100 protein-coding genes, 3 tRNA genes, 1 other RNA gene and 1 pseudogene (1 of these 105 running past the window's edge) are annotated in these 115,343 nt (G+C 57.5%); 55 read left to right on the forward strand and 50 right to left on the reverse strand.

Annotation, left to right across the window (positions count from 1 at the left end):
- Positions 1-47 precede the first annotated feature (47 nt).
- From MKR05_RS00005 to MKR05_RS00030, 6 genes are all read left to right on the forward strand, one after another.
- On the forward strand, positions 48-3,959 hold the full coding sequence (locus tag MKR05_RS00005; RefSeq protein ID WP_409254997.1) for a beta strand repeat-containing protein: 3,912 nt from the start codon (positions 48-50) through the stop codon (positions 3,957-3,959).
- Positions 3,960-4,125: 166 nt separating this feature from the next.
- Complete coding sequence (locus MKR05_RS00010) at positions 4,126-5,562, forward strand: TolC family outer membrane protein (protein WP_238875023.1); 1,437 nt, start codon at positions 4,126-4,128, stop codon at positions 5,560-5,562.
- Entirely contained in the window at positions 5,559-7,706 is a 2,148-nt protein-coding gene (locus tag MKR05_RS00015) for a type I secretion system permease/ATPase (protein ID WP_112201717.1), read from the forward strand. Before MKR05_RS00010 ends, MKR05_RS00015 begins: the two co-directional genes overlap by 4 nt.
- Complete coding sequence (locus MKR05_RS00020; protein ID WP_064154780.1) at positions 7,703-8,923, forward strand: HlyD family type I secretion periplasmic adaptor subunit; 1,221 nt, start codon at positions 7,703-7,705, stop codon at positions 8,921-8,923. Before MKR05_RS00015 ends, MKR05_RS00020 begins: the two co-directional genes overlap by 4 nt.
- A 54-nt stretch (positions 8,924-8,977) precedes the next feature.
- Positions 8,978-12,112: a glycosyltransferase gene (locus MKR05_RS00025; RefSeq protein WP_284118007.1), complete on the forward strand. Its 3,135-nt coding sequence runs from the start codon at positions 8,978-8,980 to the stop codon at positions 12,110-12,112.
- Between the two features lie 146 nt (positions 12,113-12,258).
- Complete coding sequence (locus tag MKR05_RS00030) at positions 12,259-13,134, forward strand: peptidase (RefSeq protein WP_105491106.1); 876 nt, start codon at positions 12,259-12,261, stop codon at positions 13,132-13,134.
- Between the two features lie 41 nt (positions 13,135-13,175).
- Here the strand turns inward: MKR05_RS00030 and hspQ are convergent, their stop codons facing one another.
- On the reverse strand, positions 13,176-13,493 hold the full coding sequence (hspQ, locus tag MKR05_RS00035; RefSeq protein ID WP_023289058.1) for a heat shock protein HspQ: 318 nt from the start codon (positions 13,491-13,493) through the stop codon (positions 13,176-13,178).
- A gap of 59 nt (positions 13,494-13,552) precedes the next feature.
- Positions 13,553-14,755: a 23S rRNA (cytosine(1962)-C(5))-methyltransferase RlmI gene (gene rlmI, locus MKR05_RS00040; protein WP_023289059.1), complete on the reverse strand. Its 1,203-nt coding sequence runs from the start codon at positions 14,753-14,755 to the stop codon at positions 13,553-13,555.
- A 190-nt stretch (positions 14,756-14,945) separates the two neighbouring features.
- Between rlmI and MKR05_RS00045 the strand changes: the two genes are divergently transcribed.
- Genes MKR05_RS00045 through yccX form a run of 3 tightly spaced genes read left to right on the forward strand, consistent with a single transcriptional unit; the run spans position 14,946 to position 16,636 of the window.
- On the forward strand, positions 14,946-15,500 hold the full coding sequence (locus MKR05_RS00045; protein ID WP_023289060.1) for a YbhB/YbcL family Raf kinase inhibitor-like protein: 555 nt from the start codon (positions 14,946-14,948) through the stop codon (positions 15,498-15,500).
- Positions 15,501-15,517: 17 nt separating this feature from the next.
- Entirely contained in the window at positions 15,518-16,306 is a 789-nt protein-coding gene (locus MKR05_RS00050; RefSeq protein ID WP_023289061.1) for an AraC family transcriptional regulator, read from the forward strand.
- 48 nt (positions 16,307-16,354) lie between these two features.
- Positions 16,355-16,636 (forward strand): acylphosphatase, encoded by a 282-nt coding sequence (gene yccX, locus MKR05_RS00055; RefSeq protein WP_004201446.1) that lies wholly within the window; start codon positions 16,355-16,357, stop codon positions 16,634-16,636.
- Here the strand turns inward: yccX and tusE are convergent.
- Both tusE and yccA read right to left on the reverse strand, forming a co-directional pair.
- Complete coding sequence (tusE, locus tag MKR05_RS00060) at positions 16,633-16,962, reverse strand: sulfurtransferase TusE (RefSeq protein WP_004201447.1); 330 nt, start codon at positions 16,960-16,962, stop codon at positions 16,633-16,635. The genes yccX and tusE overlap by 4 nt on opposite strands.
- 87 nt (positions 16,963-17,049) lie before the next feature.
- On the reverse strand, positions 17,050-17,709 hold the full coding sequence (gene yccA, locus MKR05_RS00065; protein WP_002898458.1) for an FtsH protease modulator YccA: 660 nt from the start codon (positions 17,707-17,709) through the stop codon (positions 17,050-17,052).
- 268 nt (positions 17,710-17,977) lie between these two features.
- Here yccA and MKR05_RS00070 point away from each other — a divergent pair, with 268 nt between their 5' ends.
- The 4 genes from MKR05_RS00070 to MKR05_RS00085 all read left to right on the forward strand — a co-directional run bounded on the left by MKR05_RS00070 (position 17,978) and on the right by MKR05_RS00085 (position 22,990).
- Positions 17,978-19,630, forward strand: a complete 1,653-nt coding sequence (locus MKR05_RS00070; protein WP_238875019.1) for an ABC transporter substrate-binding protein — start codon at positions 17,978-17,980, stop codon at positions 19,628-19,630.
- Between the two features lie 119 nt (positions 19,631-19,749).
- Positions 19,750-19,837 (forward strand) — tRNA-Ser (locus MKR05_RS00075).
- A gap of 321 nt (positions 19,838-20,158) precedes the next feature.
- Positions 20,159-22,585: a glycogen/starch/alpha-glucan phosphorylase gene (locus MKR05_RS00080; RefSeq protein ID WP_238875017.1), complete on the forward strand. Its 2,427-nt coding sequence runs from the start codon at positions 20,159-20,161 to the stop codon at positions 22,583-22,585.
- A gap of 63 nt (positions 22,586-22,648) precedes the next feature.
- Positions 22,649-22,990, forward strand: a complete 342-nt coding sequence (locus tag MKR05_RS00085; protein ID WP_023289065.1) for an STAS domain-containing protein — start codon at positions 22,649-22,651, stop codon at positions 22,988-22,990.
- Positions 22,991-23,034: 44 nt separating this feature from the next.
- Here the strand turns inward: MKR05_RS00085 and MKR05_RS00090 are convergent, their stop codons facing one another.
- Together MKR05_RS00090 and MKR05_RS00095 are read right to left on the reverse strand one after the other, a co-directional pair.
- Positions 23,035-23,844 carry an EAL domain-containing protein gene (locus MKR05_RS00090; protein WP_238875061.1) on the reverse strand — a complete coding sequence of 270 codons (810 nt, stop codon included), beginning with the start codon at positions 23,842-23,844 and terminating at the stop codon, positions 23,035-23,037.
- Positions 23,845-23,955: 111 nt separating this feature from the next.
- A pseudogene (locus tag MKR05_RS00095) lies at positions 23,956-24,570 on the reverse strand (CSS-motif domain-containing protein); the annotation flags it as partial.
- 402 nt (positions 24,571-24,972) lie between these two features.
- Here MKR05_RS00095 and MKR05_RS00100 point away from each other — a divergent pair.
- From MKR05_RS00100 to MKR05_RS00115, 4 genes are all read left to right on the forward strand, one after another.
- Positions 24,973-25,989 (forward strand): iron ABC transporter substrate-binding protein, encoded by a 1,017-nt coding sequence (locus MKR05_RS00100; protein WP_238875015.1) that lies wholly within the window; start codon positions 24,973-24,975, stop codon positions 25,987-25,989.
- Positions 25,990-26,010: 21 nt separating this feature from the next.
- Complete coding sequence (locus MKR05_RS00105) at positions 26,011-27,585, forward strand: iron ABC transporter permease (RefSeq protein ID WP_172969401.1); 1,575 nt, start codon at positions 26,011-26,013, stop codon at positions 27,583-27,585.
- Between the two features lies 1 nt (position 27,586).
- Complete coding sequence (locus MKR05_RS00110; RefSeq protein ID WP_023289069.1) at positions 27,587-28,615, forward strand: ABC transporter ATP-binding protein; 1,029 nt, start codon at positions 27,587-27,589, stop codon at positions 28,613-28,615.
- Positions 28,616-28,859: 244 nt separating this feature from the next.
- Positions 28,860-29,759, forward strand: coding sequence for a GGDEF domain-containing protein (locus tag MKR05_RS00115; RefSeq protein WP_080819875.1), 900 nt, complete (start codon positions 28,860-28,862; stop codon positions 29,757-29,759).
- A 17-nt stretch (positions 29,760-29,776) separates the two neighbouring features.
- Here the strand turns inward: MKR05_RS00115 and MKR05_RS00120 are convergent, their stop codons facing one another.
- On the reverse strand, positions 29,777-30,610 hold the full coding sequence (locus MKR05_RS00120) for a helix-turn-helix transcriptional regulator (RefSeq protein ID WP_023289071.1): 834 nt from the start codon (positions 30,608-30,610) through the stop codon (positions 29,777-29,779).
- Between the two features lie 261 nt (positions 30,611-30,871).
- Between MKR05_RS00120 and MKR05_RS00125 the strand changes: the two genes are divergently transcribed.
- Positions 30,872-31,639: a phytanoyl-CoA dioxygenase family protein gene (locus tag MKR05_RS00125; protein ID WP_238875013.1), complete on the forward strand. Its 768-nt coding sequence runs from the start codon at positions 30,872-30,874 to the stop codon at positions 31,637-31,639.
- 13 nt (positions 31,640-31,652) lie between these two features.
- Here the strand turns inward: MKR05_RS00125 and MKR05_RS00130 are convergent, their stop codons facing one another.
- The 5 genes from MKR05_RS00130 to MKR05_RS00150 are packed head-to-tail and all read right to left on the reverse strand — an operon-like array spanning position 31,653 to position 36,616.
- Complete coding sequence (locus tag MKR05_RS00130) at positions 31,653-31,994, reverse strand: PTS fructose-like transporter subunit IIB (protein WP_023289073.1); 342 nt, start codon at positions 31,992-31,994, stop codon at positions 31,653-31,655.
- 15 nt (positions 31,995-32,009) lie between these two features.
- A complete protein-coding gene (locus tag MKR05_RS00135; protein WP_102005963.1) occupies positions 32,010-32,885 on the reverse strand; it encodes a [formate-C-acetyltransferase]-activating enzyme in 876 nt (291 codons plus the stop codon).
- Complete coding sequence (locus tag MKR05_RS00140) at positions 32,851-35,148, reverse strand: formate C-acetyltransferase (protein ID WP_044521987.1); 2,298 nt, start codon at positions 35,146-35,148, stop codon at positions 32,851-32,853. Before MKR05_RS00140 ends, MKR05_RS00135 begins: the two co-directional genes overlap by 35 nt.
- A gap of 50 nt (positions 35,149-35,198) precedes the next feature.
- A complete protein-coding gene (locus tag MKR05_RS00145; RefSeq protein ID WP_023289076.1) occupies positions 35,199-35,519 on the reverse strand; it encodes a PTS fructose-like transporter subunit IIB in 321 nt (106 codons plus the stop codon).
- A 20-nt stretch (positions 35,520-35,539) separates the two neighbouring features.
- Positions 35,540-36,616: a PTS fructose transporter subunit EIIC gene (locus tag MKR05_RS00150; protein ID WP_023289077.1), complete on the reverse strand. Its 1,077-nt coding sequence runs from the start codon at positions 36,614-36,616 to the stop codon at positions 35,540-35,542.
- Between the two features lie 309 nt (positions 36,617-36,925).
- Between MKR05_RS00150 and ptsP the strand changes: the two genes are divergently transcribed.
- The 5 genes from ptsP (at position 36,926) to MKR05_RS00175 (ending at position 43,982) form a co-directional block, all read left to right on the forward strand.
- Positions 36,926-39,427, forward strand: a complete 2,502-nt coding sequence (ptsP, locus tag MKR05_RS00155) for a phosphoenolpyruvate--protein phosphotransferase (RefSeq protein ID WP_238875011.1) — start codon at positions 36,926-36,928, stop codon at positions 39,425-39,427.
- A gap of 275 nt (positions 39,428-39,702) precedes the next feature.
- Positions 39,703-41,439, forward strand: a complete 1,737-nt coding sequence (locus MKR05_RS00160; RefSeq protein WP_135719041.1) for an FAD-dependent oxidoreductase — start codon at positions 39,703-39,705, stop codon at positions 41,437-41,439.
- An 85-nt stretch (positions 41,440-41,524) separates the two neighbouring features.
- On the forward strand, positions 41,525-42,280 hold the full coding sequence (locus MKR05_RS00165) for an SDR family NAD(P)-dependent oxidoreductase (RefSeq protein ID WP_023289080.1): 756 nt from the start codon (positions 41,525-41,527) through the stop codon (positions 42,278-42,280).
- Between the two features lie 24 nt (positions 42,281-42,304).
- Complete coding sequence (locus MKR05_RS00170) at positions 42,305-43,168, forward strand: IclR family transcriptional regulator (RefSeq protein WP_124070407.1); 864 nt, start codon at positions 42,305-42,307, stop codon at positions 43,166-43,168.
- Entirely contained in the window at positions 43,155-43,982 is an 828-nt protein-coding gene (locus tag MKR05_RS00175) for an IclR family transcriptional regulator (protein ID WP_023289082.1), read from the forward strand. Before MKR05_RS00170 ends, MKR05_RS00175 begins: the two co-directional genes overlap by 14 nt.
- A 21-nt stretch (positions 43,983-44,003) precedes the next feature.
- Here MKR05_RS00175 and MKR05_RS00180 read toward each other — a convergent pair whose 3' ends face one another.
- Positions 44,004-45,137: a tartrate dehydrogenase gene (locus MKR05_RS00180; protein ID WP_087824722.1), complete on the reverse strand. Its 1,134-nt coding sequence runs from the start codon at positions 45,135-45,137 to the stop codon at positions 44,004-44,006.
- A gap of 82 nt (positions 45,138-45,219) precedes the next feature.
- Between MKR05_RS00180 and MKR05_RS00185 the strand changes: the two genes are divergently transcribed.
- Positions 45,220-46,182, forward strand: a complete 963-nt coding sequence (locus tag MKR05_RS00185; RefSeq protein ID WP_238875009.1) for a LysR substrate-binding domain-containing protein — start codon at positions 45,220-45,222, stop codon at positions 46,180-46,182.
- Here the strand turns inward: MKR05_RS00185 and MKR05_RS00190 are convergent.
- The 4 genes from MKR05_RS00190 to puuD all read right to left on the reverse strand — a co-directional run bounded on the left by MKR05_RS00190 (position 46,179) and on the right by puuD (position 50,605).
- Positions 46,179-47,459: an FAD-binding oxidoreductase gene (locus MKR05_RS00190; RefSeq protein ID WP_023289085.1), complete on the reverse strand. Its 1,281-nt coding sequence runs from the start codon at positions 47,457-47,459 to the stop codon at positions 46,179-46,181. The two genes, MKR05_RS00185 and MKR05_RS00190, sit on opposite strands and share 4 nt — an antisense overlap.
- Positions 47,460-47,461: 2 nt before the next feature.
- Positions 47,462-48,949 (reverse strand): aldehyde dehydrogenase PuuC, encoded by a 1,488-nt coding sequence (puuC, locus tag MKR05_RS00195; RefSeq protein ID WP_032455303.1) that lies wholly within the window; start codon positions 48,947-48,949, stop codon positions 47,462-47,464.
- 320 nt (positions 48,950-49,269) lie between these two features.
- Positions 49,270-49,827 carry an HTH-type transcriptional regulator PuuR gene (gene puuR, locus MKR05_RS00200; protein WP_002898590.1) on the reverse strand — a complete coding sequence of 186 codons (558 nt, stop codon included), beginning with the start codon at positions 49,825-49,827 and terminating at the stop codon, positions 49,270-49,272.
- A gap of 25 nt (positions 49,828-49,852) precedes the next feature.
- Positions 49,853-50,605, reverse strand: a complete 753-nt coding sequence (gene puuD, locus MKR05_RS00205; RefSeq protein ID WP_072199196.1) for a gamma-glutamyl-gamma-aminobutyrate hydrolase — start codon at positions 50,603-50,605, stop codon at positions 49,853-49,855.
- A 225-nt stretch (positions 50,606-50,830) separates the two neighbouring features.
- Here puuD and MKR05_RS00210 point away from each other — a divergent pair, with 225 nt between their 5' ends.
- Together MKR05_RS00210 and MKR05_RS00215 are read left to right on the forward strand one after the other, a co-directional pair.
- Complete coding sequence (locus MKR05_RS00210) at positions 50,831-52,252, forward strand: glutamine synthetase family protein (RefSeq protein WP_002898595.1); 1,422 nt, start codon at positions 50,831-50,833, stop codon at positions 52,250-52,252.
- Positions 52,253-52,605: 353 nt separating this feature from the next.
- Complete coding sequence (locus tag MKR05_RS00215; RefSeq protein WP_044522001.1) at positions 52,606-53,997, forward strand: APC family permease; 1,392 nt, start codon at positions 52,606-52,608, stop codon at positions 53,995-53,997.
- Between the two features lie 118 nt (positions 53,998-54,115).
- On the opposite strand, the gene MKR05_RS00220 is transcribed toward MKR05_RS00215, so the two are convergent.
- Positions 54,116-54,238: a small membrane protein gene (locus MKR05_RS00220; protein WP_002898600.1), complete on the reverse strand. Its 123-nt coding sequence runs from the start codon at positions 54,236-54,238 to the stop codon at positions 54,116-54,118.
- Positions 54,239-54,493: 255 nt separating this feature from the next.
- Between MKR05_RS00220 and MKR05_RS00225 the strand changes: the two genes are divergently transcribed.
- A complete protein-coding gene (locus tag MKR05_RS00225; protein ID WP_072413610.1) occupies positions 54,494-54,715 on the forward strand; it encodes a hypothetical protein in 222 nt (73 codons plus the stop codon).
- A 1-nt stretch (position 54,716) separates the two neighbouring features.
- On the opposite strand, the gene MKR05_RS00230 is transcribed toward MKR05_RS00225, so the two are convergent.
- Both MKR05_RS00230 and MKR05_RS00235 read right to left on the reverse strand, forming a co-directional pair.
- On the reverse strand, positions 54,717-55,505 hold the full coding sequence (locus MKR05_RS00230; RefSeq protein ID WP_072413609.1) for an SDR family oxidoreductase: 789 nt from the start codon (positions 55,503-55,505) through the stop codon (positions 54,717-54,719).
- A gap of 115 nt (positions 55,506-55,620) precedes the next feature.
- Complete coding sequence (locus MKR05_RS00235) at positions 55,621-56,070, reverse strand: helix-turn-helix domain-containing protein (protein WP_050532884.1); 450 nt, start codon at positions 56,068-56,070, stop codon at positions 55,621-55,623.
- Positions 56,071-56,222: 152 nt separating this feature from the next.
- Here MKR05_RS00235 and agp point away from each other — a divergent pair, with 152 nt between their 5' ends.
- Positions 56,223-57,470: a bifunctional glucose-1-phosphatase/inositol phosphatase gene (gene agp / locus MKR05_RS00240; RefSeq protein ID WP_077271457.1), complete on the forward strand. Its 1,248-nt coding sequence runs from the start codon at positions 56,223-56,225 to the stop codon at positions 57,468-57,470.
- A 66-nt stretch (positions 57,471-57,536) separates the two neighbouring features.
- On the opposite strand, the gene MKR05_RS00245 is transcribed toward agp, so the two are convergent.
- Positions 57,537-57,764 carry a YccJ family protein gene (locus tag MKR05_RS00245; protein WP_008805934.1) on the reverse strand — a complete coding sequence of 76 codons (228 nt, stop codon included), beginning with the start codon at positions 57,762-57,764 and terminating at the stop codon, positions 57,537-57,539.
- 20 nt (positions 57,765-57,784) lie between these two features.
- On the reverse strand, positions 57,785-58,381 hold the full coding sequence (gene wrbA, locus MKR05_RS00250; RefSeq protein WP_002898704.1) for an NAD(P)H:quinone oxidoreductase: 597 nt from the start codon (positions 58,379-58,381) through the stop codon (positions 57,785-57,787).
- 435 nt (positions 58,382-58,816) lie between these two features.
- On the opposite strand from wrbA, the gene MKR05_RS00255 reads away from it, so the two are divergent.
- Together MKR05_RS00255 and MKR05_RS00260 are read left to right on the forward strand one after the other, a co-directional pair.
- Positions 58,817-58,990, forward strand: a complete 174-nt coding sequence (locus MKR05_RS00255) for a general stress protein (RefSeq protein WP_002898708.1) — start codon at positions 58,817-58,819, stop codon at positions 58,988-58,990.
- A gap of 163 nt (positions 58,991-59,153) precedes the next feature.
- On the forward strand, positions 59,154-60,092 hold the full coding sequence (locus tag MKR05_RS00260) for a DMT family transporter (RefSeq protein ID WP_044522006.1): 939 nt from the start codon (positions 59,154-59,156) through the stop codon (positions 60,090-60,092).
- A 680-nt stretch (positions 60,093-60,772) separates the two neighbouring features.
- Here the strand turns inward: MKR05_RS00260 and rutG are convergent.
- The 7 genes from rutG to rutA are packed head-to-tail and all read right to left on the reverse strand — an operon-like array spanning position 60,773 to position 66,195.
- Positions 60,773-62,095: a pyrimidine utilization transport protein G gene (gene rutG / locus MKR05_RS00265; RefSeq protein ID WP_008805937.1), complete on the reverse strand. Its 1,323-nt coding sequence runs from the start codon at positions 62,093-62,095 to the stop codon at positions 60,773-60,775.
- Positions 62,096-62,116: 21 nt separating this feature from the next.
- Complete coding sequence (gene rutF / locus MKR05_RS00270) at positions 62,117-62,611, reverse strand: NADH-dependent FMN reductase RutF (protein ID WP_248569300.1); 495 nt, start codon at positions 62,609-62,611, stop codon at positions 62,117-62,119.
- 10 nt (positions 62,612-62,621) lie between these two features.
- On the reverse strand, positions 62,622-63,212 hold the full coding sequence (locus tag MKR05_RS00275; RefSeq protein ID WP_248569301.1) for a malonic semialdehyde reductase: 591 nt from the start codon (positions 63,210-63,212) through the stop codon (positions 62,622-62,624).
- A complete protein-coding gene (rutD, locus tag MKR05_RS00280) occupies positions 63,209-64,012 on the reverse strand; it encodes a pyrimidine utilization protein D (protein ID WP_044522016.1) in 804 nt (267 codons plus the stop codon). The genes MKR05_RS00275 and rutD overlap by 4 nt, the downstream gene beginning before the upstream one ends.
- Positions 64,009-64,401 (reverse strand): pyrimidine utilization protein C, encoded by a 393-nt coding sequence (gene rutC / locus MKR05_RS00285; RefSeq protein WP_023289099.1) that lies wholly within the window; start codon positions 64,399-64,401, stop codon positions 64,009-64,011. Before rutC ends, rutD begins: the two co-directional genes overlap by 4 nt.
- On the reverse strand, positions 64,394-65,104 hold the full coding sequence (rutB, locus tag MKR05_RS00290; protein ID WP_044522018.1) for a pyrimidine utilization protein B: 711 nt from the start codon (positions 65,102-65,104) through the stop codon (positions 64,394-64,396). The genes rutC and rutB overlap by 8 nt, the downstream gene beginning before the upstream one ends.
- Positions 65,104-66,195 carry a pyrimidine utilization protein A gene (rutA, locus tag MKR05_RS00295; RefSeq protein WP_248569303.1) on the reverse strand — a complete coding sequence of 364 codons (1,092 nt, stop codon included), beginning with the start codon at positions 66,193-66,195 and terminating at the stop codon, positions 65,104-65,106. Before rutA ends, rutB begins: the two co-directional genes overlap by 1 nt.
- 284 nt (positions 66,196-66,479) lie before the next feature.
- On the opposite strand from rutA, the gene rutR reads away from it, so the two are divergent.
- Positions 66,480-67,118, forward strand: a complete 639-nt coding sequence (gene rutR, locus MKR05_RS00300; protein ID WP_004204508.1) for an HTH-type transcriptional regulator RutR — start codon at positions 66,480-66,482, stop codon at positions 67,116-67,118.
- Here rutR and MKR05_RS00305 read toward each other — a convergent pair.
- Positions 67,115-67,510 carry a lysozyme inhibitor LprI family protein gene (locus MKR05_RS00305; protein ID WP_023289101.1) on the reverse strand — a complete coding sequence of 132 codons (396 nt, stop codon included), beginning with the start codon at positions 67,508-67,510 and terminating at the stop codon, positions 67,115-67,117. The genes rutR and MKR05_RS00305 overlap by 4 nt on opposite strands.
- A gap of 129 nt (positions 67,511-67,639) precedes the next feature.
- Positions 67,640-71,602: a trifunctional transcriptional regulator/proline dehydrogenase/L-glutamate gamma-semialdehyde dehydrogenase gene (gene putA / locus MKR05_RS00310; RefSeq protein ID WP_284118010.1), complete on the reverse strand. Its 3,963-nt coding sequence runs from the start codon at positions 71,600-71,602 to the stop codon at positions 67,640-67,642.
- A gap of 421 nt (positions 71,603-72,023) precedes the next feature.
- Here putA and putP point away from each other — a divergent pair, with 421 nt between their 5' ends.
- Positions 72,024-73,532 (forward strand): sodium/proline symporter PutP, encoded by a 1,509-nt coding sequence (putP, locus tag MKR05_RS00315; protein ID WP_023289103.1) that lies wholly within the window; start codon positions 72,024-72,026, stop codon positions 73,530-73,532.
- 134 nt (positions 73,533-73,666) lie between these two features.
- Entirely contained in the window at positions 73,667-74,101 is a 435-nt protein-coding gene (locus MKR05_RS00320) for a DUF3574 domain-containing protein (protein ID WP_064158260.1), read from the forward strand.
- Between the two features lie 31 nt (positions 74,102-74,132).
- Here the strand turns inward: MKR05_RS00320 and MKR05_RS00325 are convergent, their stop codons facing one another.
- Positions 74,133-75,317 carry a NupC/NupG family nucleoside CNT transporter gene (locus tag MKR05_RS00325; RefSeq protein WP_032429119.1) on the reverse strand — a complete coding sequence of 395 codons (1,185 nt, stop codon included), beginning with the start codon at positions 75,315-75,317 and terminating at the stop codon, positions 74,133-74,135.
- A gap of 270 nt (positions 75,318-75,587) precedes the next feature.
- Here MKR05_RS00325 and efeU point away from each other — a divergent pair, with 270 nt between their 5' ends.
- The 5 genes from efeU to MKR05_RS00350 all read left to right on the forward strand — a co-directional run bounded on the left by efeU (position 75,588) and on the right by MKR05_RS00350 (position 81,060).
- A complete protein-coding gene (gene efeU / locus MKR05_RS00330) occupies positions 75,588-76,418 on the forward strand; it encodes an iron uptake transporter permease EfeU (RefSeq protein WP_101867033.1) in 831 nt (276 codons plus the stop codon).
- Between the two features lie 51 nt (positions 76,419-76,469).
- Positions 76,470-77,597, forward strand: coding sequence for an iron uptake system protein EfeO (efeO, locus tag MKR05_RS00335; RefSeq protein ID WP_023289107.1), 1,128 nt, complete (start codon positions 76,470-76,472; stop codon positions 77,595-77,597).
- Between the two features lie 4 nt (positions 77,598-77,601).
- On the forward strand, positions 77,602-78,885 hold the full coding sequence (gene efeB, locus MKR05_RS00340; protein ID WP_248569305.1) for an iron uptake transporter deferrochelatase/peroxidase subunit: 1,284 nt from the start codon (positions 77,602-77,604) through the stop codon (positions 78,883-78,885).
- Between the two features lie 504 nt (positions 78,886-79,389).
- A complete protein-coding gene (gene phoH / locus MKR05_RS00345) occupies positions 79,390-80,178 on the forward strand; it encodes a phosphate starvation-inducible protein PhoH (protein ID WP_002898923.1) in 789 nt (262 codons plus the stop codon).
- A gap of 237 nt (positions 80,179-80,415) precedes the next feature.
- Entirely contained in the window at positions 80,416-81,060 is a 645-nt protein-coding gene (locus tag MKR05_RS00350) for a DsbA family protein (RefSeq protein ID WP_049013714.1), read from the forward strand.
- Positions 81,061-81,213: 153 nt separating this feature from the next.
- Here MKR05_RS00350 and MKR05_RS00355 read toward each other — a convergent pair.
- The 4 genes from MKR05_RS00355 to MKR05_RS00370 all read right to left on the reverse strand — a co-directional run bounded on the left by MKR05_RS00355 (position 81,214) and on the right by MKR05_RS00370 (position 83,183).
- A non-coding RNA gene (locus MKR05_RS00355) (RtT sRNA) lies at positions 81,214-81,351 on the reverse strand.
- Between the two features lie 42 nt (positions 81,352-81,393).
- A tRNA-Ser gene (locus MKR05_RS00360) sits at positions 81,394-81,481 on the reverse strand.
- A gap of 145 nt (positions 81,482-81,626) precedes the next feature.
- Complete coding sequence (locus MKR05_RS00365; RefSeq protein ID WP_002898927.1) at positions 81,627-82,304, reverse strand: isochorismatase family protein; 678 nt, start codon at positions 82,302-82,304, stop codon at positions 81,627-81,629.
- Between the two features lie 18 nt (positions 82,305-82,322).
- The gene (locus tag MKR05_RS00370; protein WP_023289110.1) at positions 82,323-83,183 is read right to left on the reverse strand and encodes a pirin family protein; all 861 of its coding nucleotides are present in this window, start codon (positions 83,181-83,183) and stop codon (positions 82,323-82,325) included.
- Between the two features lie 114 nt (positions 83,184-83,297).
- On the opposite strand from MKR05_RS00370, the gene MKR05_RS00375 reads away from it, so the two are divergent.
- A complete protein-coding gene (locus MKR05_RS00375) occupies positions 83,298-84,203 on the forward strand; it encodes a LysR family transcriptional regulator (RefSeq protein ID WP_023289111.1) in 906 nt (301 codons plus the stop codon).
- Positions 84,204-84,841: 638 nt separating this feature from the next.
- On the opposite strand, the gene MKR05_RS00380 is transcribed toward MKR05_RS00375, so the two are convergent.
- Positions 84,842-84,929, reverse strand: a tRNA-Ser gene (locus MKR05_RS00380).
- Positions 84,930-85,197: 268 nt separating this feature from the next.
- Between MKR05_RS00380 and ghrA the strand changes: the two genes are divergently transcribed.
- The 6 genes from ghrA (at position 85,198) to MKR05_RS00410 (ending at position 89,463) form a co-directional block, all read left to right on the forward strand.
- Entirely contained in the window at positions 85,198-86,136 is a 939-nt protein-coding gene (gene ghrA, locus MKR05_RS00385; protein WP_032452421.1) for a glyoxylate/hydroxypyruvate reductase GhrA, read from the forward strand.
- 88 nt (positions 86,137-86,224) lie between these two features.
- Complete coding sequence (locus MKR05_RS00390; protein ID WP_004204525.1) at positions 86,225-86,962, forward strand: phosphatase; 738 nt, start codon at positions 86,225-86,227, stop codon at positions 86,960-86,962.
- A gap of 22 nt (positions 86,963-86,984) precedes the next feature.
- The gene (locus MKR05_RS00395; RefSeq protein WP_023289113.1) at positions 86,985-87,539 is read left to right on the forward strand and encodes a molecular chaperone; all 555 of its coding nucleotides are present in this window, start codon (positions 86,985-86,987) and stop codon (positions 87,537-87,539) included.
- A gap of 103 nt (positions 87,540-87,642) precedes the next feature.
- Positions 87,643-88,125, forward strand: a complete 483-nt coding sequence (locus MKR05_RS00400; protein ID WP_044522057.1) for a DUF1097 domain-containing protein — start codon at positions 87,643-87,645, stop codon at positions 88,123-88,125.
- Positions 88,126-88,276: 151 nt separating this feature from the next.
- A complete protein-coding gene (gene ymdB / locus MKR05_RS00405) occupies positions 88,277-88,804 on the forward strand; it encodes an O-acetyl-ADP-ribose deacetylase (protein ID WP_048297225.1) in 528 nt (175 codons plus the stop codon).
- Between the two features lie 65 nt (positions 88,805-88,869).
- Positions 88,870-89,463, forward strand: a complete 594-nt coding sequence (locus tag MKR05_RS00410) for a TetR/AcrR family transcriptional regulator (protein ID WP_044522059.1) — start codon at positions 88,870-88,872, stop codon at positions 89,461-89,463.
- Between the two features lie 34 nt (positions 89,464-89,497).
- Here MKR05_RS00410 and mdoC read toward each other — a convergent pair whose 3' ends face one another.
- The gene (mdoC, locus tag MKR05_RS00415) at positions 89,498-90,658 is read right to left on the reverse strand and encodes a glucans biosynthesis protein MdoC (protein ID WP_023289117.1); all 1,161 of its coding nucleotides are present in this window, start codon (positions 90,656-90,658) and stop codon (positions 89,498-89,500) included.
- 251 nt (positions 90,659-90,909) lie between these two features.
- Between mdoC and mdoG the strand changes: the two genes are divergently transcribed.
- The 3 genes from mdoG (at position 90,910) to MKR05_RS00430 (ending at position 95,278) form a co-directional block, all read left to right on the forward strand.
- Positions 90,910-92,463, forward strand: a complete 1,554-nt coding sequence (mdoG, locus tag MKR05_RS00420) for a glucans biosynthesis protein MdoG (RefSeq protein WP_004140751.1) — start codon at positions 90,910-90,912, stop codon at positions 92,461-92,463.
- Complete coding sequence (mdoH, locus tag MKR05_RS00425; RefSeq protein ID WP_032452426.1) at positions 92,456-94,984, forward strand: glucans biosynthesis glucosyltransferase MdoH; 2,529 nt, start codon at positions 92,456-92,458, stop codon at positions 94,982-94,984. Before mdoG ends, mdoH begins: the two co-directional genes overlap by 8 nt.
- A 66-nt stretch (positions 94,985-95,050) precedes the next feature.
- Positions 95,051-95,278 (forward strand): YceK/YidQ family lipoprotein, encoded by a 228-nt coding sequence (locus MKR05_RS00430; protein ID WP_004204534.1) that lies wholly within the window; start codon positions 95,051-95,053, stop codon positions 95,276-95,278.
- Here the strand turns inward: MKR05_RS00430 and MKR05_RS00435 are convergent, their stop codons facing one another.
- The 3 genes from MKR05_RS00435 to MKR05_RS00445 all read right to left on the reverse strand — a co-directional run bounded on the left by MKR05_RS00435 (position 95,279) and on the right by MKR05_RS00445 (position 98,087).
- A complete protein-coding gene (locus MKR05_RS00435; protein WP_002898981.1) occupies positions 95,279-95,665 on the reverse strand; it encodes a MysB family protein in 387 nt (128 codons plus the stop codon).
- A gap of 91 nt (positions 95,666-95,756) precedes the next feature.
- On the reverse strand, positions 95,757-96,995 hold the full coding sequence (mdtG, locus tag MKR05_RS00440; protein WP_032452427.1) for a multidrug efflux MFS transporter MdtG: 1,239 nt from the start codon (positions 96,993-96,995) through the stop codon (positions 95,757-95,759).
- Positions 96,996-97,166: 171 nt separating this feature from the next.
- Entirely contained in the window at positions 97,167-98,087 is a 921-nt protein-coding gene (locus tag MKR05_RS00445) for a Kdo(2)-lipid IV(A) acyltransferase (protein WP_048297227.1), read from the reverse strand.
- Between the two features lie 204 nt (positions 98,088-98,291).
- On the opposite strand from MKR05_RS00445, the gene MKR05_RS00450 reads away from it, so the two are divergent.
- Positions 98,292-99,356, forward strand: a complete 1,065-nt coding sequence (locus MKR05_RS00450) for a rhodanese-related sulfurtransferase (RefSeq protein ID WP_048297228.1) — start codon at positions 98,292-98,294, stop codon at positions 99,354-99,356.
- Here the strand turns inward: MKR05_RS00450 and MKR05_RS00455 are convergent.
- From MKR05_RS00455 to mdtH, 7 genes are all read right to left on the reverse strand, one after another.
- The gene (locus MKR05_RS00455; protein ID WP_004204539.1) at positions 99,342-99,455 is read right to left on the reverse strand and encodes a DUF2770 family protein; all 114 of its coding nucleotides are present in this window, start codon (positions 99,453-99,455) and stop codon (positions 99,342-99,344) included. The two genes, MKR05_RS00450 and MKR05_RS00455, sit on opposite strands and share 15 nt — an antisense overlap.
- 71 nt (positions 99,456-99,526) lie before the next feature.
- The gene (gene solA, locus MKR05_RS00460; RefSeq protein ID WP_048297229.1) at positions 99,527-100,645 is read right to left on the reverse strand and encodes an N-methyl-L-tryptophan oxidase; all 1,119 of its coding nucleotides are present in this window, start codon (positions 100,643-100,645) and stop codon (positions 99,527-99,529) included.
- Positions 100,646-100,771: 126 nt separating this feature from the next.
- Entirely contained in the window at positions 100,772-101,026 is a 255-nt protein-coding gene (gene bssS / locus MKR05_RS00465; RefSeq protein ID WP_023289124.1) for a biofilm formation regulator BssS, read from the reverse strand.
- Between the two features lie 303 nt (positions 101,027-101,329).
- On the reverse strand, positions 101,330-101,581 hold the full coding sequence (dinI, locus tag MKR05_RS00470) for a DNA damage-inducible protein I (RefSeq protein ID WP_023289125.1): 252 nt from the start codon (positions 101,579-101,581) through the stop codon (positions 101,330-101,332).
- A gap of 73 nt (positions 101,582-101,654) precedes the next feature.
- Entirely contained in the window at positions 101,655-102,701 is a 1,047-nt protein-coding gene (pyrC, locus tag MKR05_RS00475; protein ID WP_023289126.1) for a dihydroorotase, read from the reverse strand.
- Positions 102,702-102,826: 125 nt separating this feature from the next.
- Complete coding sequence (locus MKR05_RS00480) at positions 102,827-103,387, reverse strand: lipoprotein (RefSeq protein ID WP_048297230.1); 561 nt, start codon at positions 103,385-103,387, stop codon at positions 102,827-102,829.
- Between the two features lie 113 nt (positions 103,388-103,500).
- Entirely contained in the window at positions 103,501-104,709 is a 1,209-nt protein-coding gene (gene mdtH / locus MKR05_RS00485; protein ID WP_284118012.1) for a multidrug efflux MFS transporter MdtH, read from the reverse strand.
- 228 nt (positions 104,710-104,937) lie between these two features.
- Here mdtH and rimJ point away from each other — a divergent pair, with 228 nt between their 5' ends.
- From rimJ to murJ, 4 genes are all read left to right on the forward strand, one after another.
- Positions 104,938-105,522 (forward strand): ribosomal protein S5-alanine N-acetyltransferase, encoded by a 585-nt coding sequence (gene rimJ, locus MKR05_RS00490; RefSeq protein WP_017900738.1) that lies wholly within the window; start codon positions 104,938-104,940, stop codon positions 105,520-105,522.
- A gap of 9 nt (positions 105,523-105,531) precedes the next feature.
- Positions 105,532-106,185 (forward strand): YceH family protein, encoded by a 654-nt coding sequence (locus MKR05_RS00495; protein WP_023289129.1) that lies wholly within the window; start codon positions 105,532-105,534, stop codon positions 106,183-106,185.
- Positions 106,186-106,200: 15 nt separating this feature from the next.
- Positions 106,201-107,112: a Gfo/Idh/MocA family protein gene (locus tag MKR05_RS00500; RefSeq protein ID WP_167879014.1), complete on the forward strand. Its 912-nt coding sequence runs from the start codon at positions 106,201-106,203 to the stop codon at positions 107,110-107,112.
- A gap of 111 nt (positions 107,113-107,223) precedes the next feature.
- Positions 107,224-108,759: a murein biosynthesis integral membrane protein MurJ gene (murJ, locus tag MKR05_RS00505; protein ID WP_023289131.1), complete on the forward strand. Its 1,536-nt coding sequence runs from the start codon at positions 107,224-107,226 to the stop codon at positions 108,757-108,759.
- A gap of 54 nt (positions 108,760-108,813) precedes the next feature.
- Here the strand turns inward: murJ and MKR05_RS00510 are convergent, their stop codons facing one another.
- The gene (locus MKR05_RS00510; RefSeq protein WP_023289132.1) at positions 108,814-110,028 is read right to left on the reverse strand and encodes an MFS transporter; all 1,215 of its coding nucleotides are present in this window, start codon (positions 110,026-110,028) and stop codon (positions 108,814-108,816) included.
- 16 nt (positions 110,029-110,044) lie between these two features.
- Between MKR05_RS00510 and MKR05_RS00515 the strand changes: the two genes are divergently transcribed.
- On the forward strand, positions 110,045-111,073 hold the full coding sequence (locus tag MKR05_RS00515) for a LysR family transcriptional regulator (protein WP_167879015.1): 1,029 nt from the start codon (positions 110,045-110,047) through the stop codon (positions 111,071-111,073).
- Positions 111,074-111,113: 40 nt separating this feature from the next.
- On the opposite strand, the gene rne is transcribed toward MKR05_RS00515, so the two are convergent.
- Positions 111,114-114,356 (reverse strand): ribonuclease E, encoded by a 3,243-nt coding sequence (gene rne / locus MKR05_RS00520; protein WP_048297233.1) that lies wholly within the window; start codon positions 114,354-114,356, stop codon positions 111,114-111,116.
- A gap of 699 nt (positions 114,357-115,055) precedes the next feature.
- Between rne and rluC the strand changes: the two genes are divergently transcribed.
- Positions 115,056-115,343, forward strand: the 5' portion of a protein-coding gene (gene rluC / locus MKR05_RS00525) for a 23S rRNA pseudouridine(955/2504/2580) synthase RluC (protein ID WP_012542245.1). Its footprint extends 666 nt past the window's final position; only the first 288 of its 954 coding nucleotides appear in the window; the start codon lies at positions 115,056-115,058; its stop codon lies beyond the right edge, outside the window.

The raw sequence follows: 115,343 nt of genomic DNA on the forward strand, positions 1-115,343 counted from the left end.
ACTCCGGCAGCGCGACCTTCAGCGACCTGCCGGCAGGGAACTACGCGGTGGTGGTTTCTTCACCACAGGCTTCCGGCGCGCTGGCCGCAGTGGTTGATGAACTGGCTTCAGCCAATCTGCTGTCGGTGGCGCAGGCGACGATCACAGACTCTACGCAGTACACCTCGACGGTAATTGCCGGCAACGTGCTGACTGCAGATGCAGGCGGTGATGTCGCAGACACCGGGGATGGCATTACGGTAAGCAAAATCGCCTCCAGCGTGCAGACCACGCCGCTTGATGTGACGTCTGAAGGCGTTGTGATCAACGGTCTTTACGGCCAGCTGACGATCCATGCGGACGGCAGCTATACCTATAAGGCGACTGGCGATGCGGACGCTGTTGGCCAGGCTGATGTCTTTACCTACACGATAGTGGATGAGAATGGTGATATGGCGACGGCCACGCTGACAATTAATATTGTGGCAGGAAGCGATACCGGTGAGTCAGATGCTGATGCGGACAGTGACTCCGACTCCGACAGTGACTCCGATTCCGACAGCGATTCGGACTCGGACAGTGACTCGGATTCCGACAGCGACTCGGATTCGGACAGCGACTCGGATTCGGACAGCGACTCGGATTCCGACAGTGACTCCGACTCCGACAGCGACTCCGATTCAGACAGCGATTCTGACTCTGACAGCGACTCGGACTCTGACAGCGACTCGGACTCTGACAGCGACTCCGACTCGGACAGCGACTCCGATTCAGACAGTGACTCTGACTCCGACAGCGACTCTGATTCCGACAGTGACTCGGACTCAGACAGCGACTCCGATTCAGACAGCGACTCCGATTCAGACAGCGATGCGGACTCGGACAGTGACTCTGATTCTGACAGCGACTCGGACTCTGACAGCGATTCGGATTCAGACAGTGACTCGGATTCGGATTCGGATTCTGACTCCGACAGTGATTCAGACTCTGACAGTGACTCGGACTCTGACAGTGACTCGGATTCTGACAGCGATTCGGACTCTGACAGCGACTCCGACAGCGACTCGGATTCCGTTGAGGCAATACCTGATACTAATAGTTCTGAGATTATTCAGCAGTACGGCAACCTTAATGGCACTGAAGGCAATCTCTCGCAACTGGTTGGTGTCTCGCTGTTGAGCACGATTAATGTGTCGCTGTTGTCTGGCAGTAGTTTCCGCTTCAACGTGGATAGCAACACAACAGAAGATATGACGGTTGATGTCAGTGGCGTTTCTCTGCTTTCAACAGCAGGACTGTTAACGTCGATAGTCAATCTGCTGGGGGCGGGAAATACGCTGACAGCCGATCTGTCGGTGATTGATATCGCTACGGGACGCGTTGTTGCTATCGACCCGGGGAGCGTGAGTATTAGCGCAACCTTGCTTGGTGGGTTGGTCTATAGCGGCACCGCTTCCTTTGAGAATCTGCCCGCTGGTAACTATGCGCTGGCGATATCCTCACCCAATTCTGATGGGGTGCTGGTGAGCCTGATCAACACGCTGGCAGGGGCAGGCGTTGCCACCTTCGTTGAGGCAATGGTAACAGACTCGCTCGGTTATAGCGGAAGTACCGTTACAGGCAACGTACTGGAGGGATCCGACAACGGCGATATGGCCGATAGCGGTACCGATCTTACGGTAACGTCGGTAACGGCCACCACTGCCGCAGGCGAGACTGTCTCCGTGGATGGCGGCACAATATCGGTAACCGGTGCTTACGGTGTCCTGACTATTAACGCTGACGGCAGCTATAGCTATCAGGCATCAGGTAAGGCGGGGTCAGCAGGTAATGCAGATGTATTTACCTACACCATTACGGATGGTAATGGACTGCAATCCACCACGACCCTGACCATTAATATTGGTCAGGAGATCGAAACCGCCCAGGCCAACCCTGATACGCAGGCTTATTACGTCGGCAATGTCGAGGATAATCTTGATATTCAAGGGGGCAATGTCGTTCAGGTGGCGGGCCTGTCGTTACTGAATACCGTGAATGTCGCGCTTCCGACTAATGGCTTTAAGTTTACCGTGGCAGAAGGAACTGAACAGGATGTGACGTTAGGCGTTTCGGGGTCTACCGCCCTTAGCATTGCGCTTGGCGCTGTCACCCTGGATCTTATTCTGGTCAATACCGATACGAACCAGATTGTCGGGGTCATTAAGGATGGAATTACAGCAACGCCGACTGGTCTCCTTGGATTAAGCCTTGAGTATGCGGGGGGAGGTGAGTTCGAACGAATTGGCGCCGGTAACTATATGGTCGTTATTTCGTCACCCACCACAGGAGGGGTGATCGGCTCGATTCTGAATCTCAATTTGGGCACCAGTATTAGTATGGAGGTGACTGATTCGGCCAAATATGTGACGGGTAATGTTCTGCATACTGATAGCGATGGTGATGTCGGCGATACCGGAAACGGAATTACCGTAAGCAGCGTCCAGTTTGGTTCGCAGATAGAAACCGTCACCCCTGAGGGCGTCACTATAAATGGCTCCTGGGGAACGCTGTTCATCAAGGCGGACGGTAGTTATAGCTATCATGCCAATGGTACAACGGGCGCCGGTCAAAGCGATGTCTTCACCTATACGATAGAAGATGCGTTGGGTCAGACTTCATCGACTACGTTGACGATGAATATTGAATCGACACCGGCGGTGGCGATAGATGATATCGTTTCCCTGTCGGCGCCGACGGCAATGCAAGCGGCCACCTGGACGCAAAGCGTCAGTAATCTTGCGGTGACGAACGCTGCGGTACCGACTGGCGCGACCTCGGCGGTGAAAGTAACAAGCCAGAACTTTACCATCGCGGAAGGCCGGGAGGTGGATGGGGCGTCTATCACTCTCAACCTGAGTGGTAACCGAACCAGTGGCCTTTCACTACTGAATGGCGATCTTTCCGGAACGGTCACGTTAATCCATCATGTGACCGTTGGCGGAGTCACGACAGATGTCACGGTGTGGACGGGGCCTCTGGAGATGGCCCTCAACGGTACCCTCTTGAGCCCGGGGGCGGATTCGGCTACCGCGACGCTAAACCTGGTCAACGGCAGCAACCCGGTACAACTGGCGGCAGGTGATTATACGCTGAGTATTAGTCATACAATGCAGGCTGGCCCGGCGATGACCTACAGCCTGTCAGCGAGCGTGACAGGAACCGAGATCCATACCGATGCGCATCTGACGGTCGCGCAATCCGTGGCAGGCAATATTCTCGACGGTTCCGATGCGAATGGCACACCGGATACGCTTGGTTCGCTGCATAGCGGCTTTACGATAAGTGGCGAAAATAATCTGGGCGTCGTGACCAACTGGACCTTCCATTCGGATGGCACAGTAACTAACGATACGGGGACCAGCGCCTCTAATGGAAATGCGGTGCTGTATGGTGAATATGGGATCCTGACCATTAATGGGGAAGGAGGTTACACCTATCAGTTGAACAATGGTGTCAATACCGACGCCATAACGGCTAAGGAGACGTTTACCTATACCCTTATCAGTAGTGATGGCGGTAGTTCGACGGCGAACCTGACCATCGATCTGCATCCGCAGATCGCCGGCAGCGTCAATGACGATAGCGTTCACAGTACCGCTTACGATGATACCTTCAGCATGGGAGTGGGGGCCGATACGCTGGTTTACAACCTGCTGGCGGATGACGACACAGGAGGCAATGGTAGCGATACCTGGAGCGATTTCTCAGTCGCGCAGGGAGACCATATCGATATTTCGGCGCTGCTGGTCGGCTGGAATGGTTCCAGCGATACGCTGGGTGACTATATTACTCTGAGTTATGTTGGCGGAAATACCGTGGTGTCTATTGATCGCGATGGTAACGGTGGAACCACTCATCAACCTGCGACGTTGATTACGCTACAGGGGGTCCATATCAATTCGCTCGATGAGCTGATTGATACCAACAATTCGAACTAAATATGTCGATGGGAATGGTGGCACAGGGATGTGCTGCCGTTATGGCTTTTGCCAAAAAAGGAGAAAGAAAAAACAAACCCGAGAACGACGGGCTATTGTTAAATAAAAGGAATGATGCGGAAAGAGTATATCCATATTTTCAGTGTGCTTTCTGAAAGGTAATTTTATGCGTCTATTTCAAAAAAAAGGGATGGTCAACGTTTACAGGTGCAGCACTATTTTCCTGTCAATAAGCATGGTATTAGCGGTTGAGGCAGAGGAGCTTTCCTTTCCGCCCACCACTATCAGTACCCAGAGATTAAACGATAGTCAGCAGATTGCCGGATATAACGAAGATCTTATCAATCCTGAAAGTCATCTGGCCGGTCCAGTGGATATTGCCACGGCGGTTAAATCAGCAGTCAACTGGCATCCAGCTATCACTCAACAGGTGAGTAAGCTCCAGGAGCAGGTGCAAAAAGTTGATGTAGCGAAAGCCAAATATTATCCGCAGGTCAATGCGGGTATGAATAATGGTTATAGTAATACCTACTCTGATTCAGGATATTCCCCTTCATTAGTGGTTTCTGTTTCGCAAATGCTGTACGACTTTGGCAAAGTCTCCAGCTCGGTCAGAGCGGCGGATGCCGCTGTTGCCCAACAGCAGGCGATGGTCATGCTTAATATCGATCAAGTGGCTCATGATACCGCGGGTGCAGTGGTACAGATGCAGGGTTATCAAAAGCTGGTGAAAATAGCTCAGGCCCAGGTGGATTCGTTAAAACATATTGGCGATCTTATTCGCCAGCGCAACGACGCCGGCGCAACATCGCTTTCAGATGTGGTGCAGACGGATACCCGCGTAGAGGGCGCGCAGGCAACGCTTATTCAATATCAGGCGGCGCTGGAGCGCTGGAAGGCAACGCTGGCGACTTATCTTGGTCTCGGGAGTATTTCCTCCGTAACCGAAAGCGTACCGCAGGCGATGGATGCTGCCTGTGGCGTAAGTAAAATCGATTACCGAACCGTACCAGCGGTGCTCGCGGCTTTGGCGCAGGCTACGCAGGCGCAAGCGCAGTTAGATAATGCCACCGCGCAAATGTTGCCAACTATCTCGCTGGAACCTCAGGTAACGCATTACCTCAATGATAATTACGCCAACAGCGCGGTTTTAAATAAAACTCAGTATTCGGCATGGGTAAAAGTTGAAATGCCGATCTATCAGGGCGGGGCACTCACCGCTTCCCGCGAAGCGGCGCAGCAAACGTTATCTGCGGCTAATGCCGGGATCAGAAACGCGCAACTCGATGCCAGCCAGAAGTTAAGCGCCTCCCGCGACGAGGCGGTAAATCTGAAACAATCTATCGCCATCCAGCGCCGCCAGCAATTACTTGGCGAACAAACTCGCGCTCTGTATCAGGATCAATATTTACAGCTTGGCACGCGTCCGTTACTCGACCTGCTCAATGTCGATCAGGAAATTTATCAGGCGCAATTCAATCAGGTATTAACTGAAGCGCAACTGCGAAATCTGGAACTGGACTGTCTGTTCAGTACGGGGAAAATGCGCGCCGTTTTTGCTCTGGATAACCAAAGAATTCAGGGTGTGGAGATTCGACCATGAGCGAACAACACCAGCGCAGCGATATTCCCCATTTGCAGGATTGGGCTAACGCTATGGCTTTTGTCGCCAGCCATTATCGGCAAAGTTACTCGCCGGGTACGCTCCATGCCGCGGCGGAGTGGGCGACGCAAAAAACGCTGCCTGATGCGCTTAAACATCTCTGCCGCCATGCCGGATTGCATTGCCAGTTTCTGAATGGCAATGACCGGAAAATGTCGGCCTGGCGTCTGCCGCTTGTGGTACAGCTCAAAGATGGTCAGATTGGCATTATTGAAAGCTTCGATCTGCATAATTCCGTCGGGGTCCGTTTTGTCAAAGAGCTGACTTTACTAAGCCACTGCCCGCTTGACGCCTTATTAGATGAGATTGAATTCACCGTGGCTTTTCGTCCGGCCTCGCCGGAGAAAGATATTAGAACTGAAAGCTATCTCTCTCGCTTTCAGCCAGACTGGCTGCGTAAAATCGTTTTAAAAGATTGGCGTCCCTATATGCATGTCATGCTGGCATCGCTGGCGATTAATATTTTGGCATTAGCCGGCATCCTGTTTTCTATGCAGGTATATGACCGGGTGATCCCTGCTCAATCTTATCCCACTTTATATGTCTTGTTCAGCGGTGTATTAATTGCCGCCCTGTTCAACTTCATGCTGAAAATTACCCGTGGACACGTCACGGATCTGTTAGGCAAACGTGGAGATATCCGTATCTCCGATCGCGTGTTTGGTCACGCATTGCGGCTGAAAAATACGGCGGTTCCACGCTCGACAGGCAGCTTTATTTCCCAAATTCGCGAGCTTGAACAGGTACGGGAAATGATGACCTCGACCATGATGACGGTCATTGCCGATTTGCCTTTTTTCCTGCTTTTCCAGCTTGTGTTATTTATCGTCTCGCCATGGCTGAGCTGGATTGCGCCTGTTGCGACTATTCTGATGCTATTACCGGGATTGGTACTGCAGAAAAAACTGGCCGAGCTGGCGAACAAAAATCAGCATGAAAGCATGCTACGCAACGCCATTTTAGTGGAAAGCATTCAGGGGTTGCCGGATATCAAAATGATGCAGGCAGAAAGCCGTTTCCTGCAGCAATGGAACAGTTATGTGGCAATTACTGCCGAATCGGGAGTGAAAACCCGCAAAGTCACTCATGGCCTGGTGAGCTGGGGCATGTCGATTCAGAACCTGTTGTATGCCACCGTCGTAGCGGTAGGGGCGCCACTGGTTATTAATGGCGACATCACGACTGGCGCCATGGTGGCGGCATCGATGCTGTCCAGCCGAATGGTTGCTCCGATGACGGCCCTCTGCGGCGTACTGGCTCGCTGGCAGCAGGTGAAAGTCGCGAAAGCAAGCCTGGATAATTTAATGGCGCTGCCGGTCGAGGGCGGGCTGGATGAACCGCGGGTCCACCGAGCGGTTCTGCACGGCAATTATGAATTCCGTAACGCCGAGTTTCGTTACGGCAAAGACAATGGTCCCGCACCGCTGCGAATTAAACAACTTTCTATTAAAGCCGGAGAAAAAATAGCCGTTCTTGGGCGCATAGGCGCCGGAAAATCGACGCTATTGCAGGCGATGATGGGCAATGTCGAGCTGGCGTCAGGCGAACTTCGGCTTGACGATCTTTCGCTGCCACAGATCGATCTTGCAGACATTCGCCGTAACGCCACGCTACTGACTCAGGAGGCGCGGCTGTTTCATGGAACATTAAGGGAGAATCTGACGCTGGGGCGGCCAATGGCGAGCGATGATGAACTGGTGAAAGTGCTTGAACTGTGTGGTGCGCTGGAGTTCGTCAACAGACTGCCTATGGGTCTTGAACATGTGGTGATGGAAGGGGGGCTCGGGCTCTCCGGCGGACAGCGGCAGTCCCTGTTGCTGGCGCGCTCGCTCATTCGCGACCCTAATATTATTTTGCTGGATGAACCCACCTCATTTTTTGATGAACGAACAGAAAAAGCGTTCGTCGAGCAACTGGCGCGCTGGGCAGGAGAGCGCACGTTAATCATCGCCACTCATAAAGCAGCAGTGCTCAATATCGTTGATCGTATTCTGGTTATTCAGGATGGTCAGTTAGCGCTGGATAAACCGAAGGCGACCGTATTTGAGCAGGAAAAAGCGCGCGCTCAGGTGGTGAACATATGAATAAACCCAGTACTGCAATTTTCCCGCGAGTACAGGAACCGGATCCGGTTGCCGCGATGGCTGATAACGAGCGTGATGAGGCTGAACTGGTTAATTCGCGACGCCTGATCGCTTTACTGGCACTGCTGTTGGTTGTCACAGGCGTATGGGCGTGGTTCGCGACGCTCGATGAAGTATCCACCGGAACCGGAAAAGTGATCCCCAGCTCGCGCGAGCAGGTGTTGCAAACGCTGGACGGCGGGATCTTAACTGAGTTGCACGTTCGCGAAGGCAGCCGGGTCGCCGCAGGTCAGGTGGTCGCACGATTGGATCCCACCCGCAGTGAATCCAATGTTGGCGAGAGTCAGGCTAAATATCGCGCGTCATTAGCCGCGAGCATTCGCCTGACCGCAGAGGTTAATAACCAACCGCTGATTTTTCCGCCATCGCTGAAGGCCTGGCCGGGGCTGCTGGCGGAAGAAACTCGCCTCTATCACAGCCGCAGGGAGCAATTAACGAAGTCTATGCGGCAACTGGAGCAGTCGTTGTCTCTGGTAAATAGCGAGCTGGCGATAAATGAAAAGCTGGCTAAGACCGGTGCGGCCAGTAACGTCGAAGTACTCCGTTTGCGTCAGCAGGCCGCCGATATTGAATTAAAGAAAATTGACCTTAACACTCGCTACTATGTTGATGCCCGCGAGCAGTTGTCGAAAGCTAACGCGGATGTCGCCAGCCTTGCCGAAGTGATTAAAGGCCGGGCAGATTCAGTGGCTCGGCTGACCGTGCGCTCGCCGGTGCAGGGGATCGTCAAAAATATCAAAGTGAATACCATCGGCGGCGTTATCGCGCCAAACGGTGAGCTGATGGATATTGTACCCATCGATGGTCGGTTATTGATCGAAGCGCGTATTTCGCCGCGGGATATTGCATTTATTCATCCCGATCAGAAGGCACTGGTGAAAATTACCGCCTATGATTATGCCATCTATGGCGCCCTCAATGGTGTTGTCGAAACTATCTCTCCGGACACGATCCAGGATGAGGCAAAACCTGACGTCTACTACTATCGGGTATTTATCCGAACCGATCATAACTATCTGGAAAATAAACGCGGCAAGCGTTTTTTAATTGGCCCGGGAATGATCGCCACGGTTGATATTAAAACCGGTGAAAAGACCGTAATGGATTATCTGGTGAAACCATTTAACAGGGCGAAAGAAGCACTGAGAGAAAGGTAACACCCACTAGCTGGCTGTATGTTTGGTGAAATTTTCAACGTATGGAGATTTGAGATGGCATTAAGCGATTTATTACAACAGGCTTGCTTTCAGTGCAAGCCATTAAAAACGACCGCATTGCCTGCCGATTATCCTGGATGGGTCATCTTTTTTAGCGTCAGTGACGGAAAGCAGCGCGCGCATGTCCAGGTATCGACCGCCGCCAGTTTTGATCAAGCCTGGTTAACCGGCGCCAGAGCGCTGCAGGAGTGGCGTAAAAAGCAGGATAATGAACCGCAATGGTTACGAATTGACATTGTCGATAGCGTAGAAAAACTCACCTGGGAAAATCTGCAAAAGAAACTCAATATCACTAAACGCAATTACTTCCGCTTCGGGATCTCTTTTGATACCCAATTTACGCAAGCGATCCTTGAACAGGAAATTGCGGCGAATGCGTTACTTTATGATGGCGACAATGGCGTAGTGGCGCCAAATGACATCAATCTGGAAAATTATGGTCAACGGCGGTTTAAATGTAGTTTGAACTGGCCGAGCGAGCCTCAGCAGATATTATGGCGTTTTAAAACGCGATCGGTGTTTTGCGATCGTAGCGGTGCCAAACTCATTGAACATAGCGGCCGCAGTTCCGGCTACCGCGTTATCGACGATGAATGGCAAAAAAACTATCTGCCCGAGGTGATTAAAAAGGGGAGCGACTATCTGGCTCGCCAGGTTAAAAAAGATGGGCTCTATTATTACGGTTGGTTTCCCTGCTTTGACCGTCCGGTACGTTCCTATAATGCTCTGCGCCATGCCAGCTCAACCTATTCGTTGATTGAAGGATGGGAAGCCACCAGGCAGCCGCACCTGCGTCAGGCAATCGATCGGGCGATTGGTTACCTGGTCAACAATCTTATTGCCGTTCGTACGCTTGCCGATGGGCGACAGGCCGCGTTTCTTTGCGATGTCGAAAATGAAATTAAGCTTGGCGGGAATGCGGTCAGTATTCTGGCGCTGGTAAAATATACCGAAACGACGGGTGACCGACAATATCTGGACTTGTTGTCGCAACTGGCCACCGGCATTGCCTTTATGCAGGATGCGCAAAGCGGTGAGTTTGTTCATGTTCTTAACAGCAACGATCTCTCATTGAAAGCCAAACATCGCATAATCTATTACGACGGCGAGGCGGCATTTGCCTTAATGCGTTTGTATCGTTTGACGCAGGCGCCGCAGTGGCTGTCCATGGTGGAGAAAGCATTTGAATACTTCATTCGACAAAAACACTGGCAGCATCACGATCACTGGTTGAGCTACTGTGTTAACGAATTGACGCGTTACCGCCCGGAAGAGCGTTATTTCCGTTTCGGGCTGGATAACGTGCGCGATCATCTGGATTTCGTGCTGCAACGCGTAACAACCTATCCGACGTTACTGGAATTAATGATGGCGGCGGCGGAAATGATTGCGCGTCTGGATGCCTCGTCCGAACAGCGCCATTTGCTCGACAACTTTGATAAAGAGAAGTTTTATCAGGCGCTGGAGTCGCGGGCGCGTTACCTGTTGGATGGTTTCTTCTGGCCGGAACTGGCGATGTTTTTTAAAAATCCTGCTCGTATCGTCAACAGCTTCTTCATTCGACACCATAGCTACCGCGTGCGGATTGATGATGTAGAGCACTATCTGTCTGGTTATATTGCTTATCAAAAGTATTATCAGGCTGCCAACACACGTCAGCAATCGCCAATCGCGGCGGCGCCCGCACCTCGGGGAACGACTATTTTTTTGTTAGAGAATCTGCGCGACGTGGGTAATGGTATTGAGGTAGCGGCTTCTCGGCGAGCAAGGCTGTTTGTAGAACATTTACAGACTGTTCCCTGGCTTATTACCGCGATGTGGGATCCCGAACTCAATGAGACGGTAAAAGCATTGAAGGCGCGGGGAGCGCTGCCGGAAGCGGTCCCGGTTTACAATCTGTACCATGCTTTGGTGTCGTGTCTGAAGAGCGGGAAAATCATTCCCCTACCAGCGCTTAAAGGGGAGATCGAACTTCGTCAGGCTGTAGCGCCAAAAGCAGAGGCGACGGTCGGTAAAAATAACTATCAATTACGCCCGCAGGGGCAACTGGTGGAGGATTACGTCGATAGCGCGGGAAACGTTTTGCTGCGTAAATATTTTGACGTGAAGAAAGCGAACCTGCAGATAGCCCGCATGGATCTCGCGCTACCCGGTGGAGAAATAAAATCCTTCAGCCAACAGGAGGCGTTTTTTTCCTGGATGCTGGAAATGATGCTGCCCGCAGCGGGCAGCTGGCATTTTATCGTCGATAAAAACAAAGCCTGGAAAGCATTCGTCTGCTCGCAACCGGCACAGCGGATGAACTGCACGGTTAGCGCAGTCATCCACTCTCATCATCAGTTGCTAAACGGCGGGATAAAAGCTTCATACCGTCATTTACTGGAACAACCGCAACGGGTGGATCGGTTAATCGTACTTACCGACGAACAATGGCAGGATTTACAGCAGGAGGGGATCCCCGGCGATCGCCTGGTGGTCATTCCCAATCATATGGATGACAGCAAAATTCCGGCTGACCCGCAAAAGGAACCCTCGGAAACAGTCATCTATCTGGCGCGTTACTCTGAAGAAAAACAGCATCTGATGCTTTTTAACGCGTTCCGTAACGTAGTGGCGCAATGCCCTGATGCGCGGCTACACACTTATGGCGTCGGTCCGCTTCGCCGTAAACTCAGCGAGCAGGTTAAGGCGTGGGGATTAGAAGAGGTCATAAAAATCAATGGATTTACCTCGGATATTGCTGCTGTCCATCGCCGCGCTTGCTGTACGGTACTCTGCTCAAATCAGGAGGGGCAATCCCTGTCGGCGGTCGAGGCAATGGTCTATGGCACGCCGTTAATTAGCTTTGCTATAAAATATGGGCCGCGCGATATTCTGCAGGATCGTCAGGCCGGGATCCTCGTACCTTACGGCGACGAAGAGGCGCTGGCCGCGGCATTAGTTCAGGTTATCTCCGATAAGGCGTTACAGAAAGAGATGCAGGCCGCCGCCATCCGCAATGCACGCCGTTATTACGCCAGCGCGATAGCCGAACGCTGGGAGAACTGGTTACAGCAAAATGAGCAGCGAATGAAGGGGCAGGAGGAGAAGCCGGTCAACGTGGTTTCACTCAAACAACGTGTCGTGTGAGAACGTTTCCGCCCTGGTAAAATGAATTCGCTGGGGCGGACTACATCCGGAGAGGCGGTACCTTGCGATATAGCAGAACAGGAGCGGCATGCTGCGCCATATATCTTTTTGGGGCCTTTTGTTTGCCTTCCGCAGTGGCTAATGAAATGGTGCAGGAATCTCGCTGCGTCAAAGGTTCGATATTGCTTAAACATCGCCTCGAAAAAGAATATGTTGAAGATGATTTCCATATTTTTTATAGCCTGCAAGGGCGCGACGCGCTCAAATATCAGTACGACAGTTCAGGCAGTGGCGTCCCTGATAGTATTAAAGATATTGCTGTGCAGCTGCAGGCCGCCAAATATCTTTATTCCCATGTGCTTGGCCTTCGCTTTCCGTTACAGCAAAAGATTTATGCTCAGGCCAGACAAATCAATGTCTATGTATTGCAACTGCCGAAGGGGAATGGTCTGGCTTTCGATCGCGTGGCGGCAGAAACCATGAATGACGGCAGGCAGCTGCCTTGCGGTTTAAAGTTTGTATTGAATGCCGCGCTGGAACCGGCGCGTAACATTACCCCTGCTCATGAATTTTTCCATCTTTATCAGTATGGCTATGCCGTCTTTAAACAAACATGGTATCTGGAGGGCATGGCGCGGTGGATGGAGAACAGCTTTAAAGCCCCGGAGAAAAATACCCGGCCGCGCTTTCCGCTTCCTGATTGCGAAAGTAATTTTACACGCGGTTATAACGCCGCGAATTACTGGGCAAGCTTTGCGCAAGCGCACTTTTCTAATATCACTATCCCCGCAGCAGCACAGCGTTTCCGTTACAGCGATGGTTCGCCGGTCTTGATAGCACAGCAAGTGAAAGGGGGGGCGATGCTTACGCCGTTTTTTAATCAGCTGGCGCAGGGGAGCGCGGTACAGTCGCGGCAGTTAAACCTGGCGAATACCCGCTGGTCGGAAGCGCAGCAGCGCAGCCCCGAGTTTAATGAGACGATTTGTCAGACGCTGGCCGCCGTGGTTGGGGCGAAAAAATAGGCTATAAAGCAAAACGCCGCCCTGAGGGCGGCGCGGGTAGGCTAGTTACGCAACCTGGGCGCCTGCAACTGCTGACGAATTGTTTTGGCCAGCTCGTCGAGGGACGGCTGCTCCGGATGTTCGTCGCGGGGTTCGCTGCTCAGCTGCGCTTCTGCCAGATAGGTGTGGATGGGTTGGCCATCATCATCTTCCATCACTACATGGTACCAGGGGGCCGCGCGCAGTTCGTCATTGGCGGCAATTTCATCTTCTTCCGGTTCCGCGAGCGAGTACTCGGGATCGACATCGACGATGACGCCCAGGTAGCCCAAGAGCGTATGACGGACCTGTTGGCCGATACCGAATTTGCTGGCTATCATAGGCACCTCCTGGGAAACATGAATACTCCCTATATGAGGCTCATGTTTCGTTTTTCAAGTTACATGACGCGACAGGCAAACCCCTTCAGATACAGCCCTTCCGGATAGGTTGCGATCACCGGATGGTCGGCAGCCTGACGGAACTGTTCTATAAATTGTACATCACGTCCGGCATCAATTGCGGAATCCGCGATGATTTTCTGAAATAAATCGGTGGTCATCAGGCCGGAGCAGGAGAAGGTCAGCAGCACGCCGCCGGGGTTCAGCAGCTGGATCGCCAGCATATTGATGTCTTTATAGCCACGGCAGGCGCCCATCAACTGGCTTTTATTTTCTACGAATTTCGGCGGATCCATCACGATGACGTCGAATTTCTCCCCTTGATCGCGGTATTTACGCAGCAGTTTGAACACGTCGTCGCGAACAAACTCCGCTTTGGACAGATCCAGTCCGTTGAGCTCCACGTTCTGGCGCGCAACGTCGAGCGCTTCCTGCGAGGTATCCACGCTGGTGACCTGGCGGCAGCCGCCCATCAGCGCCGACACCGCAAAGCCGCCGGTATAAGAGAAGCAGTTCAGCACCCGTTTGTCCGCCACGTAGCGACGGGTCGCCAGGCGACTGTCGCGCTGGTCGAGGTAATAGCCGGTTTTGTGCCCGCCCTGGATATCGACCAACAGCTTCATGCCATGCTCAGCGATCGGCAGCAGCGCTGGCGGCAGTTCGCCCACTACCGGCCCCTGGGCCAGCTCCAGCCCCTCTTTTTTACGCACCGCGACATCGCTGCGATCGTAAATGGCGCAGTCCGGGAACAGGCTCTGCAGGGCGCTGATGATGGCGGCGCGCTGGTATTCGGCGCCTGCGCTGAGGAGCTGCAGTACGAAAAAGTTGCCAAAGCGGTCGATTGTCACGCCCGGCAGCCCATCGGACTCGCCGGCGATCAGACGGTAGCTGTCGAGGCCATCGCGCTCGGCCAGCCAGGCACGCCAGGTTTGCGCCTGCTGCAGGCGGCGTTCAAAGAAGGCGTTATCAATGGCTTCGTTGCGATCGAAGGTCCACACGCGGGCGCGGATCTGCGACGACGGCGAATAAGCGCCGCGGGCCAGCCATTTTCCCTGATGGTCGACGATATCGATGGTTTCACCGCTGCGGGCTTTACCTTCCATGCGGGCGACGCCGCCGGAGAAAATCCACGGATGGCGACGCAGCAGGGATTTCTCGCGTCCTTTGGCTAACACTAAGCGGGGGAATAGGGAATCTGTCATGGAGCTACCTTTAAGCAACGGGAATGTCGGCACCGAAAAATGGCGCGTAGATTAGCACACCTGGCGCATACAAGCATCTTTCCCCCGCCAGGCGCGGTTGAGCGTTTCGGCACAAAATGCAGGCGCTTCAGCACATTCACTTTGCGCGGCGTTTCATACTCTGTCTTCTCACCCCCAGGAGGAGAAGACGATGAAAACAGGTATGCGGATAGTTGTGGCGATGGTTGCGGCAGTGAGCAGTGGCGCGATGGCCGCGCCGTTTAGCGTGAGCAGCAATGATATGCGTGACGGGCAGCCGCTGGCCCAGAAGCACTGGTTTACCGGTTTCGGCTGCACAGGAGGCAATGTCTCTCCACAGCTGACATGGAAAAACGCCCCGGCAGGCACGCGCAGCTTCGCGGTCACCGTCCGGGATCCTGATGCGCCTACCGGCAGCGGCTGGTGGCACTGGACGTTAGTCAATATTGCCAGCAGCGTCTCTTCTCTGCCCGCTGGCGCGGGAGATAAAAACAGCGCTACACTGCCGGGCGGAGCGGTACAGGGCCGCAACGATTTTGGCTATGCCGGCTTCGGCGGCGCCTGCCCGCCGGCGGGAGATAAACCGCATCGCTACCGTTTTACGGTGTGGGCGCTGGATATCCCCACGCTGCCGGTGAATGCCGATGCCAGCGGGGCGCTGGTCGGGTATCTGTTACACAGCCATGCTCTCGCCAGCGCCCAGTTGACGGCGACGGCCGGGCGCTAAAATAAAAGGGTGGTCGGATGGAGAGTATTCATTTTCAGCATAACGCCCTGACCGCCGCGGAGATCACCACCCGACGGCTATGCAGGCTGCATCGGGTGCGTCTGTTCGCCCCGGCGCTCTGTCGGGTAAAGCGCGGCAGCAAGGTGATTGTGCAAGGGGAGAGCCGGGTGCTGGCGACCCCGCAACAGCTGATTGTTTTGCCGGCAGACGTTGAGCTGGAGGTGATTAACCAGCCGGAGAATGGCCTCTTTTGCTCCGATCTGCTGTCGCTGACGCCCGAGCTGTTGACGGCGTTCAAGACCCGCTATGTCAGTGAACCACCGCCCGGGCGTCTGACCTCGCTCTGCGCCCCGGTGACGACTGAGCTGGCGTTTATGTGGCAAAGCGTTCTGCAGGCGGTGCGGGAAGGCTTGTCCCCCTCTCTGCAGCAGCATCAGACCATGGGCCTGCTGCTGGCCTTGCACGAGGCGGGTTATGCCGGCCCGCTGCTCGTCGAGCGGCAGCAGGATCTGTCGGCGCAGGTTCGACAACTGGTCATGCTGTCGCCAGCGCAAGCGTGGAGCGTGTCGCGGGTGGCGAAAATGCTCTTTCTCGGCGAGTCCACGCTGCGCCGTCGGCTGCAGCAGGAATCGCAGAGTTTTCGCCAGATTGTCGAGGAGGTGCGGATGGCCCATGCCCTGGGGCAGCTGCAGACCACTTCGCGGCCCATCGGGGAAATTGCGCAGAACAGCGGATATCAGTCGGGATCGCGCTTTACCGCGCGCTTCCGTCAGCACTATGGTTTACTGCCAAAGCACGTACGCTGAATGAATTTGCTATCCTCAGCGTAAAGGGTGAGCGAAAAGGAGACGATGATGGCCAGTATCTGCACGATGGCATGGGTTTACGGTTCAGTTCAGGGCGTAGGGTTTCGTTATTCGACACAGCGGGAAGCGCTGCAGCTGGGATTGACCGGCTATGCCCGTAATCTGGACGACGGCGGGGTGGAAGTGCTTGCCTGCGGCGAGGCGGAGCAGGTGGAGAAACTCATCGCCTGGCTGAAAGCCGGTGGGCCGCGCAGCGCGCGGGTTGACCGAGTGTTAACTGAACCCCATCAACCCACCCGCAGCTGGGACAAGTTCGCGATCCTCTATTAGATGCACTTCACCGGCTTCGGCAGACCGGCGATTTTGGTCGCTTGTTTGGCGGGGCCTTTCGGAAACAGGCGATAGAGATAGCGGCTGTTGCCTTTCTCTTCGCCAAACTTGTTGGCCATCGCCTTTACCAGCATGCGGATCGCTGGCGAGGTGTTGAATTCAAGGTAAAACTCGCGCACAAAGCGTACCACTTCCCAGTGCTCAACGGCGAGCGTTATCCCTTCCTGCGCGGCGATGACGTCGGCCATCGCCTCGCTCCACTGGGTGGTATCTTTCAGATAGCCTTCGCTATCCGTCTCAATTTCGTTGCCTTCAAAAATAAACATAATTTTTCACATACCGCCTGAAACTGGCCGCAGTGTAGCAAAAAAAAAGGCCCCGCATAAGCGAGGCCTTTGTTAGCAAGGGAACGGTTAGTCCCGGCTGGCGAAGCCCAGGATGCTCAGCAGGCTGACAAAGATGTTGTACAGCGAGACATACAGGCTGACCGTGGCGCGAATGTAGTTGGTTTCACCACCGCGGATGATGTTGCTGGTCTCGAACAGGATGGCGCCCGAAGAGATCAGGATGAACACCGCGCTAATCGCCAGGTGCAGCGCCGGCAGCTGCAGGAACAGGTTAGCGACCATACCAATCAGCACCACTACCACGCCGGCCATCAGCATCCCGCCGAGGAAAGACATATCTTTGCGCGTCGTCAGCACGTAGGCCGAGCAGCAGAAGAAGACCAGCGCCGTACCGCCCAGCGCCAGGCCGATCAAATCGCCCATGCCGGCAGAAAGGTACGCGTTCAGCATCGGTCCAAGGATATAGCCGAGGAACCCGGTGAAGGCGAAGGCGGAAATAATCCCGGTGGGCTTATTCGCCGTTTTATAGGTCAGGAACATCAGACCGTACATCCCCACGAGGGTTAAAATCAGCCCCGGGGAAGGAAGCATCAGCACCGTGCTGGCGGTAGCGGTGATGGCGGAAAACGCCAGCGTCAGGCTGAGCAGGAAGTAGGTGTTACGCAGAACCTTGTGCGTGCTGAGCAGCGAGGAACGGTCACGCGATGATGTAATTATGCGATCCATGAGTCACTCTCTTATGACAGATGTAATTAGGTATAAAGAATAAGAAAAACAAGCGTGAAGCCCTAATGCTTTTACCCATCTTTACTTAGCTTTTGCCGCTTTTGACTAGCATAAAATTCTACATGGATTGGAAAAAGCGATATGTTTTCGCGTTTCGCTTCGGTGAGCCGATCGAAATCTTATAGGTTACTGAAAAATATTGCTTTATTGAAATTCTGCGACTAAGTGTGGAAGGGGGAATAACTCCGTACGTTAAAGGCAAAGGGAAATGACATTACATCAAAACAATCACATCACGCGAACGCTGCTGGCAGTCAGTATGATAGCCATGATCGGCGGGGCGCAGGCGGCGCAGGTGTCGCCGGGCACCCAGCTGGCGGAAAAGCAGGAGCTGGTCAGAAATAACGGCAGTGAGCCAGCCTCGCTCGATCCGCACAAAGTCGAGAGCGACGTTGAAAATAATATTATTAGCGATCTCTTCGAAGGTCTGGTCAGCGTATCGCCTGCGGGGGCGGTCGAGCCCCGGCTGGCGGAACGCTGGGAAAACAAGGACAACCAGCTGTGGACCTTCCATTTACGTCCCGGCCTGACCTGGTCCGACGGCACGGCCATCACGGCGCAGGATATTGTCTGGAGCTGGCAACGGCTGGTCTCGCCGGCCACCGCCTCCCCCTATGCAAGCTACCCCGGCAATATGCAAATCACCAACGCCCGAGAGATTGCCCTGGGGCAAAAGGGCCCCGAGACGCTGGGGGTGAAAGCCCTAAACGACACCACGCTGCAGGTCACCCTGACTCAGCCGAATGCTGCCTTCCTGGCGATGCTGGCGCACCCCGCGCTGGTGCCGATCGACAAAGTGCTGGTGGAGCGTTTTGCCGATAAATGGACCCGGCCAGAGCATATCGTCACCAGCGGGCCCTATAAGCTGACCCAATGGGTGGTGAATGAACGGCTGGTGGCTGAACGTAATGTGAAGTACTGGGACAATGCGCACACGGTTATCAATAAAGTCTCTTACCTGCCAGTCTCTTCCGAGGCCGCCGATGTTAATCGCTACAAAGCGGGGGAGATCGATATTGTTTACACGGTGCCGATCAATCAGTTTGCGCAGTTGCAGAAAACCATGGGCGACCAGCTGGACGTTTCGCCACAGCTGGCGACCTATTACTACGAGTTCAATACCACCCGGCCGCCGTTTAACGACGCGCGCGTGCGTCGGGCGCTGAATATGGCGCTTGATAAAGATATCATTGCCGGAAAAGTTCTCGGCCAGGGCCAGCGCCCGGCCTGGGTGATCAGTCAGCCGGATATTGGCGGCGTGACGCTACACAACCCGGACTATGCCAGCTGGCCGCGCGAGAAGCGGATTGCCGAGGCGAAAAAACTGCTGGCGCAGGCAGGGTACGATGAGCGGCACCCACTGGTCTTTACCCTGCTATATAACACCTACGAGTCACATCAGCGCATCGCCATCGCCGCCAGCTCTATGTGGAAGAAAAACCTCGGCGTCGAGGTGAAGCTGCAGAACCAGGAGTGGAAGACGATGCTGGATACGATGCATACGCATAATTTTGACGCCGTCCGCTACGCGTGGATTGCCGACTACGACGATGCCGCCTCCTTCCTCAATACCTTCCGCACCGGGGATAGCGAGAACACCAGTCAGTACAGCAACCCGGCTTACGATGAGGCGCTGCACAACGCGGCGAAAGCCACCGACGTGGCGACCCGCGGAAAATACTATCAGCAGGCGGAAGATCTGCTGGCGCAGGATGTTCCCGCCATTCCGGTCTATCACTATGTGCGTACCCATTTAGTGAAGCCCTGGGTGGGCGGCTTCACGCCGGACAAGCTGGGGTACTACTACACCAAAGATATGTACATAAAGAAACTGCCGTCCACGAGCGGCGATGGGCGCTGATTTTCTGTGCGAACTGCCTGAAATTCAGACGAATAACACAGATTTGTTTGTTTTTAAGGCAGTTGAACAAAATGGTGCTTTACAGCATCCGCCGAGGTGTTTATAGTGCGCCTCACACCGGAAGTGTGGCCGAGCGGTTGAAGGCACCGGTCTTGAAAACCGGCGACCCGAAAGGGTTCCAGAGTTCGAATCTCTGCGCTTCCGCCATATAAAAGAAGGGGTTACCGAAAGGTAACCCCTTTTTGCTTTTCCCTTTGACCATCCCAACCGCGCTTCATCCTGACCTTCGACTTCGCAAACCCGCCATGCGAAATCTCGTTGACTCTGTCAGCGCCGCAGCGTAATCAGCTGGCAAAAATAAAACCACCAATCCGTTTAAAAGAGGAATGTTAATTGTTCCGAAGCACGATATAAGCGAATTGATGCTCAGGAATAAAAAACTTTCCGCAAAAAAACTTCGTCTATACTTGGAAAAATGATGATTTACCTGCCACGGTTTTACGCAGAAAAGAGACCAGTGAGGTCAGCATGCCTGTCATTAATCCGCAAGATATCAAAGAATTACGGGCGTTGGTTGAAGAGCAATTAAAATACACGCTGTGTGTCAGCTTAAATAAAGCCACGCAAGGCGATATTTTTAACGCGGTGGCGCTGGCCATTCGTCATTTTCAGCAGGACCATTTTCTGTCGAGCCAGGCGCGGCAGCGCGGAGCGCGAAAAAAGCGAGTTTACTACCTGTCGATGGAGTTTTTACTCGGCCAGTCGCTGCGTAATAACCTGGTGAATATGAATTTACTGTCGGAGATGCGCCAGGTGGTCAATGACCTGGGGTTTGATCTTGAACGCCTCCTTGACGAGGAGCCTGACGCCGCGCTGGGTAACGGCGGGTTAGGGCGCTTAGCCGCTTGCTTTATCGACTCGATGGCCACCCTTGACATTGCAGCGTCCGGGCATGGCATCAAATACGAATATGGCCTTTTTCGCCAGTCCTTTCAAAACGATCAGCAGATCGAACATCCTGATGACTGGCACTCCATGCATTCCCCATGGCTGGTGGAGCATCACGCCCAGCACATTCTGATCCCGCTGGGGGGGTATATCGAGCACAGCGAAGATATTGATGGTAATTACAACCCGATGTGGCTCGGCTGGAAAACTATCGTTGGTATTCCCCATGACTATTTTGTTTCCGGCTACCGGGATACGACCACCAACAAGCTGCGTCTCTACAGCGCGGTAGCCTCTGACTCCTTTAATATCCATATTTTTAATCGCGGCGATTATATCAAGGCGGTGAGTGAAAAAATCGCCTCGGAGAATATTTCAAAAATACTCTATCCTTCCGATGAGGTGCTGACCGGAAAAGAGCTGCGGCTGACCCAAGAATATTTTCTGGTGGCCTGTACGCTGCGGGATATATTTCGTGACTACGCTGAGGTTAATGACGACATTACTTTGCTGGCGCAGCATGTGGCTATTCAGCTTAATGACACCCATCCGGCATTGGCGGTGGTGGAGCTGATGCGGATCCTCGTGGACGAATACCGACTGCCCTGGGAGCAGGCGTGGGAGATAACGCAAAATACCTGCGCCTACACCAATCATACGCTGATGCCGGAAGCGCTGGAGACCTGGCCGGTGTCGTTGTTTGAGAAACTTCTGCCGCGTCATTTGCAGATTATATTTGAGATTAACCACCGTTTTCTCGAAGCGGTGGCCCGGCGCTGGCCGGATAAAAATCATCTGTTATCTTCGCTGTCTTTAATTGACGAACATCATGATAAGCAAATCCGCATGGCTAATCTGGCCATTGTCGGTAGCCATCGCGTGAATGGGGTGGCGTGGCTGCACTCAGAATTGGTCAAAAAACAGCTGGTGCCTGATTTCTATTTTATCACCCCGGAGAAATTCATTAATCAGACCAACGGCGTCACACCGCGTCGTTGGGTGCAGCAGGCTAACCCTGGGCTGGCAGAGTTTTTGCACCAACAATTGGGGGAGGGGTGGCCAACCGATTTACCCCAGCTCTCCCGTCTGGAAAACCTGGTGGACGATCCGGCCGTTATTGACAATATCCGGGCCATAAAATTTGCCAACAAAACCGCGCTCAGCCAGCTGGTGGCGCAACGCTACGGCATCCCGCTGGATCCGCTGGCCATGTTTGACTGTCAGGTCAAACGTATTCACGAATACAAACGACAGTTACTCAATATTCTTCACGTGATCGCGCTGTACCTGGAGATCAAAGAGGCAGGGAGAACAATGGCGCCTAAGGTCCATTTGTTTGCGGGTAAAGCGGCGCCGGGCTACCGGATGGCTAAGCTGATTATTCAGTTGATTAATACCGTTGCCCGAAAAATTAACAGTGACCCGCAGGTCGCCGGGCAGCTTAAAGTGGTTTTCCTCGAAGATTATAAAGTCTCGCTGGCGGAAAAAATTATTCCCGCCACGGATCTCTCTGAGCAAATTTCCACCGCCGGAACCGAGGCGTCCGGCACCAGCAATATGAAGTTTGCCATGAACGGCGCGTTAACTATCGGCACCTATGATGGGGCGAATATCGAAATCCGCGAGGCAGTGGGGATCGATAATTTTTATCTGTTTGGCGCGGTGGCGGAAGAGATTGAAGAGAGCCGACGCCTCGGGCATCACCATGCGTTCTATCATCAGAATCCTGCTATCGCGCGAGTGGTCGATAGCCTGGTGTCCGGGCAGTTTACCGCCGATCGCGAACGGTTTGCGCCGCTGCATCAGATGCTGACGGGGGCCGATCATTACTGCCATCTGCTGGATTTCGACAGTTATTGTCAGGTGCAACAGCAGGCGATGGCTGATTTTGAACAACCGGATCGCTGGCACCGCCGGGCCTTGCTCAACATTTGCCGGATGGGGGAGTTTTCCAGCGACAGAACTATTCGCGGCTACGCCAGGGATATCTGGGGCATCACCCGCTAAAAAAGTACACGCCAAACAGAACTGAGTCGCGTTGACAGGTGTCAGCCAACATTGAGGATAAAGATGAACGTTGAATTACATACTGAGCAGGGCGTCAAAATTATCGTGCCCCTGGTGCGTCGACTGGATGCTTCCGTTGTCTCGGCGTTTAAGCAGCAGGTCCTTGAGGCCATCGACGGGGAGACGAAAAACGTACTGCTGGATCTGAGCCATGTCGAGTTTATCGACAGCAGTTGCCTGGGTGCCCTGGTATCCATACTCAAGAGCGTCAGTGGGCAGGGAGAGCTGGTGCTGTGTTCGCTCAACGGGACGATCCAGAACCTGTTCAAGCTTACCCGTATGGATCGTATCTTTTCTATTAAAGAGAACCGTCAGGAGGCGCTGAACCTGTTTGCTCAGGGATGAGGTTTGTGCAGGGCAGGATTGCCGCCGGGTTACTGACCGCCCGCTTATTCTTCGATAATCCGTGCCTTCGGTTTACTCAGCAGGAGCATCACCAGCGAGACGTAGGGCATCGGCTTCCAGAAGAAGTAGCCCTGCAGCAGAGGAATATTCTGGCGATTGAGATAATCCAGCTGGGCCTGGGTTTCAACGCCCTCGGCAATGATGCGCAGTGAAAGCGTTCGGGCCATCTCTATCACGCAGTCCAGCAGCTTGCTTGACGGCGTCTCTCCGGTCACGCGACCGACAAAGCTCTGATCGATTTTAATGTAATCAAATACCAGTTCGTGCAGATAGGAAAGCCCGGAATAGCCGGTACCAAAGTCGTCCAGCGCGATGGAAAACCCGCAGTTGTGTAACCTGTTGAGCTTGTCGACCACCGCCCCATTGAGTAACAGCGGTTCCTGCTCGGTGATCTCCAGCATCAGCTTTACCGCTTTACCCTCAAAGCCGCGCTGAAAGTGCAGACAATCATCGATAAACGTCGGCGAGTTAATATGCGACGCGCTGATGTTGAGGCCGATATGAAACCCATCCGGTAGTTTATTAAAGAGCGGTCTCATCTGGGCGGTTACCTGCGCCATCAGGCTGCGGGTCAACGGAATAATTAAGCCGGTACGCTCGGCCAGCGGTATAAATTCAGCAGGTGAACGCGAGGGCGTGGTGGTGTTTTGCCAGCGTGCCAGTATTTCCACACCGTATATTTCACCGGTTTTCCCGTTCACCAAAGGCTGGTAGTAGGGAACGATATAGCCCTGGGCGATGGCGTAGCGCAACTTTTCCTCTTCAGAGGTGTAAACATTGAGAAATTTACGCATCAGAAAATAAAACAGCAGCGAAACAGAGAAAATAAAAATCAGCAAACCGGCGCCATTATTCACCAGGCGGCCGGGGCTTAAAAAAGATGACTCGGGATAGGCAATGCGAAACGGATAGGCCGGCGAAGTAAAAACGCTCCGGCTTGGATCTGCAGCCTGTGGCTGGACATCGCCATGCCTGGTAATCATTTGATCCTGAACCCATAGGGCCAGCCCATTGCTATCCGAATCACTATATAGCGCATCGCGCAGATGGACGTCGCTGATAGTGACAATCACCCGGATCTGCGCTGAGTGCGTCTGATAGATCAGCACCGGACGCTTATTGACCATCATTCTGGCCGGGAGCAGCATCAGAGGTTCGTCAGATAAAGAAACAGGGCTGAGCGTCAGGACCCGGTTGCCGGGCAGGGACGAGCACCACACCTGGCCCTCTTTTATCAGCATAATGGTGCGCAGATGCGGCTGCAGGGCGGCCTCCGTTCCGAGCTGAAACTGACCCTGTTCCGAGCACCCGCTGCGGCTAACGTTCATCGCCGTCACCGTTGCTGTGCGGGCCTCATCCAGAATAACGGCGATTTTCGTCGCCGCCTGGCGGGCGGCGGCGACATGGGCGGCCTGGTCGGAATGCCACAGTTGCCAGTTAATGACGAACACGCCAGCCAGAAATACCACCAGCGCCAGGGAAAAGGCAATCCATGCGTTTCGCCGCTTTATCTCTTTCATTTATCGTGCGTGCCAGGGTGAGTGTGCATAAAGTTAACCATCCCTCTGACGGTAAAGGCTTTTTAATGATCGTAGAAGGGGGATATCTTTCGCGATGACGGCGCATATTAAAAACATGATCAGTATCACAATACCCGCCGGCAAAGACCGCAGATAACGTGCAGAGGCGGCTGCTCTGTCACGAAGGCAATAAAATAATCGCAGCTTAATGTTTTCTTAATCTAAATTTCGGGAACGGATGGTTTTAAGCATTTTCTAATCCCTAATAACAGACCGGCGCTATTTTTTGCTTTTTTAAGTTTATGATAATTGTTTTCATTATCATTCTTTTTTTGCTGTGATTTAATCCTCTCCGCTCAGGCTATTTACCATTAATTGCCCTATTTCATTAAGGATGCGTTCATGAAATCTCGCTTATCGCCCCTCCGCACGGCAGCGCTGGTTGCCGCTTCTCTGTTTCTGGCGCCGCAAGGGATGGCGGCTGACGGTCAGGACGGGATTGTGGTCTACAACGCCCAACACGAAAATCTGGTGAAGTCGTGGGTGGATGGATTTACGAAAGAGACCGGTATTAAAGTCACGCTGCGCAATGGTGATGACAGCGAGCTGGGTAATCAGCTGGTTCAGGAAGGCGCCGCGTCGCCAGCCGATGTGTTTCTGACCGAGAACTCGCCGTCGATGGTGCTGGTTGATAATGCCAAACTTTTCGCCCCGCTGGATGCGGCGACCCTGCAGCAGGTTCCGGCGCAGTACCGCCCTCAGCACGGTCGCTGGATCGGCATCGCCGCGCGCAGCACCGTCTTCGTCTATAACCCGGCGAAAATCAGCGAGGCGCAGCTGCCGCACTCGCTGATGGATCTGGCAAAACCGGAGTGGAAGGGCCGCTGGGCGGCTTCGCCATCGGGGGCGGATTTCCAGGCTATCGTCAGCGCGATGCTGGCGCTGAAGGGCGAGCAGGCGACCCTCGACTGGTTGAAGGCGATGAAAACCAACTTTGTCGCCTATAAAGGCAACAGCACGGTGATGAAAGCGGTCAACGCCGGGCAGATCGACGGCGGGGTGATCTACCATTACTATCGCTTCGTTGACCAGTCAAAAACCGGCGAGAACAGCAAAAACACCCAACTGTATTACTTCAAACACCAGGATCCAGGGGCCTTCGTCAGCATTTCCGGCGGCGGCGTGCTGGCCTCCAGCAAACATAAAGCGCAGGCGCAGGCCTTTATTAAATGGATCACCGGTAAGCAGGGACAGGATGCGCTGCGCACCAATAACGCCTTCGAATATGCGGTGGGGGTAGACGCGGCCTCTAACCCGAAACTGACCCCGCTGAAAGATCTGGACGCCCCGAAGGTAGAACCTTCCTTGCTGAACAGTAAAAAGGTCATTGAACTGATGACGCAGGCTGGCCTGCTCTGATCCTGAGGAAGTGATGTTGCTATGTCTGTTCTGAGTCTGTCGCTCGGAAAGAAAACAGGACGCCTGCCCGAGCGCAGGCGTCCTGCATTTCCGATGGTTGCCTTAGCGCTCCTGTTTTCATTGCTGGCGCTGTTGCCGTTAGGGTTTGTGGTGGCGGTCGGATTCGAGACCGGCTGGCCGACAATCAAAGCGCTGGTCTTTCGCCCGCGGGTAGGCGAGCTGCTCAGCAATACCCTGTGGCTGACGGTGCTGGCGGTCCCCATCAGCATTGTGCTTGGCGTGACGCTGGCCTGGCTGACGGAACGTACCGCGCTGGCCGGGCGGCAGCTGTGGTCGGCGCTGGCGGTGGCCCCGCTGGCCATTCCAGCCTTTGTTCAGAGCTACGCGTGGGTCAGCGCTGCGCCCTCGCTGCATGGCCTGGGCGCCGGGGTGTTTCTTTCCGTGCTGGCCTACTATCCGTTTATCTATATGCCAGTGGCGGCCGTGCTGCGCCGACTCGATCCCACGCTTGAAGATGTCGCCGCATCGCTGGGCACTCCGCCGTGGAAAGTGTTCTTTCGGGTAGTCCTCCCGCAGCTGCGGCTGGCTATCTGCGGCGGTGCGCTGCTGGTGGCCCTGCATCTGCTGGCGGAATATGGTCTGTATGTGATGATCCGCTTCGATACTTTCACTACCGCCATTTACGATCAGTTCCAGTCGACCTTCAGCGGTCCGGCCGCCAATATGCTGGCGGGCGTGCTGGCTCTGTGCTGTCTGGCGATCCTGCTGCTGGAGAGCGCTTCGCGCGGTAAAGCGCGCTATGCGCGTATCGGCGCCGGGGCGGCGCGCGAGCAGAAGCGCCTGGTGCTGGGTAAAGGGGCCGCTTTCGGCGCGCAGCTGCTGCTTCTGTTGCTGGTGTTGCTGGCGATGGGGGTGCCGTTGCTGGTCCTGGGACGCTGGCTGTGGCTGGGCGGTATCGACAACTGGCTGCATGCCGATCTGTGGCATTCCCTGCGTCAAACGCTGCTGCTGGGGGCGGGCGGGGCGCTGCTGACGACGGTCTGCGCGATCCCCATCGCCTGGCTCGGCGTGCGCTATCCGCGTCCGCTGTTCCGCCTGCTGGAGGGGTGTAATTACATCACCAGCTCGCTGCCCGGCATCGTGACCGCGCTGGCGCTGGTCACCGTCACCATCCACTATGCCCGTCCGGTGTACCAGACAGAAGTGACGCTGTTTCTGGCCTATTTGCTGATGTTTATGCCGCGGGCGCTGATTAACCTGCGCGCCGGTATCGCCCAGGCGCCGGTGGAGCTGGAAAACGTCGCCCGCAGTCTCGGACGCAGCCCGGCCCGCGCCCTGTGGAGTATCACCATGCGGCTTGCCGCCCCGGGGGCGGCCGCCGGCGCCGCGCTGGTGTTCCTCGGCGTCAGCAATGAGCTGACCGCCACGCTGCTGCTCTCGCCGTTAGGCACCCGCACGTTGTCGACCGGATTCTGGGCGTTAACCAGCGAGATCGACTACGTGGCGGCGGCGCCCTACGCGCTGTTGATGATCGTCATTTCGCTGCCGCTGACGGCGGTTCTCTATATGCAGTCGAAAAAAATGGCAGGGTTGTAACATGCTGGAATTGTCTTCTGTTTCGAAATCCTTCGCCGACGCGCAGGTCCTCGATAATATTCATCTTCAGGTGGCGCCGGGTAGCCGGACGGCTATAGTGGGTCCGTCGGGTTCGGGAAAAACCACGCTGCTGCGCATTCTCGCCGGTTTCGAAACGCCCGACAGCGGGCGGATCGTGATGCACGGCGCGCCGCTGTTTGCCGAGGGCGTGTTTGTTCCTGCCCACCAGCGTCGGATCGGCTACGTTCCGCAGGAGGGGGCGCTGTTTCCTCACCTCAATGTGGCGGACAATATCGCCTGGGGACTGGACGCCAGCCGCGAGGAAAAACGTCGCCGGGTGGGCGCGCTGATGGAGATGGTCGCCCTCGACCACAGCCTGGCGCGCCACTGGCCGCATGAGATCTCCGGGGGCCAGCAGCAGCGTGTGGCTCTGGCTCGCGCCCTGGCCCAGCAGCCGGCGCTGATGCTGCTCGATGAACCCTTTTCTGCCCTGGACACCGGACTGCGCGCCAGCACGCGCAAAGCGACCGCCGATCTGCTGGCGGAGACCGGTATCGCCTCGATTCTGGTGACCCATGACCAAACCGAAGCGCTGTCGTTCGCCACACAGGTGGCGGTGATGCGCCAGGGGCGTTTCGCCCAGGTGGGGACCCCGCTGGCGGTTTACGCGCAGCCGGTGGATGAAGAGACGGCGCTGTTTCTCGGCGATGCCCTGATCCTCCCCGCACGGCTGAGCCCCGGGCGGGCCAGCTGCGCGCTGGGCGACCTGGCGACAGACGCAGGGCATCCTGCTGGTGAAGGTAAGGTGATGTTGCGTCCGGAACAGCTGAGCGTCAGCGTGAGCGGGCCGCAGGAAAGTACCGCCACCATCCGCGATGTTGATTTCTCCGGCCAGCTCTCCACGCTGACGCTGTCGATGTCCGGGCACGATCGGCCGATTGTCCTGCGAACCGTAAGCCAGCCGGCGTGGCAGCCCGGCGCGACGGTACGACTGACGGTCAGCGGCAAGGCGCGAGTGTTCAGCGGCTAATCTCTGAGCAGGCGCCGCCGGTTATCGGTGGCGCCGCACGGAAAGCTAATCAGCTGATGGATTTAGCCGATAGTATCCGCGCCACTGACCTCGTCGCCATGGAGTGGTAGTACGTTGGAACAATTCCGCGGGGTCAGTCTACCTCACCGCCGTTTTGTCGGCGCGTCGCTTTTTCATTCGTCCCGCTGCGCTTAACTGCTATCCTGTCCCGCGATCGGCCCTGTGGTTACCATGAGACATCGCTATGCCTGAATGCCTTATTCCTGCGAAACGCCCCATTCCGTCCGCTTTGGCGCGGGGTACGCTACTGCCTGCGCTGCTGGTTATCGTCGCCGTCGCTGTCGGCTGTGCGCTGGTGTCGCCGCCCATCGGCACGTGGCGAGAAATCCTGGCCAACCCCGGGCTCTATATCGATATGCTGGCGCTGCTGTTTCTGGTGTTTATGCTGTGGAGCTCAGCGAAGGTGCGGATGAGCCATATTGCCGTCAACTGGGTGCGCTATGGGCTGCTGCTGTGGATTGCCGGCGGCACGTTCGATGTGATGGATGAGATGGTGGTTCAGCCGCGCTGGATGGGCTACTACTGCGAAGATCTGCTGCGCCTCTCCGGGATGCTGCTGACCGTGGTGGGCGTCTACAAAATTATTGAGCGCATCAACCTGCTGTACGTTGACGCGCGCTCGCAATCCCTAAAAGATGAGCTCACTCAGTTGCCCAACCGCCGCTTTTTTATCGATACCATTCGCGAAAAGTCCGGACATGCGTTGGGGCTCATGATCCTGGATATCGATTTTTTTAAGAAAATCAACGATACCTGGGGCCACCTGGTGGGGGATGAAGTGTTATTTTCCCTGGGGAAACAGCTGGCGAAACTGACCAGCGAGCAGGTCCTGCCGGCGCGTATCGGTGGGGAAGAGTTTGCCATTATCGTCGATGGCCTGTCGGAGCCTGAGCTGCACGATCTGGCGCAGGCGATCCTCGACAATGCCCGCACCATCCTGATCAATCATCAAACACCGCTGTCGATCAGCATTGGCGTCGGAACCTGGCGGTCGGGCGAAGCGCAGGAGACGTTTATCCGCAAAGTCGACGAGGCGTTGTACAAGGCCAAGCACAACGGGCGCGGGCGCGTGGAGTGGGCGTAATATTCCGACACGGCAGGTTAGGCCTGCTGTGCGCTGCGGCAGTGTCGCCGATACTCTGACGGCGAACGCTCGGTGTAGCGTTTGAAGACCCGGCAAAAATAGTTGCTGTCGACAAAGCCGCAGTTATGGGCGATCTCTTTCACCTTCAGGTCATAGCCGCGCAGCAGCTGTTTTGCCTTTTCAAGACGCACCCGGGTCAGATATTCGTTAAATCCCACCGAGCCTGATTTCTGGAAAATATGCGAAAGATAGTTGGGCGTGATGTGAAAACGTCTGGCCACTGATTCCCGCGTCAGCGGCAGGCTCAGATTTTCCTCGAGATAGTCCTGAACGGCAAGAAACAGATCCCGGCTGCGACTGACGCGCATTTCCAGCCCAACCAGCTGTTCGCGACAGTGGCTCAGTAGCGCGGCGACCACCAGCCGGGCGGTCAGCGGATCGGGCTGCAGGCTGACTTCATTCAGGCTCAGCAGCAGGTAAGAGCCCACGCGCGGCCCGAGGCGGGCAACGCTTTGCTTCTCCGTGTGCAGGCTTTTCCCGTCCCAGCGCTGAATACTGAATCCCAGTTTCTGCCTGCCAAACAGGATACTCAGGGTAGTGGCCGGGCCGGTCCACTGCGGCAGCGTCCACTTTCCCGCCTGCACGTAGAGTACCTGCAGCGCGGTTAACGTCGAAGCGGCTAGCGGCAGCCCCTGTTCATTAAGCTGACCTTCCAGCACAATTTCCAGACGTGGAAACGGTACGTTGAAGGCAAGGGCAGGCACGGAGATATCCGGCTCAGGAAATCTCACCTGTAAGCGATCTTTTTGACCGATTAACCGATGCAGTATATCCGGCAGATCTTCAATCATTCTTTGCCCTCAGCATGCGCATTATCCTGTTGATGATAATCTATTTTTTCCTCCCCGGCAGCGTTTGTTAAGCCATTTTGCGCGGTGGATTCCCGGTCAGCTACAGCACAGGCATCGCCGAAAACGTGATTGTTGACGCCCATCACACTTTGTTGGCTCGCGTACGTATGTCCAGTTTTTCGTAGCGTTCGCCTCCTGTCATGCCGCGGATGGACCAGTAGAGTTTGTTTGTGTTATCGGAACGTTAAAAAGGAACGCAACATGAACTCATCATCAGCTAGCTTTCTCGATGCGTTAGGCGCCAGCCTGGCGCTCAGCGCGCAAATGAAACACGAGCTCGACACCCTCGGCTACACCGTTGTGCATAACGTCGTTGACGCCCAGTGGCTGAGCGAAATGCGACGGCTAATTGATACCCTGGTTGAGCGCGAAGGCGACAATCTGGCGATGGAACATCATCAGGAAGCGACCGCGACGCGGATCGCCAACCTGGTGAATAAGGGGGTTATCTGGGAGAAAGTCTGGGCTCATCCGCTGATCCTCTCCGCCTGCCGCTATATCTTCGACGGCGAGTTTAAAGTCTCCAGCCTCAACGCGCGCGAGGCGTTATATAACGGCGGCCACCAGCCGCTGCACGCCGACTGGAAAAAGCCGCGCCCGGATTTTCCCAAAGTCCACCTGGTGAATACCATCTGGGCGATAGACGATTTGAGCGCCGCCAATGGCGCGCCGCGGATAATCCCCGGTACCCACCTGCGTCCTGAGCTCCCGGAAGAGGTACTGGCCGACCCGGAGCAAGCCCACCCTGATGAAATCGTGTTTGCTGCGCCGGCAGGGAGCGTGATGATTTACAACGCTCACGCCTGGCACGGCGGCACGCGTAATCGTGAGGGCAGCAGACGACGTGTGCTGCATGGGTTATACATCGATCGCGCGGATACGCCGCAGCAGGACCAGCGGCGCTGGCTGACGCCCGAGACGGCCAGCCGCCTGACGCCAGCGCAAAAGTGGTTGCTGGATGTAGAGTAAGGCCCGTCGCCGGTCAGGGAAGTTCAACATAGACGACCGGCTTTTTCATGATGCTTTTCACGGCCTCGACGATCTGCTGCGGCTGCAGCAGGAAGCTCTTGATGCTGGTTTTAATCGTCCGCAGGCCGCGAAAGCGCTGGGCGTCGTCAATTTCGATATCCGTCACCAGCAGCACCACTTCGGCGCGGGCGATATCTTCTGCGGTAATGCGATTTTCAACGCCGAGCGCGCCCTGAGTTTCCACCTTCAGATGCCATTTTTCATGATGACCGACCTTTTCCAGCCGTTCGGCAGCCATATAGGTGTGCGCCACTCCGCTGACGCAGGCGGTGACGGCGATAATATTGAAGTCCATAACATCCTCCTGGCGTTAACCGCCGATAGTGACGTGGAATCCGGCCGCTTCGGCCATTACCCGATAAGGTTGAATGTCCGCTTCGTCAGGCGCTTTCACCCTGGCCAGCGCCCAGGGTTTGCCCAGCAGACGGTATTTGGGCTCGCCGTATTGATGAAATGGCAGCAGGTGCAATTCTGTAAGATTAAAAGGTGCGAGAAAGTTCAGAATCTGGCGAAAATTATCGACGCTCATGGTATAGCCCGGGATCAGCGGCACGCGTGGGATGAGGTTGATCTCTCTAGCCGCCAGCTGGCGAAAATTATCCAGTACCCGCGGCTGATTGATTCGCAGTAGCGACAATGCCCGCTCAGGTTCCATGATTTTCAAATCAAATAACACCTCGTCGCAGGCTTCAGCCACCGGTAAAAAACGGTTGAAGGGCCCGTCGCCAGCGGTTTCGATGGCGGTGCGGATCCCCCACTGGCGCAGGCGCTGGAGAAAGCGGGCGGCAAATTCGGCCTGCATGAGCACTTCACCGCCGGAGAGGGTGACACCGCCGCCGGAGGCGCGGAAGAAGACTTCATCCTTCAGCACCTCATGAAGGAGGTTATCCAGCGTCATGTCGCGACCGATCTGCTCCCATGCCCCGGAGGGACACTCGACGACATCCTGCTGGCAGCGGGCGCAACCCAGGCATTTACTCTGCCGGCGCAGGGTCTGGATCCTGGGTGACATTGACTCCGGGTTGGCGCACCACGGGCAGGTGTGGGGGCAGCCTTTGAAAAAGACCACCGTGCGGATCCCCTGGCCATCATTGAGCGAGTAGCGCTGCAGATTAAAAATGCGCGCCCGGTCGGCGCGCGTCTCCATCACCTCACAGCTGATGCGCGGTGCGGCGGATAATGTCATCCTGAATCTCCTTCGACAGCTCAACAAAGAAGGCGCTGTAGCCCGCGACGCGCACCACCAGGCCGGCAAAGTCCTGCGGCCGTTGCTGCGCTTCACGCAGGGTGTCGGCATTGACCACGTTAAACTGAATATGCTGCAGCTTGAGCTTGCAGAAAGCCTGTAAAAAGTCTGCCAGCTTGTTTAGCCCGCCGTCGCCGGCCAGCGTCGCCGGGGTGAATTTAACGTTGAGCAGCGTACCGTTCGACAGCAGATAGTTATCCAGCTTGCTGACTGATTTCAGCACCGCCGTCGGCCCCTGGGCATCCTGGCCGACCATTGGCGACAGGCCGCCGTCCGCTAACTGTTCGCCAGCCAGCCGCCCGTCCGGGGTAGCCCCCACCACCGAGCCCAGCGGCACGTGCGCCGAGACGGTATAGGAGCCGGGCGTAAAACGCCCGCCGCGCGGATTCAGATATTGTTCCACCTCTTTGCAGTAAAAGCGCAGCAGATCGGCGCTGATATTATCGACGTCGTCGATATCGTTGCCGTATTTTTCAAAACGGTTGATCAACCGGGCGCGGATTTTCTCTCCCTCTGGCGTCTGGAAGTTGGCTTTCAGTACCGCCATCAGTTGGTCAAAGCTAAGGCGCTGCTGGTCAAAGACCATCCCCTTCAGGGCATAAAGCGAATCGCTCAGGTTGGCGATCCCGATGCCCTGGACGCCGGAGAAGTTATAGCGCGCTCCGCCGGCGGTGATGTCTTTACCGTGCTGCACGCAATCTTTAATGAACGAGGAGAGGAGAGGCACCGGCGCCCAGTCGCGATGGCCGATATCGCAGATATTGCTGCCCTCGACCATCAGCTTGATGTAATAGCGAATTTTGTCGCGCATCTGGCGGATAAGCCCTTCCCAGCTGACCTCCGGTTGTCCTTCATTTTCCTGCAGGACAAGTTCCATGACCTTCAGCAGGTTGAACATGGCGATATCATGCAGGCCGTAGGTGCGGCCGGGGATCGACAACTCGACGCAGCCGACCACCGCGTAGTCGCGGGCGTCTTCCAGCGACACGCCGCGATTGAGGAAGGCGGGGACCACCACCTCGTCGTTGAAAATCTGTGGAATGCCGGTGCCCAGGCGGATGGTTTCGGCGGTTTTACGCAGGAACGGGCGGTCAATCAGCTCGTTCACCCGCACGCCAAGATTCGGCTGCGGCAATTGCACGTTTTGATAGGCATCGAGGCATAAAAATGACAGCACATTGACCGCGCTGCGCCCGGTTTCCGTTAGCCCACCGAGCAGGGCGGTATACCCGGTGGGAAAACCGGCGAAATAGCGTGCGCTACTGGAGGAGCGCAGCAGGACGATGTCGTTGCATTTTACCCAAAGCGACTCCAGCAGCTCCTTGAGCGACGCCGGATCCTGTCCTTGATTCAGCGACGCCTGATAAAACGGCAGCATGTACTGGTCAAAACGGCCGAGCGAAATGGAGCTGGCATTGGATTCGTACTGCAGAATGATGTTCATATACCAGAACAGCTGGCAGGCCTGGGGGAAGTCCGTTGGCCGGTGCTGCGCATTGTGGCGCGAAATCGCGGCGATGGTTAACAGCTCCCGCTGACGCTGCGGATCCTGACAGTGTCCAGCCATCTCCTCGGCCAGCGCGGCGTAGCGCAGAATATGGCGCTGAGAGGCCTCCAGCAGGATCAATACCGCCTGATAAAAAGGGTTATCAGGCTGCCGGGCGCAGTGTGATTGCATCTCCGCAACCAGCGCGTCCAGGCCATTATTCAACAGGTGCGGATAGTCGATAATGATATGGCCCTGGCCTTTATCGGTCTGGTTCACGCTGAATATTTGGGTGCTGACGGCGGCTTTGACCTCGTCGGTCATCTGGCCGTTGATGAAATCTTTCATTGAGCGCTTTTCCCAGTAGGGGAACAGCGTTTCCCGATAGACGCGCTTATCTTCTTCGCTTATCGCGAAGCGGTCCTGCGGTCGGGTCGGGAAGGTGTCGAGCTCGTTAAGCAGCCAGTAGGGATCCATCTCCGGCGACATAATGCCGGCCCGCGGTTTGATGGTACGGTTGCCGGCAATCAGTTCATCATCACGAATCGAAATGTCTACCTTATCAAGGATCCAGGCGGTGGCCTTCGCCCGGCGAATAATCACCGGCTCGCCCTCCGTTTGCCGATGGCTGGCGGTATACAGCAGGGCGCGTTCAAGAGATATTTCGCGCGGTTGGGCGAACAGGCTGGCTTTCAGGCGTTGAGTACGATTCGTCATGACAAACTCCATGTTGTGGCGAAGGGCGCGCGGGCGCCCCTTTTAAGGCTTCAGGCTCGTTGGGAAAGGTGGCTGTCTATCTTGTTCATGATCGCGTCGGCGCGTTTGACCGCATCGCTGATATTGACGCGTACGATAGTTTTCCCGGCAAAACGCTCTTCGAATTTGATACCGATATCTTTGGTCAGAATGACCATATCGGCGGCGGCGATCTCTTCCGCGGTCAGCTCGTTTTCAATGCCGATAGAACCCTGGGTTTCAACTTTGACCTGCCAGCCTTTGGCCTTAGCGGCGCTTTCTAACGATTCGGCGGCCATATAGGTGTGAGCCACACCCGACGGGCAGGCGGTGACAGCGATAATGTGGGTCATAATCTGTTCCTTCCAGTCTGTTAGTTAATTTCAAAATCAAGGTCTAATTCGTCGTCGGCTTTGGCGTCAGACGATTTCTTTTTAGCCAGCGCTTTCAGCACAATGACGCAGGCGGCGCTGACGCAGGCGCCGACCAGCAGCGCGGCGATAAAGCCGAGTTTGCCCTGGACCACCGGCAGCACGATGAGCCCGCCCCAGCCGGCGTAACACTGGGCGCCCAACAGCGCCGCGGTGACGCAGCCGCTGGCCGCGCCAATCATATTGGCCGGAATAACGCGCAGCGGGTCGGCAGCGGCAAAGGGAATCGCCCCTTCGGTGACCCCGACGCAGCCCATCACCAGCGCCGCTTTGCCGGTTTCCCTCTCTTCGGCGGTGAAATATTTGCGGCCGATCAGCGTCGCCAGTCCCATCCCCAGCGGCGGTACGGCGATGCCGACGGCGGCGATAGCCACTACGCTGTAGACCCCCTGTGAAACGCAAATCAGCATGAAGGCGTAGGCCACTTTGTTCACCGGGCCGCCCATATCAAACGCCAGCATCAGGCCCATAATGATGGCCAGCACCACGATGCTGCCTTCGCGCATGCCCTGCAGCCAGTTGGTCAGGTTTGCCGTGAGCGCGCCTACCGGTTCGCCGAGCCCCCACATCATGATCCCGGCAGTAATAAAGGTGCCGATGATGGGAATAATGAAAATCGGCATCACCGAGCGCAGCACCTTGTGGACCGGTATTTTTTTCAGGTAATAGACCACCAGACCGCCGATCATCCCAGCGATCAGCGCGCCAAAGAAGCCGGCGCCGAAGCTGTTACCTACCCAGGCGCCGATGGCGCAGGGGGCCAGCGCGGCGCGGTCGGCGATGGAGTAGCCAATGTAGGCGGCGAGAAAAGGGACCATCAGCGTCAGGCCGGCGACGCCAATATCAAACAGTTTCTTCAGGTTGGGATCGGTGGCGGCATCCGGAACCGCACCTTTGCCATACAACATGACGGACACCGCCAGCAGGATCCCGCCGGAGACCACGAAGGGGATCATATGTGACACGCCGGTCATCAGATGCTGGCGAGTATTTTTTAGTATTTGCACCAGTTCGTTCATTGCTTGCTCCTGAGCGCTGTAGGGCCCGTGACAGTATTGATGGCTCAACATTAGAAAAAGGGCGCCGTATAAAACAGTAGAGAAAAAGTGCATTTACTGGATATTTGTAAGGTTAGAAAAGAATTGCGATCCACCTCAAATCTTAGTGATGACAGGAGGAGTGAGCGCTAAAAGGGTGGAATTGTGATGGCGGGCATAAAAAAGTATCGTGTGTACAATAGTCCAGTAATTGCCAGTTTTGTCACCTAGTCCACTTGACCATCTTTCATTACCTTTTGGGGAATTAATGGATTACTCAGGAGGAAGGCGATGGCTCTGGTCATTGAATTTACATGTGATTTGCCCAACGGTGTGCATGCGCGTCCGGCCAGTCTGGTCGAAACGCTGTGTAACCGTTTTTCATCGGCAATTGAGTGGCGGAACCTGCGCTGCGATACCGGTGGCAATGCCAAAAGCGCGTTGGCGGTCATCGGCACGAACACCCTGAAGGGCGACACCTGCCAGCTGCTTATCAGCGGCGAAGATGAAGCCGAGGCTTACGCCGCGTTAACGGCCTTTCTGCGTGATGAATTTCCTCACTGCGACACGCCGCTGCCTACGGCACAAGCGCTGGACGTCCAGCCGGTGCCGGAGTCACTCTCACGCCTGAACCCGATGCTGTTTCATGCCAGTCCGGTCTGCGCCGGCAGCGCGGGGGGCAGACTCATCCATCTAAAATCCCGCGATTTGCACGAGCTTGGCGCACTGCCCGTCGCCAGCAGTCCTGAACAGGAGCAGGCGGCACTGGATAACGGCCTGCGCCTGCTGGTGAAAGATATCGAACTGCGGCTGCTGGACAATGACGGCACCGCCAGCGCGATACTGGAAGCTCACCGTTCGCTGGCGACGGATGCCTCGCTGCGCCAGCATCTGCTCGGCGGGATCCTCACCGGTCTCAGCTGCGCCCAGGCGATCGTCGCCACCAGCGACCACTTCTGCGCCCAGTTCCGCGATTCCGGCAGCAGCTATCTGCAGGAGCGGGTGCTGGATGTGCGCGATGTCTGCTTCCAGCTGTTGCAGCATATCTACGGCGAAGCCCGTTTCCCGGCGCCGGGTCAACTGCGGGAAGCCGCCATTTGCCTTGCCGACGAACTCACCCCCAGCCAGTTCCTCGAACTGGATAAAACGCATCTCAAAGGGCTGCTGCTGCGCAGCGGCGGCACTACGTCGCACACCGTGATCCTTGCCCGCTCATTCAATATCCCGACCCTGGTGGGGGTTGACCTCGACGCACTGTTGCCCTGGGAGGATACCCAGGTGCAGATCGACGGCAACGCCGGGCTGCTGGTGGTCGACCTGAGTCCGGCGGTGGCGCGCTACTATCAGCAGGAGTCGTGGGTTCAGGCGCAGATCCAGCAACAGCAGCAGGTATGGCTGGATAAGGCGGGGCAGACGGAAGACGGTATCCGCGTCGAGATCGCGGCGAACATCGCCCATTCGGTAGAGGCGGTGGCGGCCTTCAACAACGGCGCGCAGTCGGTTGGCCTGTTCCGCACGGAGATGCTCTATATGGACCGGCCCGGCGCGCCATCGGAAGACGAACTCTACAACATTTTCTGCCAGGCGCTGGAGCCTGCCGCCGGGCGCAGCATTATCGTGCGGACTATGGATATCGGCGGTGATAAGCCGGTGGCCTACCTCAATATTCCGGCGGAAAATAACCCTTTCCTCGGCTACCGCGCGGTGCGCATCTATGAAGAGTACCAGGCGCTGTTTCATACTCAGCTGCGGGCGATTCTACGCGCTTCGGCGCACGGCTCGCTGAAGATCATGATCCCGATGATTTCCTCAATGGAAGAGATCCTGTGGGTGAAAGAGCGGTTGGCGGAGGCCAAACAGTCGCTGCGCGTCGAACAGATCCCGTTTGATGAAAAAATCCCGCTGGGCATCATGCTGGAGGTGCCGTCGGTGATGTTCATCATCGATCAGTGCTGCGAAGAGGTGGACTTCTTTAGCATCGGCAGCAATGACTTAACGCAGTATCTGCTGGCGGTCGATCGCGATAATGCGAAAGTGACGCGCCATTACAACAGTCTCAACCCGGCCTTCCTGCGTGCGCTGGACTATGCCGTGCAGGCGGTGCACCGGCAGGGGAAATGGATCGGCCTGTGCGGCGAGCTGGGGGCCAAAGGTTCGGTGCTGCCGCTGCTGGTCGGCCTCGGGCTGGATGAACTGAGCATGAGCGCGCCGACGATCCCGGCGACCAAAGCGCGTCTGGCGCAGCTGGACAGCCGCGCCTGCCGTCAGCTGCTGAATCAGGCGATGCAGTGCCGTACCTCGCTGGAAGTGGAGCATCTGTTGGCCCAGTTCCGCATGCGCCAGCAGGATGTGCCGTTGATTAGCCGCCAGTGCATCACCCTCAACAGTGACTGGCGCAGCAAGGAGGAGGTGCTGAAGGGGATGACGGATAACCTGCTGCTGGCCGGGCGCTGCCGCTATCCACGCAAGCTGGAGGCCGATCTCTGGGCCCGCGAGGCGGTGTTCTCCACCGGGCTGGGCTTCAGTTTTGCCATTCCGCATAGTAAATCCGAGCATATTGAGCAGTCGACCATTAGCGTCGCCCGCCTGGCGCAGCCGGTGAAGTGGGGTGATGAAGAAGCGCAGTTTGTGATTATGCTGACGCTAAACAAGCATTCGGCGGGCGACCAGCATATGCGCATCTTCTCGCGCCTGGCGCGGCGCATTATGCACGCCGAGTTCCGCCAGGCGCTGGTATCCGCTGAGAGCAGCGAGGCTATCGCAACGTTGCTCCAGCGTGAGCTTGAGATTTAAACTACTGAACTTTATGGTTTTTTATCATTTTTTTTGCACTGCCCATTTTATTTGCAATGAATTTTGCTGTGATTTCATTCCCCGTCACTCCTCTCTCACTTACCTCAGACCACACCGAAAGGTGTGGTTTTTTTATACATTTTTGTAACATCGATCGCAAATTTATAATTACACAATAACAAATTATTTGATCATTATGTAATTAAGCGTTAGTTTGCCTGCGAAGAAAATCCATATTGACCGTCCGGGGTGGGCGAGAAACAAAGGGGGATTCGATGACTAAAGAGCAAGAGTTTCACTGCGACGTACTGGTGGTCGGTAGCGGTGCGGCAGGTATGTCAGCGGCAGTAAGTGCGGCACATCAGGGGCTGAATGTACTGATTGTGGAAAAAGCAGCGCGTTTCGGTGGCACTGCTGCCCGATCTGGTGGGTGGGTATGGATCCCGGGCAGCGATCAGGCTAAAGCCTGGGGCCATCTTGATTCAATTGAGTCGGTGAAGCGTTACTTAAAGCATGAAGGGGGTGCCAGCTATAACGAAGAACGAGTGGATGCATTCTTGCGTCATGGCCCGCAAGCCGCCGCCTTCTTTAGCCAGGATACCGCAGTCAAATTTGAAATGCCTCTCACTTTCCCTGATTACCATGCTGAAGCTCCCGGGGCAGCGCAGGGAGGACGCTCCATGGTGGCGAAGCCGTTCGATGCTCGTCAGTTGGGGAAACATTTGGCCAAATTGGAACCTCCGCTACCTGAATTGACAGTGTTTGGCATGATGATTGGGTCGGGCAACGATATTCGCCACTTTATGAAAGCGACGCGTTCGCTGGAGTCCGCCATCTACGCCACGAAGCGTTTAACTAAACATTTTTGGCAAACGTTGACCTGTGGACGAGGCATGACCTTAACCAACGGTAATGCTCTGATGGGCAGATTAGCTAAATCGGTCTTTGATAAGAATGTGCCGCTCTGGCTGAATTCACCCGTCAGGGAGTTGATCCTTAAAGAGGGGGCGGTCATTGGCGCAAAGGTAGAAAAAGAAGGATCGTTATATACGGTCTACGCATCGCGCGGTGTGGTGCTGGCCGCCGGCGGTTTTTCTCATGATATTAAGAGACGAAGCGAACACTATCCCCATACGCCAACCGGGAAGGAACACTGGAGCCCGACAGCCGAAACCAATACCGGCGACAGCCTGAATATGTTTGAAAATATCGGTGGGAGAGTCGATAGCCATTTGCCAAACGCCGCCGCATGGGCACCGATATCGTTAACCCGACGACCGGACGGCGGTCAGGGAGTGATGCCACACTTTATTGATCGGGCAAAGCCTGGCGTTATCGCGGTGACTCGACAGGGACGCCGTTTCACTAACGAAGCCAACTCCTATCATGATTTCGTGCAGGCAATGATCAACGTTAGGGATGCTAAAAGTGAAGTTTGTGCCTGGTTAGTTTGCGATCGCCGAACTCTCAGACGCTACGGGCTGGGATGTGTCGCGCCATTTCCGCTACCGTTGAAACGCCATTTGACCTCCGGCTATCTCCTTGAAGGGCGCACGCTGGAAGCATTGGCGGAAAAAGCGGGCATTGAGGTGGCACAGTTTAAGGCGACGGTGGAGGAATATAACCGTTATGCCGCCTACGGTCAGGATCCGATCTTTGGTAAAGGTTCAAAAGCCTATAACCGTTATCAGGGCGATGCTTTGCATAATCCTAATCCTTGCATCAATACCATTGAGCGCGGGCCTTTTTATGCGGTGAAGGTTTTACCTGGTGATATCGGGACCTACAACGGTATCCCGGTTGATGCGGATAACCGTGTTCTGGATCAGCAGAAGAAGCCCATCCGCGGCCTGTTCGCCATTGGTAACGATGCCACTAGCATCATGGGCGGTAATTACCCGGGGGCAGGTATTACCCTGGGACCGGCATTAACTTTCGGATATGCCGTGGGTCAGTATTTGGCTCACTGCAGCACCCCTTCAGTCTCCGAGACGATAAAAAAAGCATCCTGATGCTTTAGCTATTTTTCTTGCCTCCGGATGCGCTCTTTCACGCATCCGGAAGGATGGGTTATTACTCTTGTTGAAGAACACGATTATGCAAATTGCACCATTATTTGATTTAAGCGGTAAGAAAATACTCATTACCGGGGCGGCAAAAGGTAATGGCGCCGCCTTAGCGCGCGGGATGTCGGATGCTGGGGCAGAAGTCATATTGGTCGATGTCGATGACAAAGGCGTGCAGCGTTTAGCAGATACGTTTAGAGCAGAAGGGCGATTAGCCAGTGCGTACCGGCTTGACGTTAGCCAGATCGAAGGATGTCTGCAGCTTGCTGAGGAGGTAGGGGATATCGATGTATTAATCAATAATGCAGGACTGTTGAAGCGGATCCCCTTTGCATCGGCATCTGTTTACGAGGCCTTTGCCGTCACGCTCGCCGTGAATGTTCATGGTCCTTTTAATATGACCCGTGCATTTTTACCTGCCTTAAAAAGACGGCGTGGAAATATTATTAATATTGCTTCTATCCAGTCCTTTGTCGCCGCACCAACCTCACCCACCTATGCCATCTCTAAAGGCGCGCTGGCGCAGTTAACCCGGACGCTTGCTGCGGAACTGGCGACGGATAATATACGTGTAAACGCCATTGCTCCGGGAATGATCGCGACAGAAATGTCGGCAAGTACAAGGGATAATGAAGAGGTTATGCAGCGTTTTTTGCAGCACGTGCCGATGAAGCGTGCCGCGCAACCTGATGAACTTATTGGTCCTGCGACTTTTCTCGCTTCGTCTGCTGCCAGCTATGTGACCGGTGTGATATTGCCTGTAGACGGAGGATATCTGGTGAGCTGATGGATTACCGTTGCGTTGAGGCTGGTGAGTGAAGCATCCCAAAACATATTGTTAGCACCTGATGCCCAAGATAAAGTACCGCTTCATAACAACCTGACAGCAGCGGTAAGTGCTATGAAATCAGAATCGCGTGGGATCCAGAGCGTGGAAATCGCCGGGCAAATTTTACGAGTACTGGTGGACCATTCCCGTCCCTTAACGCTCAGCGAAATAGCTGAGCGGGCAGGGACAACTTCTGCGCAAATTCATAACTATCTGGTAAGCATGACGCGCGTGGGTCTGCTTAAGCGTGACCCACAAAGTCAGAAATTTGAACCAGGGGCACTAGCCCTCCGTTTAGGCGTCGCAGCCCTACATAGCCAGTCGGTAGTGGAAGAGGCTATTGCTCATATTGCAGCGTTGGGACAGCGTTTAAACGTCAATATGTTTCTTTCTGTGTGGGGACGTTTTGGCCCGCTGGTCATTGACTATCGTGAGCATGGTGCAGTGATGAATATTGGTTTTCGCCTGGGAAGCGTACTTTCTCTGACCCAGACAGCGACAGGAAAACTTTTCGCCGCTTATCACGATCGCGAACAGTGTACCGAGGTAATTAACCAGCAGATGTTTACGCGCGATAAGCTGGATGATTATCTCTCCCCGGCTTTTCAGCAACAATTGGCCGCCATCAGGAGAGACAAAATATCGATTGCACAGTCTTATCCGTTGGCATCAATTACCAGCCTTGCTGTCCCGGTGTTTGCGGCTGACAACTCGCTTACCCTGACGATCAGCGCGTTTGCGGCCGCTCATGATTTGATAGGTGAGCGCTTAACGATGGTGAGCAATGCTCTTCAAGCGCTCGCCGCCTCCCTTTCATGCAATGAGATCGCTTATGAATCACGTTGATAATGATAAGAACTCGCGTGGAGTGCAGTCGGTTGAAACTGCCGCCTTGATGTTAGAGTTCCTCACAGGCCAACAGGGTGGTGTGCCGCTAAAAAAGATTGCCCAGGCTGTCGGTATGAGTCCGGCACGGGCTTTCCCGTATCTTATAAGCCTGGTACGTAGTGGACTGGTGACAAAGGATGATGCACGAGGGCTTTATCTACCCGGAGAACTGTCACAGCAGTTAGGAATGCTGGCTCTGCATTTACACCGTCCTTACGATACCGCTGAACATACGTTGAAGATCTTAAACCTGGAATGCGGACATAGTGCTGCCCTGAGCGTTTGGGGGAACATGGGACCAACGGTCGTGCGCGTTGAAGAGAGTCGTTATAGCGTATATCCGGAAATTCGAATCGGGTCGGTGATGTCGCTGGAGCAGACCTCCATTGGTCAGGTATTTTCCGCCTGGATGCCAGAGGAGATCGTTCGCGAGGCATGGGAGGCGGAGTATTGGCGACGTGAGCACCGTGCGGCGCCGAAAACGGCTATGGCGGCATTCTTTGCGAAGTTAGAGGCTGTTCGTCAGGCCGGGTGCGACTTCAAGCAAAATGTTCCTGCGCCAGGATTGAGTTCCGTGAGCGCGCCGGTTTTTGATCTCAGTGGTTCAATAGCTTACGCGTTGACCTTGTTTGATGAGAGTGGGGTCATTGATGTGAGCCCCGGCGGTGCAGCCCAACAAGTGTTGCGCCATCATGCATACTGCCTGTCGGCAGCGCTGGGGCTACGGATTGATTATCCCACTGGTGATTTAGCGGTTACCTCAACGCGTTGAGTATCTCTAGTGTGCCTCGCATCAATGGTCGCTACTCGAGCTGGTTTTCCTGGCCGTCATTGGAACGACTTCACTCAGCACAGCCAGGCAAACCGCGTCTCCTACCTGTTGGGTGGAGGCAGAGCCCTGCATATCCGGCGTCTTCGGCCCACTGGCGATCGTCTGCTCAATTGCCGCCAGGATGCCGTTGTGCGCAGCGTGATAGCGCGCATCGCCGTTCCCGAGAAAATCAAGCATCATCGCCCCGGCCCATATGGTGGCGATCGGATTGGCGATATTTTTACCGTAGATATCCGGCGCTGAACCGTGGACCGGCTCGAACAGCGACGGGAAGGTGCGCTCCGGGTTGAGATTGGCCGATGGCGCAATACCAATGGTACCGGTGCAGGCCGGGCCGAGATCGGAGAGAATATCACCGAACAGATTGGAGCCGACGACCACGTCAAACCGCTCCGGCTGCAGCACGAAGCGGGCGCAGAGAATATCGATATGCTGCTTGTCCCAGCGGATCTCGGGATAGTTTTTGGCCATCTCCTCCACCCGCTCATCCCAGTAGGGCATGCTGATGGCCAGCCCGTTGGATTTCGTCGCCGAGGTCAGCGTTTTGCGCGGGCGGCTTTGCGCCAGCTCGAAGGCGTAGCGCAGGATACGGTCAACGCCCCGGCGGGTAAAGATCGACTCCTGAATCACCACTTCATGCTCGGTGCCTTCATTGGCGCGCCCGCCCAGAGCGGAATATTCGCCTTCGGTGTTCTCGCGCACCACGTAGAAATCGATATCGCCAGCCTTTTTCCCCGCCAGCGGGCAGGGGACGCCGGGGAACAGGCGCACCGGGCGCAGGTTGACGTACTGATCGAACTCGCGGCGGAACTTCAGCAGCGACCCCCATAGCGAGATATGATCCGGGACGGTATCCGGCCAGCCGACGGCGCCAAAGTAGATGGCGTCGAACCCCAGTAACTGCTCGCGCCAGTCGTCCGGCATCATCTTACCGTGATGAGCATAATATTCGCAGCTTGCCCACTCCATCTGCTCGAAGCTCAGCGCCAGATCCCACCGCTGCGCGGCGGCTTTCATTACGCGGATCCCTTCAGGCAGAACTTCTTTGCCAATTCCGTCACCCGGGATGGCGGCAATACGACAGGTTTTTTTCATTCCGGTTCTCACTTTTTAGCGATGATGTTTGACCACCTGCTTATCCTATAATTGACTGATTCATAATTAATCACGCTAACTGGTGAAACATAAAACACAGATCATGAATAATCTGCCGCTGCTGAATGATTTACGCGTCTTTATGCTGGTCGCCCGCCGGGCCGGGTTTGCCGCCGTCGCTGAGGAGCTGGGCGTATCGCCGGCTTTTGTCAGCAAGCGGGTTTCGCTGCTGGAGCAAACCCTGAATGTGATGTTGCTGCACCGGACCACCCGCCGGGTCACCATTACCGAAGAGGGAGAGCGGATCTACGAGTGGGCGCAGCGCATTCTGCAGGATGTCGATGAGATGATGGACGAGCTCTCCGACGTGCGTCAGGTGCCGCAGGGAACGCTGCGGATTATCAGCAGCTTCGGCTTTGGCCGCCGGGTGGTGGCCCCCGCGCTGTCGGCGCTGGCGCTTCAGTACCCGCAGCTGGAGCTGCGTTTTGATGTTCAGGACCGGCTGGTGGATTTAGTCAATGAAGGGGTGGATCTCGATATTCGCCTCGGCGACGATATCGCGCCGAATCTGATTGCCCGCCAGCTGGCGCGCAATCACCGCGTGCTCTGCGCGTCGCCGCAGTTCCTCGCCCGCCATGCGCCGCTGAAACAGCTGAGCGATCTGGCGGCTCTGCCGTGCCTGGTGATTAAAGAGCGGGATCATCCGTTCGGCGTCTGGCAGCTGCATAGCAAAGAGGGCCTGCACGCCATCAAAGTGACCGGGCCGCTGTCGTCCAACCATGGCGAAATTGTTCATCAGTGGTGTCTGGACGGGCAGGGGATTGCGCTCCGTTCGTGGTGGGACGTCAGGGAGAATATCGCCAGCGGGCATCTGGTGCAGGTGCTGCCGGACTACTGGCAACCGGCCAACGTCTGGGCGGTTTACGTCTCCCGCCTGGCGACGTCGGCTAAAATTCGCACCACCGTGGAGTTTCTGCGCCACTATTTCCAGCAACACTATCCGCAGCATGAGCCGACGGCCAGGGCCGTCGGCAAAGACGATTAAACCCCAAGGCGGTCGCGCAGGCTGTAGTAGGCGGCGCCCATCGCGGTAAAGGGGATACGCAGGCTGCGGCCGCCCGGGAACGGGTAGTGCGGCAGTTTGGCAAAGGCGTCGAAACGCTCGGCGTCGCCGCGCAGCAGTTCCGAAATCAATCTTCCGGCGAGGTGGGTACAGGTGACCCCATGCCCGCTGTAGCCCTGCATGTAGTAGATGTTGCTATCCAGGCGACCAAACTGCGGCATCCGCGACAAGGTCAGCAGGAAGTTGCCCGTCCAGCGGTAGTCAATCTTCACCCCCTGCAGCTGTGGGAAGGTTTTCAGCAGCTTTGGCATAATCAGCCGCTCCACATCGTCCGGGTCGCGGGCGCCGTAGACCACGCCGCCGCCGTACAGCAGGCGGTTATCGCCGGTCAGACGGTAGTAGTCCAGCAGGTAGTTACAGTCTTCCACACAGTAGTTTTTCGGGATCAGCGAGCGGGCGACCTCCTCCGACAGCGGCGCGGTGGTGACCACCTGGGTGCCGCACGGCATGCTGCGCTTCGCCAGCTCCGGCTCCAGTTTGTCACCGAGATAGGCGTTGCCGGCGACGATCACATAGCGGGCAGTGACCTGGCCGCGGGCGGTGCTGACCACTGCCGGGCTGGTGTGCTGGATGCGGGTGACCGGCGACTGCTCATACACCCGGCCGCCGTTCAGGCGAATAGCGTCCGCTTCGCCGATGGCGAGGTTGAGCGGGTGAATATGGCCGCCGCTGTGGTCGAGCAGGGCGCCGACGTAGCGGTCGCTGTCCACTTCGCGACGAATCGCCTCTCTGTCCAGCAGCTCCAGCTGCGTGTTGCCGTAGCGCTCCCAGTTGGCTTTCTGTTCTTCCAGCGTCTCCAGCTGTTTATGGTTCATCGCCACGAACAGGCCGCCCGGCCGGTAATCGCACTGGATCTGATAGCGCTGGATGCGTTCGCGGATAATATCGCCGCCTTCGAACATCATGCTGCCGAGCATTTTCGCCGCATCCGGGCCGTAGTTTTTTTCAATCACGTCGATATCGCGGCTGTAGGAGTTAACCAGCTGACCGCCGTTGCGGCCGCTGGCGCCGAAGCCGATGCGCGCCCCTTCCAGCACCACCACGTCGTAGCCCATTTCGGCAAGATGCAGGGCAGAGGAGAGGCCGGTGTAGCCGCCGCCGACGACGCAGACGTCGCAGCTTATCGATTCGTCCAGCGTCGGAAAGGGTTCATATTTGTTGGCGCTGGCGGCGTAATAGCTGGTGGTATGTTCGGTCATGATTAAGACTCCAGGGCAATCCAGATGGTTTTCAGTTCGGTGAATTTTTCCAGGGCGTGCAGCGACTTATCGCGCCCGTTGCCGCTCTGTTTGTAACCGCCGAAGGGGACGGTCATATCACCATCGTTATAGTTGTTGACGAAGACCGAACCGGCCTTCAGGCGGCGGCTCATGCGGTGGGCGCGTGAGAGATCGCGAGTCCATACCGCGGCCCCGAGGCCGTAGTCGCTGTCGTTGGCAAGCCGCAGCGCCTCGTCTTCGCTTTTGAATCGCGTCACCACCAGCACCGGGCCGAAGATCTCTTCCCGGCTGAGGGTGGAAGCCGGGTCGACGTCAATGAAAATGGTCGGGCCGACGGCGGCTGGCCATGGATTTTTCCGCCCATCGAGGAACAGCGTGCTTTTACTTTCGCCGCCGCGAATAAAACTGTGCACGCTGTCGGCATGGGTGTTGTCAATCAGCATGCCCATGGTGGTGTTTGGGTCGAGCGGGTTGCCCGGCTGCCAGTGTTGCGCTTCGGTTTTCAGTCGCGCCAGGAACTCGTCGGCGATGCTCTCCTCCAGCAGCAGGCGGGTGCCGGCGATGCACACCTGGCCCTGGTTGTAGAAGATGCCGCCGGCGGTGGCGCTGACCGCTTTTTGCAGATCCGGGCAGTCGGCGAAGACGATGTTGGCGCTCTTGCCGCCCGCTTCCAGCCACACGCGCTTCATATTGCTGTCGCCGGCGTCTTTCAGCAGCTGCTTGCCGGTGCGGGTGGAGCCGGTAAAAGTAATGACCTCCACGTCAGGATGCAGGGCGAGCGCCTGTCCGGCCTCGTGACCAAAGCCGCTGACCACGTTCAGCACGCCGTCCGGCAGGCCAGCCTCTTTCGCCAGCCCGGCGAGGCGCAGGGCGGTGAGCGGCGATTTTTCCGACGGCTTAAGGATCACGCTGTTGCCTGCCGCCAGCGCCGGACCGAGCTTCCAGCAGGCCAGCAGCAGCGGGAAGTTCCATGGCACCACCGCGGCGATGACGCCAATCGGTTCGCGGACGATCATCGCCAGCTCGTTGCTGCCGGTGGGGGCCACTTCGCCATAGACTTTATCCAGCGCTTCGGCATACCAGCGGATGGCGCGGGCGGCGCCGGGAATATCGTCGCGCAGGCTGTGGCGAATCGGTTTGCCGGTATCCAGCGTTTCCAGCAGCGCCAGCTCTTCGCGGTGGGCCTCCATCAGGTCGGCGAAGCGTGTGAGAACCGCTTTACGCTGCGCGGGGGCGGCCTGTGACCAGTCGCCGTTATCAAAGACCCGGCGCGCGGCCTTCACCGCCAGCTCAACGTCGGCTTTTTTGCCGCGGGCGACATGGGCTAACGTTTGCTGCGCGGCAGGGTCAATGGTTTCAAAGGTGGTATTATCGACCGCGGCGCAATATTCGCCGTTAATAAATAATCGTGTTTCAATGGCCAGGCTTTTCGCTTTTTCCTGCCAGTAAGCCAGGTGCTGAAAATTCATCATGACTCCTTAAAAACATTATCGGCAAATTAATCATTTCGGCGTTTTCAGGCTGCACGGGGGCGCGGCGCCAGGCGCAGGGCATCGTGAATCCCCGGAGTTGAATACCGTTTTATTGCCCTAAATTTCGGCAGGTTGTCTGCATGCCGAATAATTCAGGGACGAGTCGCCATTCACGGCGTTAATTATTTCAGGGCCAGCAGGAAATAGGATCCCCTTCCGGCACAAACGTTATGACGGCGAGTTTTTCGCGGCGACGAAAATAAAATTTCCGCCGTCGCAGGTCTGAAGAAAGCCTGAACCTCGTTCAGGCTAACTATTCAGAATGTGGTGGGGGTGTGGGCACTGATGATGCGGCAGATGCCTGCCGAGGTGTTGCTGAAGCTGTGCGGGATGCCGGTGTTAATGGCATAGCTCTGTCCAGCCACCAGGTGGTACGACTGACCGTTAATGGTCAGCACGATCTCCCCCTCCAGTATGGTGCCTATCTCCTCACCCTGATGCTTAATCCTCTCCCCGGTCGTGGTTCCAGGCTGGTAAGTTTCAAAAATCATCGCCAGCGTACGGTTCGGATTTCCGTTATGAACCAGCTTCATGGAAACGCCCTGACTGCCCATTTCGATAAGGTCATCCTGATTAATGACCACCTGGGGTTCGTCCGGCTTTTCGGGTTCAGAAAAGAATTCCGAGAGCGACAGCCCATAGACTTTCAGCAGCTTTTGCAGCGTACTGATGGCGGGACTGACTTTGTCCTGCTCTATGGTGCTGATGGCACTATGTGTTAACCCAGACAGTTCGGCGGCACGACGCTGCGAGAGACCCAGCTGTTGGCGGATCTCTGACAGACGTTTCCCTGGCGCCAGTCCGTCATCGCTCATATTTGCATTTCCTTAACGGTAGTGGTCAGCGCCGCCGCTTTTCAGCATGATGGCCCTGACAGGCGGTGATAAAACCATCAAACAACATACGCGACAGGGCGTATTCGCTACTGTTCCATTCAGGATGCCACTGTACGCCCAGCGCGAAAGGGTGATCGTTCACGCTGACCGCTTCCACCAGTCCATCCGGCGCTCGCGCCTCCACGCGCAGCTGCGGACTCAGGGTTTTTGCTCCTTGTCCGTGTAGCGAGTTTACCCAAAACGTGTTGCAGCCCGGTATCAATTGCGACAGCAATCCTCCTTCCTGAACCTCAACCTGATGGGACGGGGCATACTGCTGCTCGACGGGCAGTTCAGGATCTTCGCGATGCTCCAGCAGCTCAGGCTGCTCGAACAGACGACGATACAGAGTCCCACCGGTGGCGACAACCAGTTCCTGCAGTCCACGACAGATGGCGAAAATGGGGATGCGCCTTTCGAGTGCGGCGTTAATCAGCGCCATGCTCAGAAGATCACGCCCGGGGTCGGCGTCAGGCTCATCGCCGTTTTCACCATAAAGGTGCGGCTGCACGTTACTGGGGCTGCCTGGCAGGTATATCCCGTCCAGTTTATCGACTAACGCGTTCAGCAGCTCCGGCTCCGCCAGCGCATGCGGCAGGGCGATCGGCAGTCCGCCGGCGTTAACAATTGCATTCAGGTACTTTTCTTGCAAGGTCTGGGTCTGGTGACCCTTAAGCCTGTTTCTACACATCACGACGCCAATAACTGGCTTGTACATTATATTTTCCATGATCGCCCTCACAAAGTGGACTAAATTATGACCGCTATAGCGGGTTTAACGGCCATATCGTTCAATATTTTCTCAATCTAGCAGTGGAAATAGCCCTTTGCAAACTTAATTTAACATTTGACAAACAATTTATTTGCATACACAGTCGATGGGGTGGACATTATATTTAACGGTCTGAGTGCAGGACCGAAACCAAACCAACGGCGGTGAATCATGGAAACCAATATCGTAGAAGTTGAGAATTTTGTTCAGCAAACGGAAGAGAGACGGGTCAGCGCGTTCGCGAAAGAAGTGAAGCGCTACCTCGAAACCTACCCTGATACCCAATATGTCGATGTCCTCCTCACTGATCTGAACGGCTGCTTCCGCGGCAAGCGCATCCCCGTTGCCGGCCTGAGCAAGCTGGAGAAAGGCTGTTATTTTCCGGCCTCGGTGTTTGCGATGGATATTCTCGGCAACGTCGTGGAAGAGGCCGGTCTGGGCCAGGAGATGGGCGAGCCGGATCGCAGCTGCATCCCGGTGCCCGGTACCTTAACGCCTTCAGCGGCCGATCCGCAGTCGATAGCCCAGGTACAGCTGACCATGGTTGATGAAGATGGCGCTCCCTTTGACGTTGAGCCGCGGAACGTACTCAACCGCCTCTGGCAGCAGCTGCGCCAGCGCGGGCTGTTCCCCGTGGTAGCGGTAGAGCTGGAGTTCTATTTACTGGACCGCAAACGCGATGCCGAAGGCTACCTGCAGCCGCCGTGCGCGCCGGGCACCGACGATCGCAACACCCAAAGCCAGGTCTACTCGGTCGATAACCTGAACCACTTTGCCGACGTGCTCAACGACATCGACGAGCTGGCGAAACTGCAGCTGATCCCCGCCGACGGCGCGGTGGCCGAAGCCTCGCCGGGCCAGTTTGAAATCAATCTCCACCATACCGATAACGTGCTGGACGCCTGCGATGATGCGCTGGCGTTAAAACGTCTCGTGCGTTTAATGGCGGAGAAGCATAAGATGCACGCCACTTTTATGGCCAAGCCTTATGAAGAGCATGCGGGCAGCGGGATGCATATCCACATCAGCATGCTGAACAATAAAGGGGAAAACGTGCTGGTGGACGGCGACGGGGAAGACTCCGCGCTGCTTAAACGCGCGCTGGCCGGGATGATCGATCTGATGCCGGCCTCGATGGCGCTGCTGGCGCCGAACGTGAACTCGTATCGCCGCTTCCAGCCGGGGATGTATGTCCCGACGCAGGCTTCCTGGGGCCATAACAACCGTACCGTGGCGCTGCGGATCCCGTGCGGCGAGCGGCAGAACCACCGCGTGGAGTATCGCGTGGCGGGAGCGGACGCCAACCCGTATCTGGTGATGGCGGCGATTTTCGCCGGTATCCTGCACGGGCTGGATAACCCTCAGCTGCCTTTGCAGGAAGAGGTGGAAGGTAACGGCCTGGAACAAGAAGGGCTGCCGTTCCCGATCCGTCAGAGCGACGCGCTGTGGGAGTTTATGCAGAACGATCACCTGCGTGAGCGTCTCGGCGAGCGTTTCTGCCACGTTTTCCATGCCTGCAAGCATGATGAATTATTGCAGTTTGAGCGTCTTATCACAGAAACTGAAATTGAGTGGATGTTGAAAAACGCCTGATGGTCGCCCCGCGAGGGGCGCATGAGTTGAGTCATGAGTAGCATCATACGGCCTGAGCGGAGCCTGGTCGTCCTTTTTGCTGGGAGCCCAGCCATTTCCCGGATGTCGCGTTAAGGAGCGCAGGCGGCAACGGGGCTTCAGTTAACGACACAGTGTGTGACGAGGAAATGAGATGATGCAGATGTTCAAATATCCGCAGGGAGAGGGAGGCCGCTCAGGCCGCATTGGATGCCAGCCAGCAACCGCTCACCGGTCCGTCTTACCCTTTTATTTATGCCTTACCCCCTTGCTAAGCAGGTTTGTCACGCGAACGTTGTGCCCGCAAACTGTTATCCGCAAGGGGGGAATGGTCGATGGCAATTAATCTTCCTGCGCATAACGCCGCTCAGGCGGGCAGACCGCGTCTGCGTAAATCCCTCAAACTCTGGCAAGTGGTGATGATGGGGCTCGCCTATCTGACGCCGATGACGGTGTTTGATACCTTCGGCATTGTCTCCGGCATCAGCAACGGCCACGTCCCGGCGTCGTATTTGCTGGCGCTGGCTGGCGTGCTGTTCACCGCCATCAGCTACGGCAAACTGGTGCGCCAGTTCCCTGAAGCCGGCTCTGCCTACACCTACGCGCAAAAATCCATCAGTCCGCACGTCGGTTTTATGGTCGGCTGGTCGTCGCTGCTGGATTATCTGTTCCTGCCGATGATCAACGTCCTGCTGGCGAAGATCTATCTCTCGGCGCTGTTCCCGGAAGTGCCGCCATGGGTGTGGGTGGTGACCTTTGTCGCCATTCTGACCGCCGCGAACCTGAAAAGCGTTAACCTGGTGGCCAACTTCAACACCCTGTTCGTGCTGGTGCAGATCTCGATTATGGTGGTGTTTGTCATTCTGGTGGTCCAGGGGCTGCACAAAGGCGAGGGGGTAGGGACCGTCTGGTCGCTGCAGCCGTTTATCAGCCAGAATGCGCATCTGATCCCGATTATTACCGGGGCGACCATCGTCTGCTTTTCGTTTCTCGGCTTCGACGCGGTGACCACGCTGTCGGAAGAGACGCCTGACGCCGCGCGGGTGATCCCGAAGGCGATTTTTCTCACCGCGATGTACGGCGGCATTATTTTCATCGTCGCGTCGTTCTTTATGCAGCTGTTTTTCCCGGATATTCATCGCTTTAAAGACCCGGACGCCGCGCTGCCGGAGATTGCGCTGTACGTGGGCGGCAAGCTGTTCCAGTCAATTTTCCTCTGCACCACCTTTGTTAACACCCTGGCGTCCGGCCTGGCGTCCCATGCCAGCGTCTCCCGTCTGCTGTACGTGATGGGCCGCGATAACGTCTTCCCGGAGCGCATTTTCGGCTATGTGCATCCGAAATGGCGCACCCCGGCGTTGAACGTGATTATGGTGGGTATTGTCGCGCTGTCGGCGCTGTTCTTCGACCTGGTGACCGCCACCGCGTTGATTAACTTCGGCGCGCTGGTGGCCTTCACCTTCGTTAACCTGTCGGTGTTCAACCACTTCTGGCGGCGCAAAGGGTACAACAAAACCTGGAAGGATCGACTGCACTATCTGCTGCTGCCGATGGTCGGGGCGTTGACGGTAGGGGTGCTGTGGATCAACCTCGAGGCCACTTCCCTGACGCTCGGTCTGGTGTGGGCGGCGCTTGGTCTGGTGTATCTGGCTTATCTGACCCGACGCTTCCGTAAACCGCCGCCGCAGTTCGATGCCGCCAAGGCGGAGCAGGCCTGGGAGTCCTAGAGCCTGACGCAGAAACCGAACAAAGGCAGGCCCGCAGGCCTGCCTTTGTTATGGCATCGGTAAGGGACAGTACAGGATGGTAAAGAAATCAGCAGAAAACGGCGGAGAACGGAAGGTATTATTTCTTCTTTTTATGGACAGGTAACTGACTGGCGCGCCGCTCTTTGAGGTACGACACCAGACTGTAGATGGCGACGCCCAGCAGCGCCACCGCGACGATAAAGAGAATAAGACCCGACATAGACCAACCTAAAATTCTGTTTAGAAAGGGAAAAAGATACAGGGCTCAGTTGAAGATAGCATCGGGATATGTCTGAAAGATGACGCCTCATCGCGGGAATATCCGCCGCAGGGGTTGTGATAAAATATTTCCCGCAGGAATGTGACAGCCTGGGTTTCAGCTGAAAGGGCGTAACACTCCGTTAAGTGATTTTACAGAAGTGCGGCCAGCAGCGGGTTACGCTGACCGCGAATTAGAATGATCTGAGAGCAAGACATGTATAAGAAAACCCTCAGCCTGCTGGGCGTGGTGCTGGCGCTGACGGCCTTCGCCAGTCAGGCTGAAAATGAACGTCAGGCGATCCGCGAGCGGATCGTGGAGCAGGTCCTGAAACCGTGTGAAGGTAAAAAAGCGGGCGATAAGGTGGTGATCACCGATCGCCGCGGCGGTGAGCACGAGGCGATCTGTACCCTGGCGGCGGTTCCACTACCGGAGTGAGTTAGCGATATCGCGGCGCTGGTTGCCCGGTTCGCGCGCTGGTAAACAGCGCCAGTCGCGTCTGCTCGAAAGCCTCCCACAATCCCAGGTCATGCACGGGCGGTAAGGTGACCTTTTCCCCCATCTCCAGTCCCCTGAGGGCGGCGTCAACCAGATCCTCGGTGGTCATGACCGTACCGGTGGGCAGGGCGTCCAGCGCCACGCCGGAGGTCGGCCACAGATCGGTGGCGGTCGCCGCCGGCAATACCACCTGAATACGCACGCCGCTGTCGGCAAACTCATCCTGCAGGCCACGGGTAAAGCTCAACACCCACGCTTTGCTGGCGCTGTAGACCGCGCTGCCCGGCAGCGTATGCAGCGCGAGAATAGAGGCAATATTGATCAGCGTTCCGCGGCCCCGGGGAGCGAAAGCGGCCAGCGCGGCATAGCTCAGGCGCAGGAGCGCGGTGGTGTTGAGCGTATGAATCGCCTGGTGCTCGCGCGGCGTACTGGCGAGAAAGCCCGCCATTTTTGCCGTGCCGGCGTTGTTGATGAACAGGTCAATGGCGGGATCGTGCTGCAGACGCTGCTCCACGGCTTCAATGCCTTGCTCCTCGCTCAGGTCGGCCTTGACGATGCTGGCCCGGATGGCGTAGCGCGCCTGCAGCTGCCCGGCGAGCGTCTGCAGCCGATCTTCACGGCGGGCGGCGAGGATCAGATCGTAGCCGCGAGCGGCGAGTCGTTCGGCATAGATCGCGCCGATACCTGAGGAAGCGCCGGTGATAAAAGCAGTGTGCGATGACTGGGACATGAGTATTGCCTCTTAAAAGGTTGCATTATTAAACCAAATTCAGGATGAGATACTTGGTTTAATAATGCAACCATTTTGCCGGGCTTTTTTTATTTTTGCCTGCCGCGGGCAGCGATTAGTCGTTCAGCGGAACGGCGATGGTGATATCCGCCGGGGCCAGCTCACGGCCATCCGCCGCCTGCAGGACCAGTTTACGCAGGGGCTGGCGCTGCTGGCGGTCAATGAGCCGGGTTGCCGGTTCGTCAGGATCGAACAGAAAGTCATCCGCCCACTGGGAAAGGGCGACCAGCACGGTCTGCAGGGCGCGGCCCTTATCCGTGAGGACGTACTCCTGCCAGGCGCTGCCGTCGGAGGCCGGCTGCAGACGCAGGATGCCTTCATCCACCAGCATTTTCAGGCGTCCGGCGAGCATATTTTTGGCAATGCCGAGGTTTTTCTGGAATTCACTAAAACGGCACGCCCCGCGCAGGGCATCGCGGACGATAAGCAGCGACCACCAGTCACCGATAACGTCGAGGGAGCGGGCGACAGGACAGCAGCTGTTTTCAAGACGGGTACGTTTCACGAAAGCCTCCGGGTTAGTTGTTTCATTATAAAACTATTTGGTCGGCAGAGGAAATTTTCGGCGGCGGTCTAAGTTTGCGAGCGAATGCCAGGAAAAATGGCATAAATCCGTCACAATTAACCCGATGATAATAAATGACTAAGGATGAAGGGATGAAAAAACGTCTACTCGCCGCCGCCGTAGCCGGCGCGGTCATGTTATCCGCCGGCGCTCTGGCGCAGGACACGGCCGCCCCGGAGGGGTATCAGCTGCAGCAGGTGCTGATCATGAGTCGTCACAACCTGCGCGCGCCGCTGGCCAATAACGGTAGCGTGCTGGAGCAGTCCACCGCCAAAGCCTGGCCGCAATGGGATGTGCCGGGCGGCCAGCTGACCACCAAGGGGGGTGTGCTGGAGGTGTATATGGGCCACTATATGCGCGAATGGCTGGCGCAGCAGAAGCTGGTGACCAGCGGCGAGTGCCCGCCGGAAAACGCTGTTTACGCCTACGCTAACAGCCTGCAGCGCACCGTCGCCACCGCGCAGTTCTTTATCACCGGCGCGTTCCCGGGCTGCGGCATTGCGGTGCATCATCAGCCGCAGATGGGCACCATGGACCCGACCTTCAACCCGGTTATCACCGACGACTCCCCGGCGTTTCGTGAGAAAGCGCTGCAGGCGATGGAAAAAGAGCGCCAGGGGTTGCAGTTGACCGAGAGTTACAAGCTGCTGGAGACGATGATCGATTACCGCAACTCGCCCTCCTGCAAAGAGAAGCAGGTCTGTTCCCTGAGCGAGGGTAAAGATACTTTTAGCGCCGGTTATCAGCAGGAGCCGGGGGTGTCCGGGCCGCTGAAGGTGGGCAACTCGCTGGTGGACGCCTTCACCCTGCAATATTATGAAGGCTTCCCCAAAGACCAGGTGGCGTGGGGGGAGATCACCAGCGATAAGCAGTGGCAGGTGCTGTCGAAGCTGAAAAACGGCTATCAGGATAGTCTGTTTACTTCGGTGGCGGTGGCGCAAAACGTGGCCAAGCCGCTGGTCAACTATATCGATAACGCGCTGGTGGGCGAGGGGGCCAGCAAGGCGAAAGTCACGCTGCTGGTGGGACACGACTCGAATATTGCCTCGCTGCTGACGGCGCTGGACTTTAAGCCCTATCAACTGCCCGGCCAGTATGAGCGCACGCCTATCGGCGGCAAACTGCTGTTTCAACGCTGGCACGACAGCGGCAGCAACCGCGATCTGATGAAGATTGAGTATGTCTACCAGAGCACCGAGCAGCTGCGTAACGCCGACCCATTGACGTTGCAGACCCCGCCGCAGCGGGTCACGCTGGCGCTTAACGGCTGCCCGGTCGATGACCAGGGTTTCTGTCCGCTGGAGACCTTTAAAAAGGTGATCAACGAGGCGGCGAAATAACGAAAAAACCCGGAGCAATCCGGGTTTTTTAGCAGGTTAGGGTGAGACTCGGCAGGGATAAACGTCCTAAACGTTTTTACGCTCAATCGTCTGTTCACCCCAGAACAGCGCATCTTTATCGGTTTTGGCAAAGGCCAGCGCCAGCACTTCGTCGCTGCCTTCCTCCCAGATTTGCTCCGCCAGTTTTTCATCATAGTGGGCGACTTCGAAAATCGCCTCGGCGATCTCCGGCGAGGTGTTACGTAAACTTGCCCATTCGCCGACGCGATGTGCTTTTGCTTCTTGAGTTGGCATAGTGCTCCTCCTGCGGAAGATTAGCCGTGCAGTTTAACGGCCAGTTTGGCGACATGTTCACCCTGATAGCGGGCGATGGCTAACTCTTCCTCGCTTGGCTGACGCGAGCCGTCGCCGCCGGCAATAGTGGTTGCGCCATAAGGCGTCCCGCCGCGGACCTGGGAGATATCGAACAGCTCCTGGGCGCCGTAGCCGATCGGCACGATGATCATGCCGTGGTGGGCCAGCGTCGTCCAGGTGGAGGTAATGGTTTGTTCCTGGCCGCCGCCGGTGCCGGTTGAGCTGAATACGCTGGCGATCTTGCCATACAGCGCGCCGGATGCCCACAGGCCGCCGGTCTGATCGAGGAAGGTGCGCATTTGTCCGGACATATTGCCGAAACGAGTCGGGGTACCAAAGATGATGGCGTCATACTCAGCCAGTTCCTGCGGCGTAGCGACAGGCGCGTTTTGCGTTTTACCGCCTGCTTTGGCAAACGCTTCTGCCTGCATGGTTTCCGGCACGCGCTTCACAACCACCTCAACGCCGTCCACCCGGTTCGCCCCATCGGCGACGGCATGAGCCATGGTTTCAATGTGTCCATACATGGAATAATAAAGCACCAGAATTTTAGCCATTTCCATCACTCCTCGGTTGCATTATAAGCCAGCCAAATAGCTGGTACCTTTAAAGATAAAGCCTCTGCCGAAGAGTGCAAATCCAACGGGCATTTATTTGATTTATAACAAAATGACAAAGCATTATTTACTTTTCCTTGCGCAGCGCGGCCTGAGCGGCGGAGAAGCGGGAAGCGATGCCTCCGTCATTCTGGCCGGTGCGGCGAGGATGTAGCATCAGGATACATTTTCGCTAACTATTTTTTCTTCGTCAGCAGAGGAGGTTAGCGCCATCACGCGGCGCGAGGGGATTTTTTTCGCCAGGCTTTGTTTCTGAATGTGACATTTGCCATCGTCAGCGGCAGTCATTCACTAACCTTATAGATACGCGGCAGGACAGCGGCGTCGCCGCTCCCGCGTAATGCACTATGATGTCTAACCTAATGGAGGTCAGTAATGGCAAACCATCGTGGCGGTTCTGGCAACTTTGCTGAAGACCGTGAAAGAGCATCAGAAGCAGGACGTAAAGGTGGCCAGCATAGCGGGGGGAATTTTAAAAATGACCCTCAGCGCGCCTCAGAGGCTGGTAAAAAAGGGGGTAAAAACAGTCACGGTAGTCGTGAGAGTTAACGCGCGACTCGCACTGTTCTCTTTGATGCGGTGTTAATCTCCCCGACCCAACCGCATCGCCCTCGCCGCCGGCATCAGCCGGCGGTTTTTTTTAGCAGTCGGAGGTTGCGCTCCCGCCGGGCCGATTGCACACTGGTCGCCCGTTTATCGTCATGGCTGTTTTATGTCTTCGTTAAAATTCTCCGTTAGCCGCCAGGAAGCGCTCCTTATCATGATCACCATGTTCTGGGGAGGGACCTTCCTTGCCGTGCAGTATGCGGTCAGCCTCAGCGGGCCGCTGTTTTTTGTCGGCCTGCGTTTCGCGACCGCCGCGCTGGCGGTGGGTCTGCTCTCGCTGCGCACCCTCCGGGGTATGACATGGCTGGAGGTGAAGGCGGGGGTGGCGATTGGCGTGGCGATTGCGCTGGGGTATGGGCTGCAGACCTGGGGACTGCAGTCGATCTCCAGCAGTAAGTCTGCCTTTATCACGGCGATGTATGTGCCGCTGGTGCCGCTGCTGCAGTGGCTGTGCCTGGGTCGTATGCCGGGGGTGATGTCCTGCGTGGGGATTGTGCTGGCCTTTATCGGTTTGATCCTGCTGGCCGGGCCGGAAAACAATCTGCTGGCGCTTGGCGTGGGGGAGATGATCACGCTGGCGAGCGCGCTGGCGATTGCCGCGGAGATTATCCTTATCAGCGCCTGGGCCGGGAAAGTGGATGTTCGGCGGGTGACGGTGGTGCAGCTGGCGACCGCGTCGCTGGTGGCTTTCGCCGCCATGAAGCCGGCCGGTGAGTCAGTGCCGCCGTTGACGCCGGCGCTGCTCGGCGTGGCGCTGGGGCTGGGCATTTTCAGCGCGATCATTCAGGTGACCATGAACTGGGCGCAGCGCAGCGTCTCGCCGACGCGGGCCACGCTGATCTATACCGGCGAACCGGTGTGGGCCGGTATTTTTGGCCGGTTGGCCGGTGAGCGTCTGCCGCTGCTGGCCCTCCTCGGCTGCGTCTTTATCCTCGCGGGCGTGCTGGTGAGCGAGCTGAAGTGGAAGCGCAAACCGCCGCCGCAGATGTCAACGAATAACGATGCGCAGCCGCTCCCGGACCTGGCCGATCGTCGCGAGCCGTAATCTTTCCTTCTGTCCCGGCAGCGGCGCTTATTCTGCCAGGCAAATGGCGAGGTTCCATCAGGCCATATCCCTCAGCCGTCGTACCCGCCCTGGTGCCGGATGGCGGCATAAATGCCTTATCCGGCCTACATAACCATTTCTATATCAGATGGTTAACTCTCATCGTAGGCCCGCGCAAGCGCAGCGCCGCCGGGCGATGGCATCAGGCACGGCGTCGCTTTTATGCCGGGTGGCGGTTGCGCCTTACCCGGCCTACGTTCGTACGACCTGCCGTTAATTTATTCACCATTGTTGCTGAAACTGCCGGTGCTGACGGCCTCAAAATCGCTGAGACGTTCCCGGAAGGCCGGGGCAGCCCGCATGGATGCGGGCTGAGGGCCGTGTTTTGCATGGACGCTGCCTCGGCCCGACCCGAAGCCTGCAGGGATAAGTCGAAGGGACCACGCAGTGGCGATTTTGCTGGCCGGAGCCCGGGGGTACAGGGGGCGGCGGCGACTGGCCGCCCCCTGTGCGCTCCCGGCGCCATGAGAGACATAACGCAGAAGACATATCGGGAGCGCCATCTGCCTGGATATAACCCAGAACAGCCGTTTTTCCGGGGCGAAACCGTTGCAAACCGATAACTGTATCGACTTATCCGGCCCCCACCGCTCCCTGCGCCAACGCCGCGCTAATGTGGCTTAAACCGGCGTTACCCTGGCCTCCTTCGCCTCACGCGTCCCGCGATGAAGCAGGGCGTGCAGCAGGATCGCCCCGAAGGTGGCGGTACCAATCCCGCCCAGCGTAAAGCCGCCCAGCGACAGCGCGAAATCGCCGGCGCCCAGCACCAGGGTCACAGACACCATGATCAGATTGCTGTTCTGGCTGAGGTCGACGCGGTTTTGCACCCAGATCCGCGCCCCGGCGACGGCGATCAGGCCAAAGACCACGATCGAGGCGCCGCCGATCACCGGCCCGGGAATGGTGTGGATTAATGCGCCGAATTTCGGCGAGAAGCCCAGCAGCATGGCAATCAGCGCCGCGGCGACAAACACCAGCGTCGAGTAGACCTTGGTCACCGCCATGACGCCGATGTTCTCCGCATAGGTCGTGACCCCGCTGCCGCCGACCGAGCCGGAGAGCATGGTCGCCAGACCATCGCCGACGAAGGCGCGCCCCATGTACGGATCCATATTGCGCCCGGTCATCCCGGCGACGGCCTTCAGGTGCCCGAGGTTCTCGGCCACCAGGATCACCGCGACCGGGGCAATCAACATCATCGCCTGGCCGTTAAAGGATGGGGTGGTAAAGTGCGGCAGCCCGAACCACGCCGCCTGGGCGAGGGGAGAGAAGTCCAGCGGTTTGCCGAGGCCAAAACCGTTAGCCAGCAGGGCATACAGCGCGCAGGCGACGATCAGGCCGACCAGGATCAGCAGACGCTGCAGCATCCCGCGGGTAAATACCGCGACTATGCCGATACAGAGCACGGTCAACACCGCCATCCAGCTGTCGAAGGCGCTGGCGGACACGCTGCGCACGGCAATCGGCGCCAGGTTCAGGCCGATAGCCATCACCACCGCCCCGGTCACCACCGGCGGCATCAGGCGCTCGATCCAGCGGGTGCCGATCTTCATCACCACCAGACCGATCAGGGTATAGACCAGCCCGCAGGCGATGATCCCGCCAAGGGCGACGCTGAGGTGAGGGTTGAGTCCCTGGCCGTTAAAGCCGGTAATGGCGATCACCACCCCGACAAAGGCGGCGCTGGAGCCGAGATAGCTCGGCACCCGTCCGCCGGTGACGACAAAGAACAGCAGGGTGCCGACCCCCGACATCAGTATGGACAGGTTCGGGTCGAGCCCCATCAACAACGGCATCAGCACCGTCGCGCCGAACATCGCAACGGCGTGCTGCACGCCCATCACCAGCGTTTGCCCGGCCGATAAGCGTTCATCGGGCGCGACAACGCCGGATTCGGCGGCGGGGGAGGTCAGCTTCCAGCGAGGAAAATCGAAGAGTGCCATGATGATATCCCGGGTTAAAGGTTAACAAGCGGGTCGCATAAGCGTGTGATAGCCGCGGTCAAACCACATCAGACCCCGGGGTTCCGGGTGACGGGTAATGGCCACGACGTGACAAAACAGAATGTCGTGCGTGCCGACGCTGACGCGCTGGTCGATGCGGCAGTCAAAGCTGACCAGCGCCGCCTCCAGCCGCGGGCAGCCGGTGGCGCCGGTCTGCCAGTCGGCGGCGGCAAAGCGCTCGTCCATCGCCGTTTTACCGCCAAACAGCGTTGACAGCGCCTCCTGTCCCGCCGCCAGGGTATTGACGCACAGCGTGTGGTGTTCGCTGAACACCGGCCACACGGAGGCTGAGCGGTTCAGACAGATCAACAGGGTCGGCGGCGTGTCGGTCACGCTGCAGACCGCGCTGGCGGTAAAGCCCGCCCGGCCCGCCGGGCCATCGGTGGTAATAATGTTAACCGCGGCGCCGACGCGGGCCATGGCGTCACGAAAACTCTCTTTGTCCGCTAACTTCATCGCCAACTCCTTATGCCAGCAGGCAGGCTTCATCAAAGGACAGACGCGGCAGGCGGCCATACAGTTTGCCGGGGTCGCCATAGCCGATGTTCACCAGCAGGTTGCTTTTCCAGCCGTTGTCGGCGAAAAACGCTGCATCGACTTTTTCCCGATCGAAACCGGACATCGGCCCGGTGTCGAGTCCCAGCGCCCGGCAGGCGAAAATCAGATACGCCGCCTGCAGGGAGCTATTGCGAAACGCGGTCTCTTCCGCCAGCTGCGGGCTGGAGGTGAACCAACTGCGGGCATCGCCGTGGGGAAACAGGGTCGGTAGCCGGTCGTAAAAGGCGCTGTCCCACGCCACGATGGCGGTCACCGGCGCCTGCATGGTTTTCTGCAGATTGCCGCTGGAGAGCGTCGGGCGGAGCTTCTCTTTGCCGTCCGCGCTGCGCACGAACACGATGCGCGCCGGCGAACAGTTGGCGGAAGTCGGCCCCATTTTCATCAGGTCCCAGACTGCCTGCAGCTGCGCATCGCTCACTGGCTTATCCAGCCAGCCGTTGTGGGTCCGGGACTGGGTAAACAGCGTCTCGCAGGCCGTCTGGTTTATCGCGTCGTTCATCGGGTCTCCCTGGCGACCGGCAGCATTGCAGCCAGCCCGTCGCGTAAAATGGTATTAAAGGTATCGGCGTCGGTGACGTTGCAGGCATGCCCGCCCCACGGCATTTCCACGCGCTGGCTGCCGGGGATCGCCGTCTGCAGCACGCGGGAGCAGGAGGCCGGGACCAGCAGGTCGTCAGCGGCGCTAACCATCAGCGTCGGGCAGGCGATGGCCGCCGCGCGACGGGAAAAATCAGCCTGCTTCAGGGCCTGCAGCCGCTTCAGCAGGTTCTCCTTGCCCTGAAAATGGCTGATGGCAAGCGCATCTTCGGCTTCGAGGCGCGGCAGGCGCGCGGCCATCCATTCCGCCGGGTAGAGAAACAGCGGCTGCGCTTCGACCCACGCCTGCGCGCCGCCGGCATGCAGCAGACGCTCGCGCACCAGGAAGCAGCGGCGGGTGTGCGGCGACAGCGACAGCCAGCCGTTGACCAGCACCAGGGCGCTCACCGCCTCGGGGCGATCGAGCGCCAGCTGCAGGCCAATCAGCGCCCCCAGCGCGTGGCCCACCAGCGCGAAGCGGGCGATCCCCGCCGCCTGCAGAGCGCTGAACAGCTCCCCGGCCATCGTCGCCATGCTGTAGTCGGCGGGCAGCGGACCGGCGTTCTCCCCGGTCCCGTTATGGTCATAACTTACCAGCTGATACTGTTCCTCCAGCGCCGCGCGCTGCGCCAGCCAGTAGCCGCCGCCGCCGCCCAGACCTGCGCTGAGGACCACCACCGGCGCGCCGGGCCATGGGGCCGGAGCAATATTGAGCCTCATCATGTCGGGGTGCCGATATGGGCGACGCTGGCGATTTCCACCAGCGCATCGGGCTTCACCAGCCCGCACTGAATGCAGAAGCGCGCGGGTTTATCGCCGGGGAAGAACTCGGCGTAAACCTCGTTAATCGCGGCGTAATTTGTCCAGTCGGTGATAAAGATGCTGTTGAAAGTCACATCCGCCATACTCCCGCCCGCCGTTTCGATAACGCTCTTGATGGTCTCCAGCACGTGGCGGGTTTGCGCCTTTGGGTCGCCGATGTGCACCACATTGTTTTGCTTATCAAACGGCAGAGTGCCGGAGACGTAGATCACGCCATCGGCGAGCGTCCCCGGAACAAAGGGGGCAATCGGCGTGGTGGTGCCTGGCGGAATAATCACCTGTTTAGGCATAACGTTTCTCCTGGGCTAAAGACAGCGGGGTGGCAGGGGACAGCGCGCGGCAGAAGCTCTCGACGTCGCTGACCCAGCCGAAAAAGGTTTCTATATTGAACAGCGCCGCCTGCTGGGCGAAGGCCGGTCCGGCCTGATGGGTAGCATCCTCCAGCACCACGCCGAAGTATTCGAGGAAGAAACCATCGCGCAGCGTCGATTCGACGCAGACGTTGGTGGCGATCCCGGTGAACACCAGATGACGGATGCCGCGGCTGCGCAAAATGCTGTCGAGCGGAGTGTTAAAGAAGCCGCTGTAGCGCGGTTTCGGCAACACAATGTCGCCTTCCTGCGGCGTCAGCTCGTCCACCAGCTGATAATCCCAGCCGCCTTTCGCCAGTAGCTTGCCCTGCAGTTCCGGGCGCTGACGCATCGTTTTCAGCGCGTTGGACTTATGGTAGTTCGGCGAGCCCGGGCCGCCGGCTTCAACATACTGGTCATCCCAGCCGTTCTGGAACCAGATAATCAGCATGCCCGCGGCGCGGGCGGCGGCGACGGCGGTATTAATATTGTCGATAACCGGCCGGGTGGCGGAGACGTCAAATCCGGCGAGATCCAGATAACCGCCGAGGCTGGCGTAGGCGTTCTGCATATCGACAACAATCAGCGCGCTCTGCTGCGGCGCGAAGGTCAGGGATTCCGGGCGAGCGGGAAGGGTAATCATCAGGCCACCTCACGGGTAACAGGAGCAATATGGTCCCGGCAGCGCATCAGCGGCTGAATGCGTTCGCCAAAGGCGTCGATGCCGGCAAGAAAATCATCAAAGGTCAGCAGCACGCCGTCGGTGCCGGGCACGCTCGCGACTTCATCAAGCATACGGGCGACGCTGGCATACGATCCGACAAGGGTACCCATGTTGATATTGACCGCCGAGGTGGGGTCGGCCATCTGGCGCACGTTAGTATCGCTGCCGGAGCGGGTGTCTTTCTGACTCTGCTCGGTGAGCCACGCCAGCGCTTCTTCATCGGCGCCCGCTTTGTAGTGCTCCCATTTGGCGCGCGCCGTTTCGTCGGTTTCGTCAGCGATCACCATGAACAGCACATAGGAGCCAACGTCACGGCCGGTTTTTTCCGCCGCCTGCATCATACGCGCCGCGGTCGGCGCGAAGGCCGTTGGCGTGTTGACCCCTTTGCCAAAGCAGAAGTTATAGTCGGCGTGCTGGGCGGAGAAGGCCATGCCGGCGTCGCTCTGCCCGGCGCAGATCACCTTCATCGGCTGCGAAGGGCGCGGGCTGACCCGGCAGTCGTTCATGGTGAAGTAGTCGCCTTTGAAATCGCTGCGCCCGGTGCCCCACAGGTCGCGGAGCACCTGAACGTATTCGGTGAGATAGTCATAGCGGCTGGCGAAATAGTCATCCCCTGGCCACATGCCCATCTGGTCATATTCCGGTTTTTGCCAGCCGGTCACCAGATTGACGCCAAACCGGCCGCCGGAGATGGAGTCGATGGTGGAGGCCATCCGGGCGACGATCGCCGGCGGCAGCGTGAGGGTGGCGGCGGTGGCGTAGATCTGGATCTTCGAGGTCACCGCGGCCAGGCCGGCCATCAGAGTGAAGGACTCCAGGTTGTGATCCCAGAATTCGGTTTTCCCGCCGAAGCCGCGCAGCTTGATCATGGAGAGCGCGAAGTCGAAATGGTAGTGCTCGGCTTTCTGCACGATAGCCTTATTCAGTTCGAAGGTCGGCATATACTGCGGGGCATGGGTGGAGATCAGCCAGCCGTTGTTGCCAATGGGAACGAAAACACCAATTTTCATACCTACCTCTCTACAGTCATGGAAGATGGGTTGCGGTGGCGCGGCATCCTGCCTCTCCCTGGACCACCTCGCAGAAGAGGTAAAGCAAACACGATGCCAGTTTTATAAATGCTAATGTTATTAATGTGTTACTATTGGGTTGCTAAAAAGGACGATAAAAAAGTGGACTGGATGGTCAAAATCAGTGCACGAAAAAACGGCAGTCATGCGCAATCAGGGTGCATGGGGTCGTGTCGGCGAAGGGCTTTTGCTATGCTGGTGGCGTCAACTGAAGGAGAGGATGTATGGCACAGGGCGCGGTGAAGAAAAACGGCAAACGTTCACAAGCGGTCAGCGCCAAAAAGGAGGCCATTCTGGCCGCCGCGCTGGAGGCATTTTCGCAATTTGGTATTCACGGTACGCGGCTGGAGCAGGTGGCTGAGCGCGCCGGGGTGTCGAAAACCAATCTGCTCTATTACTACCCTTCGAAAGAGGCGCTGTACGTGGCCGTTCTGCAGCAGATCCTCGCCATCTGGCTGGCGCCGCTGAAGGCCTTTCGCGAGGATATTAGCCCGCTGGTGGCGATCCGCGAGTATATTCGCCTGAAGCTGGAGGTGTCCCGCGATCACCCCCAGGCCTCGAAGCTCTTCTGCCTTGAGATGTTGCAGGGCGCGCCGCTGCTGATGGGCGAACTGACCGGGGATCTGAAAGCGCTGGTCGATGAGAAATCGGCGATTGTTTCCGGCTGGATCGACCGCGGCAAGCTGGCGCCGGTCGATCCGCAGCATTTAATCTTTATGATCTGGGCCACTACCCAGCATTACGCCGACTTCGCCACCCAGGTGGAGGCGGTCACCGGCGCCACGCTGCAGGACGCGGCCTTTTTTGAGCAAACGGTCGATAATGTCCAGCGGATGATTATCGAAGGCATTCGCGTCCGTTAATTGGCCGGCGGCAGCGGGCAGCTTTGATCGCCGTCCTCGCACTGCAGCAGCGAGGCGAGGAAAGATTCCCGCTCCACGCTCTTATCGGTCATGCACTGGCTCACCAGCATCGGCTGCATGCTGCCGCCTTCGGCTCCGGACGCGAGGAAAGCGCAGTCGGCGTCGCGCAGGGCGATCCATGCCTGCTGGGCCTGCTTCAGTAATGTCTGCTGTTTACCCACCGCACGCTGCAGAGCCTGCTGCCAGGTGTCGTTCAGCTTTTTGTCGGCTGCCTGATACTGCGCGGCCGCGCACTGATTCATTTCGGTCTGGGTGTTGGCGTTGCTGCACTCGTCCGCCAGCGCCGCGCCGCTGGCCAGCAAGACCGCCGCGGCAAATAACATGCGTTTCATTGTTCTGCTCCCATAAAAAAGGCTCCCGTCCGGGAGCCTTAATTAAGCACAGCTGACGTCGGCTGTCATTAGCTGATCGCATCGCCGATTTCCCGGATGGCGGCGCACAGCGCCACCGGGGAGCCCGTCTTAGCCGATGGTCATCAGGCTGGCGTTACCGCCTGCCGCCGCGGTGTTGACGCTCAGCGAACGCTCGATGTACAACCGCTCCAGCAGCAGATTGGTTTCGCCGCGGGCGAAGCCCTGCACGGAGACAATCGCCCCGTCGCGCGCCGCCACCTGCTCGCACAGCTCGCGCAGCTGGTCGGAGTCGCCGTGATAGATAACCGCGTCGAAGGCCTGGCCAGGCAACTGATCCGCTTTGGCGAAACGGATCCGCTCGCTGACGTCCCGCGGGAGTTTCTTCGCCAGATCGCGCTGCAGGGCGCTGTCCGGCCACAGCACTTCACAACCGACCGCCAGCACGGCCGCCAGCTGGATCAGCGCATCCTGCTCATTATCCGCCACGCACAGCACGCGCTCGCGAGGCATCAGCGTCAGGGTGTTGCGCTCGCCGGTGGGCCCCGGAAGCAGGCGTTGGGTGCCGCTTTGCGCCTGCTCGCTGTACTGCTGACACAGCGCCTGCAGCTCAGGACGGCCCGCCGCCCACTGCTGCAGCGCCTGCAGCGGTTTTTCCAGCAGCGTTTTCAGCTGGGCGTCCAGCGGACGCTCTGCATCCTGGCGGGCGAAGGTCACGCCAACCGCGCCCTGCGGACGGCAGGAGAGCAGGCGGTAAAGGTACAGCGGACCGCCGGCTTTTGGACCGGTACCGGACAACCCTTCGCCGCCGAACGGCTGCACGCCGACCACCGCGCCAACCATATTGCGGTTGACGTACAGGTTGCCCACCTTCGCGCTGCCGGTGACCTGGGCGATGGTCTCGTCGATACGGGTATGTACGCCGAGGGTCAGGCCGTAGCCGGAAGCGTTAATCTGCTCCACCAGTTTGTCCAGCTCGTTACGGTTATAGCGCACCACGTGCAGCACCGGGCCGAAGACCTCTTTTTTCAGCTCGTCGAAGCTGTCGAGTTCGATAAGCGTCGGCGGCACAAAGGTCCCGTGGTTCCATTCGCGGGCGTCTTCGCTATTCTCGCGCACCGCCTGATAGACGGTGCGGCCTTTGGCGCGCATCGTCTGAATATGGCGTTCGATATTCTCTTTCGCTTCCGCATCGATAACCGGGCCGATATCGGTGGTCAGGCGGCCGGGATTGCCCATCCGGCACTCGCTCATCGCGCCGCGCAGCATGGTTAAGGTGTGGTCGGCTACCTCTTCCTGCAGGCAGAGGACGCGCAGGGCGGAGCAGCGCTGACCGGCGCTGTCGAACGCGGAAGCCAGGACGTCGATCACCACCTGCTCGGTAAGCGCCGACGAGTCGACGATCATCGCGTTCATCCCGCCGGTTTCGGCGATCAGCGGCGTTGGGCGTCCCTGAGCGTCGAGGCGGCTGGCGATATTGCGTTGCAGCAGGGTGGCCACTTCGGTGGAGCCGGTGAACATCACGCCGCGCACGCGCTCATCGGATGTCAGCGCGGCGCCGACGGTTTCCCCGCGGCCCGGCAGCAGCTGGATCACCCCTGGCGGCACGCCGGCTTCCAGCAGGATCGCCACGCCCTGGGTGGCGATAAGCGGCGTCTGCTCGGCCGGTTTCGCCAGCACGCTGTTGCCGGCCGCCAGCGCGGCGGCAATCTGCCCGGTGAATATCGCCAGCGGGAAGTTCCATGGGCTGATGCAGACCACCGGACCCAGCGGACGGTGGGTTTCATTATCGAAATCGTCGCGCACCTGACCGGCGTAGTAGTGGAGGAAGTCGACGGCTTCGCGCACTTCGGCGATGGCGTTGCTGAAGGTTTTACCCGCTTCGCGCACCAGGATCCCCATCAGGGTCGGCATCTGGCTTTCCATCAGCACCGCGGCGCGCTCAAGAATGGCGGCGCGCTCCTGCGGCGGGGTGGCGAACCAGATGGGCGCGTTATTGATAGCGCTGGTGAGCGCCTGCTGCACTTCGTCATCGCTGGCTTCGCGGACGTAACCGACGATATCCTTCGGCTCCGCCGGGTTGACCACCGGCTGCATCTCGCCTTCGGCCACCGGCTGCTCCAGGATCGGCAATGCCTGCCATTTATGCAGGGCGCTGTTGAGCAGGGAAGAGGAGAGGGAGGCCAGACGATGCTCGTTAGCCAGATCCAGACCGGCGGAGTTGCTCCGGCCGCTGCCGTAGAGATCGCGCGGCAGCGGAATTTTCGGGTGCGGCAGACCGGCCTGGCCTTCCTGCTGCGCCAGTTTTTCCACCGTGCTGACCGGGTCGGCCACCAGTTCGTCCAGCGGCAGGGTATTGTCCGCGATACGGTTGACGAAGGAGGTATTGGCGCCATTCTCCAGCAGACGACGCACCAGATACGCCAGCAGCGTCTCGTGGGTGCCCACCGGAGCGTAGATCCGGCACGGCCGGTTCAGTTTGCCGTCGGCGACTTTGCCCACCACCTGCTCGTACAGCGGTTCGCCCATGCCGTGCAGGCACTGGAACTCATACTGGCCAGGGTAGTAGTTCTGGCCCGCCAGCTGGTAGATAGCCGCCAGAGTATGGGCGTTGTGAGTGGCGAACTGCGGATAAATCAGGTTCGGCACCGCCAGCAGCTTTTTCGCGCAGGCGAGATAGGAGACGTCGGTGTAAACCTTGCGGGTGTAGACCGGGTAGCCTTCGAGACCTTCCATTTGCGCGCGTTTGATTTCGCTGTCCCAGTAGGCGCCTTTCACCAGACGGATCATCAGGCGACGACGGCTGCGGGTGGCGAGATCGATCAGCGCGTCGATGACGAACGGGCAGCGCTTCTGGTAGGCCTGAATAACAAAACCGATGCCGTTCCAGCCTGCCAGCTCCGGCTCGAAGCACAGTTTTTCCAGCAGGTCGAGGGAGATCTCGAGACGGTCGGCCTCTTCAGCATCGATGTTAATGCCGATGTCATACTGGCGCGCCAGCAGGGTCAGCGATTTCAGACGCGGATAGAGCTCTTCCATCACCCGGTCATACTGGGCGCGGCTGTAGCGCGGGTGCAGAGCCGAGAGCTTAATGGAGATGCCCGGGCCTTCATAAATGCCGCGGCCGTTGGAAGCTTTGCCGATGGCATGGATCGCCTGCTGATAAGAGACCATATAGGCCTGGGCGTCGGCGGCGGTCAGGGCCGCTTCGCCGAGCATATCGTAGGAGTAGCGGAAACCTTTATCTTCCAGCTTGCGGGCGTTAGCCAGCGCTTCGGCGATGGTTTCCCCGGTGACGAACTGCTCGCCCATCAGGCGCATCGCCATATCCACGCCCTTACGGATCAGCGGTTCGCCGCTCTTGCCAATGATGCGGTTCAGCGAGCGTGAGAGGCTGGTTTCGTTGTGGGTGGAGACCAGTTTGCCGGTGAACAGCAGCCCCCAGGTGGCGGCATTGACGAACAGCGACGGGCTGCGGCCGATGTGCGACTGCCAGTTGCCGTTGCTGATTTTGTCGCGGATCAGCGCATCGCGGGTGGCTTTATCCGGAATACGCAGCAGGGCTTCCGCCAGGCACATCAGCGCCACCCCTTCCTGTGAGGAGAGGGAGAACTCCTGCAGCAGACTCTGCACCATGCCGGCGCGGCCGCTGGCGGTCTTCTGGTTGCGCAGTTTTTCCGCCAGCTGATACGCCAGCTTATGCGCCTGCTCGCCCAGCGGCTGCGGCAGTCGGGCCTGCTCCAGCAGCATCGGTACCGCGTCGGTTTCCGGGCGACGCCAGGCGGCGGTGATCGCCGCGCGGCTAACCGACTGCGGCAGGATCTGCTCGGCGAATTCGAGGAACGGCTGATACGGCTCTTCCGCCGGGGAACCCGCTTCATCGCTTTCATTGGCGGCCCCGGAGAGCAGCGCCGGCAGTTCGGGCAGCGTTTCGTCGTTCTCCAGCTTTTCCAGATAGTTGAAGATGGCCTGCTTAATCAGCCAGTGCGGCGTGCGGTCAATGCGGCTCGCGGCGGATTTAATGCGCTCGCGGGTTGCGTCGTCAAGCTTAACACCCATGGTGGTGGTGCCCATGCTCAAAACTCCTATCATTTATCGTTAGGCTTATGCGGTTGCCTGGAAATATCCACTATGTTGCAACTTTGTGCAACCTTGTTAATTGAGTCATGTGACGAAAGCCGTGAAATGGCGGATTTGTTAAAAATAGTGCCTAAAATAGCAGAATTTTAACCCCGGGCTCATAGGGTATTTGTATGCGTGAGTTAACACTTTTGTTTGGTGCAACCTTTAAAAACGTGAGAGAGTGCAACCTCTCGCAAATTGACGTTTTGCGCCGTCGGTTTTTCGTGTAAATGCTGTGTTAAATCGTTTGTGAAAAACCGAAGCTTCCGTCAGGATACGGTCGCCCAATTAAACAATGCGCCATTACCCCGTTCCGGTAGTGGAAAAAAACGACGAAGTTGGACGCTGTCGATAAAAATTCTGGAGACTTTGCATGGCTATTAGCACACCGATGCTGGTGACATTTATTATTTATATTCTTGGTATGGTATTGATAGGGTTTATTGCCTGGCGTTCGACCAAAAACTTTGATGATTATATTCTCGGGGGACGCAGTCTGGGGCCATTTGTGACCGCGCTTTCCGCCGGCGCCTCGGACATGAGCGGCTGGCTGCTGATGGGCCTGCCGGGCGCCATTTTCCTCTCCGGGATCTCCGAAAGCTGGATCGCCATCGGCTTAACGCTGGGGGCGTGGGTTAACTGGAAGCTGGTAGCCGGGCGCCTGCGCGTGCATACCGAGGTGAATAATAACGCCCTGACGCTGCCCGATTATTTTACCGGCCGTTTTGAAGATAAAAGCCGGGTGCTGAGAATTATTTCAGCGCTGGTTATTCTGCTGTTCTTTACCATCTATTGCGCCTCGGGAATTGTGGCGGGGGCGCGTCTGTTTGAAAGCACCTTCGGCATGAGTTATGAAACCGCGCTGTGGGCCGGCGCGGCGGCGACAATTATCTATACCTTTGTCGGCGGCTTCCTCGCCGTCAGCTGGACGGATACCGTGCAGGCCAGCCTGATGATTTTCGCGCTGATCCTCACCCCGGTGATCGTGATTATTTCCGTCGGCGGCTTTGGCGATTCGCTGGAAGTCATTAAGCAAAAGAGCATCGAAAATATCGACATGCTGAAAGGGCTGAATTTCGTGGCGATTATTTCGCTGATGGGCTGGGGGCTGGGCTATTTCGGTCAGCCGCATATTCTGGCGCGCTTTATGGCGGCGGATTCGCACCACAGCATCGTCCACGCGCGTCGCATTAGTATGACCTGGATGATCCTCTGCCTCGCCGGGGCGGTGGCCGTCGGCTTCTTTGGTATCGCCTACTTCAATAGCAACCCGAGCCTGGCGGGCGCGGTTAACCAGAACGCCGAGCGCGTGTTTATCGAACTGGCGCAAATCCTGTTTAACCCATGGATTGCCGGGATCCTGCTGTCGGCGATTCTGGCGGCGGTGATGTCCACTCTGAGCTGTCAGCTGCTGGTCTGCTCCAGCGCGATTACCGAAGACCTGTATAAAGCCTTCCTGCGTAAAAACGCCGGTCAGAAAGAGCTGGTGTGGGTGGGCCGGATGATGGTGCTGGTGGTTGCCCTGGTGGCGATTGCCCTGGCGGCCAATCCGGAAAACCGCGTGCTGGGTCTGGTGAGCTATGCCTGGGCCGGCTTCGGCGCCGCCTTTGGTCCGGTGGTGCTGTTCTCGGTGATGTGGTCGCGCATGACCCGTAACGGCGCGCTGGCCGGGATGGTGATTGGCGCCCTGACCGTGATCGTCTGGAAGCAGTTTGGCTGGCTGGGCCTGTATGAAATTATTCCGGGCTTTGTCTTCGGCAGCATCGGGATCGTGGTCTTTAGCCTGCTGGATAAAGCGCCGTCGGCCAGCATGCAGCAGCGCTTCGCCGAAGCGGATGCCCACTACCATACGCCGCCGCCGGTACGCGCCACGGCTGAGTAAGATCAACTGATGTTCACGAGCCCGCCGCTGGCGGGCTTTTTTTTGCCTGTTGCCGGACCGGAATATTATAACCCTTGCTAATTATTTGAAAATCCGCTGATATTTCCTGACTAATAACAATGAGGATAGCAAAGATGACGTTCAGACAGGGTGCAATGGCGCTGGTGCTGGCAGGGTTACTCAGCGGCTGCGCGGCGGGTGGAAGTTCGTCGACCAGCGCGCCGAAGCACGGCGCCTGCCCGGCGGATAAGTCCATGGTGCAAACCACGCTTTACTTCGGCCTGAGCCGCCCGGCGGGGAAAGACATCACCCCTGATGAGTGGCAACAGTTTGTCGACCGCGACGTCACGCCGCGTTTTCGCGACGGGCTGACGGTGTTTGACGCTCGCGGCCAGTGGCTGGGCCAGAATGGACAGGTGGTGCGGGAGCAGAGTAAGGCGCTGATGGTGATCCATGGCAACGACGCGCAGAGCGAGGCCGGTATTGAGGCGCTGCGCCAGGGCTATAAATCACGGTTCGCGCAGGAGTCGGTGATGCGTGTCGACCAGCCGGTCTGCGTACAGTTTTGAGTTAACGGCGGGGACAGCCCCGCCGTTTGTCTTACAGCACCAGCCCGGCGAAGCTGGCCGAAAGCAGGCTCACCAGCGTGGCGCTATACACCAGCCGCAGGCCGAAGCGGGAGACAATATTGCCCTGCGGTTCATTCAGGCCTTTGATCGCCCCGGCGATAATGCCGATCGAGGCAAAGTTGGCAAACGACACCAGAAAGACCGAGAGAATGCCGAGCCCGCGCGGCGTCATGCTGGCGGCAATCTTTTGCAGCTCAATCATCGCCACAAATTCGTTAGCGACCAGCTTGGTGGCCATGATGCTGCCGGCGTTCAGCGCATCGCTCAGCGGAATGCCGACAAGCCAGGCCAGCGGATAGAAGACGTAGCCGAGGATCTGCTGGAAGCTGAGGCCAAACAGGGTAGCGAACAGCGCGTTAATGGCGCTGATCAGCGCGATAAAGCCGATCAGCATCGCCAGAATAATCATCGCCACCTTAAAGCCGGCCAGAATATATTCCCCGAGCATTTCAAAGAAACTCTGCGATTCATGCAGCTTCTCCAGCTTTATTTCCTGCTCGCTGCCCGGCCGCGTCGGGTTAATCACCGACAGCACGATAAAGGTGCTGAACATATTCAGGATCAGCGCCGCGACGACGTATTTGGCGTCCAGCATGGTCATATAGGCGCCGACGATCGACAGCGATACGGTCGACATGGCCGTCGCCGCCATGGTGAACAGACGCCGCGAGGAGAGGTCGCCCAACACGCCTTTGTAGGCGATGAAGTTTTCTGACTGGCCGAGGATCAGTGAGCTGACGGCGTTAAAAGATTCCAGCTTACCCATGCCGTTGACCTTCGACAGCAGGGTGCCAATGACGCGAATAAAAATCGGCAGGATCCGCCAGTGCTGGAGAATACCAATCAGCGCGGAAATAAACACAATCGGACACAGGACGCCAAGGAAAATAAAGGCTAAGCCTTTTTCGCTCATGCCGCCAAAGACGAAATTGGTCCCTTCGGCGGCAAAGCCTAATAGCGAAGCAAAAAAGCCGGAGATATTTTTCACCAGCCACAGGCCGCTTTCGGCGTGCAGGAAAAAGAAAGCGAGCGCTATTTCGATAATAATCAACTGGAGAATATAACGAATACGAATTTTTTGTCTGTCATAGCTGACAAGCCAGGCCAGGGCGAGGATCACCGCCAGCGCCAGCAGGAAATGAAAAAATGCAGTCATGTTGTTCTTTTCGCAGGTCAATAAGGCCGCCATTTAGCCATAGCCGCTGCGACGGGTAAATATCTGACGTAAAAAATCCTTTGCTTATTCTTTTCCCTCATAACAGGCGAATATTTTCATAAGTCATTATTTGCCAGCGATTTATTTACAACTGATCATCATTCTCTGCACATTTTGCTTGTGTTTCTGAGTATTGTAATGATAATCACTATCATAAATATTACCTGTTTTTGCATTCGTTGACGGTGCTTTACATTTAAGGGTATTGGCATGTTTGTCCCATTTCTCATTATGTTACGCGAAGGCCTGGAGGCGGCGCTGATTGTCAGCCTGATCGCCAGCTATCTGAAACGCACCCAGCGCGGCAACTGGATTGGTGTGATGTGGATTGGCGTGATCCTCGCGGCGGCGCTGTGTCTTGGCTTAGGCATTTTTATCAACGAAACCACCGGTGAATTTCCTCAGCGTGAACAGGAGCTGTTCGAAGGGATCGTCGCGGTCATCGCGGTGGTGATCCTGACGTGGATGGTCTTCTGGATGCGCAATGTCTCACGCAACGTCAAGCAGCAGCTGGAGCAGGCCGTGGACAAGGCGCTACAGCGCGGCAATCACCATGGCTGGGCGCTGGTGATGATGGTCTTTTTCGCGGTCGCCCGTGAGGGGCTGGAGTCGGTCTTCTTTCTGCTGGCGGCATTCCAGCAGGATGTCGGCATCTGGCCGCCGCTGGGGGCGCTGCTGGGGCTGGCCACGGCTATCGTGCTGGGCTTGCTGCTCTACTGGGGCGGTATCCGTCTCAACCTCGGCGTGTTCTTCAAATGGACCAGCCTGTTTATCCTGCTGGTGGCCGCTGGCCTGGCCGCGGGGGCGATCCGCGCCTTCCACGAGGCGGGCCTGTGGAACCTGTTCCAGGAGACCGCCTTCGATCTGAGCACTGTGCTGTCGACGCATACGCTGTTCGGCACGCTGCTGGAAGGGATCTTCGGCTACCAGGAGACGCCAAGCGTCAGCGAAGTGGCTGTTTATCTGCTTTATCTGATCCCGGCGCTGGTGCTGTTTGCGCTGCCGCCGCGAAATAATACGACTGCCTCGCGGGCTGCCTGACCGGGCGCTGCGAGCTTATAAGCGACACTCTACTTACCGAAAGGGATGATCATGATGATTCATTTTCGCCGTAATGCGCTGCGGGTGACCGTGGCCGCGCTGCTCTGCTCTGCATTCGGTGCTCAGGCTGCGGATATCCCGCAGGTCAAAGTCACCGTCAACGATAAACAGTGCGAGCCGATGCAGGTGACCGTTAACGCGGGTAAAACCCAGTTTATTATTCAGAACCACAGCCAGAAAGCGCTGGAGTGGGAGATTCTGAAAGGGGTCATGGTGGTGGAAGAGCGTGAGAACATCGCGCCGGGCTTTACCCAGAAGCTCACCGCGAACCTGCAGCCGGGCGAATATGACATGACCTGCGGCCTGCTCACCAACCCGAAAGGCAAACTGATCGTCACCGGCGCCGCCACCAAAGACGCGGCGAAAGCCGATGCGGTGCTGAGCCTCGGCGAAGCGATCACCGCTTACAAAGCCTATGTGACGGCGGAAACCGCGCAGCTGGTCAGCGGCACCAAAGCCTTTACCGACGCGGTGAAAGCGGGCGATATCGAGAAAGCGAAAGCGCTGTACGCCCCGACGCGCCAGCATTACGAGCGCATCGAGCCGATCGCCGAGCTGTTCTCTGACCTTGACGGCAGCATCGACGCCCGCGAAGACGATTTCGAGAAAAAAGCGGAAGATCCGAAATTCACCGGTTTCCACCGTCTGGAAAAGGCGCTGTTTGGCGATAACAGCGTCAAGGGCATGGAAAAATATGCCGATCAGCTGAACAGCGATGTGCTGGAGCTGCAAAAACGCATCAGCGAGCTGGCGTTCCCGCCGTCAAAAGTCGTGGGCGGTGCGGCAGGATTAATTGAAGAAGTCGCGGCCAGCAAGATCAGCGGTGAAGAAGATCGCTACAGCCATACCGACCTGTGGGACTTCCAGGCCAATATTGACGGTGCCCAGAAAATTGTCGACCTGCTGCGCCCGCAGCTGCAAAAAGAGAACAGCGCGCTGCTGGCGAAAGTGGACGCCAACTTTAAGAAAGTGGACAGTATCCTCAGCAAATACCGCACCAAAGACGGTTTCGAAACTTACGATAAGCTGACCACCGCTGACCGTAATGCGCTGAAAGGGCCGATCACCACCCTGGCGGAAGATCTGGCTCAGCTGCGCGGGATCCTGGGTCTGGACTAAGTCGATGGCACAACAGAAACCACACGACGTGAACGAGCCGTCACGTCGTCGCTTACTGAAAGGGATCGGCGCGCTTGGCGGCGCGCTGGCCATCACCGGCGGCTGCCCGGTGGCACATGCGGCAAAAGCGGAAAGTTCCCCCGGGACGCTCGCACCCGACGCGCGTCAGGAAAAACAGCCATTCTACGGCCGGCATCAGGCGGGCATTCTGACGCCGCAGCAGGCCTCGATGATGCTGGTGGCGTTCGACGTGCTGGCGTCAGATAAAGCCGACCTCGAGCGTCTGTTCCGGCTGCTGACCCAGCGTATCGCCTTTTTAACCCACGGCGGCCCGGCGCCGGATACGCCTAATCCCCGGCTGCCGCCGATGGATTCCGGCATCTTAGGGCCGTGGATTGCCCCGGATAACCTGACCATCACCGTCTCGGTCGGCCATTCGCTGTTTGATGAGCGCTTTGGTCTCGCGGATAAAGTGCCGAGAAAACTGCAGCCGATGACTCGCTTCCCCAATGATTCGCTGGATGCCGCCCTGTGCCATGGCGACCTGCTGCTGCAGATCTGCGCCAATACTCAGGATACGGTGATCCACGCCCTGCGCGATGTCATCAAACATACGCCGGATTTGCTCAGCGTGCGCTGGAAGCGGGAAGGGTTTATCTCCGATAGCGCGGCGCGCAGCAAAGGCAAAGAGACCCCCATCAACCTGCTGGGTTTCAAAGACGGCACCGCTAATCCGGCGAGCCATGACAGCGCGCTGATGGATCAGGTCGTGTGGGTAACGGCGGATCAGGACGAGCCGGCCTGGGCCGTGGGCGGCAGCTATCAGGCGGCGCGCATCATCCAGTTTCACGTCGAGTTCTGGGACCGGACGCCGCTGAAAGAGCAGCAGACGATCTTTGGCCGCGACAAACACACCGGAGCGCCGCTGGGGATGAAAAACGAGCACGATACCCCGGATTACAGCAACGATCCTGGCGGCGAGACGATCGCGCTGGATAGCCATATTCGTCTGGCCAATCCTCGCACGCCGGAAACCCAGTCCAGCCTGATTATGCGCCGCGGCTACAGCTATTCGCTGGGTGTCACTAACGCCGGGCAACTGGATATGGGGCTGTTGTTCGTTTGCTATCAGCACGATCTGGAAAAGGGTTTTCTGACGGTGCAGAAACGGCTTAACGGCGAGGCGCTGGAGGAGTACGTCAAACCCATTGGCGGGGGCTACTTCTTTGTTTTACCCGGCGTAGTGGATGACAAGCACTACCTGGGACAGACGCTGCTGCAGGCCTGATACCGACCCTGTCCGCAAGGGCAGGGCGTTTTCTGCTGTTTTTCTCATTTTTCTTATATTTCCTGCCATGTGTTATATTTCTGTAATACAAATGACCGATAGTCTCCTACACTTGCTTAAGAACTATTTGTTGCGTCATTGTGAAAAATAAGTTGCATTAAGAATCTTTTTTGATGTACTTATTACATACGCGGTAGTTCCCGGCAGTGTGACGTTTCACTATGGAGATCGCGAATGGTAAGGTCCCGTACCGGACAACGTAAAACCACAGACCGTACTCTTCAGCACGGAAGCCCCGCTTCCGGCAGCGATTTTCTCACTCTTTCTCCCTCCGCTTCGAATTATTATCACCTTGGCAGGGTACGCGGTGCGCGTAGCCGCGACTCGTTGTCAGTTCTACCGGCAAGCAATGGCTTACAAGGAAGCCAAACCTCAATCGTTCGTGCGCATAGTCGCGTCGATGTTGACGCGTGTGATGTAAACCTACAACGCAAGGTGCTATCCATGGGAAGACAAAAAGCAGTGATCAAAGCTCGTCGTGAAGCAAAACGTGTGCTGAGACGGGATTCACGCAGTCATAAGCAGCGTGAAGAAGAATCGGTCACATCGCTTGTGCAAATGAGTGGCGTAGAAGCAATTGGCATGGCGCGGGACAGCCGTGATACTTCCCCAATTGAGGCGCGCAATGAGGCTCAGGCGCATTATCTGAATGCCATCGACAATAAACAGCTGATTTTCGCCACCGGCGAAGCCGGATGCGGCAAGACCTGGATTAGTGCGGCGAAGGCAGCGGAAGCGCTGATCCATAAGGATGTGGACAGAATTATTGTTACCCGTCCCGTTCTGCAGGCCGACGAAGATCTCGGCTTCTTACCGGGAGATATCGCCGAGAAGTTCGCGCCCTATTTCCGACCGGTTTATGACGTGCTGGTGAAAAGGTTGGGGGCTTCCTTTATGCAGTACTGCCTGCGTCCGGAAATCGGCAAGGTGGAAATCGCGCCGTTCGCCTATATGCGCGGACGTACCTTTGAAAATGCGGTGGTGATTCTGGACGAGGCCCAGAATGTGACCGCAGCGCAAATGAAGATGTTTTTAACCCGCCTCGGGGAGAACGTGACGGTCATCGTCAATGGCGATATCACCCAGTGCGACTTGCCCTCTGGTGTGAGATCTGGCCTAAGTGATGCGCTGGCGCGTTTTGAGGAAGATGAGATGATCGGCATCGTGCGTTTCACCACCGATGACTGCGTTCGCTCGGCCCTCTGCCAGCGGACGCTGAAAGCCTATTATTGATCGTCATACTGTGAGCAAAGCCCGGGCTAGCCCGGGCTTTGTTGTTTTGATCTTTGCGACAGTCTGAAGTGCGGATAAAATTTCTGTTTTGAGGGATCCATCGCTGTAGGTGATAGAATTTCTTCTCTGTAATACAAGAATATCTGCTTTGCTATACATAAGCGCCTTTCTAATAATTTCTTTCGTCTTACCCCGTTTTACTCATTTAATTGTATGGATACTTGTAAGGGAAGCACTATGGTCGTACATGGGAAAGTTATCAAGTTATTAATTACTATTTTGATGGTGGGGTTGTCATCTGCTGCTTATAGTAAAGATTATCAGGCAGGGAAAAACTTCACTGTCATTAATTCTACTGTTAAGCAACCGCCGCAACTGGTTGAGTTTTTTTCCTTCTACTGCGGACCTTGTTATGCGTTTGCAGAGCGCATCAATGTTGATACAGCTATCAGAAAGCGCCTGCCCGCCGATATGAAACTGGAAAAATACCATGTCAGCCAGATGGGACCTTTAGGACCAGCATTAACAGAAGCATGGGCCGTAGCACAATATGCTGGGGTAGATGGCAAGGTGGAAAAGTTATTGTTTGAAGGCTTACAGGTTAAGCGTGATATTAAAACGACAGCTGATATTGTTAAGGTATTTAATCAACTTGGCATTACGTCCGAGAAATATGCCGAAATGCAAAGTAATTTTATGGTAAAAGCTTTAATTGCCAGACAGGACAATCTGGTCGAAAAAATGAAAGTAAGTGGTACGCCTTCTTTTTATGTTTCAGGGAAATATCATATTAACAATGCATCACTCGCGCAAGATGACTATGATACCTATGCAGAGGATATGGCGAATCTGGTTTTATTTTTGCTTAACAAGCCCCTGTAACACGAAGTGAGAAAGTATCATTAGGTTTGTCTTTTTCGTTCTGTCCAGGTGATTGCGCCAGTTGTCGAACCCCGGTCGGGGGTTCTCATCCCCCCGGCGGGTGCCACATGCGAAAAAAAAGCCCGTACTTGCGTACGAGCTCTTCTTAAAATATGGCGGTGAGGGGGGGATTGACTCGCTTCGCTCGCCCCTGCGGGGCAGCCCGCTCGCGGGCTCACGGTCTGTCCAACTGGCTGCGCCAGTTGTCGAACCCCGGTCGGGGGTTCTCATCCCCCCCGTGGAGAATATAAAAGAAAAGAGCCCGTACTTGCGTACAGGCTCTCATCTCGAATATGGCGGTGAGGGGGGGATTCGAACCCCCGATACGTTGCCGTATACACACTTTCCAGGCGTGCTCCTTCAGCCACTCGGACACCTCACCATATTGTCTTGCTGCTCACCTTGGGTGGGCAACGGGGCGCTACTATAGGGAGTTGCGTTTAAACGGTCAAGCATAATTTCTTCTTTCTTTACCGACCGCTCACGCAATGAACAACGCCCCGCTGCGACGTAGCGGGGCAGGCGTTTTAGCGCTGGGAATCAAGCTGTTCGTTATTCTTCACGACGTCCTGCGCTTTGCTATAGCTTTCGATCAGCAGCTGGTAGGCCGGGAAGACTTTGGTGTACACCTCCGCCCATTCTGCGGCGTCCGGGCGATTCCAGGTACGCTGCAGCTCAGAGGCGACGGCGGCGGTATCCATCGGCACTACGCCGGCCTGTACCACGCGAGCCAGGGTGATCTCCTGCGCCATTTTGCTGTAGGTGCCGGAAGCGTCAATCACGGCAAACACTTTATAACCGTCGGCGACGGCGGCAATCGCCGGGAAGGCCATGCAGACGCTGGTGATGGTCCCGGCGATAATCAGCGTTTTGCGACCGGTCGCTTTCACCGCTGCGACGAATTCCGGGTTATCCCAGGCGTTGATCTCGCCTTTACGGGCGATGTATTTCGCATGCGGCGCGTTCTCATGAATCTCCGGGATCAGCGGACCGTTCGGCCCCTGCGGCACGGAAGCGGTGGTGATCACCGGGATCCCGGCAAGCGAGGCCATCTTCGCCAGCGCGGCGGCGCGAGCGCGCAGCTCTGGCATCGGCATATCGCCGACGGTCTGGAACAGGCCGCTCTGGTGGTCAATCAACAGCATGGCGGTATCGTTGACATCAATCACCGGACGAGCACCGTTAAAGTTAGCGGGAGTAGACATAGTATTCACCTCAATGAGTTAGATTTGGCCAAAGCGGCCGCTGTTAAAATCGCGAACGGCTTCTGCGATCTGTGTTTTGTTATTCATGACAAAGGGGCCATAGCCCACAATCGGCTCCTGCAGCGGTTCGCCGGCCATCAGCAGAACTTTTGCCTGGGTTGTCGCCTCCAGGTGTAGTGCGTCTCCTGCCTGGCTCAGGACGGCGAGCTGGCCTTCGCGGGCGGATTCGGAACCGTTGATGATCACTTCCCCTTCCAGTACCACCAGCGCAGTACTCCAGCCTTCCGGCTGGCGAAGCGTGAGGTCGTGCCCCTGATTCAGCTGCAGATCCCACACGTTAAGCGGTGAGAAGGTATGGGCCGGGCCGCTGACGTCGTCATACTGGCCGGCAATAACCCGAACCTGTCCGGCGCCATTCGCCAGCGCGGCGGTGGGGATTGTCCCGGCGGTAATGCTCTGGTAGCCGGGGGCCGTCATTTTGTCTTTGGCGGGCAGGTTGACCCACAGCTGGATCATCTTCAGCTCGCCGCCGCTGCGGGTGAAGGCCTCCGAGTGGAACTCTTCGTGCAGGATCCCGGCGCCGGCCGTCATCCATTGCACGTCGCCTGGGCCGATCACCCCGCCGCGTCCGGTGGAGTCACGATGCTCTACTTCACCGGCGTAGACGATAGTGACGGTTTCGAATCCGCGATGCGGATGCTCACCGACGCCGCGTTTATCGCTGCCTGCCGGGAAGGTGTACGGCCCGGCATAGTCGAGCAGTAAGAAGGGGCTCAACTGCTGGCCGTGCGTCTGATAGGAAAACATCGAACGAACCGGGAAGCCGTCGCCTACCCAATGCTGAGCAGGCGCGGTGTAGACTCCTGTAATCTGTTTCATGGCTTTCTCCTGTGTATCGGTATCTGATGTGAATAAGCTTATATCCGGGACGACGTGTGCGGTAGTAAGCAAAAATGACCTATACTGTTCCAAAAATGGAACAATGGAGGAAGGATGCAGGATCTCAATGACTTCGCCTGGTTTGTCCAGGTCGTGGACCATGGCGGTTTCGCCGCGGCGGGGCGAGCGCTTGACCAGCCGAAATCCAAGCTCAGCCGCCGTATTGCGCAACTCGAGGAGCGGTTGGGCGTGCGTTTGATTCAGCGAACCACTCGCCAGTTCGCGGTCACCGAGGTCGGGCAGACCTTTTACCAGCATTGCAAAGCGATGCTGATTGAGGCCGAGGCGGCGCAGCAGGCGGTCGACACGCTGCGCGCCGAGCCGCGCGGCAGCGTCAGGATCACCTGTCCGGTCACCTTGCTGCATGTCCATATCGGACCGATGCTGGCGCGATTTATGGCGCGCTATCCCGGGGTAACATTGCATCTTGAGGCGACCAACCGCCGGGTGGATGTGGTCGGTGAGGGCATTGATGTGGCGATCCGCGTCCGTCCCCGGCCAATCGAGGACAGCGACCTGGTGATGCGCGTGCTGGCGGACCGCGGGCACCGGCTGGTGGCCAGTTCGCAGCTGATTTCCCGGCTCGGACGCCCGCAGGCGCCGTCTGAGCTGAGCGACTGGCCGGGGCTCAGCCTGGGGGCGAACAAGCATCAGCATAAATGGCAGCTTACCGGGCCTGAAGGGGCAAGGGCGGAGGTGTATTTCACGCCGCGAATGGTGACCACCGATATGCTGGCGCTGCGCGAGGCGGCGATAGCCGGCGTGGGGGTGGTGCAGCTTCCTTTATTGATGGTGCGCGATCAGCTGGCGTCAGGGGAGTTAGAGGTGGTACTGGATGAGTGGCAGCCGCGGCGGGAAGTGATCCATGCGGTATTTGCCTCCCGGCGCGGGCTGCTGCCCTCCGTTAGAGCGCTGGTGGATTACCTCAGCGAAGAGTATCAGCGAATGGAGGAGGATTAGCTTCGGGATTCGCTATTCCCGGGGGGCGTCCCCCCAGAGGAGAATATAAAAGAAAAGAGCCCGTACTTGCGTACAGGCTCTCATCTCGAATATGGCGGTGAGGGGGGGATTGACTCGCTTCGCTCGCCCCTGCGGGGCAGCCCGCTCGCGGGCTCACGGTCTGTCCAACTGGCTGCGCCAGTTGTCGAACCCCGGTCGGGGGTTCTCATCCCCCCCAGCGGGAGCCACATGCGAAAAAAAGCCCGTACTTGCGTACAGGCTCTCATCTCGAATATGGCGGTGAGGGGGGGATTGACTCGCTTCGCTCGCCCCTGCGGGGCAGCCCGCTCGCGGGCTCACGGTCTGTCCAACTGGCTGCGCCAGTTGTCGAACCCCGGTCGGGGGTTCTCATCCCCCCCAGCGGGAGCCACATGCGAAAAAAAGCCCGTACTTGCGTACAGGCTCTCATCTCGAATATGGCGGTGAGGGGGGGATTGACTCGCTTCGCTCGCCCCTGCGGGGCAGCCCGCTCGCGGGCTCACGGTCTGTCCAACTGGCTGCGCCAGTTGTCGAACCCCGGTCGGGGGTTCTCATCCCCCCCAGCGGGAGCCACATGCGAAAAAAAAGCCCGTACTTGCGTACGAGCTCTTCTTAAAATATGGCGGTGAGGGGGGGATTCGAACCCCCGATACGTTGCCGTATACACACTTTCCAGGCGTGCTCCTTCAGCCACTCGGACACCTCACCATATTGTCTTTCCCGTTGTTGTCGGGAACGGGCGCTAATGTAGGGAAATACGTATCGCCCGTCAATCAACTTTTTGCAAAATCAGCGCGTTTAGACAAACTTCGAACAACTTGCTCCTTAAACGTGCGAAATCCGTTTTTTTTGTCGCCACTCCCTTTTCACTTTGCGACAAGGGGAAATTTGCTATGCTGGCAAACCAATAGAAAACAATGAGTAAAATAAGACGCCAGCATTAACCTGCCCCGGGCGTTTGCTATCAGGAGCCCCTATGGAGATTATTTTTTACCATCCGACCTTTGATACCCAATACTGGATCCGAGAGCTGGAAAAGCAGTTACCCGGCGCGCGAGTGCGCGAATGGAAAGCGGGCGATAACCAGCCGGCGGACTATGCCCTGGTCTGGCATCCACCGGTAGAGATGCTGCAGGGCAGGGCGCTGAAGGCCGTGTTCGCCCTTGGGGCGGGGGTGGATTCGATCCTCAGTAAGCTGCGCGATCATCCGGATATGTTGCCCCTGTCGATCCCGCTGTTTCGCCTCGAAGATACGGGCATGGGACGACAGATGCAGGAGTATGCGGTGAGCCAGGTTCTGCACTGGTTCCGCCGGTTCGATGACTATCAGGCGCAGAAGCTGGCGTCCCGCTGGCAGCCGTTGCCTGAGTATCTTGCCGACGATTTCACCGTCGGGATTATGGGCGCCGGCGTGCTGGGGGCGAAGGTGGCGGAAAGCCTGCAACCCTGGGGATTCCCGCTTCGCGTCTGGAGCCGTAGCCGCAAAGCCTGGCCGCAGGTGCAGAGCTTTGCCGGCCAGGCCGAGCTGGGCACATTCCTGCAGGGGACCCGCGTGCTGATCAACCTGCTACCGAACACCGCTGAAACCGTCGGCATTATTAACCAGACGCTGCTGGCGCAACTGCCGGATGAGAGCTATGTCCTAAACCTTGCCCGCGGCGTGCATGTCGTTGAAGAAGATCTGCTGGCGGCGCTGAACAGCGGTAAGCTCAAAGGGGCAATGCTCGATGTCTTCAGTCGCGAACCGTTGCCCCAGGAGAGCCCGCTTTGGGCGCACCCGCGGGTGGCTATGACTCCCCACGTGGCGGCAGTCACCCGCCCGATGGAGGCCATTGCCTACATCGCCGGGACCATTAGCCGCCTGGAGCGAGGGGAACCGGTTAGCGGTCAGGTCGATCGTCAGCGCGGTTATTAAGGTAAGCAAACCCCGCCACGGCGGGGTTTTTGCTAATCAAGCGCCCGGATTCCTGCTATTCTTGCGGCAAACAGAAGAGGAGAATGTGATGTATCCCGTTGACCTGCACATGCATACCGTCGCCAGCACCCACGCCTACAGCACCCTGCACGATTATATTGCGGAAGCAAAGCGTAAAGGGATCAAACTCTTCGCCATTACCGATCACGGCCCGGACATGGCGGATGCTCCGCACTACTGGCATTTCGTTAATATGCGCATCTGGCCCCGTCTGGTGGACGGTGTGGGGATCCTGCGCGGAATTGAGTCGAATATTAAAAATATCGAAGGCGAGATCGACTGTTCCGGGCCGATGTTGACGTCGCTCGATCTGATCATCGCCGGATTCCACGAGCCGGTGTTTCCGCCGCAGGATAGCGCCACCCATACGCAGGCGATGATTGCCGCGATGGCCAGCGGTAAAGTGCATATGATTAGCCATCCGGGTAATCCGAAATTCCCGGTGGATATCCCGGCCATTGCCGAAGCGGCGGCCCGTTACCAGGTGGCGCTGGAGATCAATAACTCCTCTTTCGTTTCATCGCGCGTGGGCAGTGAAGATAACTGCCGGGCCATCGCCGCCGCGGTGCGCGACGCCGGAGGGTGGGTGGCGCTGGGCTCGGACTCTCACACTGCGTTTACCCTCGGAGAGTTTACCGAATGCCGCAAGATCCTCGATGCTGTCGATTTCCCGGAGGAGAGGATCCTCAACGTTTCTCCGCGTCGCCTGCTCGACTTCCTCGAGTCGCGTGGTATGCCGGCGATCCCGGAATTTGCTGACCTTTAATTTGTATAACCGGAATAACTGAATGAACGAGTTTTCAATCCTCTGCCGCGTGCTGGGTTCGCTGTATTACCGTCAACCGCAGGACCCGCTGCTGGTGCCGCTGTTTACCCTGATCCGCGAGGGCAAACTGGCCGCCAGCTGGCCGCTGGAACAGGACGAGCTGCTGGCGCGTCTGCAGAAAAGCTGTGAAATGCAGTCCCTGGCGACGGACTATAATGCGCTGTTCGTCGGTGAAGCCTGCAGCGTCCCGCCGTACCGTAGCGCGTGGGTGGAGGGTTCCTCGGAAGCGGAGGTCCGGGCTTTTCTGAGCGAGCATGGCATCCCGACGGGAGAAGGTCCGGCGGATCATCTCGGATCGCTGCTGCTGGCCGCCTCCTGGCTGGAGGATCATGCCACAGAAGAGCAGAGCGAGACGCTGGAGCGCCTGTTTGCCGACTATATCCTGCCGTGGTGCGGGACAATGCTGGGGAAAGTCGAAGCGCATGCGCACACAGCGTTCTGGCGCACGATGGCGCCGTTGACCCGCGACGCCATCGCCGCGATGTGGGATGAGCTTCAGGAAGAAGATGAGCAATAAAGTGTGATTTAAGTCACCATTTGAATGTAACTGAAATTAGGTTCATTCATATAGTGTGTTTTAGATCGCATTCTTCCGGCGCGTATCTGCTAGGATACGCGCCATGAACATACTCTTCGCAATCGCATTAACGACGGGCATTCTCTCCGGGATTTGGGGATGGGTGGCGGTCGCCCTCGGCCTGCTGAGCTGGGCCGGTTTCCTCGGCTGTACCGCCTATTTCGCCTGCCCGCAGGGCGGTCTGAAAGGTCTGGCCATCTCCTCCTGTACGGTAATGAGCGGCGTGGTCTGGGCGTTGGTGATTATCCACGGTAGCGCGCTGGCCCCGCAGCTGCAGATCCTCAGCTATATGATGACCGGCGTCGTGGCCTTTCTGATGTGCATCCAGGCGCGACAGACGCTGCTGTCGTTTGTCCCCGGCACCTTTATCGGCGCCTGCGCGACCTTCGCGGCAGACGGCGACTGGCGTCTGGTTATCCCTTCTCTGGCGCTGGGCCTGGTCTTTGGCTATGCCATGAAAAATAGTGGCCTGTGGCTGGCGGCCCGTGCGGATAAGCATAAATCGTTCGCCAATGACAACGCCTGACGGCGGGACGATGATAGCAACAGGACCCTCAGGGTCCTGTTTTTTTTACCTTCTTGTCGCCGGCGCGGCGGGATAATCTTGCTCCCGGGGGCGGGTATGCCCTAGTATCGGCAGAAAGCCGTATCTACGCGCTATGCCGACAGGAGGAGAAATGGCTGTTCAACCTGAAGTAATTCTCGGCGATATTACGACGCTTGATGTCGATGTGATTGTGAATGCGGCAAACCCCTCGCTGCTGGGCGGCGGCGGGGTGGATGGCGCGATCCACCGGGCGGCCGGTCCCTCGCTGCTGGCGGCCTGCAAGCAAGTGTTGCAGCAGCAGGGCGAATGTCCCCCTGGTCATGCGGTGATCACGATGGCGGGCGATCTTCCCGCCAGCGCGGTGATCCACACCGTGGGCCCGGTCTGGCACGGCGGCGACCGCATGGAGGCGCAAACCCTGGCCGATGCCTACAAAAACAGCCTGCAGCTGGCGGCGGCAAACAATTATCGCTCCATTGCGTTTCCGGCGATCAGCACCGGCGTGTATGGCTATCCGAAAGAGGAAGCGGCGGCGATCGCCGTGCGCACTGTGACCGCGTTTCTCACCCGCTATAACCCGCTTGAACGGGTCCTGTTCGTCTGTTTCGACGAGGAAACGGCGGCTATCTATCGTCGCCTGCTGGCGGCATACCCCTGATTCCGCAGAATAGGCTATGATAACCGCCGGTATTGACAGGAATGATGGATTGCAGGAGGGAGCAGGTGTCGGAAGGAAAAGTACAGCAGAAGCAGCAGGCGCGCCGCGCGGAGATCGTTGCCGCTGCGCAAAGATGTTTTGCGACAAAGGGATTGCATGGCGCCTCTGTCGCTGATATCGCCCGCGAGGCGGGCCTGAGCGTCGGTCAGCTGTATCGCATTTTTGCCAGCAAGGAAGCGATCATCGAAGCGATTGTCAGCGAAATCGTCAACGCCAGGGTCGGGGAGATGATCGATGAGAACCACAATCTGGCGCGCAAAGCGGCGGTGCTGGCCGGCAGGATCCCGACTTCGGCAGCCACCAAAAGCGACAATTATCTGTTGATGGAAATCAACGCCGAAGCCTCGCGTAACCCACGCTTGCGCGAGATCCTGGTGCAGGCCGATCGGAGGTTGAAAGAGGAGGGCGGCCGTTTGTCGCAGCGCTATCATCCCGGTCTCAGCGATGCGCGACGCAATGCTGCTTCAGAGCTCATCGCCGTTCTGACGGAGGGGGCAGCCTACCGCTGTGAGCTGAGCGCCTCCACTCCGGTCGATAAAGCGGATTTAGAAGCCCTGTATAATATGATCTTCGATAGGCTGTTTGATGAGCAAGCGTAGCGCGGCACGCCTGGCGTGCCGCAAAGGCTAAAGGTTAGCTGGCCGAGGCCGGGGTTTTTGCCGGTTTGCTCATGGGTTTACCGGAGAACAGGAAACGCAGCAGCGGAATACGCAGATGAATTTCATACAGGATCAGGGCAATCCCCACCACAAAAACCAACCCGCCAATAAAGCCTAAGGTATTCGACTTAATGGCCGGGGTGATCCACGCCCCGTACAGCAGCGTCAGCGGATGGTGCACCAGGTAAATAAACAGCGAAGCATTGACGAAGTAGGTCACCCGCGCCGACTGGAAATTCAGCAGGCGATGGCCGAGCGAGAAGATCACATTCACCATCCACAGCCCCAGCACCATGGTGATCACCGATTCCGTTTCATACATCCAACCGTCGCCAGATCCATACTGCTGGTTCAGGCGGTAAGCGATGAATCCCAGCAGTGACGCCACGCAACACCATGGCGACGGGGTGGTGAACATCGCCTTTAAGCGCGGGTTAATAAAGGTCTGCGCCCCCAGCACAAAGAAGGGCAGATAGAACAGCGTCTGCATGACCACAAAGTTAAACAGACCATTGCTCAGCAGGGGCGGGTAGATCACGAACAATGACCGACGGATCAGCGCGTAAAGCACCCCCAGCGCGAGGAAAATCATCGTCAGCTGGCCCATGGTGACAGTGTCACCGAATGCGTGAGCGCCCGGAGCCGGGCGGCGCGTCAGCCATTTAAACAGCACCACCCCCAGCGAGGTCAGCACCACCAGGACCAGCAAAAACCAGAGGTGGGAAATGAGCTCCCACGCCAGGGTGTTGAATTTGTCGTACCCCGAAAGGGTGTGCCAGTTTTCCGCCTTGCCGTTGACGTACTGCAGCATAATAAACTGCGGCAGCGTCAGCAGCGGGATGGCGGTGAGCATCGGAATACCGACCCGTTCGACGCGCACTTTCCACCACTTTTTCAGCGGGTAGCGCAGGAACAGCATGTAGGAGAAATAGCCGGAGATCACGAAGAAGACCTGCATGCGGAAGGCATGAATGAAATCATTAAACAGCGTCAGCCACCACGAGGGCTCTGCGCTGTTGACATGCCAGCTATGGCTGGAATAAATCAGCGAAATGTGAAAAGGGATCCCCAGCAGCATCAGCCAGGCGCGGATGCTGTCGAAAAAATATTCACGCTGTACCGGAGTATTATTCATACGATTCACGACAATCTCAGATAATTCGTCTTATCACTCAAGATGATAACGCTTACATTATCAGCAACCCTACATGAACTCGGGGTACCTGTCTCCAGGATAAGCACGCAAAGTGCAAACGGGACTGCGAACTGTTTATTCCCTGCGCCGCTACGCTGAACAAAGCAGGGATTATGTTGTCGGATTGCCTGAGTTTCCATTAAAATAGATCGGATCGATTTAAGCACACAAAGGGGGAAGTGCTTACTTATATGAAACATAAACCACAGATGATGAAAATGCGTTGGTTAAGCGCAGCCGTAATGTTGTCCCTGTGTACTTCATCTGCATGGGCATTTAGCATTGATGACGTTGCAAAAGAGGCCAAAACGTTAGCCGGTAAAGGCTATGAAGCGCCAAAGAGTAACCTGCCCTCCGCTTTCCGCGACATGAAATACGCGGACTACCAGCAAATTCAGTTTAATCACGATAAAGCTTACTGGAATAACCAGAAAACCCCATTCAAGCTTGAATTTTACCATCAGGGTATGTACTTCGACACGCCGGTCACCATCAATGAAGTGACGGCCACCAGCGTGCGCAAAATTAAATATAGCCCGGACTATTTTAACTTTGGTAACGTTCAGCACGATAAAGACACGGTGAAAGACCTTGGTTTCGCCGGCTTCAAAGTACTGTATCCGATCAACAGCAAAGATAAGAACGATGAAATCGTCAGCATGCTCGGTGCCAGCTACTTCCGCGTGCTGGGTCAGGGTCAGGTATACGGTCTGTCCGCGCGCGGTCTGGCTATCGATACCGCGCTGCCTTCCGGCGAAGAGTTCCCGCGTTTTCGTGAGTTCTGGATTGAGCGTCCAAAAGCTACCGACAAGCGTCTGACTATCTATGCGCTGCTGGATTCGCCGCGGGCAACCGGCGCTTATCGCTTTGTGATCATGCCGGGACGCGATACCGTGGTGGATGTCCAGTCCAAAGTCTACCTGCGTGACAAAGTGGGCAAACTGGGCGTGGCGCCGCTCACCAGTATGTTCCTGTTTGGTTCCAACCAGCCTTCTCCGGCGCTGAACTATCGTCCGGCGCTGCACGACTCCAATGGTCTGTCGATCCTGGCGGGCAACGGCGAGTGGATCTGGCGTCCGCTGAACAACCCGAAACACCTGGCCGTTAGCAGCTATGCGATGGAAAACCCGCAAGGGTTCGGCCTGCTGCAGCGCGGCCGTCAGTTCTCGCGCTTCGAGGACCTTGACGATCGTTATGACCTGCGCCCGAGCGCCTGGATCACCCCGAAAGGGGAGTGGGGCAAAGGGAAAATCGAACTGGTCGAAATCCCGACCAACGATGAAACCAACGATAACATCGTGACTTACTGGACGCCGGATCAGCTGCCGGAGCCGGGCAAGGAGATGAACTTCAAGTACACCATCACCTTCAGCCGCGATGAAGACAAGCTGCATGCGCCGGATAACGCGTACGTTATGCAGACCCGCCGCTCTACCGGCGATGTGAAGCAGTCGAACCTGATCCGCCAGCCGGACGGCACCATTGCTTTCATTGTCGACTTCACCGGCGCCGATATGAAAAAACTGCCGGCGGATACCCCGGTCGCCGCCCAGGCGAGCACCGGCGATAACGCTGAAATCGTTGAAAATACCGTGCGTTACAATCCGGTGACCAAAGGCTGGCGAATGATCCTGCGTTTGAAGGTGAAAGATCCGAAGAAAACGACGGAAATGCGCGCCGCACTGGTTAACGGCGATGACACGTTGAGCGAAACCTGGAGCTATCAGCTGCCTGCCAATGAATAAGATAACGAAGTACATTGACGCATTGCCGCTGTCGGACGCCGAGAAATCGGCGCTGCCGGACACCAGCCTGCAGGCCGTTCATCAGGCCCTGGATGACGAACATCAGACCTTCGCTCGCGAAGACGACTCCCCGCTGGGGTCGGTCAAGGCGCGGCTGGCGCACAGCTGGCCGGATTCGCTGTCTGGCGATCAGCTGGTGAAGGATGATGAAGGCCGCACCCAGCTGCATGCGATGCCGAAAGCCAAGCGCTCCTCGATGATCCCCGACCCGTGGCGTACCAACCCGGTTGGCCGCTTCTGGGACCGTCTGCGCGGACGCGATGTCACGCCGCGCTATCTCTCCCGCCTGACGCAAGAAGAGCGCGAGAGCGAGCAAAAATGGCGTACCGTCGGCACCATTCGTCGCTACATCCTGCTGCTGCTGACGCTGTCGCAGACCGTGGTGGCGACCTGGTACATGAAAACCATTCTGCCTTATCAGGGCTGGGCGCTGATCAACCCGGCCGACATGGTGGGGCAGAACCTGTGGGTCTCGTTCATGCAGCTGCTGCCGTACGTGTTGCAGAGCGGCATTCTGATCCTCTTCGCGGTGCTGTTCTGCTGGGTTTCCGCCGGCTTCTGGACCGCGTTAATGGGCTTCCTGCAGCTGTTGATCGGTCGCGATAAGTACAGTATTTCCGCCTCGACGGTCGGTGACGAACCGTTGAACCCGGCGCACCGTACGGCGCTTATTATGCCGATCTGTAATGAAGACGTTGACCGCGTGTTCGCCGGGCTGCGGGCGACCTGGGAGTCGGTGAAAGCCACCGGCAACGCCGCCCATTTCGACGTCTATATCCTCAGCGACAGCTATAACCCCGATATCTGTGTCGCTGAGCAAAAGGCGTGGATGGAGCTGATTGCCGAAGTACAGGGCGAAGGGCAGATCTTCTACCGTCGTCGTCGTCGTCGCGTGAAGCGTAAGAGCGGCAACATCGATGATTTCTGCCGCCGCTGGGGCAGCCAGTATAGCTACATGGTGGTGCTGGATGCTGACTCGGTGATGACCGGAGAGTGTCTGAGCAGCCTGGTGCGCCTGATGGAAGCGAACCCGAACGCCGGGATCATCCAGTCATCCCCGCGCGCCTCGGGCATGGACACGCTGTATGCGCGTTGCCAGCAGTTTGCCACCCGGGTGTATGGTCCGTTGTTTACGGCGGGTCTGCACTTCTGGCAGCTGGGGGAGTCCCACTACTGGGGACACAACGCCATCATCCGCGTGAAGCCGTTCATTGAGCACTGCGCGCTGGCGCCGCTGCCGGGCGAGGGCAACTTTGCCGGGTCGATTCTGTCGCACGACTTCGTTGAAGCCGCGCTGATGCGCCGCGCCGGCTGGGGCGTGTGGATTGCCTACGATCTGCCGGGCTCCTATGAAGAGCTGCCGCCGAACCTGCTGGACGAGCTGAAACGCGACCGCCGCTGGTGCCAGGGCAACCTGATGAACTTCCGCCTGTTCCTCGTGAGAGGGATGCACCCGGTTCACCGGGCGGTGTTCCTTACCGGCGTGATGTCCTACCTGTCGGCGCCGCTGTGGTTTATGTTCCTTGCCCTGTCGACAGCGTTGCAGGTGGTGCATGCCCTGACCGAGCCGCAGTACTTCCTGCAGCCGCGTCAGCTGTTCCCGGTATGGCCGCAGTGGCGTCCGGAGCTGGCTATTGCGCTGTTCGCCTCGACCATGGTGCTGCTGTTCCTGCCGAAGCTGCTGAGTATCATCCTGGTGTGGTGTAAGGGGCCGAAGGAGTACGGTGGATTTATCCGCGTGACGCTTTCCCTGCTGCTGGAGGTCCTGTTCTCGGTCCTGCTGGCGCCGGTGCGCATGCTGTTCCACACCGTCTTCGTGGTCAGCGCCTTCCTCGGCTGGGAAGTGGTGTGGAATTCGCCGCAGCGTGATGATGACTCCACGCCGTGGGGAGAAGCCTTTATGCGTCACGGCTCGCAGCTGCTGCTGGGGCTGGTATGGGCGGTCGGAATGGCATGGCTGGATCTGCGCTTCCTGTTCTGGCTGGCGCCGATTGTCGTATCGCTGATCCTGTCGCCGTTCGTGTCGGCGATCTCCAGCCGGGCGACCGTGGGCCTGCGCACCAAGCGCTGGAAGCTGTTCCTGATCCCGGAAGAGTATTCGCCGCCGCAGGTGCTCAAGGATACCGATGCGTACCTGACGCTGAACCGTCAGCGTTCGCTGGACGATGGCTTTATGCACGCGGTGTTTAACCCGTCGTTTAACGCCCTCGCGACCGCGATGGCCACCGCGCGCCACCGTCAGGGTCATATCCTGGAGATCGCCCGCGAGCGCCATGTCGAGCAGGCGCTGAATGAAACGCCGGATAAGCTGAACCGCGATCGTCGACTGGTGCTGTTGAGCGACCCGGTAACCATGTCGCGTCTGCACTATCGCGTATGGGCCGCGCCGGAGAAATACTCCTCGTGGGTGAACGCCTATCAGCAGCTGGCGCTTAACCCGCTGGCGCTGAAAACGAAATAAGCCGTACGTTAAGGAAAATACCGGCAGCGATGCCGGTATTTTTTTATCTGAAACACGAGGTTGTGGATGCGAATACTACCTATCATTGCCATGGCGCTGCTGCTTAGCGGCTGCGGCAGCATTATTAGCCGGACGGTGCCCGGGCAGGGGCATGGCAATCAATATTACCCGGGCGTGCAGTGGGACGTTCGTGATTCAGGATGGCGCTATCTCACCATTCTGGACCTGCCGTTCTCGCTGGTTTTCGATACGCTGCTGCTGCCGCTGGACGCCAGCCACGGGCCCTATAACTGATTAACGCTCGTCCCACTCGTCGGCCGCCGTCTGTCCCTCTTCGGTGTCCAGCGAGGGCTCGAGCTGGAATTCACCTTCATCCCACTCATGGAGCGTATTTTCCTCCAGCCACTCCTGACGCAGCTCTATCTCATCATAATCCCCATCGAAAACGCTCTGCGCGGCTTCGCCGCTGAGCATCGGTAAGCATTCGCCTTGTTCCTCTTCGTCAGCAAAAAATTCGGCCTGCCAGGCGATATCGCCATCCTGCAGCACATACTTTTGAATATTGAGCTGCTCAACGTTAGCGCTCTCTTCATCGCTGTCAGGGTTGTTGGCGAGAAATTCTTCACGGGCTGCATCAATAGCTTCTTCGAGCGTGGCATAGAACATCGAATCCTTTGGCATAGCGAATCTCCTGAGAAGAATATGAATTGAACACGATTCAATCTATAGAAGGCGCCAGGCAAAGCGTCAAGGGGCTGAGCCCCTCTGGACGTTAATTTACTGAATGGCGGTCGGGCTGCGAGGCGTCCGCGGCTGGCCGGCGCAGGCTGAGGGTCGAATAGATCGCGTTAAACAACACCACTCCTGCGGTGACAAGGAAGACGGCGCGAAAGCCGTAGTTGGCGGAAACCGAGGCGCCGATCAGGGGGCCGGTGACGTTGCCAATATCACGAAATGACTGGTTATAGCTGAAGATCCGCCCGGAGATCTGGCTGGTGGAGTTATACACCAGCAGGGTTTGCACCGCCGGCAGCAGCGCGCCGTCCGCGGCGCCGAGCAGGAATCGCAGGATACCTAACTGCAGCGGGGTCTGGACGAACGACATCGGGATCAGCAACAGCACCGAGATAATCAGCGCCACGATGAGGATTTTTTCCGGTCCGATACGATCCCCCAGTTTGCCCAGACGAGGGGCGCTCATCAGGGCGGCAATGCCCGGCACCGAGGCGATCATCCCGCTGATAAAGGCGATATTGCTGACGTTACCCGCCAGATCGCGCACGTAAAGCGTCAGGATCGGCGCAATGGAGCCGGTGGCGACCTGGATGATCAGCGAGGTGACAAACAGGCTGAGCACCAGTTTCGGATTCTGCAGCGAGGAGAACACCGCCTTCGCGCTGAGCATCTCTTTTTTGGCGATCGGAACAAAATTTTCACGGATTAAAAACAGGGTAAACAGGAAGCAGATAAACAGCACCGCCGCGGTCATAAAGAAGACAGTACGCAGGCCCCAGTGGTCGGCCAGGAAGCCACCCGCCAGCGGGCCGAGCAGGGCGCCGCTTACCGCGCCGGTTGACAGCGTGCCCAGCGCCCAGCCGCTTTTATGGCGCGGGATCTGGGTGGCAATCAGGGCGTTGGCATTGGGAATAAAGCCCCCCAGCAGGCCGAGCAGCGCGCGCAGTAGCAGAAACTGCCAGATATTCTGCGCCAGCCCCATCAACATCATGACGATGGCCATCCCGAGGGCTGAACGCAGCAGCATGATTTTACGTCCCTTGCGGTCAGCAAGTCCGCCCCAGAACGGCGAGGCGATGGCGGAGAAGAGAAAAGTGATGCTAAAGACCAGCCCGGACCACATGTTGAGGGCGCTATGCCCGGTGACGCCGAGTTGTTCGACGTAGAGCGGCAGAAAGGGCATGACCAGGCTGAAGGCGGCGCCGGTTAAAAAGCAGCCAAGCCAGGTGACGGTCAGGTTTCGTTTCCAGTTAATGGGGGTATCAGCAGACGACATAGGGTTCCACTGGCCTGCGCGGCAGGTCAAATTAAGAGAAAATATGAGCCTGCTAATTATGCGCCTGGGAAATAAATGCCGCAATGGAGGAGAGCTTTTAAAGCTAAAGCAGAGCGTAAAGCCTGAGCGCTGGGGATTCCCGGCCGGGAGGCGCGCGGCCGGGAAAGAGGTTCAGTAGCGGGAGGGCATCCCCTCGGGGCGGGTTTTAAAGCGGCGATGGAGCCACATATACTGTTCCGGGGCCATCATAATGCACTGCTCTACGATCTTATTCATCCACGCAGCGGTGGTTTCCGCGTCGTCCAGCGGCGGGGAGCACTCTGGCGGCAGGATAATCAGTTCATAACCTTTACCGTCCGGTTTACGGCGTGGAACAAAGGGCACGATGCAGGCTTTGGACATTTTCGCCAGCATCCAGGTGCCGGAGGTGGTCGCCGCCTGGTCTACGGCAAACAGTGGGGCGAAGACGCTGGCGGTCGGGCCGTAATCATGATCTGGCGCGTACCACACCACGTCGCCTTTTTTCAGCGCGCGGATCATACCTTTCAGATCCTTGCGGTCGATCATGTCCTTGTTGGAGCGCAGTCGGCCCCAGGTCTGCAGCCAGTCGATGACCGGGTTATCGTTGGGACGATAGACGCCAATCCCCGGCTCGTTCATACCGAACATCCGCGCGCCCATTTCCAGTGTCAGGAAGTGAATGCCGATCAGCAGAATGCCGCGCTGCTGCGCCTGCACATCGCGAACATGCTCAAAGCCGATGGTGTCGGTCCAGCGGGCGATACGGCGAACCGGCCAGAACCAGGCCATCCCGGTCTCCATCAGCCCCATACCCACCGATTCAAAGTTCATCACCACCATCCGGTGACGTTCCTGCTCGCTTTTCTCGGGGAAGCAGAGCTCAAGGTTGCGATAGGCGATCTTCGCCCGGCGCTTCATAAATCGCATGGCCAGCCGGCCGATGGCGTTCCCGAGGCGGTAGATCAGCGGGTAGGGCAGTTGGACAACCAGCCACAGCAGGCCGATACCCAGCCACAGCAGCCAATAGCGCGGATGCAGCAGCGCCGGAGAAAATTTAGGCAAATGAGTCATTTCATACCCGTATCAGTGAGCAACATCTTATATTATCGCATTTTTTTACCGGCCAGCCAAAGGCGGCGACAGCCACATCGTTTTGTTAAGTGGGGGGCGACCGGTGAGAAAAATGTAGCGTAAAATGTAGGGATGTAAATTAATAAGCTTTGCTATATCATGCCCGCCGTTTATTTCCTCATTTCTATGTCGAGCAGGTACACCATGCCAGTGTTACACAACCGCATTTCAAATGAGACGTTAAAGGCGCAAATGCTGGCTGAAACCGAGCCGCGCACGACGATCTCGTTCTATAAATATTTCACCATTGTCGATCCGCAAGCGACCCGCGATGCGCTGTGGGTTGCCTTAACCCAGTTGAAAGTCTTTGGCCGCATCTATCTGGCCCGGGAAGGGATCAACGCGCAAATCAGCGTGCCGGAAAGCAACGTTGAAGCCCTGCGTGAGTTTCTCAATGGTTTCGATCCGGCGCTGGCGGGGCTGCGTTTCAATATCGCTCTCGAGGACGACGGTAAATCGTTCTGGGTGCTACGTCTGAAAGTGCGCGACCGCATCGTTGCCGACGGCATCGACGATCCCTCTTTCGACGCCTCCAACGTCGGAGATTATCTCAAGGCGGCGGAGGTCAACGCGATGCTTGACGATCCGGATGCCGTGTTTATCGATATGCGCAACCACTATGAATATGAGGTGGGCCATTTCGAAAACGCGATGGAGATCCCAGCGGATACCTTCCGCGACCAGTTGCCGAAAGCCGTTGAAATGATGCAGGACCATAAAGACAAGAAAATTGTCATGTATTGCACCGGCGGTATTCGCTGTGAAAAAGCCAGCGCCTGGATGAAGCATAACGGCTTCAATAAGGTCTGGCACATCGAGGGTGGCATCATTGAGTACGCCCGCCGCGCCCGTGAGCAGGGGCTGCCGGTGCGTTTCATTGGCAAAAACTTTGTCTTTGATGAACGGATGGGCGAGCGGATCTCCAATGACGTTATCGCGCACTGCCATCAGTGCGGCGCGCCGTGCGACACCCATACCAACTGCCTGAATGATGGCTGCCATCTGTTGTTTATCCAGTGCCCGAGCTGTGCCGAGAAGTTTGCCGGCTGCTGTAGCGAAGCCTGCATGGAAGAGCATAAGCTGCCGGAAGAGGAGCAGCGTCAGCTGCGCGCCGGGCGTGAAAACGGCAATAAAATCTTTAATAAATCCCGTGGCCGGCTGAACACCAAACTCGGGATCCTCGATCCTGAGCCGTCAGAAAAACCATAACCAGACAAGATCGATGATCGCCAGCAGCAGCCAGAGCGCCAGGTAGATCATAAAGTGCTCGCGGACGTTATTGACCAGCAAATTAAACAGGCGACGCATAACCGCTCTCAATGACTAACGGCCTCGACAGAGGCCGTTTTTTTGCCCGACGGCAAAAGTGCCGCATTCCATTACGCGTTAAAGCGCGCCAGCGAGAAGGGCGCCAGGTTGAAGCTCGAAGTTTCGCCCTGAGCAAACTGACTGGCAATTTCCCCCAGCACCGGGGCAAACTTAAAGCCGTGCCCGCTCAGACCGGTGATGAGCAGCGTGTCTGGTCTGCCGGGTAACGTATCGATAATAAAGTCTTCATCGACGGTATTATCGTAGGTACAGGAGGCGCCGTGCAGGCAGCCGCCGATCCCGGGCAGGACGTTACGCAAAAACGGAAACGATTCGGAGCCATCGCTGGCGACAGCGCCAAACGCCACTCGCTCCTGCGGCATGGAGATCGGCTGACCGCCGTTATGCTTGCCAATCTTCAGCTCGTTATCTTCCGCCGGGAAACCGTAGTATTGATCGCCGTTGGGCAACTCGCCGGTGAAGGCCGGGAAGTGATTCTTGCTGCTGTAACGGCCATCGGCCTGGTACCAGGCGAACACCTTGCGTACCGGCTGGATGGGGAGGTCCGGAAGCAGGCGGGTGACCCAGGTCCCGGCGCTGACCAGCAGCTTTTTACCATGATATTCACCGTCGATGGTATCGATGGTGACCCCATCTGCATGGTGATGAATAGCCGAGACCGGGCAGTTGAATAGCTGCGCGCAGCCCGCTTCCCGCGCCAGACGGATCCAGGTTTCCACGGCCAGTTCGCTGCGCAGTACGCCGGAAGCGGGTTCAAAAATCGCCCGATAGTCATCGGGGAGGCGTATCTCCGGCCAGCGCTGCATCACGGCCTGGGCATCCAGCTCTACCACCTCAAGCTGGAACGCACGGGCGCTGGCGGCAACGTTGGCGAGGAAAGGGGAGCTGGCGGGGCCGAGGTTTATGACGCCGGTGCGTTCAAACACGGCTTCGCCACTGATCTCGGCCAGTTCATCCCACAGCTGCTGGGCGCGCAGCACCAGCGGAACATATTTTTCACCTTCGCCATAGGCGTGACGGATAAGACGGCTGCTGCCGTGATGGCTGCCTTCCTGGTGAGGAGGCTGATGGGCATCGGTCATCAGAACATTGAGTCCGGCACGACGCGCATAATAGCCAGCGGCGGCGCCGACGGAGCCGCTGCCGATAATGATAAGATCGTATTGCATGGTGAGTTCCGGGTAATTGCCTTGTTAGCAGGGTAATTAACTCCCTGTGCTTATACAAGCCCGAAAATAATTCAGGCACCCGCAGGTGCCTGTTAAGCTTATTGTTAAGTCATTCCGCGTGCCGCGTTAATGTCTGCGGTACTCGTTTTCCTGGTATTCGCCAGATTCAATTTTCGCAATGCCTGCTTCCAGGATTGAAATAAACTGACGTGCGACGTCCGTCGTTAGCCATAGCGTCTGGCCTATCTCAGCATCATGACTGTTTTCTTGAGCGGGGTTCTGGTAGTGCAGGCGCAACATCAGCGCATCGTAGCTATCAACGGTGCTGATGTCCCATCCGACGAGGGGATGGGTCTGAATGACTTCATTATTTTTTTCCATCATAACCCCTTATTCATATGTTAAAAGACAACAATTCTCGAGGTTTAATGCATGTTTTTTGAAGCAAGTTAATTATATCAGGGATCAAGAATAAACTCGAGAAATTAAATGAAAGGCAGCATGATTTTCTTGTTTTGCCGCTTTTTTACTCAAGATAAGCGTGCAAAACGGCCATTTTAGTCGATATTAAGCAGAATAATCAGGAATATTCTGAACATGAGAAGAGGATAAAAAAGCCGGGGCGACCCGGCAAAGAAAAGCACAATGAGGGAGCAAACCAGAGTAACTGGATCCCGCCATGCTTCAGGAGAGGTCGTGGACAAACCAGTCGTCCGCGCTTTCCCAGGTTTCTTGCAGGATTTCGCTTATCCGGTCTTTGTCTTCTTTCAGGCCGCCGAACACCGAGAGCTGATTGCCCGTGGCGTAGCGGACGCTCACCTGGCTGTCGATGGCCGGGAACTGTTCGGCGATACGGCGAGAGAGTTCGTTATTCAGCGCTTCCAGCGCGCCGTTGGGTAAGGCGGTCGTTTTGGCGATAGAGACTTCAATGCGCATAATTGCCCCCTGTGTTTGATACTGGTTATTTATACAGTATCTGGTGAGCATTGACAACAGGGGGCCGCGTTTTTTATCGCTTCATGGTCCAGCGGACGGTTTCACCTGCCAGGAACGGCACCAGGGTGTCATTGGGCAACGCAATACTGTCGACGACGGTCGTCTCTTCACGCACCAGTTCAACATAGCTTTCATTGACCGGCAGACCGTAAAAGCGCGGGCCGTTCAGCGAGCAGAAGGCCTCAAAGTGCTGCAGAGCGTTCATTTCTTCAAACACGGTGGCGTAGCTGCCGAGGGCGGTCGGGGCGTTGAAGCAGCCGGCGCAGCCGCAGCTGGCTTCCTTACGATGGCGGGCGTGCGGCGCTGAGTCGGTGCCAAGGAAGACGCGGCTAAAGCCGCTGGCGACCAGTTCGCGCAGTGCCTGCTGATGAATATTGCGTTTGAGTACCGGCAGGCAGTATAAGTGAGGACGAATACCGCCGACCAGCATATGGTTACGGTTGAACATCAGATGCTGCGGGGTGATAGTGGCCGCCAGCAGTTCATTGCCGTCACGCACATACTCGGCGGCATCTTTGGTGGTGATATGCTCAAAGACCACCTTCAGGCCGGGCAGGCGCTGGCGCAGCGGCTCCATCACGGTTTCAATAAAGCGCGCTTCGCGGTCGAAAATATCAATCTCGGCGTGGGTGACTTCGCCATGTACCAGCAGCGGCATCCCCAGTTTTTCCATCCGCTCCAGCACCGGCATAATGGCGTCGGTGCTGGTGACGCCGTGGCTGGAGTTGGTGGTGGCATTGGCCGGGTAAAGCTTGGCGGCGGTGAACACGCCTTCGTTAAAGCCGCGCTCCAGCTCCGCCGGGTCGAGGGAGTCTGTCAGATAGCAGGTCATCAGCGGGGTAAAATCGTGCCCGGCCGGGACGGCGTCCATAATGCGCTGGCGATAGGCGATAGCCGCCGCGACGGTGGTGACAGGCGGCACCAGATTCGGCATCACGATCGCCCGGCCATAAAACTCACTGGTATAAGGCACGACGGTTTTCAGCATATCGTCATCACGCAGATGGATATGCCAGTCGTCTGGGCGGCGGATTTTCAATACCTGGGATTGTGCTGTCATGGAAGGCTCCGGCTAATAGGTTCAGTCATCAGGGCTGTTTTTTGCCGGGCACTAAGGATAAGCGTAAACGTTTTCCTTTGCACTCATTTCCGTAAAAAATTGAGGGCGCCGCGGCGCCCTGGAGATTAATTGGTAAAGGGGATGACAATCTCGCCCGGCTTCACCTCTATGCCTTTTGCGTATTTCTTCGCCAGCGCTTCACCGGTGCTGGCGTCCTCACGCAGGACATAGGCAGGCTGCTGGCTGAAGTAACTGCGCAGCGACTGATTCAGATAGGGGAGCAGGGCCTGAATGACCGACTGCAGTTTCTCGGGCGCCACTTTGGCATCCACCACCTCCATTTCCTGCAGGAAGATGGCGCCTTTCTCTCTGTCAAAGGCTGGCAGCGCTTTGAGCTTCAGATCGATCGTCGCTTTCTGCGTGCCGAACAGGGAGTTCAGGTCGACGTTAGCGATCCCGGTCAGCGTGACTTTGCCCGGCTCCTCGCGCCCGATGGCGCTGGTGAGGTTCTGCAGTTCGATATGGGCGTCGGCAACGCCTTTCAGACCAATATCTTTGGCAAAATGGTTTCGCTTCTGCAGGGCCTGGTTAATCTCCTGCTCGCTTACTGTGTATTGGGTCAGCTGATTACAGCCGCTCAGCAGGCCGCTGACAATCAGCGCGGCGGCGATCAAAATCTTTTTCATGGGGGTCCTCTGGCTCATATCTTCATTCATCCTGACACAAAGCATCATGACCTGTCAGCACCCTCGATACCAGCAGAATAGGCTGAAAGCAGGAGAAACCGCCGCCGCGCGCATCAGGTCCGCGGCTCCAGCATGCCGGAGGCAGAGCGTTTCGGACTAAACTGCCACCACAGCGCCAGGAAGGTGATAACCCCGATGGCCCCGAGCATCAGCCACGGCAGCTCGGGCTGACCCGCGGCCTTACCTGCATCGAACAGCCAGCCGCCGCCCGCATATCCCAGCGCGCCGCCAAAGGCGAGCCCCAGGCGGCTGAAGCCCATATAGCTGCCGCGCGCCCGGGCGTCCGCCAGCGAGGCGCCCAGCGTCTCCCGGGCGGGTTCGGCAATGATGGATCCGATGTAAAACAGGCAGATCAGGGTAAACAGCTGTTGCAAACTGCTGGTCATGCCGATGGGGAGCATGGCCAGAGTCATCACCAGCAGACCGGCCATCAGCCGGTGCTCAAGGCGAAAACGTTTTTCGCTCCAGCGGGCAATGGGATAGAGCAGGGTCAGCGAAATGGTGGCTTCGATGGCGTACATCCACTTCACGGCGGCCGGCGAGCCGGCGATGTCATTCACCATGATCGGCAGCATCAGCATCACCTGCACCGCCAGCATGTAATAGCCCGTCAGCGTCAGGACATAGGTGACGAAGCGCTTGTCCCGCAGCACCCGGCCCAGCCCCTCGCGGATCGGCGTTTTCACCGTCGAGAGCTTCCATGCCGGCAAATACCAGGCGTTAAATGCCGCGCAGGCGATAAACAGCGCGGCGCCGGCGCTGCACACCAGGCGGAAATCATACTGCAGCAGCCAGCTGCCCAGCAGCGCGCCAATCACCGCGCCGGCGCTATCCTGCATCATCAGGATGGAGAAAAAGCGGCCGCGCTGATGCGGGCGCACCAGCTTAAACACCAGCGCCGCCCGCGGCGGATCGAACAGCGTGCCGCCGAGCCCGGAAAGTATGCACGAGAACCACAGCACCCACGGCTCATGGGCGACGGCCATCGCCGCGAAGCCGCCGGCGCGCATCAGCATACCGGTGACGATCATCGGTTTGGCGCCGAAGCGGTCGGCGATAGCGCCGCCAAAGATACCTAATCCCTGCTGCACCAACTGGCGCAGGCCGAGCGCGATGCCGACCATCAGCGCCGCCCAGCCCATCTGATCGACAAAGCGGATGGAAATCAGCGGGAAGACGACAAAAAAGCCCAACACGACCAGCATGTTATCGACTAACAGGAAATATTTACCCAGGCTCCTTGCCTGCGAGACGCGGGACATTTCCCCTCCAGGGAAAAATAGAGATAAGCGTGGATATTCTGCGGGCAATCTGCTGCTTTTCCCAGCGCCCTTGCGACAATATTTTTTTATCAAAATGCAAGTTCGATTGAGGCTATTCATCGAAAAGAGGAGATGGCGCAGAAAATGGTATGTTGCTGTTTTCACACCGTCGCGCAGGACAGGTATAGTGAAGGCAGCAAGAATGAAGTCAGGGGGACTGAAAAGGAAATGTTTGGCTATCGCAGTAACGTGCCGAAGGTGCGTTTGACGACGGACCGGCTGGTGGTGCGCCTGGTTCACGATCGTGACGCCTGGCGTCTGGCCGATTATTACGCCGAGAATAAGGCGTTCTTAAAACCCTGGGAGCCGGTTCGTGACGACAGCCACTGCTATCCTTCCGGATGGCAGGCGCGTCTGTCGATGATCGCCGAGTTTCATAAACAGGGGTCTGCTTTTTATTTCGCGCTGCTCGATCCGGAGGAAAAGGAGATCGTCGGCGTGGCGAACTTTTCCAACGTGGTGCGTGGATCATTCCATGCCTGCTATCTCGGCTACTCTATTGGCGAGAAGTGGCAGGGGCAGGGGCTGATGTTTGAAGCGCTGACGTCGGCGATTCGCTATATGCAGCGTACGCAGCATATTCATCGCATTATGGCCAACTATATGCCGCATAATCAGCGCAGCGGCGCGCTGCTGGCGCGGTTGGGGTTTGAAAAAGAGGGTTACGCCAAAGATTACCTGCTGATCGACGGGCAGTGGCGTGACCATGTATTGACGGCGCTAACGACGCCGGACTGGTCAGCGGGACGTTAAGGAGAGAGGATGAAATATCAGTTAACCGCGCATGAAGCGCGCGTCATTGGCTGTCTGCTGGAAAAGCAGGTCACCACGCCCGAGCAGTATCCGCTGTCGGTGAACGCCGTCGTGACCGCCTGCAATCAGAAAACCAACCGCGAGCCGGTGATGTCGCTGAGCGAAGGCGAGGTCCAGACGCTGCTGGATACCCTGGTGAAACGCCACTATCTGCGCACGGTCAGCGGATTCGGCAATCGGGTAACCAAGTATGAGCAGCGCTTTTGCAACTCCGAATTTGGCGATCTGAAGCTCAGCGCCGGCGAGGTGGCGGTGGTGACGACGCTGCTGCTGCGCGGCGCCCAGACGCCGGGTGAATTACGCAGTCGGGCGCAGCGGATGCATGAGTTCAGCGACATGGCGGAAGTGGAAAGCGTGCTGGAAGGGCTGGCGACCCGCGAAGATGGTCCCTTTGTCGCCCGTCTGCCCCGGGAGCCGGGAAAACGGGAAAGCCGCTATATGCATCTGTTTTGCGACGAGATGGACACGCTGATCACGACGGTGGAAGCACTCGCGCCGCTGGAGGAGGATGACGATCTGCGAGCCAGGGTTGAAGCGCTGGAAGGCGAGGTGGCGGAGCTAAAAGCGCGCCTCGATTCGCTGTTACACCATCTGGGGGACTAAAACGTGGGGACAAGATTGCGCATCGGAGTGGTTGGCTTAGGCGGCATTGCGCAGAAAGCGTGGCTGCCGGTGCTGGGGGCGGCGGAAAGCTGGACGCTACAGGCGGCCTGGTCGCCGGGAAAAGAGAAGGCGCTGCGGGTCTGCGAAACCTGGCGGATCCCCTACGCTGAATCACTGGATGCTCTGGCGGCGCAGTGCGATGCGGTTTTTGTCCATACGTCGACGGCTTCACATTATGAAGTGGTGAATCATTTGCTGAATGCCGGGGTTCATGTTTGCGTGGACAAACCGCTGGCGGACAAGCTGAGTGAGGCGGAGATGCTGGTCGAGCTGGCGGCGCGGCGGCGTCTGACGCTGATGGTCGGTTTCAATCGACGCTTCGCACCGCTCTATCGGAAGCTGAAGGGACGGCTGGGCGAGGCGGCCTCGCTGCGGATGGATAAGCACCGCAGCGATAGCGTGGGCAACGATCTGCGCTTTACCCTGCTTGATGACTATCTGCACGTGGTGGATACCGCGCTATGGCTGGCCGACGGTCAGGCGCGTCTGCGCGGTGGCGCGCTACAGATCACTCCGCAGGGCGAGATGCTCTATGCCGAACACCAGTTCAGTTCGCCCCGGCTGCAGGTCACCACCAGCATGCACCGCCGCGCAGGCAGCCAGCGCGAGTGGGTGCAGGCGGTGACGGATGGCGGGCTATATGCCGTCAGCGAGATGCGCGAATGGCAGGAGGAGTGCGGTCACGGCGTGGTCCAGCGCCCGGTCGCCGGCTGGCAAACCACCCTGGAGCAGCGCGGCTTTGTCGGCTGCGCGCGCCATTTTATCGAATGCGTGCAAAATCAGACCGTTCCTGAAACTGCAGGCGAACAGGCGCTGCTGGCTCAGCGGGTGGTCGACAAACTCTGGCGCGACGCCATCAGCGAATAATCCGTTGTAACAACTGACAGTAGTAATTCATGTTGAACCCGGTAGACTATCGCCACTTTCCAGCGCCCGCATTTGCGGGCGTTTTACTCCAGGGTTTGGAATAACAGCGTAATGAACCTTTTAAAATCACTGGCGGCCGTCAGTTCGATGACCATGTTTTCGCGCGTGCTGGGCTTTGCCCGCGATGCGATTGTGGCGCGCATTTTTGGCGCCGGGATGGCGACCGACGCCTTTTTCGTCGCCTTCAAACTGCCTAATCTGCTGCGACGTATTTTTGCCGAAGGCGCCTTCTCGCAGGCGTTTGTGCCGATCCTTGCCGAATATAAAAGCAAGCAGGGCGAAGATGCCACCCGGGTGTTTGTCTCGTATGTCTCCGGATTGCTGACCCTGGCCCTGGCGATCGTCACCGTTATCGGGATGCTGGCGGCGCCGTGGGTGATCACCATCACCGCCCCCGGGTTTGCTGATACCGCCGATAAATTTGCGCTGACCACCCAATTGCTGCGCATTACCTTCCCCTATATTTTGCTGATCTCCCTGGCCTCGCTGGTGGGGGCGATCCTCAATACCTGGAACCGCTTCTCGGTGCCGGCCTTTGCGCCGACGTTCCTTAACGTCAGCATGATTGGCTTTGCGCTGTTTGCCGCGCCGTACTTCCATCCGCCGGTGCTGGCGCTGGCCTGGGCTGTCACGGTCGGCGGCGTGCTGCAGCTGGCCTACCAGCTGCCGCACCTGAAGAAGATTGGCATGCTGGTCCTGCCGCGCATCAATCTGAAAGATGCCGGCGCGATGCGGGTGGTGAAGCAGATGGGCCCGGCGATCCTCGGCGTGTCGGTAAGCCAGATCTCCCTTATCATCAATACCATCTTCGCTTCGTTTCTCGTGTCGGGATCGGTGTCGTGGATGTACTATGCTGACCGCCTGATGGAGTTTCCGTCCGGTGTTCTGGGGGTAGCGCTCGGCACTATCCTGCTGCCCTCGCTGTCAAAAAGCTTCGCCAGCGGTAATCATGACGAGTATTGCCGGCTGATGGACTGGGGGCTGCGTCTCTGCTTCCTGCTGGCGCTGCCGAGCGCGGTGGCGCTGGGGATCCTCGCTAAACCGCTGACCGTGGCCCTGTTCCAGTACGGCAAATTTAGCGCCTTTGATGCGGCGATGACCCAGCGCGCGCTGGTGGCTTATTCCGTGGGGCTCATGGGGCTTATCGTGGTGAAGGTGCTGGCGCCGGGGTTTTATTCCCGTCAGGACATCAAGACCCCGGTCAAGATTGCCATTGTCACCCTGATTATGACCCAGGTGATGAACCTGGCGTTTATCGGCCCGCTGAAGCATGCGGGTCTGTCGCTGTCCATCGGTCTGGCGGCCTGCCTGAACGCTGCGCTGCTTTACTGGCAGTTGCGTAAACAGAAAATTTTCACCCCCCAACCGGGCTGGCTGGCGTTCCTGCTGCGTCTGATTGCTGCGGTGCTGGTCATGGCCGCGGCGCTGCTGGGCGTCATGCATCTCATGCCGGAGTGGTCGCTGGGGACGATGCCGTTCCGTCTGATGCGTCTGCTGGTGGTGGTGATCGCCGGAGTGGTGGCTTATTTCGCCACGCTGCTGCTGCTGGGCTTCCGCGTGAAAGAGTTTGCCCGTCGTACAGCGTAAGCGCTTGAATGGGAATAGATGAACCCGCTTCGCCTCAGGCGAAGCGGGTTTTTTTTATGATGCGCGGCGTTCGGCTGCAACGATACGGGCATTCTCCAGCAAGCGGATCGCCAGGGCGATCGCCCCGCTGACCACCGCCAGGGTAACCACCCCGTTCCAGCCGGCCAGTACGTAAAGCTTGCTGCCCAGCACCGACCCCAGCGACATCCCAATGAAGACCACGGTAAACAGCAGAGCGTTCAGGCGGCCGCGGGCCTGTGGCTCAAGGCCATACACCAGGTTCTGATGCGCCACCAGGCTTGACTGCAGGCCAAGGTCGAAGCCAATCGCCGACAGGGCAATCAGCGCCAGCTGGCCGTGCAGTGGCAGCAGCGGCAGTATAAACATCAGGGCGAAGGAGACGGTGACCAGCGCCGCCCCCATTTGCGTCACTTTACCGGCGCCAAATTTATCGGCCAGTCCGCCGGCCAGCGGCGCGGCCAGCGCCCCGGCGGCCCCGGCGATACCAAAGCCGCCCGCTACCGCGCTGCCCATGTGATAGTGTTCGGAGAGCATCACCGCCAGCGTCGACCAGAAGGCGCTGAAGGCGACAGAGAGCGCCCCCTGAGCCAGCGCAGCGCGGCGTAGCGCCGGGTAACGCTGCCACAGATGCGCCATCGAGGCCATCAACTGCGGATAGCTCAGCGTCGAGTGAATGGCGAAGCGCGGCAGCACCCGCCACATCACCAGGCCAATCAGCGCCACGCTGACCGCCGCCGCCTGATACATCACCCGCCAGCCGAACACTGCGCCCACCACGCCGCTGACCGTCCGGGAAAGCAGGATCCCCAGCAGCAGCCCGGTCATCACCGTGCCCACCATTTTTCCCTGCTTGCCCGCCGGGGCGAGGATCGCCGCCGCCGGGACGATATCCTGCGCCATGGTCGCCGCCATACCGATCAGCAAACTGACCACCAGCAGTGAGCTGAGCTGGCCGGTGAGGCTGCACAGCAGCAGCAGGAGCGCCAGCAGCGCGCTTTTCACCAGGATCAGCCGGCGGCGATCGTGGCGGTCGCCGAGCGGAAGCAGGAACAGAATGCCGAGCGCATAACCCGCCTGCGTCAGGGTAGGGACGAGACCCATACCTTCTACCGTCAGGTGGAGATTGGCGCCCATCAACGGCAGCAGCGGCTGCGCGTAGTAGATAGAGGCGACGCTAAAGCCAGCGCCGAGCGCGAGAATGAAGATAATCCAGCCTGCGTCGCGGGCGGAAAGAGAAGTCGGTGTCATGATCAGTGCCTCGTGTATGCGATGGGGCTATTTTTCCCTGAACGCGGCTGGCGCGGTAGCCGGGCTGGTGGTAAAACGGTTATACGTAGCACGTATAGGCAAAAGAAGAATGAAAAGACAGGAGCGTATAGACCGCATTGAGCTGATGCGCACTTATATCCGCATTGTGGAGACCGGGTCGCTCTCCGCCGCGGCGGGACAGATGGATACCACTCAGGCGACCGTCAGCCGCCGCCTGCAGTCCCTTGAAGGGCTGCTGGGGGTCAAGCTGATCCTGCGTACCACCCATGCGATGAAGCTCACTGACGATGGCGAACGCTGCTACCGTCACGCTCGCCAGCTGGTGGATGCCTGGCTGGCGCTGGAAGATGACCTGCGTATTGCCGACGATCGGCCGGTAGGGGTGCTGCGGGTGAGGGCACCGCACGCTTTTGGCCAGCAGCAGCTGCTGGGGCCGCTGGTCGCCTTTCTCCAGCGTCATCCGCAGCTGTCGGTGGAGTGGATGCTGAATGATAATACTGTCGACTTTCTCAGCGATAATATCGACTGCGCCATCCGCGTGGGGGCGGAGGTGGATCCGGCCACGGTCTCCGTGCTGCTGGCGGAAGTGCCGCGCTGCGTGGTGGCCTCTCCTGAACTGCTGGCGAAGTACCCGCCGTTAACCTCGCTGGAGGCATTATCCGGCCTGCCGTGGATCGCCATTAACACCTTTTATCAGCATGAGGTACGGCTCCGACATCAGGTAAGCGGGCAGATCGTCTCCACGGGGATTACCCCCTGTCTGAGCACCGACAGCCTGTACGTCGCGCGCAATACCGCGCTGGCGGGTCTGGGGGTGGCGATGGTGTCCAGCTGGACGGTGGCGGAGGATCTTGCCGCCGGAAGGTTGACAGAGCTGTTCCCGCAGTGGCGTCCCGCCTCGCTGCCGGTCCATCTGGTCTATCCCTGGGCGCGCTATTATCCGACGCGGCTGCGTAAGTTCCTCGACCTGATGCGGGAGATCATGCCGGACCTCGCCGGCATGCAGCCTCCGCAAAGCGCATAAAAAAAACCGGCCAGGAGGCCGGTTTTTTTATTTAGCACGCTTACTCGACGGGCTGTGGGCGGGTCGGTTCAGCGGTGGCTTTATGGGTCGCGCTATGACCGCCGGCGGCGCCTTTACCTTCAAAGGCGAATGGCGGCCGCACCCAGGTGCTGTGGCGCGGTGCTTCCGGGACATAGTCCGGCGCTGGCGCACGGGTCATTGGCGCGGTGGCATGGCGATGACTCGCCACCACTACCGGCTTGCTCACCGGTGGCTCGGCTTTGACCGGCTCGACAGGCGCTGCTTCGACAACCGGTGCTTCAACCACAGTTTCCGGCGCCGGGGCGATGGTTTCCACTGGCGCTTCAACGACAGGCGCCGTTTCCACCACTTCAGGTTCTACCACCACCGGCTCGGCGTCGATCGTCACTGGCGCGATAGCCTGAGGCGCTTCGACAGCCGGCGCTTCGGTGACCAGCTCCTGCGGCGCAGGCTCGACGGCTGCTGGCGCGACAACTTCCGCAGCATCAACGACCACCGGCTCGGCGGCCGCGACCGGCTCGACGACCACAGGCTCAGCGGTAACCGGCTCCATGGTTGCCGGCTCGACTGTGACCGGCGCAGCGGTAACGGTTTCAACGACGGCAACCGGGGCCGCGACGGCCGCGACAGTTTCCACGACGTTGTCGTCCTGAACCTGAACCTCTTCCGGCTGCTGGTCCTGCGGACGAACTACCGGGTAGCGGATCCATACTTTACCGGAAGCCATCTCCGGCGATGCGCAGGCCACGGTCAGCGGCATTGGCGACTGGGTCGGATAGCGTTCGTCACGATAGCGACGACGACGCTGACCGCTGACGCGCAGGTGACGCGGGGAACGACGTGAACGACGCGGCATACCGTTCGCTTCACGGGATTCGCCATTTTCGTCCTGGTCCGCCACGCTCTCTACTACTGCTGGCAGCTCGGCTTTCACCGGCTCGCTGCGCGGAGCGATAACTTCCGCCACTACGGCTTCTGGCACGATCTCGGGAACCTGCTCAACGACAGCGGACTCGACGCGTACTTTCTGTGCCAGCTGGCGCGGTTTACGACGCGGCAGGGTCTGCACACGCTCTTCCTGCTCCGTCTCCTGCACTACCGGCTCTTCGCGTGTCTGCGCTTTGGCTTCCTGCTGCGCCTGACGTTTGTCGTCATTGCGGCGGCGGGTGCGTTCGCGGCGCGGCTGCTGCTCGTCACGAGATTTCGCTTTTTCCGCATCGTCACCTGAGGTCTGGCGAACATCACGGGCTTCCACGTTCTGAGACGGCTTCTCGCGACGGTTGCGACGGTTCTCTTCACGCGATTCGCGCGGTTCACGGCCTTCGTTATTCTCGGCACGCGCGTCGCGGTTATCACGGTTGTCGCGGTTGTCGCGATTATCACGATTGTCGCGATTGTCACGACGGTCGTTGCGATCGCGGCGGTTGTTGGCGCGCGGTTTACGGCGCTCCTGCTGACGCTCTGGTTTTTCTTCCGCTTTCTTCTCGACCTGAACTTCAGCCGGTTTGGCCTCTTCGGCGCCAGAGAAGATATTCTTCAGCGCGCTGAAGAAGCGCGAGAGCAGGCCAGGCTGCGCCGGTGCGGCGGCCGCGACCGGGGTCGCTGCGGCGACAGGCGCGGCGGCTGGCTCTTCGAGCATCGGGGCCGGCGGCGCGTCAGGCATGACAAAAGCGGCGAGGGCCGGTTGTTCCGGACGTTTCCGTTCTGCCGGCTCATCGTCGCCCGGCAGCGCCATCTCTTCTTCATGCAGCTTCGGCAGCAGGTAGCTCAGCGTTGAAGTCTCTTCACCTTTGCGCACGCGCAGGACGGAGTAGTGCGGCGTCTGCATTTCGTCGTTTGGCACGATGATCACGCGCACATCGCCCTGACGAGATTCGATAGCGCTCACCGCGGCACGTTTTTCGTTCAGCAGATAGGAGGCGATCGGTACCGGAACGATGGCATGAACTTCTTTGGTGTTCTCTTTCAGCGCTTCTTCTTCAATCAGACGCAGAATAGAGAGCGACAGCGATTCGTTATCACGCACGGTGCCGGTGCCGGAGCAGCGCGGGCAGACGTGGTGGCTGGATTCGCCCAGCGACGGACTCAGGCGCTGGCGGGACATCTCCAGCAGGCCGAAGCGCGAGATATGGCTGATCTGAATGCGCGCCCGGTCCTGACGGACGGCTTCGCGCAGACGGTTCTCCACGGCGCGCTGGTGGCGAACCGGAGTCATATCGATAAAGTCGATAACGATCAGGCCGCCGAGGTCGCGCAGACGCAGCTGGCGGGCAATCTCGTCAGCCGCTTCGAGGTTGGTGTTGAACGCCGTCTCTTCGATATCGCCGCCGCGGGTAGCGCGGGCGGAGTTGATATCGATAGCGGTCAGCGCTTCAGTGCTGTCGATGACGATAGAACCACCGGACGGCAGACGGACTTCACGCTGGAAGGCGGATTCAATCTGGGATTCGATCTGGTAATGGCTGAACAGCGGGATTTCACCGGTGTACAGTTTGATTTTGCTGCTGAAATCCGGACGACCCAGCGCGGCGATATGCTGGCGCGCCAGCTCAAGCACTTTCGGGTTATCGATCAGGATTTCGCCGATATCCTGGCGCAGGTAGTCACGGAAGGCGCGGACAATGACGTTGCTTTCCTGGTGGATCAGGAACGGCGCCGGACGGCTTTCCGCGGCTTTCTGAATCGCTTCCCAGTGTTTCAGACGGAAGCTCAGGTCCCACTGCAGGGCTTCGGCGGATTTGCCGACGCCAGCGGTGCGAACGATAAGGCCCATGCCGTCCGGAAGCTCCAGGCTCGCCAGCGCTTCTTTCAGTTCGGTACGGTCGTCGCCCTCGATACGGCGGGAAATTCCCCCCGCGCGCGGGTTGTTCGGCATCAGTACCAGATAGCTGCCCGCCAGGCTGATAAAGGTGGTGAGCGCAGCGCCTTTGTTGCCGCGTTCTTCTTTATCAATCTGCACGATAACTTCCTGACCTTCACGCAGTACGTCTTTGATATTAGGACGACCATGCGCATTGTAGTTGGCGGGGAAGTATTCGCGGGCGATTTCTTTGAGGGGGAGGAAACCATGACGCTCGGCGCCGTAATCAACAAACGCGGCTTCAAGGCTGGGTTCAATGCGGGTGATTTTGCCTTTGTAGATGTTCGCTTTTTTCTGTTCGTGCCCGGGGCTTTCGATATCCAGGTCGTACAGGCGCTGCCCATCAACAAGGGCGACGCGCAACTCTTCCTGCTGAGTTGCGTTGATTAACATTCTTTTCATCGTAACTTACTCATTATTCTTACATTGACGACTAAGCTGCGGGCAGAGTAATGCCTTTCCGGGGGAAAACCGATGGCCTCGTGTCTGGTTCACGTCGCCAACCTCACGGTTGTCGCGCGCTTAAGAGGCGCAGAGTGTCGGTCGCCTGTGTTTCAAACGGAAACACAGCGCAATTATTCAGGGGAACAGCCTGGGATGTATCACCAGAGAATATTCCATTTATACTCGTCGTCTTTCGCGTTGCAGGCATGATGGCTTAACCTGCTCACCTCGATCGGCTGATCCAGATGAGCTCCCGGGAGTCCCGGAGTTGACGCCTTCCTGCGACTTGAAATCCATAGAGCCTGTACCGGTAAGGACTGCAACCCGCAGCCCGCTAACTGTCTGAAAGATCACAACGTCTTACGCCATTGCTGCGTGGGCGATCGGTCAGACAAAATTGGTCATTCCGCTAATGTCTTGTTCTAACAAGATGCAATACGGAAAACGGTCTCATTATTCCATTGCTAACCTTGTTATAGCAAGTTGACTTTCACCTTTTATCACCCGGTTACTCACAGTTTTATCACCTGCCCATACAGATTGTTCTAATAACAAACAATATGGCGGTCAGGCAAACCGTGAAAACAGGATAATGATAAATATAAGCATATAAAAATGAGTGGCGCTAATGCGTCCGGCTATTTAGAATCGCGCACCATGAAAACTGAGACCCCAACCGTAAAAATGGTTGCCATTGCTGCTGATGAAGCGGGGCAACGTATCGACAACTTTTTGCGTACGCAATTGAAAGGCGTACCGAAGAGCATGATTTATCGCATCCTGCGTAAAGGCGAGGTGCGGGTGAATAAAAAACGCGTGAAGCCGGAGTATAAGCTGGAAGCGGGCGATGAAGTCCGTATCCCGCCGGTGCGCGTGGCGGAGCGTGAAGAAGAGGCGGTATCGCCGCATCTGCAGAAAGTCGCGGCGCTCTCTGAGGTGATCCTC

Origin of the sequence: Klebsiella sp. K5-204, from assembly GCF_030128585.1 — a bacterium.
Taxonomy (GTDB): Bacteria; Pseudomonadota; Gammaproteobacteria; order Enterobacterales; family Enterobacteriaceae; genus Klebsiella; species Klebsiella quasipneumoniae.

Bases quoted from the DNA above. Each gene is read 5' to 3' on its own strand.
- MKR05_RS00010 (WP_238875023.1), top strand. From the start codon at position 4,126: ATGCGTCTATTTCAAAAAAAAGGGATGGTCAACGTTTACAGGTGCAGC.
- MKR05_RS00015 (WP_112201717.1), top strand. From the start codon at position 5,559: ATGAGCGAACAACACCAGCGCAGCGATATTCCCCATTTGCAGGATTGG.
- MKR05_RS00020 (WP_064154780.1), top strand. From the start codon at position 7,703: ATGAATAAACCCAGTACTGCAATTTTCCCGCGAGTACAGGAACCGGAT.
- MKR05_RS00025 (WP_284118007.1), top strand. From the start codon at position 8,978: ATGGCATTAAGCGATTTATTACAACAGGCTTGCTTTCAGTGCAAGCCA.
- MKR05_RS00030 (WP_105491106.1), top strand. From the start codon at position 12,259: ATGGTGCAGGAATCTCGCTGCGTCAAAGGTTCGATATTGCTTAAACAT.
- hspQ (WP_023289058.1), bottom strand. From the start codon at position 13,493: ATGATAGCCAGCAAATTCGGTATCGGCCAACAGGTCCGTCATACGCTC.
- rlmI (WP_023289059.1), bottom strand. From the start codon at position 14,755: ATGACAGATTCCCTATTCCCCCGCTTAGTGTTAGCCAAAGGACGCGAG.
- MKR05_RS00045 (WP_023289060.1), top strand. From the start codon at position 14,946: ATGAAAACAGGTATGCGGATAGTTGTGGCGATGGTTGCGGCAGTGAGC.
- MKR05_RS00050 (WP_023289061.1), top strand. From the start codon at position 15,518: ATGGAGAGTATTCATTTTCAGCATAACGCCCTGACCGCCGCGGAGATC.
- yccX (WP_004201446.1), top strand. From the start codon at position 16,355: ATGGCCAGTATCTGCACGATGGCATGGGTTTACGGTTCAGTTCAGGGC.
- tusE (WP_004201447.1), bottom strand. From the start codon at position 16,962: ATGTTTATTTTTGAAGGCAACGAAATTGAGACGGATAGCGAAGGCTAT.
- yccA (WP_002898458.1), bottom strand. From the start codon at position 17,709: ATGGATCGCATAATTACATCATCGCGTGACCGTTCCTCGCTGCTCAGC.
- MKR05_RS00070 (WP_238875019.1), top strand. From the start codon at position 17,978: ATGACATTACATCAAAACAATCACATCACGCGAACGCTGCTGGCAGTC.
- MKR05_RS00080 (WP_238875017.1), top strand. From the start codon at position 20,159: ATGCCTGTCATTAATCCGCAAGATATCAAAGAATTACGGGCGTTGGTT.
- MKR05_RS00085 (WP_023289065.1), top strand. From the start codon at position 22,649: ATGAACGTTGAATTACATACTGAGCAGGGCGTCAAAATTATCGTGCCC.
- MKR05_RS00090 (WP_238875061.1), bottom strand. From the start codon at position 23,844: ATGCGTAAATTTCTCAATGTTTACACCTCTGAAGAGGAAAAGTTGCGC.
- MKR05_RS00100 (WP_238875015.1), top strand. From the start codon at position 24,973: ATGAAATCTCGCTTATCGCCCCTCCGCACGGCAGCGCTGGTTGCCGCT.
- MKR05_RS00105 (WP_172969401.1), top strand. From the start codon at position 26,011: ATGTCTGTTCTGAGTCTGTCGCTCGGAAAGAAAACAGGACGCCTGCCC.
- MKR05_RS00110 (WP_023289069.1), top strand. From the start codon at position 27,587: ATGCTGGAATTGTCTTCTGTTTCGAAATCCTTCGCCGACGCGCAGGTC.
- MKR05_RS00115 (WP_080819875.1), top strand. From the start codon at position 28,860: ATGCCTGAATGCCTTATTCCTGCGAAACGCCCCATTCCGTCCGCTTTG.
- MKR05_RS00120 (WP_023289071.1), bottom strand. From the start codon at position 30,610: ATGATTGAAGATCTGCCGGATATACTGCATCGGTTAATCGGTCAAAAA.
- MKR05_RS00125 (WP_238875013.1), top strand. From the start codon at position 30,872: ATGAACTCATCATCAGCTAGCTTTCTCGATGCGTTAGGCGCCAGCCTG.
- MKR05_RS00130 (WP_023289073.1), bottom strand. From the start codon at position 31,994: ATGGACTTCAATATTATCGCCGTCACCGCCTGCGTCAGCGGAGTGGCG.
- MKR05_RS00135 (WP_102005963.1), bottom strand. From the start codon at position 32,885: ATGACATTATCCGCCGCACCGCGCATCAGCTGTGAGGTGATGGAGACG.
- MKR05_RS00140 (WP_044521987.1), bottom strand. From the start codon at position 35,148: ATGACGAATCGTACTCAACGCCTGAAAGCCAGCCTGTTCGCCCAACCG.
- MKR05_RS00145 (WP_023289076.1), bottom strand. From the start codon at position 35,519: ATGACCCACATTATCGCTGTCACCGCCTGCCCGTCGGGTGTGGCTCAC.
- MKR05_RS00150 (WP_023289077.1), bottom strand. From the start codon at position 36,616: ATGAACGAACTGGTGCAAATACTAAAAAATACTCGCCAGCATCTGATG.
- ptsP (WP_238875011.1), top strand. From the start codon at position 36,926: ATGGCTCTGGTCATTGAATTTACATGTGATTTGCCCAACGGTGTGCAT.
- MKR05_RS00160 (WP_135719041.1), top strand. From the start codon at position 39,703: ATGACTAAAGAGCAAGAGTTTCACTGCGACGTACTGGTGGTCGGTAGC.
- MKR05_RS00165 (WP_023289080.1), top strand. From the start codon at position 41,525: ATGCAAATTGCACCATTATTTGATTTAAGCGGTAAGAAAATACTCATT.
- MKR05_RS00175 (WP_023289082.1), top strand. From the start codon at position 43,155: ATGAATCACGTTGATAATGATAAGAACTCGCGTGGAGTGCAGTCGGTT.
- MKR05_RS00180 (WP_087824722.1), bottom strand. From the start codon at position 45,137: ATGAAAAAAACCTGTCGTATTGCCGCCATCCCGGGTGACGGAATTGGC.
- MKR05_RS00190 (WP_023289085.1), bottom strand. From the start codon at position 47,459: ATGACCGAACATACCACCAGCTATTACGCCGCCAGCGCCAACAAATAT.
- puuC (WP_032455303.1), bottom strand. From the start codon at position 48,949: ATGAATTTTCAGCACCTGGCTTACTGGCAGGAAAAAGCGAAAAGCCTG.
- puuR (WP_002898590.1), bottom strand. From the start codon at position 49,827: ATGAGCGATGACGGACTGGCGCCAGGGAAACGTCTGTCAGAGATCCGC.
- puuD (WP_072199196.1), bottom strand. From the start codon at position 50,605: ATGTACAAGCCAGTTATTGGCGTCGTGATGTGTAGAAACAGGCTTAAG.
- MKR05_RS00210 (WP_002898595.1), top strand. From the start codon at position 50,831: ATGGAAACCAATATCGTAGAAGTTGAGAATTTTGTTCAGCAAACGGAA.
- MKR05_RS00215 (WP_044522001.1), top strand. From the start codon at position 52,606: ATGGCAATTAATCTTCCTGCGCATAACGCCGCTCAGGCGGGCAGACCG.
- MKR05_RS00220 (WP_002898600.1), bottom strand. From the start codon at position 54,238: ATGTCGGGTCTTATTCTCTTTATCGTCGCGGTGGCGCTGCTGGGCGTC.
- MKR05_RS00225 (WP_072413610.1), top strand. From the start codon at position 54,494: ATGTATAAGAAAACCCTCAGCCTGCTGGGCGTGGTGCTGGCGCTGACG.
- MKR05_RS00230 (WP_072413609.1), bottom strand. From the start codon at position 55,505: ATGTCCCAGTCATCGCACACTGCTTTTATCACCGGCGCTTCCTCAGGT.
- agp (WP_077271457.1), top strand. From the start codon at position 56,223: ATGAAAAAACGTCTACTCGCCGCCGCCGTAGCCGGCGCGGTCATGTTA.
- MKR05_RS00245 (WP_008805934.1), bottom strand. From the start codon at position 57,764: ATGCCAACTCAAGAAGCAAAAGCACATCGCGTCGGCGAATGGGCAAGT.
- wrbA (WP_002898704.1), bottom strand. From the start codon at position 58,381: ATGGCTAAAATTCTGGTGCTTTATTATTCCATGTATGGACACATTGAA.
- MKR05_RS00255 (WP_002898708.1), top strand. From the start codon at position 58,817: ATGGCAAACCATCGTGGCGGTTCTGGCAACTTTGCTGAAGACCGTGAA.
- MKR05_RS00260 (WP_044522006.1), top strand. From the start codon at position 59,154: ATGTCTTCGTTAAAATTCTCCGTTAGCCGCCAGGAAGCGCTCCTTATC.
- rutG (WP_008805937.1), bottom strand. From the start codon at position 62,095: ATGGCACTCTTCGATTTTCCTCGCTGGAAGCTGACCTCCCCCGCCGCC.
- rutF (WP_248569300.1), bottom strand. From the start codon at position 62,611: ATGAAGTTAGCGGACAAAGAGAGTTTTCGTGACGCCATGGCCCGCGTC.
- MKR05_RS00275 (WP_248569301.1), bottom strand. From the start codon at position 63,212: ATGAACGACGCGATAAACCAGACGGCCTGCGAGACGCTGTTTACCCAG.
- rutD (WP_044522016.1), bottom strand. From the start codon at position 64,012: ATGATGAGGCTCAATATTGCTCCGGCCCCATGGCCCGGCGCGCCGGTG.
- rutC (WP_023289099.1), bottom strand. From the start codon at position 64,401: ATGCCTAAACAGGTGATTATTCCGCCAGGCACCACCACGCCGATTGCC.
- rutB (WP_044522018.1), bottom strand. From the start codon at position 65,104: ATGATTACCCTTCCCGCTCGCCCGGAATCCCTGACCTTCGCGCCGCAG.
- rutA (WP_248569303.1), bottom strand. From the start codon at position 66,195: ATGAAAATTGGTGTTTTCGTTCCCATTGGCAACAACGGCTGGCTGATC.
- rutR (WP_004204508.1), top strand. From the start codon at position 66,480: ATGGCACAGGGCGCGGTGAAGAAAAACGGCAAACGTTCACAAGCGGTC.
- MKR05_RS00305 (WP_023289101.1), bottom strand. From the start codon at position 67,510: ATGAAACGCATGTTATTTGCCGCGGCGGTCTTGCTGGCCAGCGGCGCG.
- putA (WP_284118010.1), bottom strand. From the start codon at position 71,602: ATGGGCACCACCACCATGGGTGTTAAGCTTGACGACGCAACCCGCGAG.
- putP (WP_023289103.1), top strand. From the start codon at position 72,024: ATGGCTATTAGCACACCGATGCTGGTGACATTTATTATTTATATTCTT.
- MKR05_RS00320 (WP_064158260.1), top strand. From the start codon at position 73,667: ATGACGTTCAGACAGGGTGCAATGGCGCTGGTGCTGGCAGGGTTACTC.
- MKR05_RS00325 (WP_032429119.1), bottom strand. From the start codon at position 75,317: ATGACTGCATTTTTTCATTTCCTGCTGGCGCTGGCGGTGATCCTCGCC.
- efeU (WP_101867033.1), top strand. From the start codon at position 75,588: ATGTTTGTCCCATTTCTCATTATGTTACGCGAAGGCCTGGAGGCGGCG.
- efeO (WP_023289107.1), top strand. From the start codon at position 76,470: ATGATGATTCATTTTCGCCGTAATGCGCTGCGGGTGACCGTGGCCGCG.
- efeB (WP_248569305.1), top strand. From the start codon at position 77,602: ATGGCACAACAGAAACCACACGACGTGAACGAGCCGTCACGTCGTCGC.
- phoH (WP_002898923.1), top strand. From the start codon at position 79,390: ATGGGAAGACAAAAAGCAGTGATCAAAGCTCGTCGTGAAGCAAAACGT.
- MKR05_RS00350 (WP_049013714.1), top strand. From the start codon at position 80,416: ATGGTCGTACATGGGAAAGTTATCAAGTTATTAATTACTATTTTGATG.
- MKR05_RS00365 (WP_002898927.1), bottom strand. From the start codon at position 82,304: ATGTCTACTCCCGCTAACTTTAACGGTGCTCGTCCGGTGATTGATGTC.
- MKR05_RS00370 (WP_023289110.1), bottom strand. From the start codon at position 83,183: ATGAAACAGATTACAGGAGTCTACACCGCGCCTGCTCAGCATTGGGTA.
- MKR05_RS00375 (WP_023289111.1), top strand. From the start codon at position 83,298: ATGCAGGATCTCAATGACTTCGCCTGGTTTGTCCAGGTCGTGGACCAT.
- ghrA (WP_032452421.1), top strand. From the start codon at position 85,198: ATGGAGATTATTTTTTACCATCCGACCTTTGATACCCAATACTGGATC.
- MKR05_RS00390 (WP_004204525.1), top strand. From the start codon at position 86,225: ATGTATCCCGTTGACCTGCACATGCATACCGTCGCCAGCACCCACGCC.
- MKR05_RS00395 (WP_023289113.1), top strand. From the start codon at position 86,985: ATGAACGAGTTTTCAATCCTCTGCCGCGTGCTGGGTTCGCTGTATTAC.
- MKR05_RS00400 (WP_044522057.1), top strand. From the start codon at position 87,643: ATGAACATACTCTTCGCAATCGCATTAACGACGGGCATTCTCTCCGGG.
- ymdB (WP_048297225.1), top strand. From the start codon at position 88,277: ATGGCTGTTCAACCTGAAGTAATTCTCGGCGATATTACGACGCTTGAT.
- mdoC (WP_023289117.1), bottom strand. From the start codon at position 90,658: ATGAATAATACTCCGGTACAGCGTGAATATTTTTTCGACAGCATCCGC.
- mdoG (WP_004140751.1), top strand. From the start codon at position 90,910: ATGAAACATAAACCACAGATGATGAAAATGCGTTGGTTAAGCGCAGCC.
- mdoH (WP_032452426.1), top strand. From the start codon at position 92,456: ATGAATAAGATAACGAAGTACATTGACGCATTGCCGCTGTCGGACGCC.
- MKR05_RS00430 (WP_004204534.1), top strand. From the start codon at position 95,051: ATGCGAATACTACCTATCATTGCCATGGCGCTGCTGCTTAGCGGCTGC.
- MKR05_RS00435 (WP_002898981.1), bottom strand. From the start codon at position 95,665: ATGCCAAAGGATTCGATGTTCTATGCCACGCTCGAAGAAGCTATTGAT.
- mdtG (WP_032452427.1), bottom strand. From the start codon at position 96,995: ATGTCGTCTGCTGATACCCCCATTAACTGGAAACGAAACCTGACCGTC.
- MKR05_RS00445 (WP_048297227.1), bottom strand. From the start codon at position 98,087: ATGACTCATTTGCCTAAATTTTCTCCGGCGCTGCTGCATCCGCGCTAT.
- MKR05_RS00450 (WP_048297228.1), top strand. From the start codon at position 98,292: ATGCCAGTGTTACACAACCGCATTTCAAATGAGACGTTAAAGGCGCAA.
- MKR05_RS00455 (WP_004204539.1), bottom strand. From the start codon at position 99,455: ATGCGTCGCCTGTTTAATTTGCTGGTCAATAACGTCCGCGAGCACTTT.
- solA (WP_048297229.1), bottom strand. From the start codon at position 100,645: ATGCAATACGATCTTATCATTATCGGCAGCGGCTCCGTCGGCGCCGCC.
- bssS (WP_023289124.1), bottom strand. From the start codon at position 101,026: ATGGAAAAAAATAATGAAGTCATTCAGACCCATCCCCTCGTCGGATGG.
- dinI (WP_023289125.1), bottom strand. From the start codon at position 101,581: ATGCGCATTGAAGTCTCTATCGCCAAAACGACCGCCTTACCCAACGGC.
- pyrC (WP_023289126.1), bottom strand. From the start codon at position 102,701: ATGACAGCACAATCCCAGGTATTGAAAATCCGCCGCCCAGACGACTGG.
- MKR05_RS00480 (WP_048297230.1), bottom strand. From the start codon at position 103,387: ATGAAAAAGATTTTGATCGCCGCCGCGCTGATTGTCAGCGGCCTGCTG.
- mdtH (WP_284118012.1), bottom strand. From the start codon at position 104,709: ATGTCCCGCGTCTCGCAGGCAAGGAGCCTGGGTAAATATTTCCTGTTA.
- rimJ (WP_017900738.1), top strand. From the start codon at position 104,938: ATGTTTGGCTATCGCAGTAACGTGCCGAAGGTGCGTTTGACGACGGAC.
- MKR05_RS00495 (WP_023289129.1), top strand. From the start codon at position 105,532: ATGAAATATCAGTTAACCGCGCATGAAGCGCGCGTCATTGGCTGTCTG.
- murJ (WP_023289131.1), top strand. From the start codon at position 107,224: ATGAACCTTTTAAAATCACTGGCGGCCGTCAGTTCGATGACCATGTTT.
- MKR05_RS00510 (WP_023289132.1), bottom strand. From the start codon at position 110,028: ATGACACCGACTTCTCTTTCCGCCCGCGACGCAGGCTGGATTATCTTC.
- MKR05_RS00515 (WP_167879015.1), top strand. From the start codon at position 110,045: ATGCGATGGGGCTATTTTTCCCTGAACGCGGCTGGCGCGGTAGCCGGG.
- rne (WP_048297233.1), bottom strand. From the start codon at position 114,356: ATGAAAAGAATGTTAATCAACGCAACTCAGCAGGAAGAGTTGCGCGTC.